Source organism: Arthrobacter sp. B6, assembly GCF_001663775.1.
In the GTDB taxonomy this organism is placed as follows: domain Bacteria; phylum Actinomycetota; class Actinomycetes; order Actinomycetales; family Micrococcaceae; genus Arthrobacter.
The window spans coordinates 1,249,053-1,357,109 of the sequence record NZ_KV467169.1 but is presented as its reverse complement, the minus strand read 5'-3'; the positions used below and the strand labels follow the sequence as shown (position 1 = coordinate 1,357,109).

General features: G+C 66.0%; 94 protein-coding genes and 1 pseudogene. 62 read left to right on the top strand and 33 right to left on the bottom strand.

The annotated features are described in order from the left end of the window. Positions 1-868 precede the first annotated feature (868 nt). Complete coding sequence (locus tag AU175_RS20955) at positions 869-2,884, bottom strand: beta-galactosidase (RefSeq protein WP_066294182.1); 2,016 nt, start codon at positions 2,882-2,884, stop codon at positions 869-871. 179 nt (positions 2,885-3,063) lie between these two features. On the opposite strand from AU175_RS20955, the gene AU175_RS20950 reads away from it, so the two are divergent. From AU175_RS20950 to AU175_RS20930, 5 genes are read left to right on the top strand one after another with little or no spacing between them, the layout of a single operon-like run. Beyond that, positions 3,064-4,353 (top strand): ABC transporter substrate-binding protein, encoded by a 1,290-nt coding sequence (locus AU175_RS20950; RefSeq protein WP_066294181.1) that lies wholly within the window; start codon positions 3,064-3,066, stop codon positions 4,351-4,353. 31 nt (positions 4,354-4,384) lie between these two features. Next, positions 4,385-5,338 (top strand): carbohydrate ABC transporter permease, encoded by a 954-nt coding sequence (locus tag AU175_RS20945; protein WP_066294178.1) that lies wholly within the window; start codon positions 4,385-4,387, stop codon positions 5,336-5,338. Further along, a complete protein-coding gene (locus AU175_RS20940; protein ID WP_066294176.1) occupies positions 5,335-6,252 on the top strand; it encodes a carbohydrate ABC transporter permease in 918 nt (305 codons plus the stop codon). The genes AU175_RS20945 and AU175_RS20940 overlap by 4 nt, the downstream gene beginning before the upstream one ends. Before the next feature lie 12 nt (positions 6,253-6,264). After that, entirely contained in the window at positions 6,265-6,924 is a 660-nt protein-coding gene (locus tag AU175_RS20935; RefSeq protein ID WP_066294174.1) for a Poxvirus protein I5, read from the top strand. A 60-nt stretch (positions 6,925-6,984) separates the two neighbouring features. Further along, positions 6,985-8,244 (top strand): MFS transporter, encoded by a 1,260-nt coding sequence (locus tag AU175_RS20930; protein WP_082979318.1) that lies wholly within the window; start codon positions 6,985-6,987, stop codon positions 8,242-8,244. A gap of 42 nt (positions 8,245-8,286) precedes the next feature. Here the strand turns inward: AU175_RS20930 and AU175_RS20925 are convergent, their stop codons facing one another. Next, the gene (locus AU175_RS20925) at positions 8,287-11,763 is read right to left on the bottom strand and encodes a family 78 glycoside hydrolase catalytic domain (RefSeq protein ID WP_066294165.1); all 3,477 of its coding nucleotides are present in this window, start codon (positions 11,761-11,763) and stop codon (positions 8,287-8,289) included. After that, a complete protein-coding gene (locus AU175_RS20920) occupies positions 11,763-12,920 on the bottom strand; it encodes a Gfo/Idh/MocA family protein (RefSeq protein WP_066294163.1) in 1,158 nt (385 codons plus the stop codon). The genes AU175_RS20925 and AU175_RS20920 overlap by 1 nt, the downstream gene beginning before the upstream one ends. A 527-nt stretch (positions 12,921-13,447) precedes the next feature. Between AU175_RS20920 and AU175_RS20915 the strand changes: the two genes are divergently transcribed. The 6 genes from AU175_RS20915 to AU175_RS20890 all read left to right on the top strand — a co-directional run bounded on the left by AU175_RS20915 (position 13,448) and on the right by AU175_RS20890 (position 19,353). Then, entirely contained in the window at positions 13,448-14,167 is a 720-nt protein-coding gene (locus AU175_RS20915; RefSeq protein WP_066294160.1) for a YesL family protein, read from the top strand. A 249-nt stretch (positions 14,168-14,416) separates the two neighbouring features. Beyond that, positions 14,417-15,946, top strand: coding sequence for an extracellular solute-binding protein (locus tag AU175_RS20910; protein WP_066294159.1), 1,530 nt, complete (start codon positions 14,417-14,419; stop codon positions 15,944-15,946). A gap of 82 nt (positions 15,947-16,028) precedes the next feature. Continuing rightward, positions 16,029-17,051 (top strand): ABC transporter permease, encoded by a 1,023-nt coding sequence (locus tag AU175_RS20905; protein ID WP_231938682.1) that lies wholly within the window; start codon positions 16,029-16,031, stop codon positions 17,049-17,051. Next, complete coding sequence (locus AU175_RS20900; protein ID WP_066294158.1) at positions 17,051-17,923, top strand: carbohydrate ABC transporter permease; 873 nt, start codon at positions 17,051-17,053, stop codon at positions 17,921-17,923. Before AU175_RS20905 ends, AU175_RS20900 begins: the two co-directional genes overlap by 1 nt. Positions 17,924-17,955: 32 nt before the next feature. Beyond that, the gene (locus AU175_RS20895; protein WP_066294157.1) at positions 17,956-18,681 is read left to right on the top strand and encodes a rhamnogalacturonan acetylesterase; all 726 of its coding nucleotides are present in this window, start codon (positions 17,956-17,958) and stop codon (positions 18,679-18,681) included. Further along, positions 18,682-19,353: a DUF1961 family protein gene (locus AU175_RS20890; protein ID WP_066294156.1), complete on the top strand. Its 672-nt coding sequence runs from the start codon at positions 18,682-18,684 to the stop codon at positions 19,351-19,353. Between the two features lie 64 nt (positions 19,354-19,417). Here the strand turns inward: AU175_RS20890 and AU175_RS20885 are convergent, their stop codons facing one another. The 3 genes from AU175_RS20885 to AU175_RS20875 all read right to left on the bottom strand — a co-directional run bounded on the left by AU175_RS20885 (position 19,418) and on the right by AU175_RS20875 (position 21,402). Further along, the gene (locus AU175_RS20885) at positions 19,418-19,648 is read right to left on the bottom strand and encodes a GNAT family N-acetyltransferase (protein WP_066294154.1); all 231 of its coding nucleotides are present in this window, start codon (positions 19,646-19,648) and stop codon (positions 19,418-19,420) included. 157 nt (positions 19,649-19,805) lie between these two features. Further along, entirely contained in the window at positions 19,806-20,270 is a 465-nt protein-coding gene (locus AU175_RS20880; protein WP_066294153.1) for an iron chaperone, read from the bottom strand. 106 nt (positions 20,271-20,376) lie between these two features. Then, entirely contained in the window at positions 20,377-21,402 is a 1,026-nt protein-coding gene (locus AU175_RS20875; RefSeq protein WP_066294152.1) for a LacI family DNA-binding transcriptional regulator, read from the bottom strand. 148 nt (positions 21,403-21,550) lie between these two features. On the opposite strand from AU175_RS20875, the gene AU175_RS20870 reads away from it, so the two are divergent. From AU175_RS20870 to AU175_RS21520, 10 genes are all read left to right on the top strand, one after another. Next, complete coding sequence (locus tag AU175_RS20870) at positions 21,551-21,898, top strand: L-rhamnose mutarotase (RefSeq protein WP_066294151.1); 348 nt, start codon at positions 21,551-21,553, stop codon at positions 21,896-21,898. A 78-nt stretch (positions 21,899-21,976) separates the two neighbouring features. Beyond that, a complete protein-coding gene (rhaI, locus tag AU175_RS20865) occupies positions 21,977-23,143 on the top strand; it encodes an L-rhamnose isomerase (RefSeq protein ID WP_066294149.1) in 1,167 nt (388 codons plus the stop codon). Continuing rightward, entirely contained in the window at positions 23,131-25,212 is a 2,082-nt protein-coding gene (locus AU175_RS20860) for a bifunctional rhamnulose-1-phosphate aldolase/short-chain dehydrogenase (protein WP_066294147.1), read from the top strand. The genes rhaI and AU175_RS20860 overlap by 13 nt, the downstream gene beginning before the upstream one ends. Further along, positions 25,209-26,720, top strand: a complete 1,512-nt coding sequence (locus tag AU175_RS20855; protein WP_082979317.1) for a rhamnulokinase — start codon at positions 25,209-25,211, stop codon at positions 26,718-26,720. The genes AU175_RS20860 and AU175_RS20855 overlap by 4 nt, the downstream gene beginning before the upstream one ends. A gap of 154 nt (positions 26,721-26,874) precedes the next feature. Then, positions 26,875-29,418: a glycoside hydrolase family 95 protein gene (locus AU175_RS20850; protein WP_066294144.1), complete on the top strand. Its 2,544-nt coding sequence runs from the start codon at positions 26,875-26,877 to the stop codon at positions 29,416-29,418. 63 nt (positions 29,419-29,481) lie between these two features. After that, positions 29,482-30,501: an acetylxylan esterase gene (locus tag AU175_RS20845; RefSeq protein WP_066294136.1), complete on the top strand. Its 1,020-nt coding sequence runs from the start codon at positions 29,482-29,484 to the stop codon at positions 30,499-30,501. Between the two features lie 55 nt (positions 30,502-30,556). Next, a complete protein-coding gene (locus tag AU175_RS20840; RefSeq protein WP_066294133.1) occupies positions 30,557-31,885 on the top strand; it encodes a glycoside-pentoside-hexuronide (GPH):cation symporter in 1,329 nt (442 codons plus the stop codon). Positions 31,886-32,101: 216 nt separating this feature from the next. Then, complete coding sequence (locus AU175_RS20835; RefSeq protein ID WP_066294131.1) at positions 32,102-33,223, top strand: 3-deoxy-7-phosphoheptulonate synthase; 1,122 nt, start codon at positions 32,102-32,104, stop codon at positions 33,221-33,223. 141 nt (positions 33,224-33,364) lie between these two features. Further along, positions 33,365-33,577, top strand: coding sequence for a helix-turn-helix domain-containing protein (locus AU175_RS20830; protein WP_058931377.1), 213 nt, complete (start codon positions 33,365-33,367; stop codon positions 33,575-33,577). Between the two features lie 152 nt (positions 33,578-33,729). Further along, positions 33,730-33,828, top strand: coding sequence for a 30S ribosomal protein bS22 (locus AU175_RS21520; protein WP_003792170.1), 99 nt, complete (start codon positions 33,730-33,732; stop codon positions 33,826-33,828). Positions 33,829-33,948: 120 nt separating this feature from the next. Here AU175_RS21520 and AU175_RS20825 read toward each other — a convergent pair whose 3' ends face one another. Beyond that, entirely contained in the window at positions 33,949-34,767 is an 819-nt protein-coding gene (locus tag AU175_RS20825; protein WP_066294126.1) for an HAD family hydrolase, read from the bottom strand. A 90-nt stretch (positions 34,768-34,857) separates the two neighbouring features. Between AU175_RS20825 and AU175_RS20820 the strand changes: the two genes are divergently transcribed. Further along, positions 34,858-35,112 (top strand): glutaredoxin family protein, encoded by a 255-nt coding sequence (locus tag AU175_RS20820; protein WP_066294124.1) that lies wholly within the window; start codon positions 34,858-34,860, stop codon positions 35,110-35,112. Positions 35,113-35,201: 89 nt separating this feature from the next. Then, on the top strand, positions 35,202-35,960 hold the full coding sequence (locus tag AU175_RS20815) for a redox-sensing transcriptional repressor Rex (RefSeq protein WP_066294123.1): 759 nt from the start codon (positions 35,202-35,204) through the stop codon (positions 35,958-35,960). Between the two features lie 84 nt (positions 35,961-36,044). Here the strand turns inward: AU175_RS20815 and AU175_RS20810 are convergent, their stop codons facing one another. The 3 genes from AU175_RS20810 to AU175_RS20800 all read right to left on the bottom strand — a co-directional run bounded on the left by AU175_RS20810 (position 36,045) and on the right by AU175_RS20800 (position 38,591). After that, positions 36,045-36,845, bottom strand: coding sequence for a hypothetical protein (locus AU175_RS20810; protein ID WP_066294120.1), 801 nt, complete (start codon positions 36,843-36,845; stop codon positions 36,045-36,047). A 237-nt stretch (positions 36,846-37,082) separates the two neighbouring features. Further along, positions 37,083-37,769, bottom strand: a complete 687-nt coding sequence (locus AU175_RS20805; protein ID WP_231938681.1) for a hypothetical protein — start codon at positions 37,767-37,769, stop codon at positions 37,083-37,085. 273 nt (positions 37,770-38,042) lie between these two features. Continuing rightward, entirely contained in the window at positions 38,043-38,591 is a 549-nt protein-coding gene (locus AU175_RS20800) for a YceI family protein (RefSeq protein ID WP_066294113.1), read from the bottom strand. A 201-nt stretch (positions 38,592-38,792) separates the two neighbouring features. Here AU175_RS20800 and AU175_RS20795 point away from each other — a divergent pair, with 201 nt between their 5' ends. The 10 genes from AU175_RS20795 to AU175_RS20750 all read left to right on the top strand — a co-directional run bounded on the left by AU175_RS20795 (position 38,793) and on the right by AU175_RS20750 (position 53,289). Beyond that, positions 38,793-39,473, top strand: coding sequence for a histidine phosphatase family protein (locus AU175_RS20795; protein ID WP_066294111.1), 681 nt, complete (start codon positions 38,793-38,795; stop codon positions 39,471-39,473). Positions 39,474-39,580: 107 nt separating this feature from the next. Further along, the gene (locus AU175_RS20790) at positions 39,581-40,159 is read left to right on the top strand and encodes a TlpA family protein disulfide reductase (RefSeq protein ID WP_066294627.1); all 579 of its coding nucleotides are present in this window, start codon (positions 39,581-39,583) and stop codon (positions 40,157-40,159) included. A gap of 15 nt (positions 40,160-40,174) precedes the next feature. Beyond that, positions 40,175-40,930 (top strand): cytochrome c biogenesis CcdA family protein, encoded by a 756-nt coding sequence (locus AU175_RS20785; RefSeq protein ID WP_066294105.1) that lies wholly within the window; start codon positions 40,175-40,177, stop codon positions 40,928-40,930. Further along, positions 40,930-42,681 carry a cytochrome c biogenesis protein ResB gene (gene resB, locus AU175_RS20780; protein WP_066294098.1) on the top strand — a complete coding sequence of 584 codons (1,752 nt, stop codon included), beginning with the start codon at positions 40,930-40,932 and terminating at the stop codon, positions 42,679-42,681. The genes AU175_RS20785 and resB overlap by 1 nt, the downstream gene beginning before the upstream one ends. Further along, the gene (gene ccsB / locus AU175_RS20775; RefSeq protein ID WP_066294095.1) at positions 42,681-43,796 is read left to right on the top strand and encodes a c-type cytochrome biogenesis protein CcsB; all 1,116 of its coding nucleotides are present in this window, start codon (positions 42,681-42,683) and stop codon (positions 43,794-43,796) included. The genes resB and ccsB overlap by 1 nt, the downstream gene beginning before the upstream one ends. Positions 43,797-43,953: 157 nt before the next feature. Further along, entirely contained in the window at positions 43,954-46,104 is a 2,151-nt protein-coding gene (locus tag AU175_RS20770) for an Hsp70 family protein (protein ID WP_066294094.1), read from the top strand. A 2-nt stretch (positions 46,105-46,106) separates the two neighbouring features. Beyond that, positions 46,107-48,251, top strand: a complete 2,145-nt coding sequence (locus tag AU175_RS20765; RefSeq protein WP_231938680.1) for a LuxR C-terminal-related transcriptional regulator — start codon at positions 46,107-46,109, stop codon at positions 48,249-48,251. 164 nt (positions 48,252-48,415) lie between these two features. After that, a complete protein-coding gene (locus AU175_RS20760) occupies positions 48,416-49,546 on the top strand; it encodes an IniB N-terminal domain-containing protein (RefSeq protein ID WP_066294093.1) in 1,131 nt (376 codons plus the stop codon). Between the two features lie 216 nt (positions 49,547-49,762). Then, positions 49,763-51,808: a dynamin family protein gene (locus tag AU175_RS20755; protein ID WP_231938698.1), complete on the top strand. Its 2,046-nt coding sequence runs from the start codon at positions 49,763-49,765 to the stop codon at positions 51,806-51,808. After that, complete coding sequence (locus AU175_RS20750) at positions 51,805-53,289, top strand: dynamin family protein (protein WP_066294092.1); 1,485 nt, start codon at positions 51,805-51,807, stop codon at positions 53,287-53,289. The genes AU175_RS20755 and AU175_RS20750 overlap by 4 nt, the downstream gene beginning before the upstream one ends. A gap of 14 nt (positions 53,290-53,303) precedes the next feature. Here AU175_RS20750 and AU175_RS20745 read toward each other — a convergent pair whose 3' ends face one another. Then, positions 53,304-53,996, bottom strand: coding sequence for a hypothetical protein (locus AU175_RS20745; RefSeq protein WP_231938679.1), 693 nt, complete (start codon positions 53,994-53,996; stop codon positions 53,304-53,306). A gap of 5 nt (positions 53,997-54,001) precedes the next feature. Next, positions 54,002-54,478, bottom strand: a complete 477-nt coding sequence (locus AU175_RS20740) for a PLD nuclease N-terminal domain-containing protein (RefSeq protein ID WP_066294090.1) — start codon at positions 54,476-54,478, stop codon at positions 54,002-54,004. Positions 54,479-54,535: 57 nt separating this feature from the next. On the opposite strand from AU175_RS20740, the gene AU175_RS20735 reads away from it, so the two are divergent. After that, positions 54,536-54,877, top strand: coding sequence for a DUF4229 domain-containing protein (locus tag AU175_RS20735; RefSeq protein WP_066294088.1), 342 nt, complete (start codon positions 54,536-54,538; stop codon positions 54,875-54,877). Here the strand turns inward: AU175_RS20735 and AU175_RS20730 are convergent. The 4 genes from AU175_RS20730 to AU175_RS20715 form a co-directional block, all read right to left on the bottom strand. Then, positions 54,874-55,755, bottom strand: coding sequence for a 1,4-dihydroxy-2-naphthoate polyprenyltransferase (locus tag AU175_RS20730; protein WP_066294084.1), 882 nt, complete (start codon positions 55,753-55,755; stop codon positions 54,874-54,876). The genes AU175_RS20735 and AU175_RS20730 overlap by 4 nt on opposite strands. Before the next feature lie 80 nt (positions 55,756-55,835). Continuing rightward, entirely contained in the window at positions 55,836-57,062 is a 1,227-nt protein-coding gene (locus AU175_RS20725) for an AMP-binding protein (protein ID WP_231938678.1), read from the bottom strand. Between the two features lie 12 nt (positions 57,063-57,074). Further along, positions 57,075-58,043 carry a 1,4-dihydroxy-2-naphthoyl-CoA synthase gene (locus tag AU175_RS20720; protein ID WP_066294079.1) on the bottom strand — a complete coding sequence of 323 codons (969 nt, stop codon included), beginning with the start codon at positions 58,041-58,043 and terminating at the stop codon, positions 57,075-57,077. Positions 58,044-58,064: 21 nt separating this feature from the next. Further along, positions 58,065-58,505 (bottom strand): VOC family protein, encoded by a 441-nt coding sequence (locus tag AU175_RS20715; RefSeq protein WP_066294078.1) that lies wholly within the window; start codon positions 58,503-58,505, stop codon positions 58,065-58,067. A 231-nt stretch (positions 58,506-58,736) separates the two neighbouring features. Here AU175_RS20715 and AU175_RS20710 point away from each other — a divergent pair, with 231 nt between their 5' ends. From AU175_RS20710 to AU175_RS20695, 4 genes are read left to right on the top strand one after another with little or no spacing between them, the layout of a single operon-like run. Then, positions 58,737-60,011 carry an ABC transporter substrate-binding protein gene (locus AU175_RS20710; RefSeq protein ID WP_066294069.1) on the top strand — a complete coding sequence of 425 codons (1,275 nt, stop codon included), beginning with the start codon at positions 58,737-58,739 and terminating at the stop codon, positions 60,009-60,011. Between the two features lie 3 nt (positions 60,012-60,014). Continuing rightward, entirely contained in the window at positions 60,015-60,959 is a 945-nt protein-coding gene (locus tag AU175_RS20705; RefSeq protein WP_082979316.1) for a carbohydrate ABC transporter permease, read from the top strand. Positions 60,960-60,962: 3 nt separating this feature from the next. Then, the gene (locus AU175_RS20700; RefSeq protein ID WP_197497189.1) at positions 60,963-61,880 is read left to right on the top strand and encodes a carbohydrate ABC transporter permease; all 918 of its coding nucleotides are present in this window, start codon (positions 60,963-60,965) and stop codon (positions 61,878-61,880) included. Between the two features lie 27 nt (positions 61,881-61,907). After that, positions 61,908-63,782, top strand: coding sequence for a hypothetical protein (locus AU175_RS20695; protein ID WP_231938677.1), 1,875 nt, complete (start codon positions 61,908-61,910; stop codon positions 63,780-63,782). 4 nt (positions 63,783-63,786) lie between these two features. On the opposite strand, the gene AU175_RS20690 is transcribed toward AU175_RS20695, so the two are convergent. Then, positions 63,787-64,545: a CPBP family intramembrane glutamic endopeptidase gene (locus AU175_RS20690; RefSeq protein WP_066294062.1), complete on the bottom strand. Its 759-nt coding sequence runs from the start codon at positions 64,543-64,545 to the stop codon at positions 63,787-63,789. 154 nt (positions 64,546-64,699) lie between these two features. On the opposite strand from AU175_RS20690, the gene AU175_RS20685 reads away from it, so the two are divergent. From AU175_RS20685 to AU175_RS20645, 9 genes are all read left to right on the top strand, one after another. After that, the gene (locus tag AU175_RS20685; RefSeq protein WP_066294057.1) at positions 64,700-65,713 is read left to right on the top strand and encodes a metal ABC transporter substrate-binding protein; all 1,014 of its coding nucleotides are present in this window, start codon (positions 64,700-64,702) and stop codon (positions 65,711-65,713) included. After that, the gene (locus tag AU175_RS20680) at positions 65,710-66,567 is read left to right on the top strand and encodes a metal ABC transporter ATP-binding protein (RefSeq protein ID WP_082979315.1); all 858 of its coding nucleotides are present in this window, start codon (positions 65,710-65,712) and stop codon (positions 66,565-66,567) included. Before AU175_RS20685 ends, AU175_RS20680 begins: the two co-directional genes overlap by 4 nt. Before the next feature lie 3 nt (positions 66,568-66,570). Further along, positions 66,571-67,446 (top strand): metal ABC transporter permease, encoded by an 876-nt coding sequence (locus AU175_RS20675; RefSeq protein WP_197497188.1) that lies wholly within the window; start codon positions 66,571-66,573, stop codon positions 67,444-67,446. 236 nt (positions 67,447-67,682) lie between these two features. Then, complete coding sequence (locus AU175_RS20670) at positions 67,683-69,401, top strand: ABC-F family ATP-binding cassette domain-containing protein (RefSeq protein ID WP_066294055.1); 1,719 nt, start codon at positions 67,683-67,685, stop codon at positions 69,399-69,401. Between the two features lie 296 nt (positions 69,402-69,697). Continuing rightward, positions 69,698-70,045, top strand: a complete 348-nt coding sequence (locus AU175_RS20665; RefSeq protein ID WP_066294051.1) for a molybdopterin oxidoreductase — start codon at positions 69,698-69,700, stop codon at positions 70,043-70,045. Further along, positions 70,045-72,561 carry a nitrite reductase large subunit NirB gene (gene nirB, locus AU175_RS20660; RefSeq protein ID WP_066294050.1) on the top strand — a complete coding sequence of 839 codons (2,517 nt, stop codon included), beginning with the start codon at positions 70,045-70,047 and terminating at the stop codon, positions 72,559-72,561. Before AU175_RS20665 ends, nirB begins: the two co-directional genes overlap by 1 nt. Before the next feature lie 26 nt (positions 72,562-72,587). Further along, positions 72,588-72,950 (top strand): Rieske (2Fe-2S) protein, encoded by a 363-nt coding sequence (locus AU175_RS20655; RefSeq protein WP_066294613.1) that lies wholly within the window; start codon positions 72,588-72,590, stop codon positions 72,948-72,950. A gap of 196 nt (positions 72,951-73,146) precedes the next feature. Continuing rightward, on the top strand, positions 73,147-74,607 hold the full coding sequence (locus tag AU175_RS20650; RefSeq protein WP_066294048.1) for an amino acid permease: 1,461 nt from the start codon (positions 73,147-73,149) through the stop codon (positions 74,605-74,607). A gap of 182 nt (positions 74,608-74,789) precedes the next feature. Next, entirely contained in the window at positions 74,790-75,860 is a 1,071-nt protein-coding gene (locus tag AU175_RS20645) for a DNA polymerase IV (protein WP_442855359.1), read from the top strand. A gap of 205 nt (positions 75,861-76,065) precedes the next feature. Here AU175_RS20645 and AU175_RS20640 read toward each other — a convergent pair whose 3' ends face one another. Then, positions 76,066-76,242, bottom strand: a complete 177-nt coding sequence (locus AU175_RS20640) for a CsbD family protein (protein WP_066294604.1) — start codon at positions 76,240-76,242, stop codon at positions 76,066-76,068. A 133-nt stretch (positions 76,243-76,375) separates the two neighbouring features. Between AU175_RS20640 and AU175_RS20635 the strand changes: the two genes are divergently transcribed. From AU175_RS20635 to AU175_RS20615, 5 genes are all read left to right on the top strand, one after another. Beyond that, a complete protein-coding gene (locus AU175_RS20635; protein WP_066294046.1) occupies positions 76,376-76,834 on the top strand; it encodes an SRPBCC family protein in 459 nt (152 codons plus the stop codon). Then, on the top strand, positions 76,834-77,496 hold the full coding sequence (locus AU175_RS20630; protein ID WP_066294043.1) for a pentapeptide repeat-containing protein: 663 nt from the start codon (positions 76,834-76,836) through the stop codon (positions 77,494-77,496). Before AU175_RS20635 ends, AU175_RS20630 begins: the two co-directional genes overlap by 1 nt. 198 nt (positions 77,497-77,694) lie before the next feature. Then, positions 77,695-78,924: a thiolase family protein gene (locus AU175_RS20625; RefSeq protein WP_066294034.1), complete on the top strand. Its 1,230-nt coding sequence runs from the start codon at positions 77,695-77,697 to the stop codon at positions 78,922-78,924. Then, positions 78,924-79,715: an enoyl-CoA hydratase/isomerase family protein gene (locus AU175_RS20620; RefSeq protein WP_066294030.1), complete on the top strand. Its 792-nt coding sequence runs from the start codon at positions 78,924-78,926 to the stop codon at positions 79,713-79,715. The genes AU175_RS20625 and AU175_RS20620 overlap by 1 nt, the downstream gene beginning before the upstream one ends. Continuing rightward, on the top strand, positions 79,712-80,572 hold the full coding sequence (locus AU175_RS20615) for a 3-hydroxyacyl-CoA dehydrogenase family protein (RefSeq protein WP_066294027.1): 861 nt from the start codon (positions 79,712-79,714) through the stop codon (positions 80,570-80,572). Before AU175_RS20620 ends, AU175_RS20615 begins: the two co-directional genes overlap by 4 nt. Positions 80,573-80,591: 19 nt before the next feature. On the opposite strand, the gene AU175_RS20610 is transcribed toward AU175_RS20615, so the two are convergent. Continuing rightward, complete coding sequence (locus AU175_RS20610; protein ID WP_066294022.1) at positions 80,592-80,825, bottom strand: DUF6480 family protein; 234 nt, start codon at positions 80,823-80,825, stop codon at positions 80,592-80,594. A 76-nt stretch (positions 80,826-80,901) separates the two neighbouring features. Here AU175_RS20610 and AU175_RS20605 point away from each other — a divergent pair, with 76 nt between their 5' ends. Continuing rightward, positions 80,902-81,510: a GNAT family N-acetyltransferase gene (locus AU175_RS20605; protein ID WP_066294020.1), complete on the top strand. Its 609-nt coding sequence runs from the start codon at positions 80,902-80,904 to the stop codon at positions 81,508-81,510. A gap of 50 nt (positions 81,511-81,560) precedes the next feature. Here the strand turns inward: AU175_RS20605 and AU175_RS20600 are convergent, their stop codons facing one another. After that, positions 81,561-82,472 (bottom strand): SGNH/GDSL hydrolase family protein, encoded by a 912-nt coding sequence (locus AU175_RS20600; RefSeq protein ID WP_066294018.1) that lies wholly within the window; start codon positions 82,470-82,472, stop codon positions 81,561-81,563. A 156-nt stretch (positions 82,473-82,628) separates the two neighbouring features. Here AU175_RS20600 and AU175_RS20595 point away from each other — a divergent pair, with 156 nt between their 5' ends. Both AU175_RS20595 and AU175_RS20590 read left to right on the top strand, forming a co-directional pair. Next, positions 82,629-83,348: a tyrosine-protein phosphatase gene (locus tag AU175_RS20595; protein ID WP_066294012.1), complete on the top strand. Its 720-nt coding sequence runs from the start codon at positions 82,629-82,631 to the stop codon at positions 83,346-83,348. Positions 83,349-83,374: 26 nt separating this feature from the next. Beyond that, positions 83,375-85,372 (top strand): S1 family peptidase, encoded by a 1,998-nt coding sequence (locus AU175_RS20590; RefSeq protein WP_066294010.1) that lies wholly within the window; start codon positions 83,375-83,377, stop codon positions 85,370-85,372. Between the two features lie 65 nt (positions 85,373-85,437). Here AU175_RS20590 and AU175_RS20585 read toward each other — a convergent pair whose 3' ends face one another. After that, complete coding sequence (locus AU175_RS20585) at positions 85,438-85,884, bottom strand: PaaI family thioesterase (RefSeq protein WP_066294004.1); 447 nt, start codon at positions 85,882-85,884, stop codon at positions 85,438-85,440. Between the two features lie 136 nt (positions 85,885-86,020). Between AU175_RS20585 and paaZ the strand changes: the two genes are divergently transcribed. Then, positions 86,021-88,129 (top strand): phenylacetic acid degradation bifunctional protein PaaZ, encoded by a 2,109-nt coding sequence (paaZ, locus tag AU175_RS20580; protein ID WP_066293998.1) that lies wholly within the window; start codon positions 86,021-86,023, stop codon positions 88,127-88,129. A gap of 77 nt (positions 88,130-88,206) precedes the next feature. On the opposite strand, the gene AU175_RS20575 is transcribed toward paaZ, so the two are convergent. Continuing rightward, positions 88,207-89,523 carry a glycosyltransferase family 87 protein gene (locus AU175_RS20575; RefSeq protein ID WP_066293997.1) on the bottom strand — a complete coding sequence of 439 codons (1,317 nt, stop codon included), beginning with the start codon at positions 89,521-89,523 and terminating at the stop codon, positions 88,207-88,209. Positions 89,524-89,740: 217 nt separating this feature from the next. Between AU175_RS20575 and AU175_RS20570 the strand changes: the two genes are divergently transcribed. After that, positions 89,741-90,151, top strand: a complete 411-nt coding sequence (locus AU175_RS20570) for a VOC family protein (RefSeq protein WP_066294602.1) — start codon at positions 89,741-89,743, stop codon at positions 90,149-90,151. A 117-nt stretch (positions 90,152-90,268) separates the two neighbouring features. On the opposite strand, the gene AU175_RS20565 is transcribed toward AU175_RS20570, so the two are convergent. The 4 genes from AU175_RS20565 to AU175_RS20550 all read right to left on the bottom strand — a co-directional run bounded on the left by AU175_RS20565 (position 90,269) and on the right by AU175_RS20550 (position 93,967). Further along, on the bottom strand, positions 90,269-91,372 hold the full coding sequence (locus tag AU175_RS20565) for a S1C family serine protease (RefSeq protein ID WP_066293994.1): 1,104 nt from the start codon (positions 91,370-91,372) through the stop codon (positions 90,269-90,271). An 84-nt stretch (positions 91,373-91,456) separates the two neighbouring features. Continuing rightward, positions 91,457-92,080: a TetR/AcrR family transcriptional regulator gene (locus tag AU175_RS20560; protein ID WP_066293989.1), complete on the bottom strand. Its 624-nt coding sequence runs from the start codon at positions 92,078-92,080 to the stop codon at positions 91,457-91,459. Positions 92,081-92,133: 53 nt separating this feature from the next. After that, the gene (gene paaK, locus AU175_RS20555) at positions 92,134-93,498 is read right to left on the bottom strand and encodes a phenylacetate--CoA ligase PaaK (protein ID WP_066293988.1); all 1,365 of its coding nucleotides are present in this window, start codon (positions 93,496-93,498) and stop codon (positions 92,134-92,136) included. A gap of 7 nt (positions 93,499-93,505) precedes the next feature. Next, positions 93,506-93,967 carry a hotdog fold thioesterase gene (locus tag AU175_RS20550; RefSeq protein ID WP_066293986.1) on the bottom strand — a complete coding sequence of 154 codons (462 nt, stop codon included), beginning with the start codon at positions 93,965-93,967 and terminating at the stop codon, positions 93,506-93,508. 265 nt (positions 93,968-94,232) lie between these two features. On the opposite strand from AU175_RS20550, the gene pta reads away from it, so the two are divergent. Beyond that, the gene (gene pta, locus AU175_RS20545; protein ID WP_066293978.1) at positions 94,233-96,338 is read left to right on the top strand and encodes a phosphate acetyltransferase; all 2,106 of its coding nucleotides are present in this window, start codon (positions 94,233-94,235) and stop codon (positions 96,336-96,338) included. A 72-nt stretch (positions 96,339-96,410) separates the two neighbouring features. Here the strand turns inward: pta and AU175_RS20540 are convergent, their stop codons facing one another. The 3 genes from AU175_RS20540 to AU175_RS20530 form a co-directional block, all read right to left on the bottom strand. After that, positions 96,411-96,674 (bottom strand): hypothetical protein, encoded by a 264-nt coding sequence (locus AU175_RS20540; RefSeq protein ID WP_066293974.1) that lies wholly within the window; start codon positions 96,672-96,674, stop codon positions 96,411-96,413. 96 nt (positions 96,675-96,770) lie between these two features. Beyond that, entirely contained in the window at positions 96,771-96,893 is a 123-nt protein-coding gene (ykgO, locus tag AU175_RS20535) for a type B 50S ribosomal protein L36 (protein WP_011693081.1), read from the bottom strand. Further along, on the bottom strand, positions 96,890-98,023 hold the full coding sequence (locus AU175_RS20530; protein ID WP_066293972.1) for a GTP-binding protein: 1,134 nt from the start codon (positions 98,021-98,023) through the stop codon (positions 96,890-96,892). Before AU175_RS20530 ends, ykgO begins: the two co-directional genes overlap by 4 nt. Before the next feature lie 155 nt (positions 98,024-98,178). Between AU175_RS20530 and AU175_RS20525 the strand changes: the two genes are divergently transcribed. Next, positions 98,179-99,345: an acetate kinase gene (locus tag AU175_RS20525; RefSeq protein ID WP_066293970.1), complete on the top strand. Its 1,167-nt coding sequence runs from the start codon at positions 98,179-98,181 to the stop codon at positions 99,343-99,345. A gap of 114 nt (positions 99,346-99,459) precedes the next feature. Here AU175_RS20525 and AU175_RS20520 read toward each other — a convergent pair whose 3' ends face one another. After that, positions 99,460-100,704 carry an NAD(P)/FAD-dependent oxidoreductase gene (locus AU175_RS20520; RefSeq protein WP_066293963.1) on the bottom strand — a complete coding sequence of 415 codons (1,245 nt, stop codon included), beginning with the start codon at positions 100,702-100,704 and terminating at the stop codon, positions 99,460-99,462. 159 nt (positions 100,705-100,863) lie between these two features. Between AU175_RS20520 and AU175_RS20515 the strand changes: the two genes are divergently transcribed. Next, entirely contained in the window at positions 100,864-101,331 is a 468-nt protein-coding gene (locus tag AU175_RS20515) for an SRPBCC family protein (RefSeq protein ID WP_066293961.1), read from the top strand. A gap of 34 nt (positions 101,332-101,365) precedes the next feature. Here the strand turns inward: AU175_RS20515 and AU175_RS20510 are convergent, their stop codons facing one another. The 3 genes from AU175_RS20510 to AU175_RS20500 form a co-directional block, all read right to left on the bottom strand. Beyond that, positions 101,366-103,786 (bottom strand): hypothetical protein, encoded by a 2,421-nt coding sequence (locus AU175_RS20510; RefSeq protein WP_066293959.1) that lies wholly within the window; start codon positions 103,784-103,786, stop codon positions 101,366-101,368. 6 nt (positions 103,787-103,792) lie between these two features. Continuing rightward, complete coding sequence (locus AU175_RS20505; RefSeq protein ID WP_066293957.1) at positions 103,793-104,482, bottom strand: peptidoglycan-binding protein; 690 nt, start codon at positions 104,480-104,482, stop codon at positions 103,793-103,795. Positions 104,483-104,745: 263 nt separating this feature from the next. Further along, entirely contained in the window at positions 104,746-106,974 is a 2,229-nt protein-coding gene (locus tag AU175_RS20500) for a S9 family peptidase (RefSeq protein WP_066293954.1), read from the bottom strand. 415 nt (positions 106,975-107,389) lie between these two features. On the opposite strand from AU175_RS20500, the gene AU175_RS22085 reads away from it, so the two are divergent. Together AU175_RS22085 and AU175_RS22080 are read left to right on the top strand one after the other, a co-directional pair. Next, positions 107,390-107,629, top strand: a complete 240-nt coding sequence (locus tag AU175_RS22085; RefSeq protein ID WP_197497187.1) for a hypothetical protein — start codon at positions 107,390-107,392, stop codon at positions 107,627-107,629. A 44-nt stretch (positions 107,630-107,673) separates the two neighbouring features. Beyond that, a pseudogene (locus AU175_RS22080) lies at positions 107,674-108,057 on the top strand (hypothetical protein); the annotation flags it as partial.

The following is a 108,057-nucleotide window of genomic DNA, read 5'->3' as shown; positions in this document are numbered from 1 at the left end:
AGGCACCGGGGCACCGGATGGTGCCCAGATCCGGGAAACGGTAGCAGCGCGGGCACCGGCAGGCATCAGGGCGGCGGCTGAACCGCCGTGTCCCGCACCCTGAGGCCTAAGAGCTTCCATAGGAACACTCTCTCAAAGGGGTACGACAATTAAGGCCCACACCGATGCCGCACCCAGGAAAGAGCCGGCGGGCCGCACAAAACCGAGGCCGGACAAGCCGACCCGGCCCGGTCGCGGGCAGGTGCAGGGCAGCGCAGAAGGCAACGGCGGCACCAGCTCCCCCGGGACGCGCCCCACGGCGGGCCGACCGCCACACCGAACCGCCGCCGTCGAACGCCCAGATGCTGGAAGCGCCCCCAAAAGGCAAACCAGCGCCCGGTAGCAGGCCGGCAGTATCGCCATGCCCCGCACCCTGAGCCCTAAGAGCTTCCATGGGAACACTCTTTCAAGGGGGTACGACAATTAAGGCCCACGCCGATGCCGCACCCAGGAAAGAGCCGGCGGGCCGCACAAAACCGAGGCCGGACAAGCCGACCCGGCCCGCTGGCGGGCAGGTGCAGGGCAGCGCAGACCGCAACGGCGGCACCGGCTGCCCCTGGACGCGCCCCACGGCGGGCCGGCCGACAGACCCGCGCGTCGCCGTCGAACGCCCAGATGCTGGAAGCGCCCCCAAAAGGCAAACCAGCGCCCGGTAGCAGGCCGGCTGTATCGCCGTGTCCCGAACCCTGAACCCCGAACCCTGAATCCCGAACCCTTAACCCCGCCCGCTGAATCCAAAGTGCTTCCATAGGAACACTCTTCCAAAGGGACAATCAGGGAAGAACGCCCGGGGCCGGAAAAATTGGGCTCCAGGGCACCCGGCAGAGAGTCAGTCCTCCGCGATCACCGCCACGGCCCCGGCCTCAACAGTTCCGGCAAAGCGGCCACCGCTCAGCAGGTCCGTCCCGGAAACCTGGACAGTGGCCGAGGAGCGCGAGTGATTGATGGCGAAGAGGAAGCTGCTGCCGTCGGCGGCGCGGCGGCGGGTCAGTTCCACTCCTGTATCGGCCTGGGCAACGGGTGATACACCGGATTCCGCCAGCAGACGGTCCACAATTGATTCAATTCCGTCGCGGTCCGGGAACGTGGCCAGGTACCACGCCGCGCCGGTGCCAACGGCATGGCGTGTTAGCGAGGGCACACCCTCCAGCGGGTAGTCGGTGAAGGTCTGCACCGCTTCGGCCCCGGCCAGGTGGACGTGCTCGCTCCAGATGGTGGAGATGCCGCCGTCGCTCAACTTCAGCTGTGAGCCGGCAAGCAGCGGGTGGAATTCCTCCACCCGGATGCCCAGCAGTTCACGGAACGCGCCCGGGTATCCGCCCAGCCGGATGTGGTCCTTCTCGTCGGTGATGCCGCTGAAGTAGCTGACCAGCACCGTAGCTCCGGCGTGGGCCGCCGCTGCAATGTTGGCGGCCGCCTGGTTCGTCACCGAGTACAGGGTGCACACCAGCACCAGGTCATAGCCCTCCAGGGAGGCGGACGGATGGACAACGTCCACGGAGATGCCGCGCAGGAACAGCGACCGGTGGAACGCGCGCAGCACGTCGAGGTATTTCACGTCCTGGCTCGGCTTGGAATCGATCTCGCTGGCCCACCACGCCTCGTAATCAAACACGATTGCGGCCTTCGACTCCACGCGGGAACCCCGGACAGGTGCGAGCCGTTGCAGTGCAGACCCAAGCTCCACCACTTCGCGCCATACCCTGGTGTCCCTGCCCCCGTGCGGAACCATGGCCGAATGGAACTTCTCCGATCCGGCAAAGCTCTGCCGCCACTGGAAAAACATGACCGCGTCGGCCCCGCGGGCCACATGCGCCAGGGAGTTGCGCAGCATTTCCCCGGGCATCTTGGGCTGGTTTCGCTGCTGCCAGTTGACGGCCGACGTCGAATGCTCCATCAGGATCCACGGGTCACCGCTGGCAATTCCCCGGGTGAGGTCCGCGCTGAACGCGAGTTCGATCTGCCGCTCCGGGTCGGCGGCCACGAGGTAGTGGTCGTTGGCGATCACGTCCAGGTCCTTGGCCCAGTCGAAATAGTCCATGGACTTGGTGGCGCTGGAGGCCATCAGGTTGGTGGTAGCCGGGATGTTGGGCGTGACCTCCCGCAGGACTGCCACCAGCTCCCGGTAGTAGTCCATCAGCGCCCACGAGTTGAACCGGTGGAAGTCCAGCTGTTGGCCCGGGTTGAGGGTGGACGGTGCGACGGCGGGCGGCAGGATCTCCTCGAAGGAACCGTAGTTCTGCGACCAGAATGCCGTTCCCCAGGCTGCGTTGAGGGCACCGATGCTGCCGTAGCGGCGTTCCAGCCAACTGCGGAAGGCGGCTGCGTCCTCCGGCCCGTAAAACTCGGAGATGTGGCAGCCGAGCTCATTGTCCACGTGCCACAGCGCCAAAGCGGGATGGTCCTTGTACCGTTCGGCGATGACCCGGGTAATGCCCTTCGCGTACCGCCGGAAAACGGCCGACGACGGCGTGTAGTGCCGCCGTGAGCCCGGTCCCAGCACGGTTCCGTCAGCCGTGACCGGCAGGATCTCAGGGTGCTTGCGGACCAGCCACGCCGGGGGAGCGGCGGTGGCCGTTGCCAGTGCCACCTTGATTCCGTTGGCGGCGAGGTTGTCCAGGACTTCGTCCAGCCAACCGAAGTCGTATTCGCCTTCGGCTGGTTCCAGCAGTGCCCAGGAGAAGATGCCCACGCTGAGGAAGGTGACGCCTGCTTCCTTCATCAGCTCGAGGTCCTCCAACCGGACACTGGCTGGCCACTGCTCAGGGTTGTAGTCTCCGCCATAGGCGATCCCCTGGACCCCGTCCCAAACGCTCGCCGGGCCGGATTGTTCCTGGAAAGTCATGGGACTCCTTTGTCTGATGGGTGGATTCAAACGTACATGAAAGCTGATGTTTGGAAAACGCTTGCCCGCGAGGGGGTAATGACGATATTGTATCGTTTCAGAAGACGTGTAAGCCAGCTCACTGCTCGCGTTGTAGATAAATGAGTACGGGTTTACACCAAACGAGCAAGGAGGCTCTCATGATCAACAGAAGGCATTTCCTCACCACCGTGGCCATCGGCACCGCATCTGCCGCTGCCCTGGCGGCCTGCGGAACCGGTTCCACCACTGCCGGAGAAACGGGCTCGGCAGAGAATCCCGTCACCATCACCTATACCTGGTGGGGCAACGACGACCGCGCCGAGCGCACCCGCAAGGCCATTGCCCTGTTCGAGGAAAAGAACAAGGACATCAAGGTCAACGGCAACTTCACCGACTTCCCCGGTTACTGGCAGAAGCGCGCCACCGAGGCTGCCGGCGGTGGACTGCCTGACGTCATGCAGTGGGACCTGTCCTACTTGCGGGACTACGGCCAGCGCAACCAGCTCCTGGACCTGGGCACCGTCAACATCAACACGGACGCTTTCGACAAGTCCCTCCTGCCCTCCGGCCAGATCAGGGGCAAGACCTACGGCATCCCGACCAGCACCAACGCGTTCGCCGTCTACTACGACCCGGCCAAGCTCGCTTCCCTGGGGATCGCGGAGCCGGACGGCACCTGGACCTACGACGAATACAACTCCTTCCTGACGGAGGTCGGCAGCAAGGGCAACGGCACAATCTTCGGCGGCACGGACTACACCTCCGTCTGGTGGATGTTCAACATCTGGCTGCGCCAGAACAACATCGAAGCGTTCACTGAGGACGGCAAGCTCGGCTTCACCAAGGACGACCTGAAGAAGTGGTGGAACACAGTCTCGGACCTCCGCGGCACTCCCGCCATCGTTTCGGAAGAGCGCGTCACCCAGCTCGCTCCCAAGTCTCCCTTTGGCTCCAACGTCACCGCTACCGAGGTCACCTGGGACAACTTCATGGCCGGCTACCTCGCGGACAGCGGCGCCAAGGAACTCAAGCTCGTTCCGGTCCCGTCGGACGACCCGGACAACCTGGGCCTGTTCCTGAAGCCGTCCATGCTGATGGTCGCCAGTGCCAAGACCAAGTACAAGGACGCAGCTGCGCGGTTCATCGACTTCATGGTCAACGATCCCGAGGTTGGCGAGATCTTCAAGACCTCACGCGGTGTCCCCGCCTCCAAGACCCAGCGTGACGGCACCACCTTCGAAGGCACCGACAAGCTTGTTGTGGACTACGAGAAGTCCATCGAGAAGTACCTCAAGGACGCTCCCGAGCCGCCCATCGTCGGTTTTGGCACGCTGGAGGCATCCTTCAAGCGCATCAGCGCCGACCTGAACTACGGCAAGGTGGATGTGAATGGCGCAGCTGACGCGTGGTTCAAGGAAGCCGAAGACCTCATCAAGCAGAATGCCTGATCCAGGCTTTCCCAACTGACGGAATGAACTCGTGACTCAAAGCCCAACCCTGAGCAAGCGTTCGTCGTCATCCGCTCCCTCGCAGCCGCGCAAGTCGCGGCAGCGGGGGGCGGATGCCCGCGCCGGCTACACTTTCCTGCTGCCCTGGCTGCTGGGATTCATCGCCCTGACCGTGGGCCCGATGATCTCCTCGCTGTACCTCTCGTTCACCAACTACAACCTCTTCGAAGCGCCCGAGTGGATCGGGCTGGACAACTACATCACGTTGTTCCAGGACGAACGGTTCCTGCAGTCGGTGGGCGTGACTGTCAGCTACGTGGTCTTCGGTACGCCGCTGAAGCTGGCGGCCGCCCTGGCCATCGCCATGCTGCTCAACAGCAAGCGCAAGGGCCAGGGGTTCTACCGATCGGCCTTCTACGCCCCCTCGCTGATCGGCGCCTCGGTTTCCATCGCGATCGTCTGGAAGGCGATTTTCGGCGATGCCGGCCCGGTGGACCAGGGCCTGTCCTTCTTCGGCATCAACCTGGGCGGCTGGGTGGGCAACCCCTCCATGACCATGCCGATGTTCGTCCTGCTGACCGTCTGGCAGTTCGGCGCCCCGATGGTGATCTTCCTCGCCGGCCTCAAGCAGATCCCCGCCGACCTCTACGAGGCGGCGTCCATGGACGGTGCCGGCCCGGTGCGGAAGTTCTTCAACATCACCTGGCCCATGCTCTCCCCGGTGATCTTCTTCAACCTGCTGATGGAAACCATCCACGCATTCCAGATCTTCGCTTCGGCCTACATCATCTCCAACGGTGAAGGCGGCCCGGCGGGCTCCACCCTCTTCTACACCCTCTACCTGTACCTGCGCGGCTTCAGCGACTTCCGCATGGGCTACGCCTCGGCCATGGCCTGGCTCTTGGTGATCGTTGTAGGCATCATCACCTTGATCTTCTTCAAGACCTCCAAGTCCTGGGTCCACTACAGCGGTGATTCAAAATGACAACTATGGCAACCCCCACCCAGTCGGCGCCCAACGCGCCGGCCGAGCATTACAACCCGAAGTCCGAGTCGGTCACGGCCAAACGGGTCAAGAGCGGAATCTTCCACGCTGTGGCGCTCACCCTGACCGCCATAGTGCTCTACCCGGCGCTGTGGATGGTCGCCTCGTCCTTCAAGCCGAACGACGAGATCGGCGGCGGCAACACCGCGCTCTGGTCGAACAACTTCAGCTTCGACAACTTCGTCACGGCCATGGACGGGATCGGCGGGGTGTCCACCCTGACCTTCTTCACCAACTCCCTGATCCTGGCCGTCGGCGCTGTGGTAGGCACCATCCTGTCGGCCAGCGTCTCGGCCTACGCCTTCGCCCGGATCAAGTTCCCCGGCCGCAGCGTCTTCTTCGGCATGATGATCGCCACCCTTCTCCTGCCGTTCCACGTGGTGATCATCCCGCAGTACATCGTCTTCCAGCAGCTTGGCCTGGTGGACACGTACATCCCGCTGCTGATCGGCAAGTTCCTCGCCGCTGACGCGTTCTTCGTGTTCCTCATGGTGCAGTTCATGCGCAACCTTCCCGCCGAACTGGACGAGGCAGCACGCATCGACGGCGCCGGGCACGTGCGGATCTTCGGCTCCATTATGCTGCCGCTGATGAAGCCGGCGCTGATCTCCACGTCGATCTTCTCCTTCATCTGGAGCTGGAACGACTTCCTGGCTCCGCTGCTCTACCTGAACACCCCGGAAAAGTACCCGCTCCCGCTGGCGCTGCGTCTCTTCCAGGACCAGACCCAGAGCTCGGACTACGGCGCCATGATCGCGATGTCTGTACTGGCCCTGCTGCCGGTTCTGATCTTCTTCCTGGTCTTCCAGCGCTACATTGTTGAAGGCGTCTCCACCCAGGGCCTCAAGGGCTGACGGATACAGAATATGAGCATCATGGACAGCACCACACCCGCATCTGGCCACAATGAACCGATCCCGGTAAACCGCTTCGCGCTGTTTTCCGAAACCCTGCTGGCCGGCCTGCTGGTGCTGGTGCTGTCCATTCCGCTTGTCACCATCCCGGCCGCCTACGCGGCCGGCATCGCCCACCTGGAGCGCCATCTCTCCGGGCGGGACGATTCGCTCCGTGCGCTCTGGGGCACGTTCAAGGCTGCCCTGCCGGGCAGCTGGAAGCTGGGAATCACGACGGCGGTTGCCGCCGTCGTGATCATCCTGAACCTCCTGCTCGCAACAGTGGGGCAACTCCCCGGCAGCGCCGTTGTCCTTCCGGCCACCCTCGTCCTGGCAGCAGCGGGAGCGGTCCTGCTCTTGCGGGCCACGGCCGCCTGGTCAGACTTTGCCCGCCCTGCCGACAGTCCGGGTGCCGATGCCGGCCACGCACACCAGCCCTCCGCGGCCTGGTCCTCCGCCCTGGAAACCGCGAAGGCCCTGTCGCTCCGTGACTGGACAGGCTCCATCCTCCTGGTTGCCGCACTGTTCGCCGCCGTCGTTTTCGTCTGGATGCTTGTGGCGCTGTTTGTGGTGGTTCCCGGCACGCTGATCCTGGCCGCCGCGTCGGTCAAAATGCGCTCCACCCGCGCCTAGAAATCCTCTGCGCTTCACCTTCGCTGCTGCATTCCCTCTTACTACCGAGTTGAGCCAGACGTGTCTTCCGACCGCCCCCAGTCCGCAGAGTCCCTCCACGCCCCCAATGGCCCGGTCCGCTGGTACTACCCGCTGACGCAGCACAATTACCGGCTGTACATGGGAATGACCTTGGCCGGCAGCATGGGCGTGTGGATGCAGCGCCTTGCACAGGACTGGCTGGTGCTCCAGCTGACCGGAAGTCCGGCAGCGGTAGGCGTCGCCGTCGCCTTGCAGTTCCTCCCCATGCTGATCGTGGGCCCCCTCAGCGGCCTGCTGGTGGACATTTTCCCTAAGCGCCGCGTCATGATGGTCTGCCAGACTGTCATCGTCCTCCTTGCCGCCGGACTCGCGGCTTCGGCCGCCACAGGCAACATCACCGTGTGGATCGTCTATGGAAGCTGCATCGCGCTGGGCATCACCTCCGCTATCGATGGCCCTGCCCGGCAGGTGTTCGTTAATGAAGTGGTGGGCGACGCCGGCCTCCGGCCGGCCATTGGCCTCAACAACGCCATCGGCCAGCTGGGGGCCATGGCCGGGCCCGCCCTGGGCGGAGTTGTCATCGCCTACGCCGGATCCGCCGCCGCCTTCGCGGCCAACGCCTTCCTGGGCGTGCTGGTCCTCGGCATGATTGCCGGCATCCGGCCCGCGCTGCTGCATGCGAACGCCCCGGCTGCCCGCGGACGGGGCCAGCTCCTGGCCGGGTTCCGCTACGTCCGCGACAGGCCCTCGCTGCTCCTGGTCATTGCCCTCGCCGGCCTGCTGGGGGCGTTTGGCATGAACGGCCCTGTGGTGCTGGCGGCCTTCGCCGAAAGGGTCTGGCATAACGGTGTAGCAGGCTTTGGCATGTTCAACACCGTAAGCGCCGTCGGCGCCCTGGCCGGCGCGCTGTTGGCCGCACGCCTGCGGACGGTCGGCCGGAAGGGTATCGTGGCCGCGGCAGGCCTGTTTGGCCTCGCCCAGCTCGTGGCGGCGCTGATGCCGAACCTGCTGTCGTTCACCCTGATGCTGGTGGTGGTGGGCCTCATGACGCTCGTTTTCCTGACCAGCGCGGCCACCGCCGTCCAGCTTGAGGCCGGGCCGGAAGTCCGTGGCCGGGTGATGGCCCTGTACCTGCCGCTGCTGCTGGGCGGGCACGCGCTCGGCGGCCTGTTGGCAGGCTGGCTGACCGAACAGTTCGGCGTCCGGACGGGCCTGGTGGTCACCGGCGCCCTGGGCATGCTGTCCGCACTGGTCATCGGCTTCCTCTTGTGGAGGAACGCAAAGCGCAACGCCGGCTGACGGGTTCAAGGAGCGCTGGCCACATAAGGCCTCGGGGCCGCGTCAGGCTTCGTCGGACGGTGTAAAGGTCCAGGTGCCGGAATGGATACGGAAGTCCCGCACTGGCGGGCTGGCCGGGCTGCCGCTGCCGCCCGGGTTCGCACCCCGGCCACCATGAGCCGCACCGCCCGGGCCGGAACGCACGACGGCGGGTCCCGCCGTCGGCCCTTGGATTCCGTATGTGCCGGCGGGCAGCCGAACCGTGGCAGTGACGCCAGCGGGAACCGTGCATTCCAGCCGCATGCCGGCGGACGTTCGCCGCCAGCTCACAGCCACGCTGCCGAGGGGCAACGGGACACTTCCCCCGGCATGTTCCAGCCGGCAGACCGGCGGTTCGATGAGCAGCTCACTGCCTCCGGGGACGCTTACCCGGACGCCGAGCAGGAACTCCAGGATTTCCTTCAGCACGGAGGCGGACCAGGCGTGGGACTGGCTGTAGTCGGTGCCCTCCACCAGCTCCCAAGCCTCCCACGTGAACGTGGCGCCAGCCTCGAGAAGGCGTGCCCAGCCCGGCTGCTCCGACGACGTGAGCAGGTCCAGCACGGCGTCCGTGAGTCCAGCGGACAGCAGGGCCCGGACCAGGCGGTGAACGGTCATGGGCCCCTGCCGCATGCCCTGGCCCGCGATCCTCTCCGCATCACCCGCTGCGAACGCCGCATCGGTGATCCCGAGGGAGAGCGGGAAGGACGTGGCGTGCTGGGACGCGTGCCGGCTGGGTGTCCCGTCAGCGCGCAGGCCATCCACCATCACGCCATCCACCCGGAGCCGGGTGCGGATGGTTTCCGCGAGGGCGCCGGCCTGGCCTGCGTACCGCACGGCCGTGTCCTCCTGGCCAGCGAGGCTGCAGAGCCGGGCCGTGGACATCAGGGCCGAGTAGGCCTGTGCATTGACGGTGGTCTTGGCGGCGCACTCCATGTCGTAGCCGAAACGCCCGGGCGCGGGCCAGTCCACGATGCCGTGCCGGTACGGGCCGGAGCCGCCGCCCAGCTCGGTGACGAGACCCGCCGTCGGGCCTTCCGTGGCAAGGTACCGCAGCGCATAGTCGGCAGTCGCGCGGAGGTGCGGGAGCAGTTCCCTCACCAGGGCAAGGTCTCCGGTCCGCAGGTGGTATTCCTCGGCCCATTCCGGCATCATGAGCGAAAAGTCGGGGATGTCCCGTTTCCCGTCCCCGTTGGGGTAGACGGCGTTGTAGCGTCCCCGGTCTTTGCCGGATTTCCAGTACCGTCCGGCCGACCAGCTGAACTCCCGCAGCGCCTGCGCCGTGTAGGCGTGCTCGCCGAACAGCGCCATCGTGGCGTAGGAGATGTTGACGGCGTCGGCCAGGAACTGGCCCTTCTCCCTCGTGGGCGTATCAACGAACTGCTCCTGGACCCCGTACAGCGCGGAATCGCGCAGCAACCCGAACACGGCATTCAGGGTGGGGTCGGAGCTGCTGAAGCTCCCCTCGCCCGGGTGCCGGCCATGGACGACGACGGCGCCCACCCGGGACAGGTCCGACGCCTCCACCCCCGGGAGTTCCAGGTACCGGAAGCCTAGGTGCACGGTGGCACGGAACTGCTGCGGGCCCTCTGCCTGGGTATAGGGGAAGGACATGTCGGTGCTCTGGCTGGCTGTTTTGCCCCTGTCCACCCGGCCGTCCGCGTCCAGGACGTAGCCGGCACGGATCATCAGGGTCCGTCCGGCCTCGCCGCTGCGGAAATCCACTTCCGGGCGTGCAGGGATCACCCGGCCGAAGTCCGCCACAAGCGTCCCGTCGGCCGCGGTCAGGAAGGACTTCGGCGCAACGAAGGTTTCGGACAGGGAGGTGCGGCGGGGGTGCAGGGCAGGGAACTCGGGGACGGGGTGGGTGCCGTAGCTCAGCGCCGGAGGCATGTCCTGGCCGGCGTCCAGGGCGGCCACGGCCTGTCCGTCGAGATGCTCCACGGGATCACCCTCGTCGTTCCGGTAGCCCGCCTGCCGGTACGGCGCTTCGGCAGCAGTCCAGTCCGGCCCGGAGCCAAAGATTTCACGGCGGCCGTCCGCGTAGTCCACGCTGAGGCGGACCAGCAGGCCGGGAACTCCGGCGGCCCTGCCCTGGCCGGGGCCATACCAGTGCATTAGCGCGGTCAGGGGAACCCGGACCGGCCGGTCCTGTTGGCCGGGCTGGTCCGGTTGGTCCTGTTGGTCCGGTTGGTCCTGTTGGTCCGGTTGGTCCTGTGAGTGCGCCGCGAGCAGGGCGGTGACATCGGCGGCGTCGTAGTAGCCTTCGCCGGGATACCCAAAGGACATGGTGCCAAGGCAGGCAGTGCCGTCCAGGGCCAGCTGCGCGTGGTGGTTTGCCGCGACAAAAAGGCGTGCCCGTGTAACAGCTCCCCTGAGCAGGACCGTGCTGCGGAAGAGCGTCCATTCATCGGGCTGCCGGTGTGCCGTGGTGCGCGCCCAGTGGCCCAGGAACGCGCGGGCCTCTTCGGGACCCTCGCTGAACCGGTGGTCCAGGAGTACCGCGCCGCTGCCAGGAAGGGCGGCGTCGGAAGCAGGGCCGCCAGCAGTGGCAGTAATGACGGCGCGGGCGCCACCGGTGACGCGCAGCGAGGCGTACTCGGCCTGGCTGCGGGGACCCTGGTGCAAGGCGAGGTGACCCTCGAACCCCACGGGGAGCGGCTCGTTGACGCTCAGCAGCTCAACGCCGTCGAGGCTGACGGTGATGGTGGTGCCGTCGTCGGCCACGGTCAGATCCTGCCATGTGCCGGATACCGGGTCTTTGCCGGGCAGCCGCTCCTCGCTGGCCGCTGCGCTGCGTTCCAGCCGGGCGCTGGCCAGGACGTCGGTGGCCGGGGCAGCAGTGGCAGGGATTTCCCATTCCGGGGCGCGGCGAAGCACCACGTCGCCCGCCGTGTTCAGTTCCAGCAGCAGCCCAGTGCCAGGTCCGCTGCTGCGGAGGATCAGCCCTGCCCACCCCGTCACCGGCCGGAGGCTCGCTTCCAAGGTGAAATGGCGGACGGGAGGGGAAGGGACGGGCAGGAACGGAGAGCCTGCAACCCGGAGGGCGCCCTCAAGGACTTCCAGCGGTGCCCGGCCGCCCGGTGCCCGATGAATCCAGCCGGCATCCCATCCGCTGTCCGAGAGCCCGGTGCTGAAAACCTCCACTTCGGACCACGGGCCGGGGTTGCCTCCGGCGTCACCCACGCGGACCCGCCAGCTGTAGTCCGCATCCTCGGCAAGTTCCGGACCGCCATAGGGGATTCCGGATTGGCGCGAGGACGGAACCGGGCCGGAGTACCAGACCTCGGCTCCGGCCGAATCCTCGACGGCGATTTCATAGCCGGTCTGCCGGGCGGCGGCGGGATCGGCGTCCTCCGACTGGCTCAGCCTCCACCCGAACACCGGGCGCAGCGCGGCGGTGAGGCAGGGGGCAAAGCCGTCAGTCAGCAGGCCGGTAGCCTGCAGTTCGCCGTGGCGGGTCAGGGTGGGGGTTGTTTCCTGGGCGGGGGACACGCCCATCACGAAGCAGTTTCGTGCGCGGGGCGGGCCCAGGGCAGTCCGAGTTCGCTGAAAGTCGAGTGCTCCGTTGTGGCACGCTCCAGGGCTTCCTCAATCCCGACGACGACGGCGTGCGCAGCATCGCCGTCACCTTCCCAGTGGACGTAGCCGCCGTCGATCAGGGCCGGGAGCGGGGCGGTCCGGATGGCTTCCAGCACCAGCATGAATGCACCGCTGTCCAGGAGTGGGCTAATGAGCTCCTTGCCTTCGCGGCGGTGGGCCAGCAGATTCTCCGTGAGGTCGTCGCGGCCGAAGACCTGCTCCGTTTCCGACGAAGCGGTGCTCACGGTGAGCCGGTCTTCGGTGTAGTGGAACACGGCCTTGCCCTTGGAGCCCTGCAGCGTCACGTAGGGCTCCACCGATTCCGTGGCGCAGATGGTGAGGGCGCACGTGACACGAAGTCCCGCGGCGGTGCGGATCCGGATTACTGACGTGTCGTCGGATTCGATGTCGTTGGCGCGGTAGAGGTCCGTTTCGACGGAAGCTACGTCCGCGGTGGTGCGGGCGCCGGCGATGCGCAGTGCGGTGGCCACGGCGTGGGCCAGGGGATTGGTGGCGACGCCGTCCACCACGTCGACGCCGTCGATGCTTCGCTTTCCCGCCCAGCGGGAGCGCTTGTAGTAGGCCCTGTCCCGCACCCAGCGGCCTGTGGCGGAGATACCCTGCAGCGTGCCGATGGCGCCGCTGGCCAGCAGTTCCTCGATGGCCTGCAGGGCGTGGGACCCCAGGCTTTGGAAGCCGATCTGGACGCTCCGGCCGGACGCCTCCGCAGCGTCACACAGGGTGGTGAAGTCGGCGAGGGTCGCCACCGGTGGCTTCTCCAGGTACAAATCAGCGTCCGTGGACAGGGCAGCGAGCCCCAGCGGGGCGTGGGTCTGGATGGGGGTGGCCACAATGATCAGTTCCAGGTCCGGGGTTGCCGCCAGCAGGTCGGTGAGCCCCGGGAAAATGGCGGCAGAGTCAGGCACGGATCCCCGTGCCGGCGGTTGGGGGTCGGCCACCGCAACAAGTTCGACGACGCCGGCGGACTGAAGGCGCTCAAGGTTCCGAAGGTGGTGCGTGCCAAAGCCGTGGACGCCTACCAGCGCCACTCGGGCCGGGCGGACTTGCCCCGGCACGGGTGCCCGGGCCGGCTCTCGGGACTCCGTGGGGTTGTCGGACTGAACAGGACCTTGGGATACATCAGGACCTTGGGATACGCCAGGACCTTGGGTCCTCGCAGGATCTTGGACCACCTGCGGGTCTCCGGCCTGGGCAGCATCTGCATTCCGGGACTGTGACTCCGCGGCCGTGCCGGCTGGCGTTCCCAATGGATCTCCGTTTCTGCCCGCAGGCACAAAGCTTGGCCCCGGCGGCGACCTCGTCAACGTGCCTCGGAGCGGATGGTGTGGCGTTCCGCCCGGCCTTGGCTGGCGGATACGGGGCTGACTGACCCTGGGCGCTCGCCGCACTATTGCCAGCAAGCGCTTTCCAAGATCCAGTGTGGACCACGGCAGGGTGGTGAGTCCAGTAATGTAACGATTCAAAATCATGCTTGACCAGCCACTGTAAAGGGGTCTAGATTTCGAGAAACCGATTACTTACGTGACGCCGGCCACTCGTGCAAGCGTTTCTGCAACGATGGAGAACCGAAGGGAGCTTGACCATGCTGGCTGGAAGTTTCAGTGCACGCGCCTATTCATTCTTTGACACCCTGCTGTGGATCGCCTGCCTCAACCTGCTGTGGATCCTCTTTACCGTCCTAGGCGTGGGTGTCCTGGGTGCGGGTCCGGCAACGGCTGCGGCGCAGATCCTGGTCCGGCGCAGGTCGCGGGGAGAAGCGGCGCCGCTGTTCAAGGCCTTCGCCCGGGAATACTTCGCGAACTTCGTCCGTGCCAACGCGCTGGCGCTGCCAGTAATGGCGGTCGCCGTAGCCTTGGCGATGAACTGGAACTACTCCTCGGGCGACGGCGCCCTGTTGTCCCAGTTGATCGCGGCCGGCACGTTCGTGGCCGCCATCTTCCTTGCCGGGGCGGTGTGTTACCTCTTCCCCATGTATGCCCGCTACGAACTGCCGCTGGGCCAGTACCTGATGACCTGCTCCCGCTTCGCTGTCCGGCACTTGGCAGGCACGGTGATCCTGCTGTTCATCACGGCGGCTGTCGTCTACGCGAGCCGTGCGCTGCCCGGACTCATCCCGTTCTTCAGCGTCGGTGCATGGCTGTACATGACCGGATGGCTGTGCGACCGGTTTTTTACGGCCAACGACGAATCCCTGGCCGCCCTGGCTGCGCTCGAGGATAGTGCCCCGGAGTCCGCGGCCCGAGTGGATGGCGGCAGCGCCGCCGTCGCGCACTCCTCCCGCCACGGAGTGCCCGTTGGGTGAGCGGTTCGACGGGGTCCCGTTGGCTCGACCTCCTGGGTTCCTGTTCGTTCGACCTCCTGTTTGACCCAAACTTCCATCACGAGCGCCCCGTGACGGTGCCCGCGAATCCAGGCCTGGGCTGCGTGCAGTGAAACGTATCAATATCGCCCCGCGTCCGCCCGCTCCTGAGCTGCGCCAAGTTCAACCTGAACCGATCACCAACTCAACCGAATTACCTACTCAACCCCGAAGAAGCGGAAAAGGAACACCATGATCACCAGAAAACTCAGCCTGGCCGCCGCCGTCGTGACCGCCACGGCCCTGACCCTGACCGCCTGCGGAGCCGGTGAAACACAGTCCGCGGACCTGTCCACCATCAACGTGATGGCGCCGTTCCTGGAAGCGCAGCCGCCTTCACCGGACGGAGCCGTGCAGCAGAAGCTGGAGGAACTCACCGGCAAGGACGTCAACATTACGTGGACGCCGAACGCCTCCTACGAAGACAAGATGAATATCACCCTGGCTTCGTCTGAGATTCCGCACGTACTGGTGGTGCAGGGCAAGTCGCCGGGGTTCGTCAAGAACGCCGAGGCGGGTGCCTTCTGGGACCTCACGGACAAGCTTGATCAATACCCCAACCTGAAGTCCACCTTCCGAGAGGTGGAGCAGAACGCCAGCATCAACGGCAAGGTCTACGGCGTTTTCCGCGCCCGCAACCCCATCCGGTCCGCCGTGATGTTCCGTCAGGACTGGTTGGACAAACTCGGGTTGGAAGCCCCGAAAACCACCGAGGACCTGTACAACGTGGCCAAGGCCTTCACGGAAAAGGACCCGGATGGCAACGGCCAGGCCGATACCTGGGGCATCACCATCCCCAAATGGGGCGCACTGGGCTCCAACAGCCCCTACGACATGATCGAAACCTGGTACGGGGCGGGCAACCGGTGGACGGAGAAGGACGGAGAGCTGATCCCGAGTTTCGAAACCGAGGAATTCCTGGAAGCCAACCGGTTCGTCAAGAAAATGGTGGACGAAAAGCTCATTAACCCGGACTTTGCAACATTCGACGGCACCAAATGGAACGAGCCGTTCTTCAACGGCAAGGGCGGCATCATCATTGACGTCGACTCCCGCGTCAGTGTCCTCATCAACCTGTTCAAGCAGGCCAACCCGGACGACTTCCAAAACAAGGTGGGCTTCGTTGGCGGGCTCGAAAGCCCGGACGGTGAACTGAACACGCATCCCACGGACGGCTACGCCGGCTTCCTGGCGATCCCCAAGACCAGCGTCCGCACCGAAGGAGAGCTGAAGACGGTCCTGGAGTTCCTGGACAAGATGAACTCCAAAGAGACAGCCGTGCTGCTCAACAACGGCATCGAAGGCGTGAACTTCACGGTGGAGGACGGCAAGGCTGCCACTATCAAACCCGAAACTCCGGAGGGCAAGGTGGTCAACACCGACATCAAGAGCTACGCCCAGTTGGGTACCAACGTCACCGGCAACAACTTCTACCCCGTAAAGCAGGCCTCGGACTACGAGCAGGAAGTCTTCGACAAGCGCATCGAAGTCATGGCGAAGGACCTCGAGAGTGCTGTCTACAACCCTGCCGCCCCCTACGTCTCGGAGACGTATGTGGCCAAGGGCGCGCAGCTGGACAACATCGTGGCTGACGCCCGGATCAAGTACCTCGCCGGCCAGATTGATGAGCAGGGCCTCAAGGACGCCATCAACCTGTGGAAGACCAGCGGCGGCGACAAGGTCCAGGAAGAGATCAACAAGCTCTGGCAGGACAACAAGTAGCAGACTCCCGGCGCTGCCGGCCGGCCTGCGCACCATGCGGGCCGGCCGGCAGCGGATTCCCACCACCAGAAAGGAGGCCTGAATGTCGCAGCTGACAGACGCACTGGCCTCGAACATCGGCGCCGGCGAGGGTGCTGGCACGGAAACCGGCAACGCCGGCAAGCGGCGCAAGAAGCCCGGTAAACCCGCCAAGACCCCGCGGGGCAAGTTCTCCGTCCACTTTGCGCACTACAAGTGGCTGTACCTGCTGCTCCTTCCTGGCGTAATTTACTTCGCGGTGTTCCGTTATGCCCCGATGTACGGGGTCAGTATCGCGTTCAAGGACTACGTCCCGTTCCTGGGCGTGAACGCCAGCCCGTGGGTGGGTTTCCAACATTTCCAGGATTTTTTCTCCAACCCTGACTTCCCGAGGCTGCTGGGCAACACCCTGATCCTGGCGTTCCTTAACCTGGGCATCGCGTTCCCCCTGACCATCGTGTTGGCACTCCTGCTGAACGAGGTCCGTCTGTCAATCCTCAAACGCACCGTGCAGACCTTGGTCTACATCCCGCACTTTTTGTCCTGGACCATTGTGGCGTCGCTGAGCTTCCTGCTGTTCGCCCTGGACTTCGGGCCGCTGTTCCTGTTCATCAACAACGTCCTCGGCACGAACATTGACTTCCTGTCCGACCCCGCCTGGTTCCGGCCACTGATCGTGCTGCAGGAGATCTGGAAGAACACCGGCTGGGGAACCATCATCTTCCTCGCCGCCCTCGCCACCGTGGACCAGGACCAGTACGAAGCCGCCATCATCGACGGCGCCGGCCGCTTCCGCCGGGTCTGGCACATCACCCTGCCTGGTATCCGGTCCACCATCATCGTGATGCTCATCCTCGCGATCGGGCAGATGCTCAACACGGGCTTTGAGCAGATCTACCTGATGACCAACGCCCTGAACCGGTCCGTGGCCGATGTCTTTGACACCTACGTCTACTTCGTGGGCATCACCCAGGGCGCCTACAGCTACTCCACCGCCGTAGGACTGTTCAAGTCCCTGGTGGGCATTGTGCTGATCTTCGGCACCAACTGGCTGGCCAAGCGATTCAACCAGAGCGGACTGTTCTAATGAAGATTCACAACACCACCGGCGGCCGGATCTTCGACGCCGCCAACTACGTCTTCCTTACCCTGATCGGCATCATCACGCTGCTGCCGTTCATCTACGTCTTCGCCGGCTCGTTCGCCAACGAAGCGGAAATCACCCGGCGGGCCTTCTTCGTCTGGCCCGAACAGTTCACCCTGGGCTCCTACGAATACATCTTTTCCACGCCGGCGTTCATCCGGGCGCTGGTCACCACTGTGCTGGTCACCGCCGTCGGCACACTGATCCAGCTTGCCTTCACCGTCACCATGGCCTACCCGCTGGCCAAGCGGAACCTCCGCGGACGCCAGCTGATCCTGTCCCTGGTGGTCTTCGCGATGGTGTTCTCCGGCGGCATGATCCCCACGTTCCTGCTGGTCAAGGACCTCGGCCTGCTCAACTCGTACTGGGCGCTGATCCTGCCGGCAGCGATCAACCCTTTCAGCCTGATCATCATCAAGAACTTCTTCCAGGAACTCCCCGCCGAGCTTGAAGAGTCCGCGAAGATGGACGGTGCCACCGAGATCGGGATTCTGTGGCGGATCCTGCTTCCGCTGTCCAAGCCGGTGCTGGCCACGTTCGCCCTGTTCTACGCCGTCGGGATCTGGAATGACTTCATGTCACCCCTGCTCTACCTTTCGGACAACTCAAAGTGGACACTGCAGATGTACCTGCGCCAGGTCACCGCCTCCTCCGACCTGCTCGGCACCGGCAACGTTGACCCGAACTACATCCCGCCCGAGCAGGGCATCAAGTTCGCTGTCATCGTGGTGGCCACCCTGCCCATCCTGATCTTCTACCCGTTCCTGCAGAAGCACTTCGCCAAGGGCATGCTGATCGGCTCGGTTAAGGGCTAACGGCAACCATCCGCACCAACAGAAAGCACAGCATGAAAATCCTGCTCGCCGGAGATTCCACGGTGGCCAACTGTCCCACCCACGAGTACCCCATGAGCGGCTGGGGAGCGCAGTTGGCTCCGCACGTCTACACGTGGGCTGCCGTGTACAACTTCGCCAAGGGTGGGGCCAGTACGGAGTCCTTCCGCGAGGAGGGCCTCTGGAATCAGCTCCTGGACACCGCCGGCGCCGGCGACCTCGTCCTGGTGCAGTTCGGTCACAATGACCAGAAGAAGGTCCACCTAGCTGCCAGGACCGGTTACGCCGCCAACCTGCGCACCATGGTGGCCGAGGTCCGTGCCCTGGGTGCCGTGCCGGTGCTGTGCACTTCGGTGGAGCGCCGGCACTTCCTCGACGGCCCGGGCGGGCTCCCCGACCCGCGCGGCGTCCTGGAGCAAAGCCTGGAGGACTACCCCGAAGTGGTTCGGGAGATCGCGCTCGAACTGCAGCTGCCCGTCGTCGACCTTAACACCTGGACCCGTGCGCTGTACCTGGAACTCGGGGTTGAGGAATCGGAGTCCCTGTTTTGCCATTTCGGACCGGGCGAGCACGCCTTCTGGCCGGCCGGACTGGCGGACAACACGCACTTTTCGCAGCACGGCGCGGCCCTTGTGGCCACGGAGGTTGCCTCCCAGCTGACACGCCTCGGCTTCGGACCGGGACGCCCGGGCTCCCGGGAACGCTCGACGGCGGGACTTACGACGGCGGAGCGCGGCTAGGTGGGAGCGTCACAGGTCAGCACCGGGCTGCTGTACAGCAACCCGCTTACCGGCCCGGCGGACGTGTCCGGCTGGGTGGCGGAAGGGCCGCTCAGCCTGGGAAGCCGCAACGGCGCGCTTGAGCTGTCTGGCTCGCTGGACGACGAAGAGTTCGGGGACCACGCGCACTGGACGTTCTGGTGCCCAACGGAGTTCCCTGACGGCATCCGGATCACCTGGGAGTTTCTGCCCCTCGCGGAACCGGGCCTGGCCATGCTCTTCTTCTCAGCCGCGGGCCACGGCGGACGCGACCTGTTCTCGGCCGACCTGGCGCCCCGGACTGGTTACTATCCGCAGTACCACTCCGGCGATATCAACGCCCTCCATGTGTCCTATTTCCGGCACAAGTACGAGTCGGAGCGGGCTTTCCGTACGTGCAACCTCAGGAAGAGCGCTGGCTTTGAGTTGGTGGCCCAGGGCGCCGATCCGCTGCCGCCCACCGAGGACGCAGTGGACTTTTACCGCCTGGAAGTAGTGAAGGACGGGCCGCGCGTGGCGTTCTCCATCAACGGGCTGCCGCTCTTTGAGTGGTCCGACGCGTCGGACAAGGTGCTGGGCGCGGGCCGTATCGGCTTCCGCCAGATGGCACCGCTGAAGGCCGCGTATCGGAACCTTACCGTGGAGAAGATCTAGCCACTGACGAGTCCGTCCGAAACCCGCATTCCTGCTCATCGGTCTGCAGCCACATGACGGCGGACTACAGCTTGCGCATGCTCAATTCCTCAGCTGGGTGGAAGCCCAGCCGACGATAGAAGCCCTGCGATTCGGCTGAGGGGGAGAGCACCATTCTTGCCGCACCGATGCCCTCGGAAAACGCAATGGCGGCCTCAACCAATCTGCCTCCGGTGCTGGCATTCCGATGCGCCGGCAGCACGAATACATTTCCCAGGTAGACCCAGCAGGAAGCCGGCTTCCCTGGCTTAGGCATCCGCTGGAAGCATTTTCAAAGTCCGGGTCATCATGCGTTGTTGGGTCCTGCTCGGCGGCCCATTTGGCCCTCAGCGATACGAGGCCCCGAAGATCGTCCGTGCTGCAATCACGTATTGTCACCATGCAATGCACGATACTGCTGCCGGCGCCCGCCGTTAGCTGACAGCCTTCTTCACGAGCCCGACGATCTTCGCCTCATCAGCCGGGGTGAGTTTTGTCAGTGCGTAGGAGGTGGGCCACATGTTCCCGTCGTCGAGGTTCGCGGGATCGTTGAATCCAAGTGTCGGGTACCGTGCCTTGAATTTGTCGGCAGGCTGGAAGAAGCAGACCACCTTGCCGTCCTTGGCGTAGGCAGGCATCCCGTACCAGGTTTTGGGTGAGAGTTCCGGCGCGTTTTCCTTGATGATGGCGTGCAGTCGCTCGGCGATGCCACGGTCCGGTTCCGACATCTCGGCGATCTTCCCCAGCACTTCGCTTTCGCCGTCCGGCTTGGCGGCGCGTGTTCCGCGGCGTGACTCAGCCTTGAGCTCCTGGGCGCGTTCCTTCATTGCCGCCCGTTCTTCCTCATCAAAGCCGTTGTATGATTTGGCGTCCGGGGCGGCTTTTTGAGTTTCCTTCATGGCTGGTTCCTTCCTTGGCGGTCTGTTAGGAACCACGCTAGTGTCCGGGCGTGAAGGCGGCTTCTCCAGAACTGCTCGATTGGATGATCCCGGGCGGCGAACCCCCCTAACCGGCGGAGCAACCCTCCGCCGGGGCCGTGCTCTGGCGCACCACCAGTTCCGGTGTGAACACTACGGCGCGGTGCTTTGCATTCTCGGACTCTACTTCCTCTGCCAGCAGTTCAATGGCGGTGCGGCCCAGGGCTTCGGTGGGCTGGCGGATGGAGGAAAGCGGCACTACGGCGGAGACGGCAAAGTCGATGTCGTCATAGCCAATCAGTGCAATGTCCTCGGGAATCCTCAGCGCGTGCGTCATGGTCAGCGACTGCATCACGCCAAGGGCCAGCAGGTCGTTGGCGCAGAAGATGCCGTCAGGCAGATCCCCGCGCTCCACCAGCATGTTGCCCACGCTCCGGCCGGCCAGCACGGTCTGTCCATCGGAATCAAGGACCTCCAGGGTTGCGTCGGGTTCCTCTTTCACCGCACGCTGTGCGCCCTGCAGGCGGTCCGCCACCTGGCGGATGGATGTGGGGCCTCCCACAAAGGCGAGCCGACGGCGGCCGGTGTCCAGCAGGTGCCGCGCGGCCAGGTAACCGCCGGCGTCGTCGTCCACCGACACGGAACTGTACTTGCTGTCATCGGCCAAGCGGTCCACCAGGACGGTGGGCACACCACGCTCACGGAGCAGGTCCAGCCGGTCAGTGACGTCGCCGACCGGGGAGATGAGGAGCCCTTGCACGCGCTGCTCCTGGAACAGGTCGATGTAGTTCGACTCCCGGCTGGCGTTGTGGCCGCTGTCGCCCAGCAGCACGGCGCTGCCCTGGAGCGCCGCGGCGTCTTCGGCGGCCCGCACCACAGACGTGAAGAACGGGTTGCCTACATCCAGCACAATCAGTCCGATGGTCCGGCTCTGGCCGGCGCGCAGCTGGCGGGCCGCATCGTTGCGGACGAAGCCCAGCTCATCGATGGCGCGCAGCACGCGTTCCTTGGTGCGTTGGGAGACCCTGTCCGGATAGTTCAGGACGTTTGAGACGGTACCCACGGCAACACTCGCGTGGTGTGCGACGTCCTTGATGCTTGTTGAGCGATTCATGATTCTCCGTGCTTATATGCCACGTGCAGCAGTTTTCCCCAGTCCCGGATTGAAGTCTGGAAACTGCTTGACACCTACTTGACTCAAGAGTACTTTGAATCGTAACAATGAAACGATTCAAACTTTGGAAAGTTCAGGAGAGTCGCAGATGAGGGTGTGTTTCCGCTCCTCGGTCCAGCCAGGGCTGATCGACGAATACCGGCGACGGCACGCTGCCGTGTGGCCAGAGATGCTCCGCGCCCTCAAGGACGCAGGCTGGCGGAACTACTCGCTGTTCCTGGGCGGGGACGGGCTCCTGGTGGGCTACCTCGAATGCGACGATTTCGACGCCGCCCGGGCCCGGATGGCGCTGACCGAGGTCAACACCCGCTGGCAGGCCGAGATGGCCACGCTGTTCGAGAACCCGGACCAGGCGCCCGATGAAGGGTTCCAGGTCCTCGAAGAAGTCTTCAACCTTGACGACCAGCTCGCGGCGGCAGAGTCCACCTCCCGCTGAACAACACCGGCTCGAGCACCCGAGCCACCGCAACACCACCGAGACCGCAGCAACACAAAACACCGGAAAGAACCCATCATGAATGACGTAGCAACGGCGCTGGGCAGGCTCGGGGAGCTTGCCATCGAGGTCCCTTCGTGGGCTTATGGAAATTCAGGCACGCGTTTCAGGGTGTTCGGCACACCGGGCACCCCGCGGACGGTGCAGGAGAAGATCGCGGACGCCGCCAAGGTTCACGAGCTGACCGGCCTCGCTCCCACCGTTGCGCTGCACATTCCCTGGGACAAAGTGGATGACTACGCGGCGCTGAAGGAGTACGCGGCCGGCCTGGGCGTGGGCCTGGGCACGATCAACTCCAACACCTTCCAGGACGACGAGTACAAGTTCGGCTCCCTGACGTCCTCCAATGAGACCGTGCGTCGCCGGGCAATCGCGCACCACCTGGACTGCATCGAGATCATGCACGCCACGGGTTCGAAGGACCTGAAGATCTGGCTGGCTGACGGCACCAACTACCCGGGCCAGGACGACCTCCGCGGACGCCAGGACCGTCTCGCCGAGTCGCTGCAGGAGATCTATGCCGCCCTGGGCGAGAAACAGCGCCTGGTCCTGGAGTACAAGTTCTTCGAGCCCGCTTTCTACCACACCGACGTACCGGACTGGGGCACGTCCTACGCGCAGACCCTTGCCCTGGGAGACAAGGCCATGGTCTGCCTGGACACCGGCCACCACGCGCCCGGCACCAACATCGAGTTCATCGTGATGCAGCTGCTGCGGCTTGGCAAGCTTGGCTCCTTCGACTTCAACTCCCGCTTCTACGCGGACGATGACCTGATTGTCGGTGCAGCCGATCCGTTCCAGCTGTTCCGCATCATGTATGAGGTCATCCGCGGCGGCGGCTTCGGCAAGGAGTCCGGCGTGGCCCTCATGCTGGACCAGTGCCACAACCTGGAAGAGAAGATCCCAGGCCAGATCCGCTCGGTCCTGAACGTGCAGGAAATGACGGCCCGGGCCCTGCTCGTAGACACCTCTGCCCTGGGCGAGGCGCAGCGCACCGGCGACGTCCTGGCCGCCAACGGCGTGTTCAACGACGCCTTCTACACCGACGTACGGCCCATCCTGGCCGAATGGCGTGAATCCCGCGGGCTGCCCGCGGACCCGATGGCGGCGTTCAAGGCCAGCGGTTACCAGAAACAGATCAACGAGGACCGCGTGGGCGGCCAGCAAGCCGGATGGGGCGCATAAGCATGACCATGCAGAACACAGACATGCAGAACACAGGCAACAAGACTGTAGAAGACCTGATTTCCCGTTCCAACCGCCTGGGCGCGGACAAGCGGAACACCAACTTCGCCGGCGGCAACACCTCGGCCAAGGGCACGGAGAAGGACCCGGTCACCGGTGAGGATGTCCAACTGCTGTGGGTCAAGGGCTCCGGCGGGGACCTGGGCACGCTCAAGGCGGAGAACCTCGCGGTGCTGCGCCTGGACCGTCTGAACGCGCTGAAGAACGTCTACCCCGGTGTTGACCGCGAAGACGAGATGGTGGCCGCGTTCGATTACTGCCTGCACGGCAAGGGCGGCGCCGCGCCGTCGATTGATACCGCCATGCACGGCCTGGTGGACGCCGCGCACGTGGACCACCTGCACCCGGACTCCGGGATCGCCATTGCCACCGCGGTGGACGGCGAGGCCCTGACCACCAAGATCTTCGGCAACAAGGTGGTGTGGGTGCCCTGGCGCCGCCCCGGTTTCCAGCTGGGCCTGGACATCGCGGCGATCAAGGAAGCCAACCCCCAGGCCATCGGCACCATCCTGGGCGGCCACGGAATCACCGCCTGGGGCGCCACCAGCGAAGAAGCCGAGCAGAACTCGCTGTGGATCATCGAACAGGCCGAGAAGTACATCAGGGACAACGGCAGGGCCGAACCCTTCGGTCCCAAGCTGCCCGGCTACGCCGCCCTGCCGGAGGCCGAGCGCCGCGCGAAGGCCGCCGCCCTGGCACCCGTGATCCGCGGCCTGGCCTCCACCGACAAGCCGCAGCTGGGGCACTTCAGTGATGACGCCGTCGTGCTTGACTTCCTGGAAGCCGCTGAGCACCCGCGCCTGGGAGCCTTGGGTACTTCCTGCCCGGACCACTTCCTGCGCACCAAGGTCAAGCCGCTGATCCTGGATCTGCCGGCTGATGCCTCGGTCGAGGACTCGATCTCGCGCCTGCACGAGCTGCACGCGGACTACCGCGAGGACTACCAGGCCTACTACGACCGCCACGCTACCCAGCAGAGCCCTGCCCTGCGCGGCGCGGACCCGGCCATCGTCCTGGTCCCGGGTGTGGGCATGTTCTCCTTCGGCGCCAACAAGCAGACCGCCCGGGTCGCCGGTGAGTTCTACCTCAACGCCATCAATGTGATGCGCGGTGCCGAGGCAATCTCCACGTATGCCCCGATCGAGGAATCCGAGAAGTTCCGGATCGAGTACTGGTCGCTGGAGGAAGCCAAGCTGGCACGGCTGCCCAAGCCCAAGTCGCACGCCACCCGCATCGCGCTGGTGACTGGTGCGGCGTCGGGCATCGGCAAAGCCATCGCCACTCGCCTCGCCGCTGAAGGCGCCTGCGTGGTCATCGCCGACCTGAACCTCGAGAACGCGCAGGCCGTCGCGGACGAGCTCGGCGGCGCGGACGTTGCCATCGGCGTCCAGGCAGACGTGACCGACGAAGCCCAGGTTTCCGCGGCCATCGACGCCGCCGTGCTGGCCTTCGGCGGGCTGGACCTGGTGGTCAACAACGCCGGCCTGTCCATCTCCAAGCCGCTGCTGGAGACCACGGAAAAGGACTGGGACCTCCAGCACAACGTCATGGCCAAGGGCTCCTTCCTGGTGGCCAAGGCCGCGGCCAAGGTCATGATTGCCCAGGAGATGGGCGGGGACGTCATCTACATCTCCTCCAAGAACTCCGTGTTCGCCGGCCCGAACAACATCGCCTACTCCGCCACCAAGGCAGACCAGGCCCACCAGGTCCGGCTCCTCGCGGCGGAACTGGGCGAATACGGCATCCGCGTCAACGGCATCAACCCCGACGGCGTGGTCCGCGGCTCAGGCATCTTCGCCGGCGGCTGGGGCGCCAAGCGCGCCGCGGTCTACGGCGTGGACGAGCAGGAACTGGGCAAGTACTACGCCCAGCGCACCCTGCTCAAGCGCGAGGTCCTGCCCGAGCACGTGGCCAACGCCGCCGCGGTCCTGACCAGCGCCGAGCTGTCCCACACCACCGGACTCCACATCCCCGTGGACGCCGGAGTGGCAGCAGCCTTCCTGCGATGACCAACCCAGCAGCACAGGACACCGCCCCGGCCACCGCCGGGGCGGTGTCCGCCGCTGGTCCCGCCGGGCGCGTCTTCGCCGCCGTCGATATCGGCGCCTCCTCCGGCCGGGTCATCCTGGGCCGGATCCAGGACGGTTCTTTGACTCCAGGGAGCGTCGAACTGGAAGTGGTGCACCGGTTCCCCAACGGTGTGGTGGAAATCGACGGCGGCCTCCGCTGGGATTTCGACGCCCTCTTCGCGGAGGTCCTGAAGGGCCTCATGGCTGCCGCCACGGTGGCCGCGGTACAGGACGAGACCATCACCAGCATCGGGATCGACACCTGGGCTGTGGACTACGGACTGGTCAACGCCGCCGGCGAGCTGACGGCCCAGCCCTACAGCTACCGCGATGACCGCAGCCGGGCCGCCGTCGAGCCCGTGCACCGGAAACTGGACCCGGCGCGCCTTTACGGAACCACGGGGCTGCAGTTCCTGCAGTTCAACACCCTGTACCAGCTGGCCACCGAACGGGACCTGGACGGCGTGCAGGCGTTGCTTATCCCGGACCTGATCGCGTTCCTCCTGACGGGGCAGCGCCGGACGGAGGCGACCAACGCCTCCACCACCGGCCTGTTCGACGCTGTCGCGGGGGAGTGGGCCACGGAGTTCCTGGCCGCCCTGGGCCTGCCCAGGAAGCTGTTTGCCCCGCTGGTGCAGCCCGGCGAAACCGTCGGCACGCTGCTGCCGGAAATCGCAACGAAAGTGGGCCTGCCGGCCGGCACCAAGGTGGTGGCTGTCGGCTCGCACGACACCGCCTCCGCCGTCGCCGCCGTTCCTGCGCAGGAGGAGAACTTCGCCTACATCTCCTCCGGCACCTGGTCGCTGGTGGGGCTGGAACTGAAGCATCCGGTCCTGACCGAAGCCAGCCGGGCGGCGAACTTCACCAACGAGCGCGGCGTGGACGGCACCATCCGGTACCTGCGCAACATGGGCGGGCTCTGGCTGCTCAGCGAATGCCAGCGGACCTGGGCTGAGGAAGGCTTCACCCGGGAACTCACCGCGCTGCTCACGGCGGCCGCAGCACTGCCGCCGGGCGGGCCGCAGATCAATCCGGACGATTCCTACTTCATTGCCCCGGACAACATGCCCGAACGCATCCGCGCAGCGGTCCGCCGCACCGGTGACATCCTGCCCGACGATCCCGCAGCCATCACCCGGTGCATCATGGACAGCCTGGCCACCGGCTACGCCCGCACTATCCGCGATGCCGAACGCCTCGCCGACCGCACCGTGGACGTGGTCCACGTGGTGGGTGGCGGCTCGCAGAACAGGCTGTTGTGCCAGCTCACGGCCGACGCCACCGGCAAACGCGTCATCGCGGGCCCCGTGGAAGCCACCGCCCTCGGCAACATCCTGGTCCAGGCCCGTGCCGCAGGCCAGATCGCCGGTGGGCTTCCGGAACTGCGCAGCCTCGTGGCCGGTTCGCACGAGCTGCAAATGTACGTCCCGGAGCTCTCGAGGCTGTAGCTTCCTCCAGTCCGGCCCATTTGGCGCGAACGTACAGTTGAGGCCCCTCAAGGCAGGGCCCCAAGTGTACGTTCGCGCTGGGGTTTGGGGGTTGTCACGCTGGGCGTTCATAAACCCTGTTTTCATCTGATTTACTCCCCTAGGATCTAATCCCGTGCGCACAGAAAATACTCTCGTCTACCATGCCCCGGCCACCGACTGGCTGGAGGCCCTCCCGCTGGGAAACGGGCGGCTGGGGGCTATGGTATTCGGCGGGAGAATGCTCCCGGGGACGCCGGCCGGCGGTGCACGGGAGCACCGCTTCCAGCTCAATGACGGGTCCGCCTGGTCCGGCTCGCCACACAGCCAGGACCTCGATCCCCATTTCAGCCGCGAACAGGCCAGCGGCATCCTCGCCGAAGGCCGGCGGCTGATCAGGGAGGGCGACTACGCGGCTGCCCACGAAACCCTCAAGGAACTGCAGCACCGCCATTCGCAGTCCTACCTGCCGTTTGCGGACCTGTTCCTCACCATTGCCCTCCCCGATCTCCAAGGCGGCGCAGACCGTGCGGCGCAGGCGGATCCTCCCGCCTACAGCCGCTCCCTTGACCTGGCCCGGGCAGTCAATTCCACCGCCTACGTGGTTGATGGCCACACCGTCAGCGTGGAGGCCTTCGCATCCCACGACCCGTCCGTCCTAGTGATTTCGGTGGGGACAGACGCTCCGCACGGCCTGGATCTTACCCTCCGCCTGGACTCACAGCTGCGTGTCCTCCGCCGGACCGGGCCACCGGCGTCGGGACCGGCGTCGGCCGGGCTTGAGTTGAAGCTCCCCAGCGACGTGCCACCTGCCCACGACGGCGGCGCAGTGGAGTACTCCGATGACGATTCGCTCAGCCTCCAGGGCGCCGTTACGGTCGCCTGGGAGCATAACGGCACTGAAGCACCAGCGGACGACGGCGGCCTGGCCGCCACAGGCGCCCGCCGCGCCGTCGTGTACGTCACCACGGAAACCACCTTTTGCGGCCTGGGCCGGCAACCGGAGGGGTCGGCGGCGGAGGCAGCGGAAACCGCCCGCGAAACCCTCGCCGCAGCTATGGCCGCCGGGCAGGCGGTGCTCCTTGCGCGCCACGAAGACAGCCACGCGGAGCTCTACGATGCCTGCAGCATCACTGTCACCGCCCCGGCATGGCAGGGCAGCAGTACTGCCCACCGGTTGGTCGCGGCCAATGAGCACCCGCACGGACCGCTCGCCGCGGACCCTGGGTTGGCGGCGTTGCTGTTCAATTACGGGCGGTACCTCCTGATCTCCAGTTCGCGGACAAGAGCCCCCGGTTCCCGGAAAGGCACAGCGTGGCGCGGCACGCCCGCCAACCTGCAGGGCATCTGGAACGATGAGCTGCGTGCCCCGTGGAGCTCCAACTACACCACCAACATCAACCTGCAAATGAATTACTGGGGGGCCGAACCCACAGGGCTGGCCGCGTGCGCCGGGCCACTGTTCGCGCTTATCGAAGCGATGCAGGAAACCGGCGCGGCCACTGCCCGGGAGTATTACGGCGCCCGCGGCTGGGCCGTGCACCACAACTCGGATATCTGGGGCTACAGCAAGCCCGTGGGCCACGGAGCGCACTCGCCGGAATGGTCCTTCTGGCCAATGGCAGGCCTGTGGCTCGTCCGCCACCTCTGGGAACACCTGCGGTTCGGCGCCGGCGACTCCCCTGGGAACGGCACAGGGACACCTGCCGGCTTCGCCAGGGACACTGCTTGGCCTGCCGTCCGGGGCGCCGCTGAGTTTGCGCTCGATCTGCTCGTGGAGTTCCCGGACGGAACGCTGGGCACCAGCCCTTCAACGTCGCCGGAAAACAGTTTCACGGCACCGCTCCGGGATGGAGGCACCGGCCGGGCTGCTGCCGCGGAATCGTCCACCATGGACGTGGCCCTGATCCGGGACGTGTTCCTCATGCTCGGCTCCCTCGCCGGAGAGCTGGGACGGGAAACGGATCCGGTGGTGACCGAGGCCCGGGCGGCACTTCCGCGGCTCCCGGAACCAACGCCCGGCCGCGGCGGCAGGCTCCGCGAGTGGCTGGCAGACCCGGAGGAATGGGAGCCGGGGCACCGCCACGTCAGCCATCTGTACCTGGCCTTCCCCGGGGATGCGCCCCTCACTCCGGCCCTCGAGACCGCCGTGGGCGCCAGCCTGGATGGCCGCGGCGACGAATCCACCGGCTGGTCGCTCACCTGGAAAATCCTGCTCCGGGCCCGCCTCCGCCAGCCGCACAAGGTCAGCGACCTGCTCCGGCTGTATTTCCGCGACATGGCCACGGACCGGGGCGGCCAAAGCGGCGGACTGTATCCCAACCTGTTCGGGGCCCACCCGCCGTTCCAAATCGACGGCAACCTCGGCTTTGTGGCCGGGTTTGCGGAGTGCCTCGTGCAGAGCCACCGCTCCGCCGGCGGTGTGCCGGAGATCGAACTGTTGCCGGCGCTGCCCCCTGAACTGCCCGACGGCGCCGCGCACCGCCTGCGCGCCCGCCCCGGCGTGGAGGTGGACTTGGTGTGGAAGGACGGTCAGCTAACAGGTGCGACGCTGACCTCGCCGACGGCCAGGACCGTGCTGATCCGACATGGCGGCACCGTCCAGGAGCTTCATATGGAGCCGCTTCAGGCAACAGTTCTGAACCTGGCGTCCTTCGGCCCTGTGGGGGCCTCCGCATGACATAGGATTCGACGAAAGTTCCAGCAGTCTTCCAGCCAACCCAGATCTGACAGGACCTTCAGCATGCCCCTTTTTGACCTCCCACTTGCCCAGCTCCGCGGTTACATCTCCGAGGTCACGCCGCCGGCCGACTTTCAGGGCTTCTGGGACGCCACCCTCGACGAGGCCAGGACTTTTCCGCTCAACGCCAAGTTCGAGCCGGTGGAGAACTACCTGACCGTCATCGACACCTTCGACGTGACGTTCGCAGGCTATGGGGGAGCCCCCATCAAGGGCTGGCTCCACCTCCCGGCGAACCGGTCGGCAGGCGGCCGGCTGCCCGTCGTCGTGCAGTACGTTGGCTATTCAGGCGGCCGCGGACTGGTCAACCAGGACACCAAGTGGGCTCAGGCGGGCTACGCGCACTTCATCATGGACACCCGCGGCCAGGGCTACGGCGGAACGCTGGGCGAGACGGCGGATCCGCATCCGTCCGCAGGCGGCGTGGCCCACGCCGGCCTGATGACCAGGGGAGCGGGCAGCCGTGAGGACTACTACTACCGCCGCGTCTACGTTGACGCCTTCCGCGCGGTCGAGGCGGCCCAGTCCCACCCGGAAGTGGACCCCTCGAGGGTGGTCCTTGCCGGCGTCAGCCAGGGCGGCGGCATTGTGGTGGCCGTCGCCGGGCTCGTGGCCGGACGGCTCGACGGCGTCATCGCCGCGCTGCCGGATGTCCCGTTCCTGCAGGACTTCCCCCGCGCCATCGACATCACTCCGCGCGGGCCTTACCCGGAAATCGCCGCCTTCCTGGGGAGGCACCGGGACCGGTACGACCACGTGCTGGCGGTCTTGAACTACTTCGACGGCGTCAACCTGGCCCGGGCGGCCACTGCCCCGGCGCTCTATTCGGCCGCGCAGATGGACGACATCTGCCCGCCGTCGACAGTGTTCGCCAGCTACAACGCCTACGGTTCAGGCACCGCTGATTCATCGGGTACCGGCGCGGCCAAGGAGATTGAGGTCTACCGCTTCAACAACCACGAAGGTGGCCAGGAACACCACTGGATCAGGCAATTGCTGTTTGTGCGCAAGATCTTGGGGTAAGTTCCTCCTGTGGGTTCGAGAAAACGGTTTCTGAACCCGGGCAGGAAAAGAAGCAATGAAGAAACTCAGCAGGCTCAGCGTCTTCGGCTACGGCGCCGGCGACGCAGCCAACAGCATGATCATCAGTACCGGGAACATGTTCCTGCTTGTCTACTACACGGACGTCGCGGGAATCGGTGCGGCGGCGGCAGGCACCCTGTTGCTTGTTGCGCGGATATTCAATGCGTTCGCGGACATCGCCGCCGGCCGGATTGTGGACCGGGTGCACAGCAAGCGCTGGGGCAAGTTCCGCCCGTTCCTGATGTTTGGCTTTATTCCCCTGCTGCTGAGCGTGGCGGTGTTCCACGTACCGGACGTCGACCCGTCGATGAAACTGCTGTACGCGTACTGCACCTACGGCTTGGTGTGCGTTGCCTACAGCATGGTCAACGTGCCCTACGGCTGCCTGGTGGGGGCCATGACCCAGGACGCCAAAGACCGCGCACGGCTCGCTGGTGCGCGGACCATCGGCGGGCTGTCCGTTGGCGCCAGCCTCGGCTTCTTCATCGCCCCGCTCCTCGGTGCCGGGAACGACATGCAGCAGATCTTCACCTGGCTGACCCTTGCGTTCGCCATCGTGGGCTCCCTGCTCTATTTCCTTACCGGCGCCGTCTGCGTTGAGCAGGTCCCCAGTAGCGTCCCGAAGATCACCCTCAGCCAAAGCATGGCGGCCCTGAAGGCAAATTCCCCGCTGGTGATCCTGTGCCTCAGCTCCATACTTTTTGTCACCGGAACAACGGCCACAGGCGCCTCCCAGTTCTTCTACCTCCGCGATGTCCTGTCCCGGGTGGACCTGTTCCCGGCGATGGCGGCCGCCCAGGTAGCGATCACGCTTACGCTGGCCGTCCTCATGCCGCGTCCCGTGGCGCGATGGGGCAAACGGGCCGTCTACAGCGTAGGCGGAGGGTTCGGAGCGCTGGGCGGCATACTGGTTTTCCTGGCGCCCGCGGATGCGCCACTGATCGGGCTGGCCGGCCTCGTCCTGGGGCTCCTTGCTTCGGCATCGGTCAGCATCGTGACCTGGGCGCTGATCGCCGACACCGTCGAATACGGTGAGTGGAAAACCGGAGTCCGGGTCCAGGGCATCAACTACGCGCTTCTGGCCGCCACCAGGAAGCTGGGGATGGGCTTTGGCGGCGCCCTGGTCGCCTTTTCACTCGCCTGGGGCGGATACGCTTCGGGCGTGGCGGAGCAGTCTGATGCAGCAGTCCTGGCCATACGGGCAGCGGCAGGGCTGCTGCCCGGCACGCTGGTGCTGGCCGCCGTCGGCATCATGTGCTGGTACCGGCTGACGGATAAAAGGCACGCGGAGCTGGTGGTGAGCCTGTCCCGGAAAACTTCGTAACGCGTTTTGCGACCGCGGCGCCTTACGGTTATGGTTCATGGCATGACTAACCGTTGGTATGCGTATTTTTCGTTGGCTCTGGAGGGGCCCGCGTCTAACTGACACGCATCCAACTTTCCTTCAGAGCCAACAGGGCAGAGATCCTTCTCTGCCCTTCGCCATTTCCCGGCGGGTTCTGATCTGGGCCCGCTTCCACTCCCGGAACAGGACCCGAACATGAGCACCGCAACAGCATCCAGCGCCGCACCGGCCGCGAAATCCACGTCCAACCTGCGCGTCAGCGAGTTCACTGCGCTGCCCACACCCCAGGACCTCATCGCCGAGCTGCCGCTGGATGCCCGCGTAACGGACGTCGTCGAACGGGGACGGGATGAAGTCCGGGCCATCATGGACGGGGTGGACGACCGCCTGCTGGTCATCGTGGGCCCCTGCTCCATCCACGATCCCAAGGCCGGCCTGGAATACGCCCGTCGGCTGGTGAGCCAGGCGGAAAAGCACAAGGAAGACCTGCTGATCGTCATGCGGGCCTACTTCGAGAAGCCGCGGACCACCGTGGGCTGGAAGGGCCTCATCAACGATCCGCGCCTGGACGGCAGCCACGACATGGCGACCGGGCTCCGGACCGCCCGCCAGTTCCTGCAGCAGGTCACCGCATTGGGCCTCCCCACAGCAACCGAATTCCTCGAACCCATCAGCCCCCAGTACATGGCGGACCTGATCTCCTGGGGCGCCATCGGGGCGCGCACCACGGAAAGCCAGATCCACCGCCAGCTGGCTTCCGGCCTGTCCATGCCGATCGGCTTCAAGAACGGAACCGACGGCGACCTCCAGGTCGCCATCGACGCGTGCGGTGCGGCCGCCGCCGCGCAGGCGTTCCTGGGCATCGACGGCGACGGCCGGGCAGCCCTGGTGGCCACCGCCGGTAACCCGGACACCCATGTCATCCTTCGCGGTGGACGCAAGGGGCCCAACTACTCCGCGGCCGACGTCGAAAGCGCCTCCGGCAAGCTCGCCGGCAAGGAGCTGAACCCGCGGCTGATCGTGGACGCCAGCCACGCCAACAGTGGCAAGAGCCACCACCGCCAGGCCGAAGTGGCATTGGAAATCGGGGCCCAGCTGGAGGACGGCGGGCGCTCCGCCGAAGCCATCGCCGGCGTTATGCTGGAGAGCTTCCTGGTGGGGGGTGCGCAGAACCTGGACGTCGCCGAACACGCGGCCGGACGCTCGGAACTTGTCTACGGCCAGAGCGTCACCGACGCCTGCATGGAATGGGACGTGTCCGTTTCCGTGCTGGACCAGCTGGCATCGTCGGCGCGCAAGCGCCGCACGGGGAAATGATTACCCGCCGTGACTTTCACAACAGCCCCATGAACCTCTAGAGTATCTAGCACATGGTTGGTGGATGGCTCAGCATCGGCACACCGCAATGGCATAAACCTGGGGTCATGTTGTCCATCCGTCAGCAAAGGAATAAGGGAAATGTCCGCAGAACAGAACTTCTCGAACGCGAAGTTCCTGACCGTGGCCGAAGTGGCCGAGGTCATGCGCGTCTCCAAAATGACCGTGTACCGGCTGGTCCACTCAGGTGAAATGCCCGCAGTGCGGTTCGGCCGTTCGTATCGGGTGCCGGAAAGCGCCGTTGAGCAGTACCTTAAGGGCGCTGTTGTGGACGGCCACTCCGAGACCGCCTGAACCGTCCTGTCCTTGGGGGCCCCGGATAAGCGGTACCCTGTTAAGGAACGTTTTACGTCATTGTAAGAATCTGTCAGTTGTTTCAGTCTGTAGCTCTGTCCACGGACCTTTTCCATCAGACAGGTACTGCATCTAGTTTGTGAGGAACTTTCGTGGGTTCAGTTATTAAGAAGCGTCGCAAGCGTATGGCCAAGAAGAAGCACCGCAAGCTGCTTCGCAAGACGCGCCACCAGCGCCGCAATAAGAAGTAGAGATACTTCGAACTGCGTGAAATGCCCGTTGCCTTCCCGGCAGCGGGCATTTTGTTTGCCCTGCCCAACTAGGTAGCAGCAGATGTCCGTAAGAGCCCTCATAGCGACATCTGCTGCTACCTAGATGCGGGGCCCGCGGATCCGGGAGAAGCCGCGCCAGAGGCCGTAGACGGCGCCTCCGGCCGTGGCAAACTTCAGCCCAAGCGTGGCGGCGCGCCGGCCGGAGCGGAAGTCATAGACCGGCCAGTTGTTGTCGCGGGCGTGCCGGCGGAGCCTCGCGTCCGGGTTGATGGCTACAGGATGTCCCACCAGGGTCAGCAGGGGGATGTCGTTGTAGGAGTCGCTGTAGGCCCAGCAGCGCTTGAGGTCCAGTCCTTCAATGTCGGCGATGCCCTGGACTGCCACAGCCTTCGCGGAGCCGTGGAGGATGTCGCCCACCAGGCGTCCGGTGTACATGCCGTCAGCCACCTCGCCCACGGTGCCAAGCGCGCCGGTGAGTCCCAGCCGTGTGGAGATGACGGTTGCCACTTCGATGGGGGTTGCCGTCACCAGCCAGACCCTCCGGCCCACGCGCAGGTGCTGCTCGGCCAGGGCCTTCGCTCCCGGCCAGATCCTGGAGGCGATCATCTCGTCATAGACCTCCTCGCCGAGGGCCTTGACGTCTTCGACGGTAATGCCGGCGGCCAGGTTCAGGGCCGAATCGCGGACCGCATGGACGTCGTCCATGTTCTCGCCGCGCGTCACAAATTTGAACTGCTTCCAAGCGAACCCGGCGGCCTGCGTCAACGTAAATGTGCCGCGCTGGTGCATTTTGCGCGCCACGTGGAAGAGGCTGGCACCTTTCATGAGGGTGTTGTCCACGTCGAAGAACGCCGCCTCACCGGTCTGCGGCACCGCAGCCGGCTGGGTGACGACAGCGACGTACTTCTCCTCGGGCATGTCCCCGAGTCTAGTCAATGCGTGGGGTCGCTACTGTCGCGCCGCCGTGCGCGCCGCAGTGTCCGGCCCCAAAGGGGATACGGTTAAAGCATGGCAAAACCGCAGGTTGTCCTCATCACCAAAGCCGACTGTCACCTGTGCGCGGACGCGCGCGACGCCGTCGGACGGGTCACTGCCTCGTTGGGCCTTGAGTGGGCGGAACAGCGCGTAGACGACGTGCCGGAGCTGCGTGACCGCTATGCCGAGGAGATCCCCGTGGTGCTGGTGGACGGCATCCAGCGCGATTTCTGGAAGATAGATGAAGCCCGGCTGGAGCGCGTCCTGCAGCGCGCCATGGCGCAGTAGGGCTGCGGTTTCGGGCATGGCACAGTCTTTGTTGGCATCAGGCGCGAGGCTCTAGAGTGGAACCACAACGCGGCGCAAGGGAGGGGATAATGACTTCACTGGATTCATCTCCTCAAGCAGTCGAGGGCGCCCCGGATGCGCCCGACGTGCGGGCTGACAAGCCTGCGGCGGAAGACAAACCCGCGCAGGACGACAGGACCGCGGCTGCCAAGCAGATTCCGCCGGCGGCGGTAGCCCGTCTCACGCTGTATCTTCGCGCGCTCAATACCTTGCTGGCCGAAGGCGTGGAACGCGTGTCCTCGGAGTCCTTGGCGGAAGCGTCCGGCGTCAGTTCGGCCACGCTGCGCAAGGACCTTTCGCACGTGGGGTCCTACGGCACCCGGGGCGTGGGCTACGAGGTCCAGTACCTTAGCCGTCACATAGCCGCAGCGCTGGGGCTGACCCACGACTGGAAAGTTGCGATCGTCGGTGCCGGTAACCTGGGGAAGGCGCTCGCGCGGTACGGCGGCTTCGAGTCCCGGGGTTTCGACGTCGTGGCTATTTTTGATGCCGACCAGATGGTGGTTGGCAACGAAGTGGGCTGGCTGCGCGTCAGCGACGTGGCAGACCTCGAACCCGTGCTGGAGCGCACCGGCGCCAACATGGTGGTTTTGGCGTTACCGGCCGCCGTGGCGCAGGACGTGTGCGACCGCGTGGTTGCCGCGGGGGTCCACAGCATCCTGAGCTTTGCACCCGTGATGCTCCAGGTGCCCGACGGCGTTAACCTCCGGAAGGTGGACATGGCCACCGAGCTGCAGATCCTCGCCTACCACGCGCAGCGGGCGCAGACCCCGGGCCAGACCGCCTAGCAATCCGGCGGCTCCGGGATCCACGCCCGCTGGGTGTGGTTGTTTGTTGATCAGGGCGGAAATGGCTTCCGGCTGACCGTGGGACTAGCGGCCGTACGGGTTTCCGGGCTGGCCATAAGGGTTGGCAAACGGCTGCTGCTTGCGGAAGTAGGGTGCCGCAGCCGGCAGGTAGAGCAGGACGATCGCTGCGATGCCCATCAGCGTTCCCAGCGTTCCGATGCTCGGTACCTGGAAGAGGCCGAAGATGGACAGTGCCGCGAACACGGTTCCGAGGATCCGGGCCCAGTTCTTGCCCTTGCGGACGAAGATGGCCACCAAGGCGTACAGGGCGGCTCCGATGATGGCGAAGACCACCAGGGTGCCGGCAATGAAGCCCTTGAGATCCTCGAAGGATACCTCGCCGGCTGCACCACCGCTCGCCATGGCATCTTCAAAGGTGCGCCGCATCAGCGGATCGTCCAGCTGGCCAATGCCCATCAGCATAGCGATGACATAAATAACGCCGGAGGCCACCAGCAGCCAGAACGAAATGTTGACCAGCTGGGGAATTCCGTTGGGGCCCGTTGGAGACGGCTGCTCGGACGGGTACTGCGCGTAAGGGGATTGCCCGTACTGCTGGCCATACGGCTGCTGGCCGTAGGCTGGGGCCTGCGGCGGGTTCTGACCGTACGCCGGCGGGTTCTGGCCGTACTGCGGTGCAGGGGAGCCCGGTTGGCCAAACTGTGGGGTGTTCTGGCCGTACTGCGGGGTGTTCTGGCCGTACTGCGGTGCGGGCGGAGTGGGCTGGCCGGACTGGGGCGCATTCTCGCCGTAGCGCGGAGCAGGAGGCTGGCCGCCGGACTCCGGCTCGTTGGCGTTGGGAGGCTGGACTGGGGGCGTACTCATGAGCGGTCCTTTGCAGGTCGAAAGTGCGGATCGGCTGCCGGGATCGGAACACTGGCCCTACCCCCAGCAAGGCTTACTTCCACCGTACCCCCGGGCAGTCCCATAGCGGGTCATTCCGGAGAGGTATTCCGGCTTCATTCAGCCGTCCGGCAGTCAAAACATGCGGCTTCCGGGAAGGCAGCGGCCAGGCTGAACGCCGGGCTGCAGCCATCCCGGACGAGACTGAAACCGGAATGCTCAGGCGCGGCCCTTGACGGCGGTGAACCATGCCTGCGAGTTGGGCAGCCACATCAGCACGGCTGCCGCGGCGCTGATGAGGAAACCGAACCAGTTGTTGCCGATCCCGTCGCCCACGCTGCCGCCGATCACGGAGAGGACCAGCGAAACGCCGGCCACGATGGTGAGGGCAAGCCGGGCCCACTCCTTCCCTTCCTTCATCTTCAGGGCGAGGACAATCTGGGCGACCGCTATGGCCAGCGCCACCAGGACCAGGAGGAGGACCAGCATGGCCGCTGCAGGCGCCACGGTGAACAATGCCAGCGCCGCAAACAGGCCGAGGAGCCCGCCCAGGACGCCCAGAATGCCGCCAATGATCCAGATCCAGTAAGAGACCTTGAGCTCGATGGGAAGCCCCGTCACGTTGAACATGCCCTTGAAACCGCCGGCGGGCAGCACATCGTTGAAGTTCCGGGGGCCGTCGGTTGGCATCTCGAAGTGGAAACCACCCTGCGGGCCTGGCTGGCCCTGCTGCGGGTAGGGCGGGCCTGGCTGGCCCTGCTGCGGGTAGGCCTGACTGGGGGCCTGGTATCCCGGTGGTGGTGGCTGCTGACCCTGCGGCGGCTGGGAGCCGACGGGAGGAACGTTGCTGGCAGGCGGTTTGGCGCCCGGCTGCTCAGGCTGCGGTACTTCACTAGGGTTGGTCATGGCTCTCACTGTAGACCGCGCAGTACCTGTTACCTAGGAGATCCGGGGCGGAATCGCGGGGAACGGCAGGGTTTTCCACAGGATGGACTGCTGGCGGGAACGCAGGGGGCAAGTGCCCTGATGAGCGCGCCCAACCAGGTAGCAGCTGATGTCGGTTTGAGGGCTCAAAAGGACACCTGCTGCTACTCAGTTGGGCGGGGGTGTGCCGGTTAAAGTGCTGCGCCCGGCACGGGATCCCCGAAGGATCCGCGGCCGGGCGCAGTCTGCTGAATACTAGGCTGCGGGTGCGATGAAGGCGAGCTCCAGGTTGATGGCAACCTTGTCGCTGACCAGCACGCCGCCGGCTTCCAGCACGGCGTTCCAGGTCAGGCCGAAGTCCTTGCGGCTGATGGTGGTCTCCGCGGAAACGCCGGCGCGGGTGTTGCCGAACGGGTCCACGGCCACGCCGTTGAACTCGGTTTCCAGGGAGACGGGACGGGTAACGCCCTTGATCGTCAGGTCGCCGGTCAGCTCGTAGGTGTTGCCCTTGGCCACCAGCCCGTTGGAGGCGAACGAGATTTCGGGGAACTTCTCCACGTCGAAGAAGTCCTCGCCGCGGACGTGGCCGTCGCGGTTCACATCGCCGGAGTCGAAGCTTGCGGTCTGGATGGTGGCGCTGATCCTGGAGTCTGCCACGTTGTCAGCCAGGTCCAAGGTTGCTGCTGCATCCTTGAACTGGCCACGGACCTTGCTGATGCCTGCGTGGCGGACCGTGAAGCCGATCTCGCTGTGCGAGTTGTCGAGGGTCCAGGTGCCGGTGGTGATGTCTGCGGGAAGTGACATGGTGTTTCTCCTTGGAAGTGCGTCGGGTAGTGCTGGAAAGGTTGACGCTTCATTTGTTGAAGTATCAACTAACTGCTGCATCCAGTATAAACATGCATTTGCATCTTTTGTTCCCGCTTTCGGAACATTTTTTGAAAATCTTCAGTTCTACTGGATGTAGAAGATTTCGGATCACACGCCATCTTTGAGAAACTGGTAAACATGCCCCAAGCCACTGTCCATCTGCTCCGCCACGGCGAGGTCCACAACCCCGACGGCGTTCTGTACGGCAGGCTGCCCGAATTCCACCTCTCCGAACTGGGCCGGGAGATGGCGCAGACCCTCGCCGCGCACTTCAGGGAGCGCGCCGCACGGGGTGCCCGGATCACCTACCTTGCGGCATCGCCGCTGGTCCGGGCCCAAGAGACGGCGGCTCCCACGGCCGAGGCGCTGCACCTTGACATCCACACAGACGAACGCATCATCGAGGCCAAGAATTACTTCGAGGGCATGAAGGTCACTAAGGCGGAGCTCCGCAAACCAAAGCACTGGCCGCACCTGGTTAATCCGCTCAAGCCGTCGTGGGGCGAGCCATACAAGGCCCAGGCGGCCCGCGTTCAGGCCGCGGTCCAGGACGCCAGGCTCCGCGCCATTGAACTGGCCGGCGGTGACTACGGAACCGACGGACCCGAGGCCATCATGGTCAGCCACCAGCTTCCCATCTGGGCCACCCGCCTCAGCGCCGAGGGCCGCCCTCTTTGGCATGATCCGCGCAAACGCGAGTGCACGCTGACGTCCATCACCTCCCTGGTGTTCGACGACGGCGGCTCCCTCCTGCGCGTTGTATACAGTGAGCCTGCTGCCGCCCTTCTTCCCGGTGCCGCCAGCACCCCGGGGGCCTGACCATGGCACTCTTCCGTTCCCGGGACACCCGGGCCACCCCGGACATAGCAGCCCGGGGCCCGGCAGCCCCAGCCCCGGCAGCTTCCGTCCCAGCGTCCCGCCGTGCCGTGCTGGCCGCCGGCGGCGCCGCACTGACCGCTTTGACCCTTGGCCTGTCTGCGTGCGCGCAGGAAGATGCCCTCGCCAAACAGGCCAAAGCCGGCGATAACAAGAACTATGTTGCCGGGGACGGGTCGGTAACGGAGTTTGCCGCGGCCGACCGTAAGTCCGCCATCGCCGTCAATGGCACACTGTTCAACGGCACAGCGGTGGCCCCGGCCGACTTCCAGGGCAAGGTGACGGTCCTGAACTTCTGGTTTGCCGCCTGCGCCCCCTGCAGGGTGGAGGCGCCCATCCTCGAGGAGCTGCACCAGGAGTTCAAGGACCGGGGCGTGCAGTTCTTCGGCGTCAATCTCCGCGACGAAAAAGCCACCGCCGAGGCCTTCGACAAGACGTTCGACCTGACCTACCCCAGCTTCGACGACAAGAACGGCGGCGTCCTCCTGGCCGTCTCCGGACTGGTCCCGCCTGGCGCCGTCCCCACCACGCTGGTGCTGGACAAGCAGGGCAGAGTCGCGTCCCGGGTGCTGGGCGAAATCCAAAAGGGCACCCTCAAGGCCCTCATTGCCGCCGCAGTGGCAGAGTAGCGGCGGCTCCGGACCGTGAACAGCCCCTTCGCCGAAGCCATCCTGAACGGCTCGCTCCTTCTTGCCATCCCGGTGGCCCTGCTGGCCGGACTGGTCTCGTTCCTTTCGCCATGCGTGCTGCCCCTGGTGCCCGGGTACCTGGGCTATGTCACCGGTCTCAGCGGCGTGGATTTACAACGGCAGAAGCGCGGCCGGATGCTTGTGGGCATCGGACTCTTCGTGCTTGGGTTCTCGCTGATATTTGTGCTGTTGGGTGGTGCCTTCGGCCAGCTCGGAACCATGATCACTGGCTCGCAGAACGCGTGGATCACCCAGGTCCTGGGTGTCCTGGTGATCATCATGGGCGTGGTGTTCATGGGTGGCTTCGGCTGGCTGCAGCGTGATGCGAAAATCCACGCCAGGCCACCGGCCGGCCTGTGGGGTGCGCCCCTGCTTGGAATCACGTTCGGCCTGGGCTGGGCTCCGTGCATCGGGCCCACCTATTCAGCCGTCCAACTCCTGAGCCTGTCCGGGGGTTCCTCGGCCGCCAAAGGTGCCTTCCTTGCCTTTGTGTACAGTCTGGGCCTGGGCCTCCCGTTCCTGCTCATCGCCCTTGCGGTGCGCCGCGGCATGGGCGTGATGTCCTTCTTCCGCAAGCACCGCCTGGCCATCCAGCGCATCGGGGGCGGCATCCTGATCGTGCTCGGCCTGCTGATGGCGAGTGGCGTCTGGGGCGCCTGGGTGACCGGGCTGCAGTACTGGTTCCAAACAGATGTGAAGTTGCCGATCTGATGAGCGAGCGCGTGAAAGCAAACGAAAAGTCCCCGGCCCCCGTTGCCGCCGCCAAGTCAGAGGCAGCGCTGCCCGCACTGGGCCCGGTGGGGATGCTGCGCTGGGCCTGGACGCAGCTGACCAGCATGCGCACGGCGCTGTTCCTGCTCCTGTTGCTGGCCGTGGCTGCAGTGCCCGGTTCGCTGTTCCCGCAGCGTCCGGCCAACCCGGCAGCGGTAACGCAGTACATCAAGGACAACCCGGACTACGGGAAGCTGCTGGACACCCTGCAGCTCTACGACGTCTACTCCTCGGCCTGGTTCTCGGCCATCTACATCCTGCTGTTCATCTCGCTGATCGGCTGCGTGGTTCCGCGCGCCATCGCGCACTACAAAGCCATGCGCTCCCAGCCGCCGCGGACGCCCAAACGGCTTTCCCGACTTCCTGAGTACGGCACGCTGGTGGTTCCCGCCGACGCCGGCCTCCCGGCGTCGGACGCCATCCGCAGTGCCGCCGGGCTGCTCAGGAAGCGCGGCTACCGCGTTGAGGTGAGGGACGACGACGGCGCGCGGCCGTCTTTGGGAGCCGAGCGCGGCTTCCTGAAGGAGGTGGGGAACCTGGTGTTCCACACCTCGCTGATCGGGGTCCTGGTGTCCGTGGCCGTCGGTGGACTGTTCGGGTACAGCGGCCAGCGCATCCTGGTGGAAGGCGACACCTTCGTGAACACGCTGGTGGGCTATGACCAGTTCACTCCCGGCACCAACTTCCAGTCCAGCCAGCTGCAGCCGTACTCCATCCAGCTGGACAAGTTTGCCGTCACGTTCGACCGCGAATCCCAGGGGAAGTTCGGCCAGCCGATCGACTTCACGGCTGACGTGACCACCAGGGAAACACCGGACTCTCCGGCCAAGCAGGAGATCCTGAAGGTCAACGAACCCGTGACCCTGGGTGGCACCAGCATCTACCTCACCGGAAACGGCTACGCCCCCGTGGTGACCATCCGCGACGGCGCCGGCAACGTGGCCATGCAGGGCCCGGTGGTGGCCAAGCTGCAGGGCGAGAACTACTACTCGTCCGTGGTGATCAAGGTCCCGGATGCGCAGCCCGACCAGCTCGGCTTTGCCGGCTTCTTCCTGCCCACCGCGTTCATCACCGAGGAAGGCGTCTCCTTCAGCGGTGACCCGGAGCTGATCAACCCGCAGCTGACCCTCAACTCTTTCTACGGGGATCTTGGCCTGGACGACGGCGCGCCGCAGAACGTGTTCGAGCTGGACGTCAAGGACCTGACCCCGCTGAATGCCCGCAACCTGGACGCCGGCGGCATCACCCTGGCGCCGGGCATGAGCCACACGCTGCCGGACGGCAAGGGCAGCATCAGTTTCGACGGCGTGAAGCGTTACGTGGGCGTGGATATCCACCACAACCCCGGGCAGCTCTACGCCCTCATCTTCGCCCTGCTGGCTGTGGCAGGCCTCATCATCTCCCTCTACGTCAACCGACGCCGCGTCTGGGTCCGCACGGGAACGCACGAGGACGGCCGGACCATGGTGGAATATGGCCTCCTCGCCCGTGGCGAGGACCACCGACTGGCCGCCGAAGCTGCTGCCATCCGCAAGCTCCTCTCCGAGGAATGGCAGCTTCCGGGGTCCGGCGCCGATGAATCCTCGGATTCGTCCGCCGGCACCCAGCAAACTCCCAGCCGCCATGACGATAATGGCGCAGACTCGCTCACCTCCACAGTTGGCCCCGCCGGGCCGAAAAAGGACCAGTAATGCCCTTTGCCATCAACGAAACCATGGGTCAGTACAGCGAGCTGTTTATGCTGCTCGCCGCCGGCACGTACACCGTGGCCTTCATCGCCTTCGCCTGGGACCTGGCGAAGAGCAGCAAGGCGCTGCGTGCCGTTGACCTCAAAGCGGCCCAGGCGGAGCAGGCGTCCAAAGTTCCCGTGGGTGCAGGGGTGGGTACTGCAGACGCGGCCTCTTCTGGGCTCACTGACAGGACCGAGTCGCATCTGGCCGGGCCGGCGGGCCGGGCCGAACGGCCGACGTCGTCCTCCGCCGGGCAGGCCGGAGCTGCCTCCGGCGCGGGGCGGACCGCCGACGCCGATATGCGCTACGCCGCGGAACGCCGCGCCCCGGCGCGCGTCGCCGTCGCCCTGACCATTCTCGGAGTGTTGATCCACGGTGCCGGCGTCATCACCCGGGCCCTGGGCGCGGGCCGCGTGCCGTGGGGCAACATGTACGAGTTCCTCACCACCGGCGCGTTTGTGGCAGTCGCTGTGTTCCTGGTTGTGCTGATCCGCCGCGACCTGAGGTTCCTGGGCACGTTCGTGGTGGGCATGGCCATCATCATGCTGGTGGCCGCCTCTGTTGCTTACTGGACACCGGTGGGCCACCTGGTTCCGGCGCTGCAGAGCTACTGGCTGATCATCCACGTGTCCATCGCCGTGCTGTCCTCCGCCCTCTTCACCCTCACGTTTGCCATGTCCGCGCTGCAGCTGGTCCAGGCACACCGGCAGAAGACCGTTGCCGCCGGCGGCGCGGACAAGCTTGGCTTCATGCGCCTGGTGCCGTCGGCGCTGAGCCTGGAAAACCTGTCCTACCGGATCAACGCCATAGCCTTCATTGGCTGGACGTTCACGCTGATGTTCGGGGCCATCTGGGCGGAGAAGGCCTGGGGCCGGTTCTGGGGCTGGGACACCAAGGAAGTGTGGACCTTTGTGATCTGGGTAGTGTACGCGGGCTACCTGCACGCCCGGGCCACTCGGGGCTGGACCGGAACGCGCGCAGCCTGGCTCTCGATCGTTGGATACCTCTGCGTCATCTTCAACTTCACCATTGTGAACCAATTCTTTAATGGCCTGCACTCCTACTCGGGCCTCTGAGCAGGAGTTTCTTCCGTTCCCCTCGACGCGAAGCGGCCGATAGTAAATTCGGTGTAGCAAACAGGGTGTCGCCGCCGAAGTGGTGATGCTACCTTGGTGGAAGCTCGTCTGTGATGAAGCTCGCGGACGGCATGCTGCTGCTTTCTCCGAGGTACCTATGAGCTACGTTCTCGCCATCGATGTCGGGACCAGTTTTACCGCCGCCGCCATTGCCCGTACTGACCGGATTGCTCCGCCTGTTCCGGAGAGCCTCGCACTGGGGCTCCGCGGAACGTCGGTGCCCTCCGTGGTCTACTATCCGGAGGAAGGCCCCATCCTGGTGGGGGAAGCTGCGGAACGCCGCGGCCTCGACTCCCCGGAGCGGGTGGTCAGGGAATTCAAACGCCGGATCGGAGACAACGTCCCGATCGCCGTGGGCACTCTGTCCCTGCCGGCGGAGGAAGTCTTCGCCACCATGGCCGGCTGGGTGGTTGACCGGGCCGCGGAACGCGAAGGCGAGCCGCCGTCGCAGATCATCCTCTCGCACCCGGCAGCCTGGGGCGGTCACCGTACCGCCGTTATCCAGGAAGCCCTCGCCGCCAGGGGGCTTCACGATGTCATCCTGATCACCGAGCCGGAAGCGGCAGCCCTCTACTACGCCTCCCAAGTGAGGGTGGAGGACGGCAGCACCATCGCCGTCTACGACCTGGGCGGGGGCACCTTTGACACGGCCATCCTGAGGAAGGCCGACGCCGGCCGCTTTGAGTTCCTGGGCCGGCCGGAAGGGATCGAAGGCCTGGGCGGCGCTGACTTCGACGCAGCGGTCCTCCGCCACGTCGCGGCGCACACCGGAGAAGCGTTCGCATCCCTTGACCCTGATGATCCCGCCGCCCTGGCGGCGCTGGCACGGCTCCGGCGTGAGTGCGTGGAAGCCAAGGAAGCGCTCTCCGCCGACAGCGAGGCCAGCATTTCGGTGTTCCTTCCCGGCATCCACCAGCAGGTGCGGCTGGTCCGCTCCGAGCTTGAGGCGCTGATCGAGGAACCCGTCCGTGAAACGGTGGACGCCCTGGAACGTTCCCTCGACGAACTCGGCCTTGAGCCGGACCGCCTCACCGCGGTGCTCCTGATCGGCGGATCCTCGCGTATTCCGCTGGTGGCGCAGCTAATTTCTGAACAGCTGGACCGCCCCATAGCCGTGGACGCTGACCCGAAATCCTCCATATGCCTGGGCGCAGCCGTGGCAGCAGTGCGTGCCCGGCCGGCTGTGGAAGCGGCTGCAGCGGTCCCTGTACTTCCTGAGGCGACCAACACCGCCGTCGGGGTCAGCGAAGGAGTGGCCGCCGCGGTTGCTGCCATGGATCCTGCTCCGAATTCAGCCCCAACAAGCCTTGAGCCACACGGTGACAGCCGCCGTGCCAGCTGGTCCCGGAAATCCGGCGCAGCGTTTGGCTCGCTGACTGGCACCGGCGCCGCTGGCGTCGGTGCCAGGGGCCATGCGGCCGCGCACGCGCGGGCACATGAACCGGGCGCCAAGGTTGGGCGGCATAGTCCAAGCCCCACGGTGCGGCTTACGGCTGTGGCTGCCGCGGCGGCCCTGTTTACGGTCCTCACGGCCAGCGCTGCACAAAGTCCCGAAGGGCTGGGCAGCCTGACCGCAATGTTCGCGCCGCAGGAGGCCGCCAAGGACTCCGGCGGGGCAGCCAAGGACCCCGGCACTTCAGCGCAGGGCAGTGCTCCCCAGGGCGGCGGTTCCCAAGCCGGAGCCGCCGGCGGAAGCCAGGAACCGGTTAAGGGCATAGAGGCCAGCGCCAAGAAGAAGACGGACCCAGCCGCAAGCACCAAGGGCCTCGAGGCAGTGGCGTCGCCCACCAGCAAGCCTTCGGCCAGCGCATCGGCGTCGCCGCCAGCCGACGGCGGATCAGGTGTCGCCGCGGCCGGAACCACCGCGGGCGGAACGGGCGGAGCAACGTCCGACCCCACGCAGGCGAGCGGGGGCACGGGGACGCCCACGGGAACGCCCACCGGAACGCCGACAACCGCTCCGGGTACGACGACTCCGGATCCCACGATTCCGCCGACTGACCCGCCTGCGCCGGAACCGAATCCGACAACCCCTGCGCCGGACCCCACGACCCCAGCGCCGGATCCGACAACGCCGGCCCCGGACCCCACAATCCCGGCCCCGGACCCCACGACGCCTGCGCCGGACCCCACGACCCCAGCGCCGGACCCGACACCGCCGGCCCCGGAACCTGAGCCAACGACGCCTGCCCCTGACCCAACTGCCGCGGAAACTGCTGGCCCGATCACCACCGAGCCGGCGGTCTGAGCATGGCACATTACCATCAGCCGTCATCACACGAGTTCCTCTACGGCCAAGGACGCGAAACGCAGCATTTCTCCGGCCACGACCTGACAGAACCGGCACAACGGCGCACGCCACCCTCCCGGCCGGAACCGGAACTGCTGGCCCCCGGCAGCCCTCAGTACATGGCGCAGCAGCTTCGCGGTGAAAACGCCGCAGTTCGGGAACTCCTGCTGGCACTATCTGTCGGCTTTACGCTGCCCGGCCCCCTGCCCGCCGAACTGGAGCGGAGGATGACCGGCGGCGACGTTGAGAGCCTCGAGTCGATCGTGGCGAAGGCGGAAGCTTCCGGGCTCCTGCTTGCGGACGGGACCGTCGTAGGGACCGCGCAGCACGCCCTCCTCACCTTGACGCCCACAGCCAGGATTCACGCGCTGCAACGCGAGTTGGTGGGATGCTTCGTTGCCGAAGGCCGCCCGTTGGGCGATTTTGCCCGTGAACTGGCCCGGGGCGGCCTCGCCGACCACCGGGTGGCGGCTGAGCTGGAAAGGGCCGGGAACAAGGCACTCGAGCACCATCCGGGCCTGGCCGCCCAGCTGTATGACGAGGCACTGCTGGCTGGCGCCGACGAGCTGTCCACGGCGGCGCGCCGTGCCCATGCCGCGTCGGCAACGGGGGACCTGGATACCGCAGACCGCATCATCGACGGCCTGCTGGTGAGTCCTGATCCGCCAGACCTCCGGCTTGCAGTGGACGTTTCCGCGGCTGTGTGGGCACAGCGGGGGATGCTTGCCCGCAGTGCGGACGTCTACAGCTGGCTGGGCGCATCAAAGGTGGGACCGTCCGCGCCGGCCGCTGCCGTAGCCATGCTCGGCTGCGGCAACCGCGCCGGAGCCGAGTCCATGTTCCCCAGCGGCTCGTCTCCGGCGTCACCCACACTCTTGGCCGTGGCGCAGGCCCAGACGGCCAAGGGTGTCCTGGAATCGCTGGCCGGGGACCCACACCAGGGACTCCCCATCCTGATTCACGCTTCCGACATGCTGAACGCATCCGGGGCATCCATCCCGCTGCCTGACACACCCGGCGCACTCGCTGCGCTGGCTGCCCTGCACAGCGGGGAACCGCACGTTGCTGAGACCATCGTGCGGGCCGCCATCGCGGCCGGCCAGGGCGGCGATGCGGCCAAGCCGAGACTCTTCCTGCTCCAGGCCTGGTCTGCCATGCAACAGGACAACCCGGAGGACGCCCGGCTGGCCATCAACGAAGCTTCAAAAGCCAACCACTGGCCACTGGTCCCGCGGGACGAATTCCTGTGCTCGGCACTGGAAGTTGGCCTCGCACGCAGGAGCGGCGAAGTCCACGACCTGGTCCTGGCATGGGAGCGTGCACGGGAGGCCATGCTGCACACGTCCGTGGACCTGTACAGCCTGCTGCCGTGGGGCGAGCTGATGATCACGGCCGCACGGCTGCGGGAGACCCGGCGGGTCTCGCACTACCTGGACGAAGCGTGGACGTTGCTGCACGAACTTGGCGACCCGCCGCTGTGGGCGGTGCCGCTGCACTGGGCCGGAGTCCAGGCGGCGCTGCTGAACGAGAGCCCGGCGGACCTGGCACCCCACGCCACCGCCCTGGCACGGGCTGCAGACCACAGCCACCTCGCCTGGGTCCTGGCTGCTGCCGGCAAAGCCTGGGTCACGGTCCTCGCCGGAAAGTTCCGCGCACCAGACGTGGAAGCGGCCGCACGGGGCCTGAACGCCGTCGGGATGCCTTGGGAAGGTGCGCGGCTCGCCGGGCATGCCGCAGCCCGGGCCGACGAACGCAAGGACATGTTGCGGCTCTTGTCCTGCGCCCGCGACCTTCATCCGCAGGGAGGTTCAGCCGGAACGGGAGCATCCGGGCCATCGGAACAGCGCAATGATCCCGGCGCGGAGCAAGCCAACGGGGTGCCCCCTGACAGCGGATCTGGACTGAGCGAGCGTGAAAAAGAAGTGGCAAGGCTGGTGCTTGAAGGCAAGACCTACCGCGAAATCGGGGAGGCAATTTACATCTCCCCGAGGACTGCGGAGCACCACATAGCCCGGATGCGACGCCGGCTCGGCGCCGAGAACCGCTCCGACCTGCTGGTCCGGCTGCGACTTGCCCTGGGGTCCGAAAACCCTAAACGGGAGTAACCCCTAGTGCCCCTAACGGGATAGCCGGCGATCCCCTAGCAGGGGGCCGGACGGTAGGGGGAAGTGTCCCGATGCCCGGTCTTTGGGTGGGACCGTACGTTTGATTCAAGCCCGGTAACGAAGCCAGGCCACTCCACAACTCAGAGAAGATTTGAGGACATCCAATGCCCACACTCGCAAACGACCTCGTCCAGTTCCTGATGCACCTCTTCGGCAACCGGCAAGCTGCCCAGGACTTCCTGGACGACCCGGAGAAGGTACTCGACGATCACGGCCTGGGTAAGGTCTGCTCCGCCGACGTCGACGCCGCCATGCCTGTTGTTTTGGACTATGCACCGATCACCCTCAACCACTCCTCCTTCGACCGGGACTACAACACCGGCGGTAACGGCGCATCAACCGGCCACAACGGCGGCGGCGGTGGCGGCACCGGCGGCACCACGCCTCCTCCCGCCGGTGGCGGACATGGCGGCGGCGGACACCACGACCATGATGACCACGCACACGCCGTCCAGCAGCTGCACCACGTAGTCAACAACTACTCCTACACCTCAACGGTGGATGACCGGGACACGATCGTCGACCAGTCCGTCAACCAGAACATCTGGGCCGACGGCGACGTTGAGCAGTGGTTCGACAACGACTCCGTCGTTGCTTCCGGCGACCGTGCGATTGCTGCCGGCGACGACGCCGACGTTGAGGATTCCAACAACATCGAGGACTCCTACAACACGGACAACTCCACGGACAATTCGACCGACAACTCCATCCGCGCCGGCGGCGACGTCAACATCGGCAACGAGGAGACGGACATCGACGACTCCTTCAACACCGACTTGGACGTCGAGGTTGAGGATTCCTTCAACGACAACTCGGACAACTCGGTCAACACCGAACTGGACGTCGAGGTTGAGGATTCCTTCAACGACAACTCGGACAACCGCGTTGATAACTCTGTTGAGATCGAGGACTCCTTCCAGGACAACTCCACTGACGTTGACGTTGAGGTTGAGGATTCCTTCAACACCGACAACTCCACCGAAGTCGAGGTTGAGGACTCATTCAACGAGACCGAAACGGACGTTGAGATTGACGACTCGTTCAACGAGACCTCAACTGAGGTAGACGTCGAGCTCGAGGACTCCTTCAACGACAACTCGCAGACGACGGTGGTCGAGGACAACATCGTTGTTGCCGACAACCAGCTCGAGTTCACCGAGGACAACTCAATCAACACCGAGGTAGAAGTCGACGCCGATATCAGCGCTGAGGATGATTCGGCAGTCATCCTGTAGCAGTTAGTTCCGGGGTACCGGGAGTGCCCGGCAGGTGGCCCAGTGCACCTGCCGGGCACTTCTCACGGCAACCCACAACGTCCCATTTTCGAGACTTGAAGCAAAGGACTGGCTGTGGCTGAAACGCAACGCACCGGGGGTCTGGCAAAGACGGCAGACCCGGCAGGACAGGCAAGGCCCTCAGCGCCCCCCACGACTGCACAACTGACAAAGCTCGTGGAGCAGGGCATCGAGTTGGTCGGCGCCGGAGACCGTGCCGACCTGCGGAAACGCCTCGACCAGACGCTGCGCAGACTGCAGGATCCAAGCATCCGCGTGATTGTGGTGGGGGAATTCAAGCAGGGGAAGAGCAAGCTCATCAACGCCCTGGTGAACGCCCCGGTGTGCCCTGTCGACGACGACATCGCCACCTCCGTGCCCACGGTGGTCCGGCATGGGGATCCGGCATCGGCGTCCGTGCTCCTGCCGCGGGCCGACGCGGAACCCGGCGATGAGGCGGCACTCGAACGCCAGCCCGTCAGCATCGCCGACCTCGCCACCTACGTTTCTGAACGCGGAAACCCCGGCAACGCCAAGAAGCTGGTGGCCGCAGAGGTCTTCCTGCCCCGCAAGGTTTTGGCCGGCGGCCTGACTGTCGTCGATTCACCGGGCGTCGGCGGGCTGGGGTCAACGCACACGCTGACCACCCTCACCGCGCTGCCTTCGGCAGACGCCATGCTTCTCGTTTCGGACGCGTCCCAGGAATATACCGAACCCGAGATCAGGTTCCTGAAGCAGGCCATGCGGATCACCCCGAGCGTGGTGGGCGTGCTGTCCAAAACTGACCTGTACCCGGAATGGCGCAGGGTTGCCGAACTGGACCGCGGCCACCTTTCCCAGGTGTCGCCGGACATCCCCTTGTTTCCGGTTTCCTCCGATCTCCGCCTCGAAGCAACGCGGCTGCAGGACGTCGAACTGAACAACGAGTCAGGTTTTCCAGGCCTGGTGGGCCACCTCCGGAACGAAATCGTGGGCAAGGCGGAACGGATCCAGCGCCGCTCCGTGAGCCAGGACCTTCTGTCCGTGACGGACAACCTTCGCCTGTCCCTGCAGTCGGAGCTCGCGGCACTGGAGGACCCCGAAGGAACACCCCTCATGATCGCCGGCCTGGAGGCAGCCAAACTCGAGGCCGATGACCTGCGCAAGCGTTCCGCCCGGTGGCAGATCACCCTGAACGACGGCATCAGCGACCTCATTTCCGACATGGAGTACGACCTGCGGGACCGCTTGCGGCGGATCCAGCGCGAGGCTGAGACCGCCATCGACCTGGGCGACCCCGGTCCCACCTGGCCGCAGTTCTCGATTTGGCTGGAGGAATGCGCAGCAGGCGCGATCTCGGACACGTTTGTCTGGACCAGCGAACGGGCTCAGTGGCTGGCAACACAGGTGGCCGAGCACTTTTCCGAGGACGAAGTGTCGCTTCCCGTGCTGCGCGTTTCTGACACGGGGGACGCCCTGGACCCCGTGGATGAAATGCCGGGGCTGGATGACGGGAAGATCAAGCCGATGCAGAAGGTCCTGATCGGCATGCGTGGCTCCTACGGCGGCGTGCTGATGTTTGGCCTGCTGACCGGCATCTTTGGAATGGCCCTGATCAATCCGCTTTCTGTCGGAGCAGGACTCCTGCTGGGAAGCAAAGCCTACCGGGAGGACAAGGAAGCCAGGCTCAAGCGCCGGCAAACAGAAGCGAAGGCCTTGGTCCGCCGCCAGCTGGACGACGTTGTGTTCCAGGTGGGAAAGCAGCTCAAGGACCGGCTCCGCCTCGTCCAGCGGTCCACCCGCGACCATTTCACCGAAATCGCGGAGGAGCACCACCGTTCGCTGTCCGACTCCGTGGCGGCTGCGCAAAAGGCCGCCACCACGTACCGGCTGGAAAAGGACATGCGCATCCGGGACATTAAGTCGGAGCTCAAGCGTGTGGATGCCCTGCACCGCGCTGCGGAGGTCGTGGCAGCCGAGCCGGCGGGAGCCAGGCCCGCAGGAGCCGGGCCCGCTGGGGCCAATGCAGCCGGAGCCAGGCCCCCTGGGGGAGCGCCCGCGACCGCCCAGCCGGCAAGGCCCCAGCCCGCCGACCACCATTTCGGCAGCCCACAGACAGGCAGTCCGCAGCCGGGCATTGCCCAGGCAACCACTGACCAGCCAGGCGGCCCGCAACACGGCCGTCACTCGGCCGGGCTTCCCGCGGGAAGCGCGCAGGCCCAGGCAGTGGCGGCGGCCGGATGAGGGAAGCAACCAGTGCCGGAGTGGCAGACCTGATCCAGGAAGCCCGCGCTGTCTACCGCGATGACCCGGTGGCGGCAGAAGCCCTGGAAGGTTACGCCAGGCGGCTTGCCGAGCCCCTTCGGGTCGCTGTGGCCGGCATGGTGAAGGCCGGCAAATCGACCCTGCTCAACGCCATCATCGGCGAGGAAATTGCGCCCACCGATACGGGGGAATGTACGCGCATCGTCACGTGGTACCGGTACGGGCATTCACCGCGCATCACGCTCTACCCGCTGGAGGGGGAGCCGCGCACGCTGCCGCTCAAGAGGGTGGACGGGCGGCTGGTGTTCGTCCTCGGCCAGGAACACGCGGAAGACGTCGAACGGCTGGTCGTTGAGTGGCCATCGGAGAGCTTGCGGGAGGTCACCCTGATCGACACCCCGGGCATCGCCTCCCTGTCCGAGGATGTTTCGGCCAGGTCTGTCAGGTTCCTCACTCCGGAGGACTCACCCTCGCAGGCCGACGCCGTTATATACCTTATGCGGCATATGCACGCCTCGGATCTTCGGTTCCTGGAGTCTTTCAGGGACACCGAGGCTGGCCGGTCCGGCACCGTCAACGCCGTTGCCGTGCTGTCCAGGGCAGACGAGATTGGCGCGGGGCGGATCGATTCCCTACTTTCTGCCGGGGATATCGCGGAGCGATATCGCCGGGACCACAGCCTGCGGAAGCTGGCATTGGGGGTGGTCCCGGTGGCTGGGCTCCTGGCGCAGAGTGCCCGAAGCATGCGGCAGGCAGACTACGAATCCCTGGCCCTGCTCGCCGGCATGGAGCGGGCGGACCGGGAAAAGCTGTTGCTCTCCGCTGACAGGTTCCTGCGTTCCGCCGTGCCGGAGCGCCTCGGCGCCGACGCCAGGGCATCCTTGCTGGAGCGGTTCGGGCTGTTCGGGATCCGGCTTGGCGTGGTGCTGATCCGGGCGGGCTTTACGGACCCCACTCCCTTGGCCCACGAACTTGCGAGGCGCAGCGGCCTGGACCCGTTGCTTGCCATGGTGGCCCGCCAGTTCCATGCCCGCGCCGACGCCCTGAAGGCACGCACCGCACTGGTGGGTGTGGAAACCCTGCTCCGGACGTCGCCGCGTGAAGGCTCGGGACACCTGGCGGCGGCATTGGAGCGGCTTCAGGTCAACGCCCACGAGTTCCGTGAACTGCGCCTGCTCGCCACCCTGCGAACCGCGGGATCCACTCTCAGCCACGACCTGGCGGTCGAAGCCGAGAGGCTGTTGGGCGGCGCAGGCACCGCGGCGTATCTCCGCCTTGCCCTGGAACCCGAGGCGCCACCTGAGGAAATCATCGCGAAGGCCCGGGAATGCCTTCGCCGCTGGCGGCTGGTTTCGGAGAACCCCATGACGGACCGTTCAGGGCAGGACGTGTGCCGCGTGGTGATGCGCAGCTGTGAGGGCGTCCTCGCCGACTGCGCCGCCCTGCAGCTGAACCACTAGCCCCACGTCGGAAGTTAAGCCTGCGTCCGGGACCGGAGCCAGGCGCTGCTGGACGGCATGAACAGCAGTACCAGACCCACGAAGGCCAGGAGCAGCTGCGCACCCCACAGCAGCCACACATAGCTGCCGGCGTCGCCTTCGGGAACGAGGAATGCCTCCGCCACCAGCACAGCGCCCACATGCACAAGCAGCAGCGGGACCATCAGCCAGCGGACCCAGGCCCGTCGGCCGTTGAGGATCGCCAGCGCGGCCACCTCGAGGACGATCACCAGCAGCAGCGCTCCCAGGCTGCCCCAGAAGACGATGGCGGAAGCAGCCGTCACGGCGTCCGCGTCTCCGCCGGGCGCCATCTCGTCAACGACTGCACGCAGCCGCTCGAGGTGGGAGTCACGGGTAAGGAAGGAGCCCACCAGGACGGCGACGCCGGCGATGAAGCTGAGAAGCCAAAAGGTCCTTGCCGCCTTCAAGGGGCCCGGACTCTCCGGTACCACCACGATGGGCGCCGGGGAGGAGTAGGACAGCCCGGGCCGCGGTGGCGGCGCGGGCGGACCGGCAGGCCGGGAGGAAGCAATGCCGGGAGCAGGCGGGCCAAGGTCGGGCCGGCCAGGTTCAGGCTGGGTGGGAGGGTACGGGGCAGGTGGCTCGCCTGACGGGGGTTCGGGCTGCGTGGTCTGCAGTTGCTGTTCTCCGTCGGGTTCGTGAGCCATAGATCCTACTTCCGGTCGTCGGTATCGTGCGTGTCAGCATCCCCACTGCTGGCATCGCCGGCCGCTCCGCCGTCGACGCCGCCGTCTCCTCCGGACGTACCCGGCCCACGGCGGCCGGTGTCCGGACCGGCGCCGGAGGAACCGCCGTCGGCCTTTCCCTTCGCCTCCAGCTCATCCTTGAGCTTTTTCAGGCGTGCGGCCTCCGCCTGGTTGCGGCGGCGGACTTCGAGGTTGCGGAGGAAGTCGGGATCGTCGTCCGGCGCGGTGGGGTGGCTGTAGGCCTGCCGGACGGGGGGATTGCCGCGCGGACGGCCGATCAGGAGCCACAGAACGGCCCCCAGCACCGGCAGGACAACCATCACGACGATCCAGGCGGGCTTGGAGATGCCCCGGGTGAGGCGTCCGTCAGTGCGGATCACGTCCACCAGGCCATACACAAAGATGGCGAGTACTGCGACGGCGAGAACCACACGGAAGAGCATGCCATTAAGTCTATCGTCCGGACGGGGCGGGAGTTCCTGCTGGGCGGCTAAACTTGGATGGTGGCTTTCCTGAAATACTCCCTGATCCGTCTGGCGCTGTTCGCGCCGCTCTTTGTGCTGTTCCTCTTCCTTGGCCTGGGCGCGGTGATGTCAGTCATCTGCGCCGCCGGCATCGCCTTCGCGGTCAGCTACCTCTTCTTCCAGGAGCAGCGTGATGAGGCCACCGCCGCCATGCGCCGCAGGTTTTCGGGCAAAGCCAAGCCGCTGCGCACCGCCGGCGAAGTGGACGATGCCCAGGCCGAGGACACCCTGGTGGACGCCAACCCGGATGTCACTATCCGCACCGACGCCAAGCCTCCAGCAGCCGATCCTTCAAAAACCACGGGCCAGAACGGCTAGAACCCGTGGCTGAGCACCAGTCCCAGTGAGAACAGCAGGCTGTAGCCGAGGTTGATCATGCCGGTCTGCTTCAGCACCGGGATGAGGCTCTTGCGCTTGCGCCCGTTGATCATCAGCCAGGCCGGCATCAGGCAGGCGGGGATGAGGAGCAGGACGATCAGCATCCAGGGCCGGCCCGGCGCCAGAATGATCACCAGCAGGATAGCCACGGCGAGCATCAGCACGTAGCTCTCCCGGGCATGCTTGTCGCCGAGGCGGACTGCCAGCGTCTTCTTTCCGGCCTGGATGTCCGTGGGGATGTCCCGGACGTTGTTGGCCATCAGCAGGGCTGTGGCGATAAGACCCGTCCCAATGGCACCAATGATGGACGCCAGGCTGATCTGTCCGGCCTGCGTGTACGTCGTGCCCAGCGTGGCCACCAGGCCAAAGAAAACGAACACAAAAACATCGCCCAGGCCCATGTAGCCGTAGGGGTTCTTGCCGCCGGTGTAGCCCCAGGCGGCCATCAGGCAGCCCAGGCCCACCAGGATCAGCCACCAGCTCTGGGTGATGACCACCAGCACCAGGCCAACCACCATGGCAGCGGCGAATGCGCCGAAGGCGGCGTACTTGACGTGTTCGGGTTGTGCGGCGCCGGATCCCACTAGCCGCAGCGGGCCCACACGGTCCTCATCCGTGCCGCGGATGCCGTCCGAGTAGTCGTTGGCGTAGTTGACGCCGATCTGCAGGAGCAGCGCCACGAGCCCGGCGAGGACCGCGTTGAAGAGGATGAACGAATCCATTTCGAAGGCAGCAGCGGTGCCGATCAGCACTGGCGCGATCGCCGCCGGCAGTGTGCGGAGTCGGGCGCCTTGGATCCATTGTGCGGCTGTGGCCACGGTAAGTACCTCGTGTTGGGTCGGGGTTCGGCGAATCGGTGACGCACCGGCTGCAAAACGGCGGCCGGTGCAGGACTACTTTACTTTCCCCGGTGCAGGGAATTGAGCCGTCCCGTCATGGCCAGGCGGTCAGGCTTGCCGTTGGGCAGCATCAGCAGCTCCGGCGCGGTGAGCACGGTTTTCGGCGCGAGCAGTCCCAGCGTCCGGTGCCATTCCTGTTCAAGGACGACGGCGGGATCCCCGCCGGACACGGCGTCCGCACCTGCTGCATCGTCCCGGGCGCCAGCGGCAGGCGCAGCGGGGGCAAGGTCGGGTGAGACGGCCACAAAGGCGGCCACCGCCTGGCCCCACTCGGCGGACGGGACGCCGGCCACAAAAGCCGCCGTGACGCCGTCGTACTTTTCCAGCTCTTCCTGGACGTGCGCGGCGGAGACCTTGACGCCGCCGGTGATGATCACGTCATCGGCGCGGCCCAGAACCGTCAACCGGCCGTCGGCGTCGAGGCTGCCGAGGTCGCTGGTGCGGTACCAGCGGACGCCGTCCTCCTCAAAGAAGACATCAGCGGTCTGCTCAGGGGCGTCAAGGTATCCGGCGGCAATGGTGTCGCCGCCGAGGAGGATGTGGCCGTCCTCGGCGATCCGGACGGCCGAGCCTTCCAGCGGGTAGCCGTCGTAGATGCAGCCGCCGCAGGTTTCGGCCGAACCGTAGGTGGTGTACACCCTGACGCCGGCCTCGCGTGCCGCGTCGAGCAGTGCGGCTGATGCCGGGGCGCCGCCGAGCAGGATGCCGTTGAAGCGCCGCAGCACCGCCAGGGTTTCCGGCGACGGGTCTTCCAGGAGCCGCTGCAGCTGGGTGGGGACCAAGGAGGTGTACCGGAGTTTGTCCGTGAGCTCCAGGGCGGCCGCGGTGAAGGCCTCCGGGGTGAAGCCCTGCGACATGTCCATGACCCACGGGCGGGTGCCGGCGAAAAGCGAACGCACCAGCACCTGAACTCCGGCGACATACTGCACGGGCAGGGCCAGCAGCCACTGGCCCTCGCCCTTGAGCGCGAAGGCGGTGGCCATGGAAGAGGCCGCCAGGGCCTCCACAGTCAGGATGGTGGCTTTGGGGGTTCCGGTGGAGCCGGACGTGCGCACCACGGCCACGGCGTCGTCGCAGCCGGGGGTCTCCACATGGCCCACCACCAGGCCGCCGTCATCGCTGACGGAAAGCTCGACGGCGGGGCCCTCACCGTGGAGGGCGGCGGCCAGCGCCTTGAGTGCGGGGTCGATGTCTATGGGGCCGATATTCATGGGTCCGATGTTCATGGATGTCCTGCCTTAGAAGTAGTGCGGGAAACGGGACCAGTCGGGGTCGCGTTTTTCCAGGAACGCCTCTTTGCCCTCCACGGCTTCGTCCGTCATATATGCCAGCCGGGTGGCTTCGCCCGCAAAGACCTGCTGGCCCGCCAGCCCGTCGTCGGCGAGGTTGAAGGCGAACTTGAGCATGCGGATGGCCTGCGGGGACTGCCGGGCAATGTCGGCTGCGTACTCCAGGGCAACTTCCTCGAGCCGTTCGTGGTCCACGGCCTCGTTGACCGCGCCCATGCGGACCATGTCGTCGGCGGAATATTCGCGGGCCAGGAAGAAGATTTCGCGGGCTGCCTTCTGGCCGATCTGGCGGGCCAGCAGTGCGGAGCCGTAGCCGGCGTCGAAACTGCCGACCGTGGCATCGGTCTGCTTGAATTTGCCGAACTGCCGGGAGGCGATGGTCAGGTCCGAGACGACGTGCAGGGAGTGGCCGCCCCCGGCCGCCCAGCCGTTGACGACGGCGATGACCACCTTGGGCATGGTGCGGATGAGCCGCTGCACCTCCAGGATGTGCAGCCGGCCGGCGCGGGCGGGATCGATGGTTTCCTGCGTCTCGCCGTCCGCATAGCGGTAACCGTCCCGGCCACGGATCCGCTGGTCCCCGCCGGAGCAGAAGGAATGGCCTCCGTCCTTGGGGGAGGGGCCGTTGCCGGTGAGCAGGACGGTGGCCACATCCGGGGTCATCCGGGCGTGGTCCAGGGCGCGGTAGAGCTCGTCCACGGTGCCGGGGCGGAATGCGTTGCGGACTTCCGGGCGGTTGAAGGCGATCCGGACGGTGGGCAGGTCCTTGGCTTCCTGGCCGGCGGCGGTGGCGGCCGTCGAGACCCGTTCCACCTGGCGGTGGTAGGTCATGTCCTGGAAGTCGTCGAAGCCGGACACGGTGCGCCAGCGTGAAGGATCAAAAACGTCGGACACCTTGGCGGGGAATTGGTTGCTCACCGGACAAGTCTAGTAATCGGCTCAGCTGATGCAGAACTCGTTCCCCTCGGGGTCCGCCATGGTGTGCCAGGAATGTGGGCCCTGGCTGGCGCTCCAGAGGAACGTGGCACCGCGCGCCTCGAGTGCCTTCCTTACCTCGTCCTTGTCCCGTCCGTCCAGGTCCACGTCCCAGTGCACGCGGTTCTTGACGGTCTTTTCTTCCGGCGCCGTCTGGAACAGGAGCCGGCGTTCGGGCTTGGCCGCGTCGAGCTCCTCGGGCGGGCGGATGGCACAGCCCTCGCGCCACACGAGTTTGCCGTTGTGGACAATGGTCTGGTCTTCCGTAGCGAAGCCCTGGTCGATCATGGACCGGATGAAGCCTTCGTCCTGGGGCTCCACCGCCCAGTCCAGGGTCTCGGCCCACCAATCCGCGAGGGCGTGTGGGTTCCGGCAATCCGTGACAATCTGAATGTTCAGTCCCATGGGTCCAACCTACGACGGCGGCGGGCTGGCCGGTAGGGCAGGTCCTCCCTTCCGCCGCGGCCTGAAAATGTGCGTACGTAATCTTGACAGATTGTCATGACATGAATCACAGTTGGGTAGGAAAGGCTTTTCCGAACGTTGGCAGTGCGGCCTGAGGGCCGTCGGCCAACATCTTCACCTTCCGGCCATGCCCGCAGGCACGGCACGCATCGTCAGAGACAGGACAGAGCATTGTCAGAGCAGACAAGAATCTCAAGCATCAGCCGCAGGCAGTTCGGACTGACGGCCTTCGGCCTCTCAGCCCTTGCCGTCGGCCTTTCCGCTTGTGGGGGCGGCGGCGGTTCAACTGAAGGCGGAGCCAAAACCCTTCAGCTGGTCCTTTCCGGTGACACCAACCAGGGCGGGGCGTTTGCCGCGGCCGCGGCGAAGTACAAGGAAGCCACCGGCATCACCATCGAGGTGGTGGACGTTCCCACGGCGGACATCACCACCAAGCTCAAGAATGCCGCGACTGCCAATGACCTGCCGGCCCTGGCACGCGTCACCGGCCTCGATCCGCTGTGGGTCAACCAGCTCCAGGACCTTACGGACATCGCCAAGTCCCGGAACATCGACGAAAAGTTCCTGCAGGAGGCCCCGGACGGGACCATTCCGGCCATCCCGTCCGACCTCACCGCCGTCGGACTGTTCGTGAACAAGAGCCTCTTTGAGAAGGCCGGTGTGGCTTTCCCCACGGCCATCGAGGACGCCTGGACCTGGGATGAGTTCGTCGCAGCCGTCAACGAGGTCCGCGAGAAGGCCGGTGCCAAGTACGGCGTGGTCATGGACCGCTCCGGCCACCGCCTCCGCGCCATGATGTACGAGTTCGGCAGCACAGCGTTCGCCAAGGAAGGCGACTCGTATGCCTGGGACGACGAAGCAGTGGAGACGCTCGAGTACTTCCAGAAGATCAACGACGACAAGACCATGCCGAAGTCCGTCTGGCTCAGCGGCGAGGACGGCAACGCCATGTTCAAGAGCGGCCAGGTTGCCGCGTACTACTCCGGCAGCTGGCAGGTTGCCGATTTCAACAAGAACATCAAGGACTTCGAATGGATGTCCGTGCCGCTGCCCAAGAAGGAAGTCAACGCCACCAACCTTGGCGGCGGCTTCATGATCGCCTTCAAGGACACGGGTGCGGATGAGGAAGCCAAGAAGTTCATCGACTGGTTCTACGACGACGCCAACTACACGGAGTTCGCCAAGCTTGGCGGCTACCTGCCCGTCAAGGAAAACCTGAAGGTTGACTACCCGTTCCAGCAGTCCTCCTTCGAGCTGTACCAGAAGCAGATTGCCGGCAACGAGGCCAAGGGTGACAACGCCATCAAGCGAGTCGTGGCCGAGGCCTACGCCGAAACGCCGTTCTCCGGCGACCCGTTGCGGGAGGAAACCGTTAAGATGCTCGGCGGCAGCCAGGACGCCAGGACCACGGTGGAGAACATCGTGAAGCTCTACAACGGTGCCTGATCAGTGGCTAATCCAACGTTGAGCTCCACGGTGACGCCGGGGGCGCCCCCCACGGGTGCCGTGCGGAGCAAGTCCCAGCAGAAGCGCCACAACCGCTATGTGATCGCGCCGCTGGTGCTGATCGGCGTCAACGTGGTGCTCTTCCTGGTGTTCTTCGTCTGGCCCGGTGCCCTTGGCTTGATCTATTCGTTCACGGACTACCGTGGCGTTGGCAGGCTGAACTTCATCGGCCTGGAGAACTTCCAGAAGCTTTTCGCGGACAGCACGTTTTACGCCGCCCTGAGCCGGACCTTTATTTACACGGTGTTCTCGGTGCCGCTGGTCTACGTCTCGTCGCTGGGAATTGCGGCGCTGCTGGTGAGCAAGGCCACCCGGGGACGGACCGCCGCGAAGGTGATCATTTTCCTTCCCTGGCTGATCTCGCCGATTGTGGTGGGTGTTATCTGGAAGTGGATGTTCGGCCAGGACTTCGGCTTCGTCAACTTCGTGATCTCGACGCTCGGCGGAGGCGCAGTGCCGTGGTCCAGCAACGGCAACCTGGCCCTCACCGTGGTCATCTTCGCCTCGGCCTGGGGCGGCACGGCCTTCAACATGCTGCTGTTCATCGCCGCGCTGAAGAACATTCCGGAAGCGCTGCTGGAAGCGGCGGAGCTGGACGGGGCCAACGCGTGGCAGCGCTTCCGGCACGTGACCCTCCCGGGCATCGCGCCGACGTCGTTCATGGTCATCCTGCTGTCCACCATCCATGCCATGAAGGAATTCGCGATGATCCAGGCGCTGACCAACGGCGGCCCGGGCACGGAGAACACGCTGATCGTCCAGTACATCTACAAGACCGGCTTTGAACAGTCCAAGGTGGGCTACGCCAGTGCCGCCTCCATGGTGCTGATGGTGGTGCTGCTGGCCATTGCGCTCATCCAGCTGCGCTTCAACAAGAAGAAGGGCTGACCCATGGCTACTGCTGCCAACCTGCCTCCCGCCGTCGCGGAAGAGTCCGCCCTCGGCTCCGAGAAGGCCGCCGCCGGCACAGTCAAACGGAACGGGCGGGAAGGCCGGACCAAGCTGTCCGCGCCGCTGACCGGAGTGTTGTGGCTGATCGTGGCCATCTACGCGCTGCCGCTGCTCTGGTTCATTTTGAGTTCGTTCAAACCCGGCAGTGAACTGTTCAGCTATCCGTTGTCCATGATCCCGCGGGAATGGACGTTCCAGGGCTTCGTTGACGCCTGGGAGCGGGTGGACTTCGCCCAGTACTTCCTGAACACCGCCACGGTGGCGCTGGTCACCACCGTGCTGACCGTGTTCTTCAGTGCCTGCACGGGTTACGCCCTGGCAAAGTACAACAACCCCGGCACCCGGCTGTTCTTCGTCTGCATCCTGGCCACCACCATGCTGCCCACCGAGGTGATCCTGAACCCGACCTTCTCGGTGATCCGCGACCTCGGCCTGTACAACTCGCTGGCGGGCATCATTGTGCCCTCCGTGCTGACGGCGACAGGTGTGTTTATGTTCCGCCAGTTCTTCCTGACGGTTCCGGATGATTTGCTCCATTCCGCCCGGATCGACGGCGCCAGCGAGCTGGCCATTTTCTTCCGGATCATGCTGCCGCTGTCCAGGCCCATCCTGTTCACCCTGGCCATCTTCTCCTTCCAGTGGCGCTGGAACGACTACATCTGGCCGCTGATCGTGCTCAACGATCCGAAGTGGTACACCCTCCAGGTGGCGCTGCGGAGCATTGTGGGCGCGGAAAACATCGACTGGCCAGTGCTGCTGGGCGCCTCGGTGATCTCCATCCTGCCGCTGGTGCTGGTGTTCGCCGTGTTCCAGAAGTATGTGCTCAACGCTGATGTCAGCGCCGGCCTGAAGGACTAGATGGTGACGCTTGTGAAGGATGGGATGGTGAACCGACCGCCGGCAGCCACCGACGCCGTGTTCCTCGGCGGGCTGGTGGAGGCCGCGGACCGGTACGTCGACACGCTGCTGCAGGCGCACGACGGCGGCGTGGCGGCTCTTCCGCACCGCGCCGCCATGAGCCGGCTGCTGGCTCTGGCAACGGTGTATAGGGAAGCGGGATCCGTCCATAGTGGATCCCCGGAGCTTCCGGCGGCCATGGCCGCCTGCGTTTCGCGGCTGGAGCACCTGCAGGGGCCAACCGGTCTGTTCGACGGCACCAACCTGAGCTCACCGCCGGACTCGGCCTTCACCATCAATGACGCCTGCATCGCGCTGGAGATCCTGGGCGCGGCGGGGGGTGGCGCTGCCGGGGGTGGCGCTGCCGGGAACGGCGGGTTTGACGGCGGCCTGGCCGGGGACGGCACCCTTGCCGGCGTCGGGAGCCGGCTGCGCGCCGTCGTCGGACGCATCACCGACGCGCTGGTTACCGGGGGAGTGCACACCCCCAACCACCGGTGGGAGCTGTGCGCCGCGCTGGCCCGCATCCACTCCCTGCAGGAGCGCGAAGGCAGCCCCCGCCCGGAGATCCTGGAGCGCATCGGGGAGTGGCTTGCCGAGGGAATCGACCAGCTGCCGGACGGCATGTACTCCGAGCGGAGCCCGCTGTACGCCACCGCGGTGACCAACCCGTCGCTGCTGGCCATCGCCGACTATGCCGGCCAGCCACAGCTGCTGGAGCATGTCCGCGGCAACCTCGCCGCCTTCCTGCCCTGGTTCAACGCTGACGGAAGCGCGGAGTCGCTGTTCTCGCGCCGCCAGGACCAGTGGTTTACGTTCGACGGCGAGGCCTTCGCGCTGCTGTACCGCCGGCTGGCCAACCAGGACGGCCGTGCGGACTTCGCGGCCGCGGCAACCTGGCTGCAGCAGTTCCCCCTGCGGGAACCGGCCAAGGCGCTGGCCCGGACCCGTTTGGATCGCTGGCTGGGGATGGAACTGCCCGGTGCCGTTTCGGGAACCGCCGCTGCCGGGGCTTCCGTCTCCGCCGCCGTCGGTAGCGGATTCCCGCCCGTTATGGCGCCGGGCCATGCCGCGCTCGCCAGCTGCGGGATCCACCGTTTCCGCGGAGCAGGAAACGTGGTGACCGTCTACGGCGGCTGCGACGAACTGGTGCCCGGCGTGGTGTCCGGACTGTCCAGCAACCCCACCTTCCTGCGTCTCGCGCACGGTGCCGCGGTGCTTACGGATGTGCGGCTCTCGCGCAGCTTCTTTGACCTCGGCCCCTTCCGCAGCCAAACCATTACTGCTTCCGACGCCGGTACGGTCCGCCTGGGTGAGGAGCTGCGGGCGAATTTCTACCTGCCACTGCCGGCGGAAAAACACCGTGAGGGCGGCATCTACCCCTTGGTCCACGAGGGCCGCTTCAGCGCCAGCATGGACTTCGGCCACCGGCCCACGGTGGAGCATCGGCTGGCCACAGCCATCACCATTCACGCCGGCGGAGGCGCTGGGGGCGATGTGGTGGAGCTGGACCTGGAGTTCGACGGCGCCGACACGTCGTTTGCCCTCGAACTGACGTTCCGTGCGGGCGGTGAGCTGACCGGGGTGGAGCCCATGGTTGGTGCGCCCGCCGGCGTGAGCGCGGAGCAGGGGACGTTCCAGCTGACCACCGGCACGGGCAGCTATCGGCTAGGCGGCGACGTCATCGAGTTTGGTCCGGGCATCGCAGCCGACCCTGACAATCCGCCGGTGTACAACCCGGGGGAGGCGTACCGGTACCTTGCGGGGAGCAACGCCACGGACGGCCTCAAGGTCTACATCACAGGCCGGACCCGGGGCACCCACCGCTTCACCCTGCGCGGCAGGAGCCTCTCCCAGGGCTGATGCCCTAGGGCTGGACCTGCCGGAGCTGCTCCAACAGCTCGGGCGGCAGGGCATAGATAAACACCACAGCGAGCAGGTTCTTGGCTGCGTGCACAAAGTAGGCGAACATCAGGTTCTTCCCGGTCCACACGTACACAAAGACCAGCGTGGCGCCCATCGCCAGGTAGGGGAGCAAGGCTGGGAGCGTGATCCCCTGCCGCACCACGTGCAGGGCGGCAAAGAGCACAGTGGACAGTGCGCAGCAGAGCCAGAGGTTGACCCGGCGGCTCAGCTTGCCGATCAGCAGGTGGCGGAAGAGGTACTCCTCCACGAAAGGGCCAACGAGCACCAGCAGCGGAGCCGTGAGCCAGGCAGGCACGCGCTGCATGATCGCCTGGAGCGAGGCCTGGTTTTGGGAGGTCTCCACACCTCCGCCGGCCGCCACGACAACCGCTGTGAAGATCATCATGACTATGACCGCGGCCGGGACCATCACCAGCGTGAACCACGGACGCGTGGCCAGGACGCGGAGGTCCCGGGCCACCACCCGGCGGGCGGCGAGGAGTGCCAGGATGCCCACGCTGCCGTAGAAGACCAGGTTCACGCTGTAGGACGCGGCGGCGGGGTTGGGGGCCAGTTGGCGCAGGAGCGGCAGCAGCAGCTGCCCGGCCACGGCAATGAAGGCAAGCAAGCCAAAATAGAGGCCCACGGTGCCGAAATCGAGGCCGGAGAACCGGTACAGCTCCGGCTGCGGGGCGGGCGGATTCCGACGTTGCGTGGCCATGACTTCAGCCTAGCTCCACCCCAACTAGGTAGCAGCAGATGTCGTTATGAGCCCCCAAACCGACATCTGCTGCTACCTAGTTGGGCCGGGAGGACGCAGAAGGGGAGGGGCGGCACATTGCGGGCCACGTTCGTCGTCCCGTAGAATATTCGGCATGCCTAACTTTCTGTTTCGGCGCGCCAAAGTAGCCGCCCGAACCTTCACCCGCAGCTCCGCGGTCTTCCGCGCTGCCGGCGCCTCCGCCGTCGTCCTTTTGTCCCTGACCCTGGCTGCCTGCGGCGGTGCGGCGGGCGGCGGTTCCACCGGTGACGGCGACGGCGACAAGCCCGTAGTCCTCACCACCTTCACCGTCCTGGCCGACATTGCCCGGAACGTCGCGGGGGACGAACTCACCGTGGAGTCCATCACCAAGGCCGGCGCCGAGATCCACGGCTACGAACCCACCCCGGGCGATATCCGGAAGGCAGCCAAGGCGGACCTCATCCTGGACAACGGCCTGAACCTCGAGGCCTGGTTCTCGCAGTTCGTCGAGGGCCTGGACGTGCCGCACGCGGTAGTGAGCGACGGCGTGGAAGTGATGTCCATCAGCGAGGACTCCTACCAGGGCAAGCCGAACCCGCACGCCTGGATGTCGCCCGTGAACGTGCAGACCTACGTGGACAACATGGTGAAGGCCTTCAGCGAACTCGACCCGGACAACGCCGGGGTCTTCAAGGCCAACGGTGACGCCTACAAGGCCGAGCTGCAGGCTGTGCAGGACGAGATGAAAGCCAGCCTCGCCGGTCTGCCGGAAAACCAGCGCGCCCTGGTGACCTGCGAAGGCGCCTTCTCCTACCTGGCCCGTGACGCCGGGCTCAAGGAGGTCTACATCTGGGCGGTCAACGCCGAGCAGCAAGCCACACCGCAGCAGATCACCCGGGCCATCGAGTACGTCAAAGCCAACCAGGTCCCCGCAGTGTTCTGTGAATCCACTGTGTCCGACGCCCCGATGCAGCAGGTAGTGGGTGCCACGGGAGCCAAGTTCGGCGGCGTCCTGTATGTTGACTCGCTGTCCGAGGCGGACGGCCCCGTGCCGACCTACCTGGACCTGATCAGGCACGACGCCGACGTCATCACCAAAGCACTCGCCGGCGCCTCAGCCGAGGCCTCGGCAGGGGCAAAGCCGTGACCACCCCCGCCATCCTGGTTGAAGACGTCACCGTGCACTACGGTGAAGTCCTGGCGCTCGATTCCGCGTCGCTCAGCCTCGATGCCGCAAGAATCTGCGGCCTGATTGGCATGAACGGATCCGGGAAATCCACCCTGTTCAAAGTGATCATGGGAATGGTCAGGCCCGACGCCGGCCGCGTACTCATCGGCGGACAGTCGCCGTCCAAGGCGCGCAAGGAAGGCGGGGTCGGCTACGTGCCGCAGAGCGAGGACGTTGACTGGCAGTTCCCGCTGTCCGTCCGCGACCTGGTGATGATGGGCCGCTACGGGCACCAGGGGTTCACCCGTCGCCCGTCCAAGGCGGACCGCGCTGCCGTCGACGAAGCCCTGGACCGGGTGGAACTGGGGGAGTACGCCAGCCGGCAGATCGGCCAGCTGTCCGGAGGGCAGAAGAAGCGGGCTTTTGTGGCCCGCGGCATCGCCCAGGGTGCCACGATGATGCTCCTGGATGAGCCCTTTGCGGGGGTGGACAAGCGGTCCGAGGCCACCATCAGCCGCCTTCTGCGGGAGCTTGCCTCCGACGGCTGCACCATCCTGATATCCACCCACGACCTCCACGCCATGCCGGCCCTCTGCGACGAAGCCGTGCTCCTGATGCGGCGCGTCCTGATGCATGGCGCCCCGGAGCAGGTGCTGCAGCCGGAGAACCTGGCCATGGCATTCGGCCTGGACGTTTTGAACCGCCCACTCCCGGGGGAGGGCAGTCCCGGAAGCGGCCACGCGGGCGGCCACAAGCATCACGCCGCCCGCGCCGAGACTGCCCCCGCCGACGCCGCCCGCGCCGAGACTGCCCGGGCCCGGAACGGGGGCTGACCCATGGACCTCCTGGACCTCCTGCTGGAACCGCTCAGCTACGACTTTATGGTCCGCGCCATCGTCACCACCGCGCTCGCCGCCGTCGTCTGTGCGGTGCTGAGCTGCTGGCTGGTGCTGATCGGCTGGTCCCTGATGGGCGACGCCGTCTCGCATGCCGTGCTGCCCGGCGTCGTGCTGGCCTACATCGTTGGCGCCCCGTTTGCGCTCGGTGCGCTGGTGTTCGCGCTGATCGCGGTGACCCTGATCGGCGTGGTCCGGAACACCAGCCGGGTGAAGGAGGACGCCGCAATCGGCATTGTGTTCACCTCGCTGTTCGCCCTGGGCCTGGTGCTCATCTCCGTCACGCCCAGCCAGACGGACCTGAACCACATCATCTTCGGCAACCTCCTGGGCGTCAGCGTTCCGGACCTGATCCAGGTGCTGGTGCTGGGCGTGGTGGCCTTCGCCATCCTCATCCTGAAGCGCCGCGACCTGACCCTCTACGCCTTTGACCCGACGCATGCCCACGCCATCGGGCTCTCCCCGAAAAGGCTGGGGGCACTGCTCCTGGGGCTGCTGGCCCTGACCTCGGTGGTGGCGCTGCAGACAGTTGGCGTGGTGCTGGTGGTAGCCATGCTCATCATCCCCGGAGCCACGGCCTACCTGCTGACGGACCGTTTCAGCCGGATGCTGGTCATCGCCCCGGTAATCTCGGGCGTGTGCTCCATCGCCGGGATCTACGTCAGCTACTACCTGGACACCGCTTCGGGAGCCATGGTGGTGCTCACCCAGGGCGTTGTGTTCGCCGCTGTCTACCTCTTCAGCCCCCGGCAGGGACTGATCGGCACCCGGCTGGCGAAGGCGCGGCGCAGGAAGGCCGCGGCGCTCGCCGTGTAGCCAGCAACCGTCGCGTGGGCGTCCGACGGCGGCACCCGGCTTGGGTGCCGCCGTCGTCTGTGGAGGGCCTGCTTGACGCCGCGGCGTCGGGCGGGGCAGGCTGGAGCGATGAAGTCCTAACCTGCAGCCCGGCCGTGCCGGGCTGTTCCCCGAAAACAAGGGCCGCCGTCGAGCGCTGGATGAAACGTCCGGTTCAGCCCCGGCGGCCACACTGCGGAACTTTGCGAGGACTTCTCTTGACTGAACACCTGAACCTTTCCGGCGTTTCCCATGGCTACGGCGACCGCCAGCTCCTGGACAGCATCAGCCTGGTCATCACAGCCGGCGAGCACGTGGCCATCGTGGGCGAAAACGGCGCCGGCAAATCCACGCTGCTCCGGATCCTGGCCGGGCTGGAAGCTCCCGATGAGGGCACAACGGTCATCCAGGGCCGGGTGGGCTATCTCGCCCAGACCCACGGCCTGCCGGAATCCTTCACCGTCGGCGCCGCCATCGACGCTTCGCTGGCATCGCTGCGCGCCCTCGAAGCGGAGCTCGACCGGCTGGAGGCGGGCCTGGCCGACGCCGATGACGACGAACTGGAAACCTACGGCAGGCTGCAGACCGAATACCAGCTGCGCGAAGGCTATGCCGCGGAATCCCGGGTGGAGGCTGCGCTGGACCGGCTGGGCCTGGGCGGCCTGGACCGGACCCGGGTCCTCGGGTCGCTGTCCGGCGGGGAGCAGGAACGCGTGGCATTGGCCTGTGTCCTGGCTGACCCGGCCGACATCCTGCTCCTGGACGAACCCACCAACCACCTGGACGCCCGCGGAACTGCCTGGCTGGAAGACCGGCTGGCCGCCCACCGCGGCACCGTAGTAGTGGTGTCCCACGACCGAGTCCTGCTCCGCAAGGTAGCCGCCACTGTTATCGAAGTGGATGCCGAGCGCCGCGCCGTGACCCGCTACGGCAACGGCTACGACGGTTACCTCCGGGAGAAGGCAGCCGAACGCCAGCGTTGGGTCCAGCAGTACCACTCCTGGATTGATGCGATGGAGGCCGAAAAGCGGCAGGCCGATACCGTGGCCGGGACCATGGGCTACGGACGCAAGCGCGACGGCGACAAGATGGGCTTCGACTTCAAGGCAGGCACCTGGCAGAAAGCGGCCAGCAGCCAGGTCCGGAATGCCCAGGAACGGCTTCGCCGGCTCGAAGCCAGCCCGGTGGACCGCCCGCCCGTGCCCCTCCGGCTCAACGCCGAACTGGCGGTGGACCCCTCTGCTCGGTCCTCTGCGTCGCAGGATGGCGCACCCGTGCTGGCGGCCCGTGGAGTCAGCGTTCCCGGCCGGCTGGGAGCCACAGATTTCCAGGCCGGCGCAGGCGAGAAAATCCTCATCACCGGCCCCAACGGCGCCGGCAAGTCCACGCTGCTGTCCGTCCTGGCGGGAACGCTGGAACCGGCCAGCGGCTCCGTCAAGCGGCCGGAACGGATCGGCTACCTGCAGCAGGAGCTGGAACTGCCGCAGCGCCCCGCGCTCCGCCTGTTGCCCGCATTCGCGGCTGGCCTGGGCGGCAACATCGACGAGCATGCCGAGGCCCTCCTGCGCCTGGGACTGTTCCGCACCAGCGAGTTCCACGTCCCCGTGGGCAGCCTGTCAGCCGGCCAGCAGCGACGCCTCGCCCTGGCCCGGCTGCTTTTGGGCGGTTACGGCACCCTGATTGTGGACGAACCGACCAACCACCTGGCGCCCGTATTGGTGGAACAGCTTGAAGCGGCGCTCGCGGACTTCGCCGGGACAGTGGTGATGGTCAGCCACGACCGCGCCCTCAGGGAATGGTTTGCCGGCTGCGCGCGGAAAAGCCGCGAGGCTGCCCGCGGACACGTTGCCGGAAACCTGGCCGGGAACGCCGCCGGAAACGAAACCGGACGCTGGATCCGGTACTCAATGGACAACGGCGTGCTCGCCCAGGCCTGATTTCAGCCCTGCCTTGATGGCTGACTAAGCCTGATTCTGGCCAAGCCTGCTGGCCGGCCGGACCAGAATGCGTCACTTTCGGCCCTGCCGCTAACCGACTCCCCTGGATTTCCGGGCTTCCCCTCCGGCGCGGTGGGCATAAGTCGCGCAATTACGTCGGGGGCAGCCCCGCCGGCCCGACGCCGGGAACGGTGAGTTTTGCGTAAGCGAAAAGTTACGCGCGGACCGGAAGACGGAAACATCGGCGGCGGAAGATAGGCCCATGCCAGTTTTTCGCCGGCCGAAAGGATCTGTCCATGATCACCAAGAACCTTTTCTTGCAGGGCATCTTCCCGTTCGAGGGCACCGGGCTGGACAAGCCGGTCCCCATCCACAGCGAACTGTCGCACTACGTTCCGGACGGAGTGATCAACCAGACCCTGTATTTCCGCGGTGGAAATTCCAGCACCGAATTGATCACGGTGGTCCTGATGCGCAACGGCGTGCCCATGCGCTACTTTCCCATCGGTGCCAAGAGCGATGTCCACGTGCCGCTTCGCGTGGTGGAGGACATTGAAGGCGGCTCGGTGGTGGAGCTTTACCTTGCCGCCCCGGATGGCGTTGGGGGATCCGTGGTGGTGGACCTGGGCATGGTGGAACACTGATGACCAGCGTGCTGGACAGGCCGCAGGGCAGGCACCCGGTAGCCGGACCACGCCGCCGCCTGGTGGTGGTGGGCAACGGGATGGCTGGTGCCCGGGCGGTGGAGGAGATCCTGGCCAGGGGCGGTGCCGACCAATTCACCATCACCATGTTCGGCGATGAACCGTATGGCAACTACAACCGGATCATGCTCAGCCACGTGCTCTCAGGTGAGGACAGCGATGCCGACATCTTCCTGAACTCCTTGTCCTGGTACCGGGAGAACAGCATCACCCTGCACGCCAATGTCCGCGTTGACCGGATCGACAAGTTCACCAAGCACGTCTTTTCCAACGACGGCCGGGTCACCCCGTACGACACGCTGATCATCGCCACCGGCAGTCGCTCCCACATGCCGCCGATGGACGGGCTATACACTCCGGGCGGGTCCGTGAAGCATGGCGTGTTCGGTTTCCGTACCATCGATGACACGCGCAAAATGATCCAGCACGCGCAGCAGGACCACCATCGCCGCGCCGTGGTGATCGGCGGCGGACTGCTCGGGCTCGAGGCGGCCTACGGCCTGAAAAGCCACGGGATCGAGGTGGAGGTGGTGCACTCCGGCGGGCACCTCATGAACGCGCAGATGGGGCCCGACGGCGGTGCCATCCTCCGTCGCAGCGTGGAGGCCCTGGGCATCCGGGTGCACACGTCGAGCCGCACCACGGCTGTCCTCGGCAAGGACAGGGTCAGCGGCGTCAGCCTCCGGGACCGGGAGGACATCGCCTGCGACATGGTGGTGGTCGCAGCCGGGATCCGGCCCAACGTGGACCTGGCAGTCCTGAGCGGCCTGCCGGTGGAACGCGCCATTGTGGTGGATGACAGGCTGCGGGTCCAGGACGAAGACGATATCTACGCGGTGGGGGAGTGCATCCAGCACCGCGGCGAGGTCTACGGCCTGGTGGCACCGTTGTGGGAACAGGCCGTGGTGCTCGCCAACCACGTTACCGGCGCCGACCCGTCGTCGGCCTACCTCGGCTCGCGGACCGCCACCAAACTCAAGGTGGCCGGCGTGGAAGTCGCGTCCATGGGGCTGCACGGCCCGGAACTCGACACGGACGAGCACATCGTCTTCTCGGAGCCCAGCCGCGGCGTCTTCAAGTCCATAGTCGTCCGCGACAACAAAATAGTGGGTGCCACGCTGCTGGGCGACAGCCGGAAAGTGGCCTACCTGACGCAGGCCTATGACCGCGGGCTGCCGCTGCCGGAGGAACGGATTTCCCTGATGTTCGACGTCGGCGGGCCGGGTGGGGACGTGGGCGTGGCCGAGCTCGACGACGGCGCCCAGGTCTGCAACTGCAACGGTGTCAGCAAGAAGGCCCTGGTGGACACCGTGAAGGGCGGCTGCACCACGGTGTCCGGCGCCATGGACGCCACCAGGGCCGGCAAGGGCTGCGGTTCCTGCAAGCTCCTGGTCAGACAGGTGGTGGAGTGGGCCGCGGACGGTGCCGTGGAGGAGGACCCGGCGGCCAGCTATTACGTGCCGGGGATCCCGCTGGACAAACCGTCCCTGATGGACGCCATCCGGAAGCAGGACCTGCGCTCCGTATCCGAGGTCTTCACGGCTTTGGCGCCGGGCAGTGCCGAGGACGCAAAGTCCAAGATGGGCCTGGCCTCCCTGCTGAAAATGATGCTCGCGGACCATTACATCGACGAACGCGATGCCCGCTTCATCAATGACCGCGTGCACGCCAACATCCAGCGCGACGGCACCTTCTCCGTGGTGCCGCAGATGAAGGGCGGCGTGACATCAGTGCAGCAGCTGCGGCGCATTGCCGACGTCGCGGAAAAGCACAACGTTCCGCTGATCAAGCTGACCGGCGGGCAACGGATTGACCTGCTGGGCATCCCCAAGGAGGACCTCCCGCAGGTCTGGGCCGACCTGGACATGCCCTCGGGCTACGCCTATGGCAAGAGCTTCCGTACCGTGAAGACCTGCGTGGGCAAGGATTTCTGCCGGTACGGGACGGGTGATTCCACCAAACTGGGCATCGAGATCGAGTCCCGGTTCCAGGGAATCGAGTCGCCCGCCAAGCTGAAGCTGGCCGTGTCCGGCTGCCCGCGGAACTGCGCCGAATCGCTGGTCAAGGATGTGGGCGTGGTGGCCGTGGAAGGCGGCCGCTGGGAGCTTTACGTGGGCGGCGCGGCGGGGGCGCACATCCGCAAGGGTGACCTGCTGGCCACCGTGGATGACCCCGAGGAGGTGAAAGTCCTGGCCGGCCGCTTTATGCAGTACTACCGCGAGCAGGCCAACTGGCTGGAACGGACCTACTCCTTTGTGCCGCGGGTGGGCATCGAGCACCTCCGCGCGGTGATCGTGGACGATGCAGAGGGCATCGCGGCCGCCCTGGACGCCGCCATGCAGGAGTCCGTGGACAGCTACGTGGACCCGTGGGGCGAACGCGATGATCCACTCACGCCGGGCCAGTTCCGGACGTCGCTGCCGCTCACCGTCCTGCCCCAGGTGCCGGTCCGATGAGCGCCGCCCCCAAGAGCCCGGGCCCCATGAACCCAAGTCCCGTGAACCCATGTCCAACAAACACGCGCCTCCACACCCTGGGCCCTGTGGACCAGATTCCCCTCGGCGAAGGGCGCGCCTTCGGGGTCGACGGCGAGCAGGTGGCGGTCTTCCGGTTGAGGGACGGAACCCTGCGCGCACTGTCTGCCGTTTGTCCCCACCGGGGCGGTCCAATCGCGGACGGAACCATCGACCGGCAGGTGGTGATTTGTCCCCTCCACCAGCACGCCTTTGACCTCGAAACGGGATGTTCCAGGACCGGCGCCGAACCGTTGCGCGCATACAGCGTCCGGGAGGATGCAGAACAGAACATTGTTCTGCATAACGAAATGAACGACGTCGAAAATTAGGCAAAGCCCTATCCGGGGTGTAGTCCGCGTCACGCACTGCCAGCGTGTTCTTGTAGGATGGAGGAGCCGCGCGAAGCTTCGGCGACACGAGAGATTCCGATCACAATCGGCTGCCCCAGGGGTGAAAGGCCGAATTTTGTGACCGGAATCCTTCATGTTACGGATGCGGCCAACCCCCAACCCACAAGGAACTGTTGTGCCCCAAAGTACCTCCACAGAACTCGAGAGCCGCACGGCGCAATCCGCCGTCGTCGACTCCACCCTCAGCGCCGAGGGCTATAAGAAGTCCCTGAGCGGCCGCCAGGTCACCATGATCGCGATGGGCGGCGCCATCGGCGTCGGCCTCTTCATGGGTGCCGGCGGGCGCCTGGCCTCCACGGGCCCCGCGCTCATCTTCTCGTATGCCATTGCCGGCGTCATCGCCTACCTGCTGATGCGCGCACTGGGCGAGCTGATCATGTACCGCCAGACATCTGGTTCGTTCGTCAGCTATGCCGGCGAAATGTTCGGCAAGAAGGGCGCCTACCTGTCCGGCTGGATGTATTTCATCAACTGGGCCATGACCGGCATCGCAGAACTCATCGCGATCGGGCTGTACTTCCAGTTCTTCTTCCCCAACGTGCCTGTTGAACTGTCCGCCATCGCGGCGCTGCTGCTGCTTGTGGGCGTGAACCTCCTGAGCGTCAAGGCGTTCGGCGAATTCGAGTTCTGGGCATCCTGCCTCAAGGTGGGCGCCATCGTGATCTTCCTGGCTGTGGGCACCTTCATGGTGGTCACCAACGCCCAGGTGGGCGACGGCAACGCGTCGGTGAACAACCTCTTCGCGGCCGAAGGCGGAATGTTCCCCAAGGGTGCACTCGTGATGATCCTGGTCCTGAACGCAGTGATATTCGCCTACAACGGCATCGAACTCGTGGGCATTACGGCCGGTGAAATGCAGGACCCCGCCAAGGAAGTACCCAAGGCGATCCGCGCCGTCGTCTTCCGCATCGTGGTGTTCTATGTCGGTTCCGTGACGCTCCTGGCCATGCTGCTGCCCTCGGACCAGTACGTGGCCGGCACCTCGCCGTTCGTCACAGTCTTCGGCCAGATGGGCCTCGCCTGGATGGGCGACGTCATGAACATGATCGTCATCACCGCCGCGCTCTCCTCCTGCAACTCGGGCCTCTACTCGATCGGCAGGATCTTCCGGACCATGGCCAACAACGGGCACGCTCCGGAGTGGCTGACCCGGATGTCCAGGAACCACGTGCCGTACGCCGCGATCCTGGCCATCGGCGTTGTCTACCTCGTCGGCATCCTGCTCAACATTTGGCTGGGCGGCTCGCACGCCTTCGACCTGGCGCTCAACTCCGCCTCGATCGGCGTGATCTTCACCTGGGGCGCGATCTTCGCCAGCCAGATCGCGCTGCGCAAGAAGAAGGGCAAGGTCTCCTCCCTGCCCGCGCCGGGCGGAACCTGGAGCAGCTGGGCCGGCCTGGTTGCCCTGCTGGCCATCACGGTGCTGATCGGCTTCGACACCATGACCAGCAAGACCGGCGAGGTCTTCCACCTTGGCCTCTGGACCCTGGCCACCATCCCGTTCTTCGCGCTGATGTTGTGGCTGGGCTGGCAGAAAGTCCGGAGCAACGAGCCCAAGAGCGAGCTCTTCAGCTAAGGCTTTCCACCTAAGAAGTACGACGGCGGCGCGTTGCCCCTGATCGGGGCGGCGCGCCGTCGTCGTTAATTCCCATCCATTGTTCCGTAACGGCCGTTTTGAGGCCCCAAAAGGGCTCTTGCGGAGCAATCGATGGCGCCGGGCGGTGGTGCGGAGCGCCCGGCGGGGGCAAACTGGGGCTTGTGGGCGAACCGTGGGTGCTGCATGTCGATCTTGACCAGTTCATCGCAGCCGTCGAAGTGCTCCGCCGGCCCGAGCTCGCGGGCAAGGCGGTGATCGTTGGCGGCCGCGGTGATCCGACCGAGCGGGCCGTAGTGTCAACGGCGTCCTACGAAGCCAGGGCTTACGGCGTCGGCTCGGGAATGCCGCTGCGCATCGCCGCACGGAAAGTGCCCGACGCCGTCATCCTTCCCGTCGACCAGGATGCGTACCTCGCCGCGTCGGAAAAAGTCATGTCGGTGCTGCGCTCGCAGCCGGGCGCCACGGTTCAGGTGCTCGGCTGGGATGAAGCTTTTGTTGGCGTGCAGACGGAAGATCCGGAGGCTTACGCCCGGCAGCTGCAGCACGCCGTACATGAGGAGACCCGGCTGCACTGCAGCGTCGGCATCGGTGACACCCTGGTCCGCGCCAAGGTGGCGACGACGTTCGGCAAGCCGGCCGGCGTGTTCCGGCTTACGGAAGACAACTGGCTCGACGTTATGGGGAGCCGGCCGACGATCGACCTATGGGGCGTGGGAACGAAGGTGTCGCGCCGCCTTGCCACGCTCGGCATCGAGACGGTTGCCGAGCTGGCAGCGTCCAATCCTGATGACCTGGTCCCCGAGTTCGGCCCGAAGATGGGTCCCTGGTATGCGCAGCTCGCACGGGGTGACGGCGCGCGGACAGTCGACGACACACCGTGGGTGGCACGCGGGCACAGCCGGGAAACCACGTTCCAGCGCGACCTGACTGAAACCGGGCAGATTGACGACGCCGTCAGGGAGTTGACGGCGCACGTCCTGGAAGATGTCGCTGCCGAGGGGCGGCCGGTGATCGGGCTGACGCTCAAGGTCCGCTACGCCCCGTTCCTCACCAAGACGTACGCCCGCAAGATCCCCGAGACATCGGACCCGGCGGAAGTGCTGGCCCGCGCCCTCGACCTTGTAGGGAAAATCGAGCCGGGCCGCCCCATCCGGTTGCTCGGGTTGCGGGCCGAGATGACGATGCCGGAAGACTCCCGCCAAGGACATACCCCGACCCGCAGCGGATGGTGACGGGCGCGCCTCAGGTGGCAAGGGAACCGTTCCCGCCATCGATTCGGGTGGGGAGCACGCGGTGCTTTTGGCACAAAAAAGGGGCGGCGGCGGATCCCCCATGGGAATTCGCCGTCGCCCGTCTGTGGGCTGCCTGAAGCGAGCTGATCAGTGATCCGGCTCAGTGATCCGACTCACTGATCCGGCCAGCGCCGCAGCGCAGGAACTAGTCCCGCTTGAACTCGTCTTTGATGTTTTCGCCAACCTTCTTCGCGTCGGCCTTGACCTGGTCCTTCTGGCCCTCAGCCTTGAGGCGGTCGTTGTCCGTGGCGTTTCCGACTGCTTCCTTGGCCTTGCCGCCCATGTCTTCCGCTGCGTTACTGATCTTGTCTCCGAGGCCCATGATGGTGCCGCCTTTCGTTTCCGACTGATCAAACAATGCCTTTTCACAATAACACGAAGCATGCTTACTATTTCAAGCCTTTGCGGATGACCCATGCCTGTTGATTGTCACTGCGCCGGGCTAGGCTCGAATCATGGATCACAGCACCAGCCTCACTCAGCACATCCACGCCTCGCCGGAAAAGGTCTGGTCCGTCATCTCGGACATTCCTGGTTCGGCGGCCACCCTGTCCGGAATCGATTCCGTCCAGATGCTCAGCGAGGGTCCGTACGGCGAGGGCACCCGCTGGAAGGAAACGCGCACCATGATGGGCAAGTCTGAAACGGTCGAAATGTGGGTCGCCCAGGCGGACCCGCCGCGCAGCACCACGGTCAAGGCCCTTCAGGGCGGCGCCGACTACACCTCCCGGTTCAGCCTGTCGGAGCGCGACGGCGGCACGGACCTGACGCTGACGTTCGGCGCTGACGTGGTCAAGCCCACCGCGCTGAGCAAGATCACGATGGCCCTGTTCGGGAAGATCGGCATGAGCATGACGCGCAAAGCACTGGCCAAGGACCTGGCGGAGATTGCGGCCAAAGCGGAATCGCTCTAGTGGCTGGAAAGGCGCCCGGGGTTGCCGGCCCCCGGCTCTCGCCGGTCCTGCTGGACGTACTCACCGATGACCCTGTGCCGGACTTCCGGCGGGGAGAACGGTACGACGGCGTCCGGTACAGCCGTGTGGCTGCTGACGGTATCGAACTGACCGGCGCGGACTTCGCCGAGTGCGAGTTCCAGGGTGTCTCCTTCAATGACACTCAGTTGCGCGGCGCCACGTTCCGCGACTGCATCCTGGCCGAGCTGTACGCGCCTGTGTTTCCTGCTGCCCGCACCACCTGGCGGGACGTGCACATCGCAAACCCCCGGCTTGGTTCCGCTGAGCTGTACGAAAGCGGGTGGCAGTCCGTCCGGATCGATGGCGGAAAGCTGGACTTCCTCAACCTTCGCGGGTCCAAACTGACGGATGTCCTCATCAGCGACTGCATCATCAACGAGCTGGACCTCGGCTCCGCCACGGCCACCAGGGTGACACTGAAAAACTGCACCGTCGGCACCCTGGATGTCACCGGCGCCAGGTTGAAGGACTTCGACCTCCGCGGGACGGATCTCCGGAGCGTTAACGGCCTAGGCAACCTCGCGGGGGTGGTCATTGATGACTACCAGCTCGGCCTCCTGGCTCCGCTCCTGGCTGCCCATCTCGGCGTCGTCGTTCTCTGACATCGCGAGTTTTTGTCCACTTATAGAGACTTCGCCGCCCCGGAAGTCGCCGTAAGTGGACAAAGACTCCTGAAGTGGTGGGCCTTGGTGCCCCTTGCTGTCGCAGTGTAGTCTTTACAGAACGAACGGTCGGTAAGTGAGTGAATCCCTTGGCTGCCCGACGATGACAGTGCCGTTTATCGCGTGAAGGATGTTTCCATGGCGTCAGCTACCGCAGGACCACAGGCTTTTCTCGTTGGCGGTGTCCGCACCCCCGTGGGACGATACGGCGGGGCGCTGTCCCCGGTCCGTCCGGATGACCTCGCCGCACTGGTGATCCGGGAAGCCGTAACCCGGGCCGGGCTGGATCCGGACACCATTGATGAAGTCATCCTGGGCAACGCCAACGGTGCAGGCGAGGAAAACCGCAACGTGGCGCGGATGGCAACCCTGCTGGCAGGACTTCCCCTTCATATCCCCGGCATCACCGTCAACAGGCTGTGCTCCTCCGGCCTGAGTGCCATCATCCAGGCAAGCCAGATGATCAAGTCCGGTGCAGCGGACATCGTGATCGCCGGCGGCGTGGAGTCCATGAGCCGTGCACCGTGGGTCCAGGAGAAGCCTGCAACCGCCTTTGCGAAGCCGGGCCAGATCTTCGATACCTCCATCGGTTGGCGCTTCGTCAACCCGCTGTTCCAGAAGGGCGCGCTGGCGCGCGACGGCAAGATGACGTACTCCATGCCCGAAACGGCCGAGGAAGTGGCACGGGTGGATGACATCACGCGGGCGGACGCCGACGCCTTCGCCGTCAGGTCCCACGAACGGTCCCTCGCCGCCATCGCCGGCGGGCGGTTCAAGGACGAGATCGTTCCCGTGACGGTCAAGTCCCGGAAAGCCGAAACCGTCGTGGACACAGATGAAGGCCCCCGCGCCGGCACCACCATGGACGTCCTCGCCGGCCTGCGCCCCGTGGTCCCGGGCGGCTCGGTGGTCACCGCCGGCAACTCCTCCACACTCAACGACGGCGCCTCCGCCATCATCGTAGCGTCTGAGGCCGCCATCGAGCGGCTGGGCCTGACACCCCGTGCGCGCATTATCGACGGCGCCTCCGCCGGCTGCGAGCCCGAAATCATGGGCATCGGGCCCGTCCCCGCCACCCAGAAGGTCCTCAAGCGGAGCGGCCTCAGCGTCGGTGACCTTGGCGCCGTCGAACTTAATGAAGCGTTCGCCACACAGTCGCTGGCCAGCATGCGGCGGCTTGGCCTGGACCCGGACATCGTGAACAACGACGGCGGCGCCATCAGTCTGGGGCACCCGCTGGGTTCCAGCGGGTCACGGCTCGCCATCACCCTGTTGGGCAGGATGGAGCGCGAGGACGCCAGGATTGGCCTCGCCACCATGTGCATCGGCGTGGGCCAGGGCACGGCCATGCTGCTGGAGCGCGTTTAGTGGCTGCCCGGGACTTCGCGAACGAACACTTCAGCACCCTTTTGGTTGAGGAAAGGGAGGACCGCGTGGTGGTCCTCCTCAACCGCCCGGAGGTGAGGAACGCCATCGACCAGCGGATGGTGGACGAACTGCACATGGTCTGCGCCGCGCTGGAGCAGAACCCGAAAGTCCTGATTATCGCCGGCGTGGACGGAGTGTTTGCCTCCGGGGCGGACATCGCCCAGCTGCGAGAGAGGCGGCGGGACGATGCGCTGCAGGGCATCAACTCCACGATTTTCGTCCGGATTGCCAGGCTGCCCATGCCCGTCATTGCCGCGCTGGATGGCTATTGCCTGGGTGGCGGTGCCGAGCTCGCCTACGCCGCGGATTTCCGGATCGGAACGCCCAGCGTCCGGATCGGCAATCCCGAGACAGGGCTTGGCATCCTTGCGGCAGCAGGTGCCAGCTGGCGGCTGAAGGAACTCGTGGGCGAACCGCTTGCCAAGCAGATCCTGCTCGCGGGCCTGGTGCTCAAGGCCGAGGACGCCTTGGCCGCGGGCCTCATCACGGAAATCCACGAGGCCCCGGAGCTGATGGACGCCGCCCACAACCTGGCGGACAGGATCGGGCGCCAGGACCCCCTGGCCGTGCGGATCACCAAGTCCGTGTTCCATGCCCCGGCCGAGGCCCACCCCCTGATCGACCAGCTGGCTCAGGGGATCCTCTTTGAGTCCCAGGCCAAATTTGACCGCATGCAGGCATTCCTCGACAAAAAGTCGGGCGACAAGAAGACAGAGAAGAAGCAGAGATGACCAATTCAAACCTTCCTTCCACCGTCGGTGTGCTTGGCGGCGGCCGCATGGGCGCGGGAATCGCCCACGCCTTCCTCATCAACGGGGCCAACGTCCTGGTGGTGGAGCGCGATGAAGAGTCCGCGGAAGCGGCCCGGGAACGGGTGGAATCCGCTGCGGCCAAGAGCATCGAACGCGGCGCCACGGACGGCAACCTCGACGAGATGGTGTCCCGGCTCGCAGTCACGGTGGATTACGACGACTTCGCCGACCGCCGGCTGGTGGTCGAGGCCGTGCCCGAGGACTGGGACCTGAAGGTCACGTCGCTCCGGGGTATCGAGGAGCGCCTGGCCGATGACGCGTTCCTGGCGTCCAACACCTCTTCCCTGTCCGTCAACGGCCTGGCCCGCGAACTGAAGCGGCCGCAGAACTTCCTGGGCCTGCACTTCTTCAACCCGGTCCCCGCCTCCACCCTCATTGAAGTGGTGCTCGGCGAGCAGACGTCCGCGGACCTGGCGGCCGCAGCGAAAGGGTGGGTCGAGGCACTCGGCAAGACCGCCGTCGTCGTTAATGATGCTCCTGGCTTTGCCTCCTCACGGCTGGGTGTGGCCATCGCGCTGGAAGCGATGCGCATGGTGGAGGAGGGCGTGGCGTCCGCGGAGGACATCGACGCCGCCATGGTGTTGGGCTACAAGCATCCGACGGGCCCGCTGAAGACCACGGATATCGTGGGCCTCGACGTGCGGCTGGGCATCGCCGAGTACCTGCACTCGACGCTGGGGGACCGGTTCGCGCCGCCCCAGATCCTCAGGGACAAGGTGGCACGGGGCGAGCTGGGCCGCAAGGCCGGGAAGGGCTTCTTCGACTGGCCCAGCTAGGAGCGGCCAGCTGCTGCTGTTAGTCCAGTAGCCCCACGATGTAGCCGACGAAGAAGAGCAGGAACAGCAGAACGCCGGCTCCGATGGCAGTCAACCAGATGACCTGGATGCCTTTCCCGGAACCCCGCTGCCTGGGTTCCTGCGTGCCTGCCACGGACCCCTCGCCGGGCGGAGTCTCGCCGGGCGGCACACCGCCGCCGGGCTCCAGGCCGGTGACCTTGTCGTCCTGCGGATCGGGATTGGGTCCTGACACGTCAACTCCTCGATGGCATCCGGCGGTGGACGTTCCCAGCCTACGGTGTGGTGCCGGGTGGGCCTAGGCTGGTGCAGTGACTTTCCTTGAACCCATCACCCTTGCCGGACGGCACGTCATCCTCGAGCCTTTGCGCCCGGCCCACCATGACGGCCTGGTGGAGGCTGCCCGTGACGGCGAGCTGTGGAAGCTTTGGTACACGTCCGTGCCCACGCCGGAGGAGATGGCGGCTGAGATCCGCCGCCGGATCAGCCTGCAGGAGCAGGGGTCCATGCTGCCTTTCACCACCCGGCTGATCGATCCCGCAACGGGCGGTCCGGGCCGGATCATCGGCATGACCACGTACATGAATATCGACGCCGGCACGCCGCGGGTGGAGATCGGCTCCACCTGGAACGCGGCGTCCGTCCAGGGCACCGGCACGAACCCGGACTCCAAGCTGCTGCTTCTCGGCCACGCCTTCGAGACTCTTGGCTGCCCGGCCGTTGAATTCCGGACGCACTGGCTCAACCACCAGTCACGCGAGGCCATCGCCCGACTTGGCGCCAAGCAGGACGGCGTGCTGCGCAACCACTCGCGCACCAAGGACGGCGTGCTCCGGGACACGGTGGTGTTCTCGATCCTGGAGCACGAGTGGCCCATGGTCCGCGCCGGGCTGGAGCACAGGCTCGCCAAGCGCCGGTAGGGGGCGCTGGCGAGCCTGCGCTAACGAGCTCTTCTATCCTTGGGCCGGGGTTACCGCCGGGCGAGCGCCGGAAGGTTTACTGCAGCCACAAGGGCATCGGCATACGCCCGATGACCGGCGGGATTGGGGTGAAAGTTCCGGGGATCCGGCGTGGGGTTAGCTGGGTCTGGGTTGGGATACAGCCCGATCCATGGGTCTGCGGAGTTTACTTCGTGGCCCCTGAACCGGGCGGTGACATCGATGTACTGCGCATTCGCTCGATAGAAGACTTTGGCCGTAGCAACGGCCGTCGCAATAGTAGCGTTCAGGAGCGCCGTGCCCTGATTCACCAGAACTTGGTTGGCGGGCGGAATGATGGGCGCACCGCCTGTGGGATCAAACAAGCGGGGGTAGCCCAGTACCGCGATCTTGGCATTCGGGGCAGCACGATGGATAGCCGCCAGAGCCCGGGCGAGGTTTGCACCCACAGAAGGCATCAACTTGACTGCGCTTGCTACGGCTTGTTTGCAGGCCGTTTCCGTAGACGTGGAGCAGACGGGAATAACGGCATTCACTCCGGCGTCGTTTGCACCGGCCGTGAGGCTGACAAGCTCAGTATCGCGCGAGAGCAGGCCGGCCGCGCTCAGGGAGGCGATCTGCTGCATGACACTCGGAATTTGGAAGTTGGGGTCGTTCCAGTTGATGAAGGTTCCGTGGCAGGCGGCGTTGGCAACCAAATTGACTGGACTCGTAGCGCCCACGATGTCCACGTACCCGCCAGCGGTCTGGATACACCCGGGATGGGGCACGAATGGCCCGGCGCCTGTCCCCGCCGTATACGAATCACCAACGGCGACGTAGTCCACGTCCTTCGGAGGCGCAGTTGCTTCCGCCGGAATGGCCGTAAAACCGAGTGCCATGGCCATGACTGCGAGGCCGGCCGCAAAAGCCGAGCGCCGCCGTCGTCCTGCTGAATTTGTCATTTGGTGTCCCCTAGATTGATCAGAGCGCGGGTGAGGATAAGTGCCACGGTACGCTTGCCCGGGGCGGCGGTCACCGTCCCGGAGTACCCTATTTTCAGGCCCGGGCTACCTACTCATGTACGTGCAGCCTTCACCCTCATGTGGTTAGCTGTCCGGATGGACAAACCTGGGGGCCCGGTGGACTGGGACGGGGCTGTGAACGCCTGGCACGTGGCCGGCGGCGTCTACCGGATGGGCCGCCGCGAATGGCTCACGGAGGCCGGCTGGCGGCAGGCGTACGACGACGGCGTCCGCACCGTGGTGGACCTCCGTAACTCCCGTGAAGCGCGGCGCCGGGACACCGATCCGGCCGTCACCGAACAGGCCTGGTCCGGCCTGCGGATCGTGTCCGCGCCCACCGAAGAACCGGACCACCCGCGGTTCACGGAACTGTGCGGACCGTACCTGAACGACCCCGCCCACTACGTCCACAACGTCCGGCTGTTTCCGGAAAGCATCGTCGCCGTCTTCCGTGCTGTCGCCCAGGGCGCGCCGGCGGGCGGGGTGGTGGTCCACTGTGCTGCCGGCAGGGACCGCAGCGGCATGGTGGGGGCCATGCTGCAGGATCTCGCAGGTGATTCTGATGACCGGATCGCCAACGGCTATGCCCGGGCTGCCCGTGCCATCAACGAGCGCTACCGCACCCACGGGCCGCCGCATGCGCGCGAACGGTACGTCGAGGAAGCCGAACTGGCGCCCCTGCTGGAAGAGCGCGGCCGCACCGTGGTTGCGTTCGTCCGGGAACTCGACACGGGAACCTTCCTGCTGCGGCATGGCCTGACCGACGCCGAACTCCACGCAGTCCGGTCCTTGCTCGGCACCACGGTGGTTCAATAGGATCTTGACCAGTTTGGGGGGCTGGGATGAAGCGAATTTTTGCGGTTGGTGCGGCGGCGTGTATATTGCTGGGTTCGGTGATGGCGGCTGTCCCGGCGTCCGCGGAATCCACGGAACCTCCCCCTGCCCAAGCTTCGGTGGGTGATGGACTCCGTTCCGACCCACGTCCAGGTACGGGCGTCAGCGACGCGGGCTTGGCGGACGCCGTATCCCGCGACCTGGACCTCACGCCCGGGGAGTTCAACGCGGCAGCTGAGCTTGGCAGGCAGGCCGCAGGGATCGCCGAGGCGCTGCGGAGCGTCCCCGGCTACACCGGAACGCGCGTGCAGGACGGCCGCCTGCAGGACGGCCGCATCCTGGTCAGCGGCTCCGGGCCGGAGCTGGCGGAACGGATCGCGGAGCTCGCCGCCACCAGCCCCGCGTTGACACTCGAGCCACCTGCCCCGGTGGCCGCTGAGGGCGCGCACGGGGCGGAACTGGCGGTCAGCACGCAGCAGCTTTTCGAGGCTTATGTCCGGGAGGTGGGCCCCCGGGGTCTCCAGGCCGTGGCGAAGTCTGACGGCAAGTTTGTCATCCGCACGGGCGGAAGGAACGCCTCGGAATCGACCACCCGGAGCACCACGCCTGCAGCCCCGGACGTCCCGGCGGCGGGTGTAGGGAAGGTGTCCGCCGAGGACTTCGTGGCCCGGTTCGCCAATGTGGAGCTCGACGCCGGCACGGACCTGGCGCCGGAAGCGGACCTGATGGGCGGCCAGGGCTACATCGCCGACACCTGGGAAGTCTGTTCCACCGGGTTTTCGGCGTTCGACCCCGCCGGCCTGCCCTCGGTCCTCACCGCGGGGCACTGTTCGAATGACGGTGAAGCGCAGCAGGCCAGCCTGGAATTTCCGATCTGGACGCCCGCGGAGCCGCTGGGGACATTTGGGTTCAGCCAGTTCGGTGGCCCAGGCAACAGCAGCATCCTGGGGGACGAGGACAACCCCGGCAACGTGGGGACCGACGTCGCCGTGATCGGTTCGATAGCTGCCGGCCTTGAACCGCAGCCCGCCGCCAGTACCTGGAGCGATCCGTCGGAAGCCGGTCCCGACGTCAAAATCATCGGCACCGCGGCTCCTGTGGAGGGGCAGCCGGTGTGCCGGTCCGGCCGGACCTCCGCATGGTCCTGCGGAACGATCGACGAGGTGGGCATCTACGTGGTCCAGGGCCGCTCCGGGAATCCCCTGGACCTGAGGGCGTTCAGCGGGTTCCTCTCGTTCGCGGTCCAGTCCAGCGGCGGCGACTCCGGTGGGCCCTGGCTCAGCGGCAACTATGCGGTGGGTATCCACGCTGCCGGCGAGGGCGCCGGTGCGCCGGTGAACTTCGCGGTCGCTGCCACCCTGGACGATGCCATGGCAGTCCTGCCCGACTACCAGCTTGAAGTCTTCCTCAACAGGCCGGCAGTGACATCGCCAGCACCCGGAGGGATGTATGAGCCCGGACAAACTATCGCCGGGAACGTGCCGGCAGCCCCTGCCTCTGCCCTGGCTGCCGGGTCCACCGTCCGGATCACCGTTACCGGGCAGGCACCGTTCTACGTGCCCGTCGACAGTGCGGGGAACTGGCAGTTCACGGCTCCGGAAGCTGCCACCGAAGCCGTTTCCGGGGCGCTCAGCTTCACCGCCGAAACGGTGAACGGGTTCAGCGCGTCCGGGGCAAGCGACTTCGAATTTGCCCTGGCGGGCACCGGACCTGTGGAGCCGCAGCCTCCGGTAACCGAACCGGAACCGGAGCCGGTGCCGGTGCTGCCAGCGGCGCAGGCCCCGCTCACGCCCAGTACCGTGGCCCCGGCAGGGTCCGCGACCGTCGTCGAGCCCCCTGCCCCGAGCCGCACGGACCGAAACCTCCCCGCCGGAAACCTGGCGAGCACGAAGCTGGCCACCACCGGGGCTGATGGCGTGCTGACCGCAGCCTGCGCAGCCGTGGCGGCCATCGCCGTCGGCGTCCTGGTGCTGCTGGTCCGCCGCCGGAACAGGCATCCCAACTAGGTAGCAGCAGATGTCGGTATGAGGGCTCAAAGCGACATCTGCTGCTACCCAGTTGGGCGAAGGGGCTACTTCTTCCGGTTCATCAGCAGGTTGGTGATGCGCATGGTGCACAGCCGCTGGCCGGCGCCGTTGGTGATCAGCACTTCATGCGTGGTCAGCGTGCCGCCCAGGTGGATGGGGGTGGCCGTGATGACAATCTGGCCGTCGCGGGCGGAGCGGTGGTGCGTGGCGGAGACATCCACACCCACAGCCGTCTTGCCCAGCGTGCTGGCGTGGATGACCGCTGCCCAGGATCCCACGGCCTCGCCCACCGCCAGGGACGCGCCGCCGTGAAGCAGGCCGAATGACTGCCTGTTGCCCTCCACCGGCATGGTGGCCACCACACGCTGCACGGATTCCTCCACGATCTTGACGCCCATCTTCTCGTCGAGCTCGCCCAGGGTGATCTTCCAGAGTGCGGCGTCAGTCACTTCCGGGGCTGAGGCGGTGCTGTCCTGGGATGGGGCGGTCATGGGTTCTCCTAATAAGTCGCTGAAGTTCTAGTGTGCGGCATGGGACATTCATGTACTGTAGATATATTACCGAACGGACGGTCAGTAATGCTCTGGCCGCTTTTGTTTGTCCCCGTGTTGGAAGGACCCGTCAACGATGACCACCACCGCAACAGCTGAAGCCACTGTCGACACCGTAGAGACCGTCCCCAGTTTTGTGCAGGACTCCTGGTGGACTCCCGACGCCGGTTCGACCGCGTCCGCCGTCCCCGTGCGGGACGCGAGCACCGGCGAAGTCCTGGCCAAGGTGAGCACCGACGGCCTGGACCTTGCCGCCGTCGTGGATTACGGCCGCACTGTCGGCCAGGCGGAACTGGGCAAGCTGACGTTCCATCAGCGCGCGCTCAAGCTCAAGGAGCTGGCGCAGTACCTGAACGCCCGCCGCGAGCACTTCTACACTTTTTCCGCCCAGACCGGCGCCACCAAGATCGATTCGATGATCGACATCGACGGCGGCATCGGCGTCCTGTTCACTTTCGGTTCCAAGGGCCGGCGCGAGCTGCCCAATTCCCAGGTAGTGGTGGACGGTCCCATGGAGGCGCTGTCCAAGGACGGGTCGTTTGTGGGCGAGCACATCTACACGCGCATTCCCGGTGTGGCCGTCCAGATCAACGCGTTCAACTTCCCCGTGTGGGGGATGCTGGAGAAGCTCGCGCCCGCCTTCATCGCGGGGGTTCCCACGATCGTCAAGCCCGCTACTCCCACCGGATACGTGGCCGCGGCGGTGGTGAAGGCGATCATCGAATCCAACATCCTGCCCAAGGGCTCGCTGCAGCTCATCTCCGGCTCGGTCCGGGGCCTTCTGGACGTACTGGACTACCGCGACCTGGTGGCTTTCACCGGCTCAGCCTCCACGGCGTTGTCGCTGAAGTCCCACCCCAACGTTGTCCAGGGCGGAGTGCGCTTCACCTCCGAGACCGACTCCCTCAACGCCGCCATCCTCGGCCCTGACGCAGTGGAAGGCACGCCCGAGTTCGACGCCTTCATCAAGTCTGTGGTCACCGAAATGACCGTCAAGGCCGGCCAGAAGTGCACATCGATCCGCCGGACCATCGTCCCGCGGGCGCTGGTGCCCGCCGTCAGTGCCGCCGTCGGCAAGCGGATCCAGGAGCGTGTGGTCCTGGGCGACCCGCGCGCCGAGGGCGTCACCATGGGCGCGCTGGCGTCCGTCGAGCAGCTCGCCGATGTGCGGGCCGCCGTGCAGTCCATGCTCGACGCCGGCGGTGAGCTTGCGTACGGAACGCTCGATTCGCCGTCGGTCACGTCCGCGGACGGTTCCACCGGCGTGGTGGAGGGCGGCGCGTTTATGTCGCCGGTGCTGCTGAGCTGGGACGACCCGGAAACGGAGGCGATCCACTCGCTGGAGGCCTTCGGTCCCGTGACCTCGGTGATCGCGTATGAGGACCTCGCCGACGCCGTCCGCCTCGCCGCCCGGGGCGGCGGCTCCCTGGTGGCCACCGTCTGCACCAACGATCCGGCCGTGGCGCAGGAGCTCGTGATGGGCATCGCCGCGCACCACGGGCGGGTCCTCATGCTCAACCGCGAGGACGCCCGCAGCTCCACCGGCCACGGTTCCCCGGTCCCGCACCTGGTCCACGGCGGCCCCGGCCGGGCCGGCGGCGGCGAGGAGCTGGGCGGCATCCGTTCGGTGATGCACCATATGCAGCGCACCGCCATCCAGGGCTCGCCCAACATGCTCACTGCCGTCACAGGTGTCTGGCACGCAGGCTCAGACCGCAACTTCACCGTGGACACCGAGGGGACCCACCCGTTCCGGAAGTCACTGGAGACGCTGAACATCGGCGACGCCGTCCGCTCCGACCTGCGCCAGGTCACCCTCGAGGACATCACGGCGTTCGCCAACTCCACAGGGGACACCTTCTATGCCCACACCAACCAGGAAGCCGCGGAGGCCAACCCGTTCTTCCCGGGCATCGTGGCGCACGGCTACCTGCTGCTGGCCTGGGGTGCCGGACTGTTCGTGGAGCCTGCTCCCGGCCCGGTCCTGGCCAACTACGGGCTGGAGAACCTGCGCTTCATCACCCCTGTTGCCGCCGGCGATTCCATCCGCGTGACCCTCACTGCCAAGAAGATCACCCCGCGGGAGACCGACGAGTACGGCGAGGTGGCCTGGGACGCGGTCCTGACCAACCAGGACGACGAGGTCGTAGCCACCTACGACGTCCTCACCCTCGTGGAAAAGTAACTTCCTCCGCCGGACGCTCTCGGTCTCCCAGCCCAAGTAGGTCGCACTTAATGTCGTTATGAGCCCTCAAAACGACATTAACTGCTACCTACTTGGGCTGGGGCCTTGGGCACTTCCGCGGGAACGCCCTTCCCCAAGGCATAAAGCCGCCGCGCCGACCAGTACAGGAGCACCATCAGCAGGAGGTTGCGGATGGTCAGCACCAGCACTGCAAGGGGATGGTTGTTGCTGAGCGGGTTGAACAGCACCGGAAAGACAACAAAGGTGGCGACGGCGATGATCATCACCAAGGCCGCCGGAACACGCCACTCCTTCCAGTTGTACGCCAGTCCCGCCGCTACTGCCGGACCCAGCCACAGGACGAACTGCGGCGAGCCCACCTTGTTGAACACGATGAATGCGGTGGCCAGGCTCAGCGATCCCATGAGCAGCAGTTCGGTCCGGTCCGCGCCGCCCATTTGCTTGCCGTTGTGAAGGGCCCAGAAAATCAAGCCGGCAACCGTAAAGGCGGCCAGGAGAAGCAGCGGTTGCATCAGGATGGACATGAGTTCCGTTCCCGGTCCGTCCACCTGCATGGATCCGATCCCCACGTTGAGGTAGGTCCGCGAACCTTCGACGCCCAGCACCGAAAGCCACACCCAGGGAGTGCTGAAGGTGGCTTCGAGCTGCATGCCGCGGTCGCCCTGCAGGGTCAGGAAATTGAGCAGTTTAGGGAGCCAGCCCATCACGACGGCGAGGCCCGCTGCTAGTGCCGTCACCGCGATCCCGGCGGCCATCAGGCGCGCACGGTTCCTGCCCACCGCGAACAGCGCCAGCAGGACCGCTGCCGGCCAGACCTTGATCCAGGTGCCAATGCTGAGAAGCACAGCGGCGGTGAACGGCGCGGACACGCCAAATGCCAGGGCAATGAGAACGATCGGGGCCGTAACACCGTCCACGCGTGAGAACCCCACGAAGCCGAGTACCGACAGGAACACCAGCCACCACCAAGCTGCCCTGATCGCTTCCTGCCGGCGGCCCCACTGGGTCAGCGTGCCGATGGCCAGGCCGTTGAGGACGGTGACCATCAGGACCCACCCGGAGAAGTACAGCCCGGGTCCGGCCGCGCCGGCCAATGCCATGGGCACCACTGCCAGGATGGGATAAACCGATGCGCTGGGGCCGCCGGTTGGATTGTCGCTGAAGCCGGAAAGCATCCAGTCGCGGTAGATGGCGGTGTCGCCGAGGGCCGCTCCCCGCAGCGAAAAGGCGAGCGAAAAGAGGAGGAAGGCCAAGTGGATGAGCAGATAGCCCCAGAGCAGGCCTGCGGGCGAGTTCAACACCCGTCCCCATCGGACCGGGAGGACCTGAGGCCACAACCGGCGCAGTTTGCTGAAGATCAGGTCAGTGGAGATGGGATTTACCTCGAAACTGGCGTGCTGGCTGTGCTGGGCATAGTGGCCAGTTTCTCATGGACGGTCAGGCACCCGCCCTGCAGGCAGCGAGGGAGGGTTGGCGAAAAGGCTGCAGGATGTGGGAGAGCGCTGAGGAAAAGGCTGCAGGATGTGGGAGAAGGTTGAGGATCTTTCCGCGCCGCTGAGGCGTAAAATTTCCTCCGTAGGAGGTGGCGAAATGAACCTAGCCCTGAACACAGCCACAACCATCCTGCCAGTCGATGATGCAGCGCGCGCCCGTAGTTTCTACACCGAAAAACTGGGACTCCCGCACCGCGGAATGACAGACGATGGAAGCGAATTACTGGGTACCGACGGCGGCCCGATGCTGCAGTTGTTGCCGGTCTCGGACGGAAAGCACTCCGAGCACACCGCCCTCAGCTTCGAGGTGCGCGACATTGAGCGGATCGTGCAGGACATGGAGGCCAGGGGCATCCGGTTCCAGGATTACGACCTGCCTAACCTTAGGACCGAAAACCACATCTGCACCACCGACTCGGAGAAGTGCGCCTGGTTCATGGACACGGAGCACAACATCCTGTGCGTCCACGAGACCTTGGGGAGCATGCAGGCCGAGTACCAGGTCTGACCTGCACCACACGTACCCAAAAGCCGCAGGAGGGGCGTCCCAGCGAACGGGGGCTCCCCTCCTGCCTCGTAAATCCTGGCCTTCGCGTCCTCGGCGGGCGCAGCCCTCGGATTCGGCTTACGGGCCTGCTGGCCTTTCGATGAGGTCTACCTTGATGTCCAGGCTCTCGTTTCCGCGCTTGACCTTGAAGCCCACGGTGTCACCCGGGTTGCGGATCCTGAGTTCCGCCAGCAGCTTCTCCGGGGCGGCGAGTTCCACGCCTTCCATTGACTCCAGGACGTCTCCCGGGCGGATACCGGCAGTGCCGGCCGGCCCGTCGCCGTCAACGGACAGAACCACGACGCCGGTGCTCGCGTCGGTGCCCAGCTGCTCAGCGATCTGCCGGGTCAGTCCGCCCGGGGTGAGCCCCAGATAGGCGTGCTTTGCCGAGCCGTCTGCCAGCAGTTCCTCGGCAACCTCGACGGCTGTGGCCGCCGGAATAGCAAAGCCCAGTGCCACAGCACCGGACGACGGCGGAATATAGGCCTCGCTGATGCCCACCACCTCGCCGCGCATGTTGATCAGGGCGCCGCCCGAGTTGCCGGGGCTGATGGGCGCATCGGTCTGGATCAGGTCGATCAGTGACAGGCTGTTCCGGGCCGAGCCGGGGATGGAGCGGTGAAGGCCGGAGATGATCCCGGCCGTGGCCGTGTTTTCAAAGCCCAGGGGCGAGCCCAGCACAACGGCCCCTTCACCCACCTTGGGCAGCGAGGTCTGGTACGTGGGCTTCGGCAGGCCTGTCCGGTCCGCCTGGACGAGGGCGAGGTCGGTCACGGGGTCGGTGGCCCTGACGGTGCCGGCGACGCGCTGGCCATCCGCGAAGGCCACCTCAACCTCGGTTTCGCCGCGGATGACGTGCTCATTGGTGAGGATCAGGCCGTCCTCGGAGTAGACGACGCCGCTGCCCAGCCCCTGTTCGGTGAAGATGGTGACCACAGACGGGGAGAGGTTCTCCACGATCTGCGAAATGCTCATGGCTGTCCCGGTGCCCTCAGGGGAAGCGGGACCGGGGGAGGTGTTGGGGGTGGGGCTGCCGGAACCAAGGGAAACGCTGGGCGAAGGGGCAGGATCCGGGCTGCCTGTGCAGGCGGTGAGGGCCGCTGCGGAACCAAGTACCACCGCGAAAAAACCGGCGAGGAGACGGCGCGTTTGCGGACCCTGCGGAGCGGCTCGCAGCTTCATGGGGCAACCTCCTGGCGGACGCTGGTTCTTCCATCCACCGTAGCCCGGGATCACCGGGAATACCAAGCACGCTTAGTATTCCGACTAGGAGTGGGCGTGGAGCCCCTCAAATGCGATGGTGATGACGTCGTCGGCCAGCTTTTCGGGGGAGAGCGAGCCTCCCGGTTTGTACCACTCCACGATCGAGTTGATGGTTCCGAACAGCAGACGCGTCACGGTGCGGGGATCGATGTCCTGCCGCAGCGAGCCTTCGTCCCGGGCCGCGGAAATCAGGCCGGCAACCTTGTGGTCGAAGGCGCGCCGCCGCTCCAGGGCGTCCCGTTCGATCTCGGTGTTGCCCCGCAGGCGCAGCAGCAGAGTGACAAACGGGAGCCGTTCCACCAGCACGGCCACCGTCTGCCGCAGCACAAATTCCAGCCGGGCGTCGGCGGCACCCGACGTCGCTTCGGGCCGTTCCAGGATGGCCTCCAGACCGCCCAGGGCATGGTCCAGGGCCAGCTTGAGGAGGTCGCCCTTGGACGGCACGTGGTGGTAGATCGCGGACTTGGAGATGCCCAGGTTCTCGGCGAGGATGCCCATGGATGTGGCGTCATAGCCGTGCCGGTTGAAGACGTCCACGGCGATGAGCAGGACCGACTGCTGGTCGTAGCCTGGCCGGCCGCGCTTGGCGGGGGCTTCGGGGCTGGATATTTCGCTGGTGCTGGGCATAGTGGCTAGTTTCTCACGAACGGTCGGTCAGTCTGCGCAGGCGGGCGGGCCGTCTAGCCCTTCGGCCGCAGGTCGTAGATCCGGCGCAGCTTGCCATTGGACCGCTCCAGCGATCCCGGGTCCACCACGTCCACGGCGCACGAAGAACCCACGTGGATCTTGATCTGCTCCTTCAAGGCGCGTGCCGCCGTCGCACTCTGCTCGGGGGTGACCGCGTCCCGGCGCTCGATCCGGACCGTCAGCTGGTCCATCCGCTGGCCTTCCGGGCGGGTGAGCTCAAGCTGGAAGTGCGGGCTCAGCTCGGGGATGCGCAGAGCGATTTCCTCGATTTGGGAAGGGAAAAGGTTCACGCCGCGCAGGATGATCATGTCGTCGCTCCGGCCGGTGATGCGGCCCATCCGGCGGTGCGCGGGGCGGGCGGTGCCGGGCAGCAGCCGGGTGAGGTCCTTGGTGCGGTATCGGATGATCGGCAGCGCCTCTTTGGTCAGCGAAGTGAAGACGAGTTCGCCGTGTTCGCCGTCGCGCAGCACGTTCTCCTTGCCCGGGGCGGGGTTGAAGGCGTCGATGATTTCGGGGCGGAAGTGGTCTTCCCAGATGTGGCTGCCGTCCTGCGTTTCCACCGCTTCGCCGGCGACCCCCGGGCCCATCACTTCGGACAGCCCGTAGATGTCGCACGCCTTGATGTTCATGGTGACTTCGAGCTCGTGCCGCATTTCCTGCGTCCACGGCTCCGCGCCCAGCACCGCGTACCTGAGGGACGTGGACGTCGGGTCAATGCCCATGTGCGCCATGGCGTCGGCGATGGTGAGCAGGTAGGTGGGTGTGGCCAGGATGGCGTCCGGCTGGAAGTCCTGGATGAGCTGGATCTGGCGTTCGGTCTGCCCGCCGGACATGGGAATCACGGTGCAGCCCAGCGCTTCGGCCCCGGCATGCGCGCCGAGGCCGCCGGTGAACAGCCCGTAGCCATAGGCGTTGTGGACCTTCATGCCGGGGCGGACGCCGGCGGCGCGGAAGCAGCGGGCCACCAACTTCGCCCAGTCAGCCAGGTCCTGCTTGGTATAGCCGACGACGGTGGGCCGGCCCGTGGTGCCCGAGCTGGCGTGGATGCGGGCTACTTCGTTCTGCGGGACGGCGAACATGCCAAAGGGGTATTCGGCGCGCAGGTCTTCCTTGGTGGTGAACGGGAAGTTGCCCAGGTCGCTGAGTTCACGGAGGTCGGTGGGGTGGATGCCGGCGTCGTCGTACTTGCGCTTGTAGAGCGGGACCCGGTCGTAGGCGTAGGCCACCGTGTTCTGCAGCCGGCTGAGCTGGAGGGCCTCGAGCTCGTCGCGGGAGATGGTCTCCTCGCGGTCAAGGACGGCGTCGGTGGCTGCGCTGGTTGCCTGCGGCACCGGGGTTTCGGGGGCGTGGAGGGTCATGTTTTTCCTACTTCTTGGGGATGGTGCGGCTGCGTCCGCGGAACTCGGCGATGAGTTCACCCGGGTTTTGGGGATCGGGCTGCGCGTCGGCGTCGGCGGCGAAAATCTGGATGTCGTAGAGTCCGCTACGGCCCGCGCTGGAGCGGCGGTCTGCGACGGCGGTGATCACCTGGCCGCGGTAGGCCGGCTTGAGGAAATTGATATCGACGCCGGCCGCAACGGTGATGCTGTCCGTCTCGCCCGGCGCGGGGTTCACCGGGTTGCAGGCGAGGGCGAAGGCGGTATCGGCGAAGGCGAAGATCATTCCGCCGTGCGCCATGCCGAACCCGTTGAGCATTTCCTGCCGGAGCGTCATGCGGATGGTGGCGTGGCCGTCGCTGAGGGCGAGGACCTTGATGCCCATCCATTCGGAGGCGTAGTCGTTTTCCAGGATGGGGTGGATTGCCCCGGAGAGTGTTGCTTCAGCCATGCGTCATTGCCTCCAGCTTTATTTACCGAATGTTCATTAGGTAATCCCATGGAGGGGGTCGGTGTCAAGGGTGGCCAGCCGCGGAGGGCGTGCGTGGGCGGCCCAACTAAGTAGCAGCAGATGTCGGTCTGGGTCCTCAAAACGACATCTGCTGCTACCTGGTTGGGTTGGGACGGACAAATCGATGGAGGATGCGGTGCGCTGGGCCCGGGCGGGGAAGTGACAGGATGGAGGGACCTGCACCAGCCACAGCAAAGGGCGGACCATGGCCAAAGGCATTTACGTCAGCGCAACCACTCCCGGGTCGGGCAAGTCGCTCGTGGCCCTGGGCCTGGCGGACACGCTGCACCGGCACGCGGACAGGATCGGCTTCTTCAAGCCCGTGGTCCACGGACCGGACGCTGCGGACGACCCCATGGTGGCGCTGATGAAGGCCCGCTTTGAACTCGACGACGACCGGTGCCGCGGCGGCCTGACCAGCGCCGAAGCCCGTGCGCTGCTCGCCGAAGGGAAGCGCGCCGACATCGACGCCCGCTGTGTGGAGATCTTCGCCGAAATGTCGCGGCACTGCGACGTGGTGATCGTGGAGGGGACCGACCTCACCGGCCAGGACGCCGCCGTCGAATTCGACCTCAATGCCCGCCTGGCCAACAACCTGGCCGCCCCGGTGGTGGCCGTGGTGGGCGCGAAGGGGCTGAGCGTCGCCGAGGCGGGGGCCGCCGTCGAGGTTGCCCGCAAGGAGCTGTCCGCGGAAAAATGTGCGCTGTTGGCCATCATGGTGAACCGCGCTGACCCGGAGCAGGTGGAGGAAATTGCGGCGGCCGTGAAGCCGGGGGCATCCGGCCGGCCGGTGTACGTCCTGCCGGAGCTGGAGGAGATCGCCCGCCCCACCACCGGCGAAGTGGCAACAGCCCTGGGAGTCCGCCAGATCGCCGGCCGCGCCGACATGGAACGTGACGTGCGGGACATCAAGGTGGCGGCCATGAACGTGGGCAATTTCCTGAACGTGCTGGATGAGGGTGCACTGGTGATCGTGCCGGGGGACCGGGCGGACGTGATGGTGGCGTGCCTGGCGTCGTCGTTCTCGCCTGAATTCCCGGTGCCGTCGGGCCTGATCCTCACCGGCGGACTGGCTCCCGACGCCAACATCTACCCGCTCCTGGCGCAGGCGCCGTTCCCGGTGTTCGCCGCCGGCGAGGACACCTACACCACAGCCCGCGGGGTCTCCGAGGTGCGCAGCGAGATCTGGTCCGGGCACCGGCGCAAGGTTGCCTCGGCGCTGGGCCTGTGGTCCCGCCGCGTGGATGAGGCGGAGCTGGTGGAGCGCCTGCACCTGCCGCGCGCCGAGCGGATGACGCCGCTGCGGTTCCTGCATGACCTGATCGAACGGGCCAGGGCCCAGCGCCGGCATGTGGTGCTGCCGGAGGGGACGGACGTGCGGATCCTGCGCGCCGCCGAGATCCTGCACCGCCGCGATGTCTGCGATCTGACCGTTTTGGGCCGGGAAACCGACGTCCGTGAGCTGGCCGCGGCCCGGGGCATTGACCTGTCCGGGATCAACATCGTGGACCCGGCAACCTCGGAGCTCCGGCAGGGCTTCGCGGAAAAATACGCCGAGCTGCGGGCGCACAAGGGCGTGGACCTGGCCAAGGCGCTGGAAATCATGCAGGACGGCAGCTACTTCGGCACCATGATGGTCCAGCTGGGCGTGGTGGACGGCATGGTGTCCGGTGCAGCACACACCACAGCCCACACCATCCGGCCGGCGCTGGAGTTCGTGAAGACCCGCGACGGCGTGAAGATCGTGTCATCGGTGTTCCTGATGCTGATGCCGGACCGTGTGCTGGTGTACGGCGACTGCGCCGTGAACCCCGATCCCAACGTGGAGCAACTGGCGGACATCGCCCTTGCCTCCGCCGAAACCGCCGAGCAGTTCGGTGTGGAGCCGCGGGTGGCCATGCTGTCCTACTCCACCGGCGGTTCGGGGTCCGGCGAAGCCGTGGACGAAGTGCGGCAGGCCACCGAACTGGTGCGTGAGCGCCGCCCGGACCTCGCCGTCGAAGGCCCTATCCAGTACGACGCCGCCGTGGATGCTTCCATTGCGGAGTCAAAAATGCCTGGATCCTCCGTTGCCGGGCAGGCCACCGTGTTCATCTTCCCGGACCTCAACACCGGCAACAACACCTACAAGGCGGTGCAGCAGAGCTCCGGGGCGGTAGCGGTCGGGCCGGTGCTGCAGGGGCTGCGGAAGCCGGTCAACGACCTCTCCCGCGGCTGCACCGTGGAGGACATCGTGAACACCGTGGCCATCACGGCCATCCAGGCGCAGGCGCAAACCCCGGTTCAACCTCCGCTCCCGGCAGCGGTTTAGCCGCCCGCCGGGTTAACGTCCGACGGCGGCACCCGCGAGAGTGCCGCCGTCGACCGTTAACCGCTGGGCCGGTCAGCTGTTTTCCGGTTTGGCCATGCTGTCCGGGTCCTCCTGCTTGGCTGGCTCGTCGGAGAGGCCAGTGGGTGTGAGGTCCAGTTCTTCCAGATTCTCCGGCGGTTCCGGTGCCTCACCGGCTTCCTCCGCCTTGGGGGTCCCGGTGTCGTCCAGGGCCGGGTTGGCACCTTCGACGCCGGTGGGATCCTTTGTGCCTGCCCCGGTGTTGGGGTCGGTGGCGTCAGGCTCGGCGCTGTCAGGCTGAGTGGTGCCGTTCGTCATGAAAGTCCCTCTCTGCGTGGTGCTGCTTGTCCGCCGACTCTAAGCGCCTGCCGCCGCCAACGCAACGGCAGGCGCCGGGTGAGTCGGTCCGCGGACTCAGCCCTGGCGGGCCTTCATGCGCGGGTTCTTTTTGTTGATCACAAATGTGCGGCCCCGCCGTCGGACGATCTGCGCGCCGGGGATCTTCTTCAGCGCGCGGAGTGAGTTTCGGACTTTCATGGTTGTGCTCCTTCTTGTTGGGGTGTGTGGTCCAGCTCGAACGGGTCCGGCAGGCCGGCGAATCCGGCCTCCATTTCCGCGTCCGTCAGTTCGCAGGCGGAGAGCAGCCCGGCGATTTCAGCGGGATCGATCCCGTCGCCCGTGGCCGCGATCACGCTGCAGCGGTCACCGTGTTCCGGATGCCAGTCCAGGTGGGCGTCCACGAAATCCAGGGGATCCGATGCGGCGCCGGCGTCCCGGTCTGCCAGCCACGGCCCGGTGTTTTCCAGCCAGACCCGGGGACCGATGCCCTGGATCGCGATCCGGCAGCGGGGTGCGGCGGCGATCCACAGCCGCCCGCGCAGCCAGCAGCAGCCTTCCGCGAGGGACACCAGAGCCTCCCGGAACCTTTCCGGGTGCAGGGGCCGTTCCGCCCGGTGCGTGACGGTAGTGAACGGCGACGCCGACGCGGCAACGGGGATCCGGACCGAACCTGGAACCGTGCGGCCCAGTGCGTCCTGGTAGTCGTGACGGCCGGGGCGGATCTCGCGGGGGTCCGCCACCACGTCCGCGTGCGGTGCGAGCTCCCTGACCAGTTGGATGCCCCGGCTCCGCAGGGCTGGGTCCACAGGGACGAGCGCGGGCTCGGCCAGCAGGACGGTGTCGTTGAAGGACAGTTCGCCCATCAGGAACTCGCCCGGCGTCCGGTTGTCCTCGGGGACGGGCGTGAATCCGGACTCGAACAGCGTGTGGTGGTCCCAGATGTGGTCTTCCAGCGTGTCAGGCGCGCAGGCGAGCACGGCGGATTCGACCGTGACGCTCCGGGGGAGCCCACGCCGCAGCGCTCCGATGGCCGCCTCGGAGGACACTGCCGGCGGGAGCCCGATGATCACCGCCTGCTCTCCACGCTCCAGCAGCCGCTCGACCGTGGGAACCACGTCGAGCCGGACCGTGCAGCTCAGGCAGCCGTGCTCCAGCCGGGTCTCCGCGCGTTCCAGGAGAATGCTTTGGCTAAATACGCGCCGGATGACCAGGCCGTTCTCCAGCAGGTCGTGGAGGACCACCACGGCCCGGGGATTCGCGGCGGCCGCGGCCTCGCAGGCCTGCTGGCGGCACAAAGCGTCCAGGGAACTGATCACAGTGAGATGCATGTCAGTCAGTCTAATGAGAATGGTTCTCAAATACAAACGCCGGAGTCCCCCGGCAAATATAGTGGGACCTACGGAGCGCTGCGCCAGGCTCCGGCATGACGCCAGACCGCTGCCCCGGCAGCTGTATCCGCAACAGCAAGGCTCAGGAGGCCCCTATGCTCGTGCTCGTCATCAACTCCGGCTCGTCCTCGCTCAAATACCAGGTCCGCGATGTCGCGGCCGGCAGTGTGCTGACCGAAGGGCTGATCGAAAAGATCGGCATGGGCAACGGCGGCGACGGGGACGGCGAAATCGAGGGCCCGCGGGACCATGCTGCGGCGCTGGAACAGGTGGACGCCGCCATCCACCAGGAACTCGGCGAGCTCGAACTGGCGGCAGTGGGCCACCGAGTGGTGCACGGCGGGGAGCGTTTCGCCGAGCCCGTGCTGATCGACAATGAGATCACCCGCGCCATCGAGCGGCTCAACCCGCTGGCGCCGCTGCACAATCCGGCCAACGTCCTGGGCATCCGTGCCATCACCAAAAAATGGCCGGACCTCCCGCAGGTTGCCGTGTTCGATACCGCCTTCCACCGCACCCTGCCCGAGCACGCCTGGCGGTATGCCGTGCCGGACGAGCTGTACACGAACCATGGCATCCGCCGCTACGGCTTCCACGGAACCTCGCACGAATACGTGACGCACCGGGCCGCCGCGCTGCTGGACCTGCCCGTGGAGGAGTTCGACGGCGTCATCGCCCACCTGGGGAACGGCGCCTCCGTCACGGCCATCCGGGGCGGCAAGTCCGTGGACACCTCCATGGGCTTTACTCCGTTGGAGGGCCTGGTGATGGGGACCCGTTCGGGTGACCTGGACCCCTCCATCCTCGTCTTCCTGGGCCGTCAGGGCTGGACCCCGGAGGACATCGACACCATGCTCAACCGCGAATCAGGCCTGAAAGGGCTCGCCGGCAACAATGACATGCGCTCGGTGGTGGAGGCAGCCGAGGGCGGCGACGCCAAAGCTGCGACGGCGCTCGCGGTCACGTCCTACCGGCTGGCCAAGTACATCGGGGGATACCACGTGGCTGTCGGGGGCGCCAAGGCGCTGGTGTTCACGGCCGGCATCGGCGAAAACTCGCACGAGTTCCGCGCCCTGGTGGCCGGGCACCTGGGTGCGCTGGGTGTGGAGCTCGACGCCGGCCTGAACAGCCAGCGGTCCAAGGAACCGCGCGTGGTTTCCACGGCGGAGTCCGCCCTCCCGGTTTTGGTGGTTCCCACCGACGAGGAGCGCGCCATCGCGGAGGCGACTGCCGCCGTCGTCCATTCATCGGCTGCTCCGTAAAGGCCTTTTCGCCGGCCAAAACGGCCCAGGGCCCACGCCGGCAGGGTTCCCTGGCCGAGCTTGCGAGGCGAGGGTGCCGGTGGGGATCAGTCGATGGGGAATGGCGCGCCCGGACTAAGCCCGGCCTTTGAGGATCAGGTTCCAGTAGACCTGCGGGAAAACGTCGCGGTCCACCACCCACGAGGCGCGGCTTTCCTTCCACGTCGGAACCTTGGGGATGGAAGGCATTGGCCGGTAGCCGGCGTCGAACTCGGCGAAAACCACCGTGGAACGGGACACCGTGAACGGGCACACCGCATAGCCGTCGTACTTCTCACTCAGCGGCGCCCCACGGCGGGTCGCCACCAGGTTCTTCGCCAGCACCTTGGCCTGCTTCCGCAGCGCGCCGCCGCACTTGGAATTGGTGGTGCCCGCCGCATCGCCCAGGGACCAGACGTTCGGGTAGCGCACGTGACGGAGGGTTTCCGGGTCCACCTGCACAAAGCCGCCGTCATCCCGCGCGGCCGGCAGATCGGTTGCCTTGAGCCAGTCCGGCGCCGACTGCGGGGGAACGGCATTCAGCACGTCGTAGCGGAGTTCCTCGGTGGTGCCGGCCACGTTGTCCCGGATCAGCGCCATCTGTCCCGCGGGATCCACGGAGGCCAGTTCGCTGTTGAGGCGCAGTTCGATGCCGTACTCGGCGACTTTCCGGTTCAGCTCCTCATCAACACCCGGAACGCCGAAGACGGTGGGGTAGGGCTGGACCATGATGACGCGGATGTCATCGAGGACTCCGTGTTCCTTCCAGTAATCGCAGGCCAGGTACATGGGCTTCTGGGCTGCGCCCGCGCATTTGGCCGGTCCGGACGGCATGGTGAACACCGCTGTGCCCGACTGGAGGCTGCTGAGCAGCGTCCAGGCTTTGGGGGCCAGGGCGAACTCGTAATGCGAGGCGCCGTGCGGGGAGTGTACGGCAGCCGCCAGCCCCGGAACCTTGTCCCAGTCCAGCTGCAGGCCGGGGCAGACCACCAGGTGGCCGTAGGTGACCTGGCCGCCGGAACCAAGCGTCACCGTGCTGGCGCCGGCGTTGATGTCCGTGGCTCCGTCCCGGATCCATTCGACACCGGGCGGTGTGACCGAGGACTGCGCCCGGATTGCCTCGCTCGCCTTCGCCCGCCCGCCGGCGATGTGGGAGAACAGGGGCTGGTACAGGTGATGGTCTTTTGGTTCGACGACGGCGATGTCAGTGACGCCGTAGCGGTGCAGGCGTGCCGCCAGGGAGATGCCGGCGTTGCCTCCGCCGATGATGAGGACGTCGTGGTGCCTGGTGTTCACGGGGCGCTTCCTTTCGTAGGCGGGCGCGGGCCACCACGTGGCCATGTGCCCGTCTCCGCTGGCTAGGCTTCGACCCTACCGGGAGGACCGGGAGGTGGGAACCCTGGGCCCCTTGACGGCCCTTTCTGCCGGGGCCACACTGACGCTGTGCCTAGCTGCCGGCCAAGCCGGGCCGGCAACAGGTGTGTCCAAGGAGTGCTCGTCATGCCAGTCGTAGAAGACAGCGTCTACATTTCCCGGCCTCCCCAGGAGGTCTTCAATTTTGTGTCCAAGAATGAAAACATCCCGGTCTGGGACTCGTCGGTCCTGCATGCGGAAACGGTCGGCGGCGTACCCGAAGCCGTGGGCACCCGGGCCCAGGGCACCAGCAAGGTGGTCGGCAGGAAGTTCGACTGGACTGCTGAGATCACGGAATTCCAGCCTCCCACCCGGATCGTATCCCGTTCGGTGGACGGGCAGTTCGATTTCACCATCACCACAATCCTCGAACCCGAAGGCGACGGGACCAGATTCAATTACCGGATCGACGCGGCCTCAGGTCTCGGCGGAGTGTTCGGAAAACTCGCCGACCGTTTCGTGGAAGCGGCACAGACCAGGACGGTCCGCGCCAACCTCGAGACGCTGTCGGAACTGCTGGCAGAGCATCCCGAGTACGGGCAGGAAGGCAACTGAACTGGCTCCCTTTGCACAGTGCCATGGCTGCCCCTTAGCTGGGTGCGGTGGAAGGCTGGGGTTCAGGAGCCGTTCCGTCAGCCGTCGTTGAGGGCGCCGGGGCGGTGCCGGTTGGATCGGACGACGGCGGCGGGTCACCCAACGCGGGCTGCGTCGGCTGCCCGGTGGCCGGCGAAGTGGCCCCACCGGTGCCTGCCGGGGCGGGCGCGGGTGCCGTGGGCCCTGGAGCCGTGGATCCGGGGGAAGCTGGCAGGCTCGGCGCCGGTGCCGGGCCGGTAGTGGCCGGCCCTGTGGGGGCCGTGCTCCCGGACTTTGAGGTTCCGGAGTCTGCCTGGATCACCGCGGTGATCTGTTCCTTGTAGTCGGCGAGCCGTGCCTGGATTTCTGAGAGCGGCACATTCCGGAGGTTCCTGCCATAGGCGGCGATCTCGGCCCACAGTGCGTTCAGCCTGGACATGGCATCCTCGCTGAGCGGGCCGTCCAAGGTGAGGACAAGCTGGCTCGCCAGAGCGTAGGTGAGGCAGTCCAGGCAGTTGTAGTTGGCAGCGGCGGACAGGTTTTCGGGCACGATGACGTCCGCCTGGCCCACAATGAGCACCACTTGGAAACCCACCGCCACCGCTGCGCATCCTGTGCAGCTGGCGAAGGCATAAGCCTCGTTCTTTGTGTCAACGGGGGCACCGTCCTCAGCCCAGACCAGGGCGAATGCCACGCTGTATGTCACTGATCCGTCAGTGGTGTTCACCGCCAGGGCCTGGTTGTCGCCGGCCTGCGGAGCGTCCGGTTGGCTGAACGGAAAGACCCACGACGGGGCGGTGCCGGCGGCCGTGCCCGGGGCGGTGGACTCAGCGGTGGATGGCCCAGGCTCGGGGACCAGCACCATGCTCAACTGGGGGTTTTCACGGGTCGGCATGTCCGCCCCGGCAGGCCACAACGCCACGGTCCTGCCCGCCTGGCCTTCCCGGAGCACGGTTTCCGCCTGTGGAAACACGGATGTGGTGGCGTCCGCCAGCGTCCCGCGTTCGTAGGGCTGGACCGGGCGGTACGTGCCGCCGTCGGGCCACCATGCCCATGCCAGCCCGGCGAACACTGCCGCGACGGCGGCCATGGCGGCGACGCGCTGCACGGCGCGGCCACGCGTTTTTTGCCACAAACCCACGGCCAGCTGGCGGAGGAGGCGGAGCAGGAGGTAGAGCACCCCCGCTACAGGAAGGGCGACGGCGATGATCGCCAGGGCCCGGACGGCGGCGCCGGCGGGGTCCCCGGCGGCCAGGCTGTCGGACAGCATGGCCTGTTGGCCGAGCACGCTGGACCATGCGGTGCCGAGCAGACGGGGCAGTGCGATCACCATCAGGGCCAGGCTGAGCAGCAGCAACGGCACGGTCACCAGGACCCAGAGCGTCACCACGGCGCGCGCCCAGGGCTTGAGTACCTTGGTTTCCGGCTTTCCCCAGTGCCAGGGAAGCAGGCCTAGCAGGGTGGGCCTGATGCGCTGGAAGAGGTCGGGAACGCCGGTGGTATCGGCCAGGATGTGGTACCCGTCGAACCGCACCAGCGGGAGAAGCTGCCGAACCATCTGCAGGATCTGGGTCACCACCACCAGCAGGAGCGCATCAAAGCCGGTGGCCCACCAGGCCGCCATGATGGCCACCGCAACAATGGCATTGAAGTACAGTCCGCCCAGGTCTGTGCGGAGCCGGCCTCCCCGGCCCAGCCTGTACGAATCGGTGACGTCGGTGAAGAACGCCGGCCAGATGAGGTAGAGCCCGGCGCCCATCGCGCCAGGCGTTGCGCCGCCCTTGCGGGCCGCCGCGGCGTGCCCGAATTCGTGGAATCCCGCGGAGAGGACCGTGACTGCGAAGACCAGCAGGAGCAGCGCGGGGTTCCCAAAGGCCTCATGCGTGGCAGAGCCCAGCCCTTTGACCATCAGCACCCACCAGCAGGCCGCCAGGAACGCGGCCACTACCGCCACCACAATCAGCGGCTGGAACAGTGCTGCGAACGGCGCCGTGAGCTTCCGGGTGCGTTCCGGATCCGTCACCGTGTAGCGCAAACGCATGCCCAACAGCGGGTCTGCCTTCCGGACCTCCGGTTGGGATCCGTCAGCCAGGCGGAGCAGCCCCATCGGCAGCAGCTGGGAGGTGATCAGCGTACGGACGTTGTCGCCGCTGACCAGCCTTCCTGAACCGGTGCTGGCGTGCTGCGCAATCTCCTCCACGCTCCGCGTCCCGTCAGCGGCCTCCAGCACGAGGTAGAGCAGGCGCGTCAGCTGCAGCGTCTGGCCGTCCGCGCGGCGGACCAGGGACGGGGCCTCACGGTAGCCGGACCCTTCAGGCTGGCCCAGGAGTTGGATGCCGTCGGCCCGGGCGGGAATCTCCAGCCTGCCTTCGGTAACGGTGGCAGAGGACGACGGCGGGCCCGCCTCGGGGCGCGGCCCGCCGTTCGCGTCGGTCATCTGTGCTTACTGTGCGAGGTTGGACTGCTGGTCGGCAGTCGCGTTGGCTTCGCCCTCGATGTGCTGGGAAATGATGGCGTCCTGCTCGGCCACGGCGTAGGCCTGGCTGTCGATGGAACCGATGTTGGCGGCGACGGCGGCGTCAATCGGGGCAGCAACGTTGGCGTTGGCTGCCACGGCACCGTTGATCGGGGCGGCGATGTCGGCGTCGGCGGCAAGGTCCACGTTGACGTTGAGGAGGTCCCCGCCAACGGCTGCTGCGGGATCAACCGGCAGCGCACCGACGTCGGGCGTTGTTCCATCCGGAATGGTTCCGTCCGGCAGGAGCCCGCCATCCGTGGTGCCCGCGGCGGATTCGTCTGGCTCCACCGTGCCGCTGCCCTGGCTGATGGTGCTGTCCTGGGTGGACGCGGCGTTGGCGTCTGCCACGATTCCCTGGTCGATGATGACGCCCTGGTCCGCCAAAGCCTGCGCCTCCGAACCGTAGGAAAGGATGTTGGCCGACGCCGCTGCGTCGATCGGCGCAGCCACGTTGGCATTGGCCGCCACGGCCAGGTCGATGGGGGCCGCCGCGTTGATGCCCAGGTCCAGATCCGCATTCAGGTCCAAAATGGATGCAACTTCCTTGTCCGGCAAGGCTGTGGCCTGCTCAGATGTCAGTTCGTCGTCAGACAGGGGACGCATTTCATGTTCCATGCTCACGCAACCTCCAGTTTCCGCGCGGGTTGACCTGCCCCCAGCGGGCAGCCCAGCGCCAGACAATAGTAAGCATGATTAGCTTTATTGTGTACTGGTGCGCCCGCCCCCGGACCTGAAGGGCCTTGTCGAGCCCTGGGGAAACCCCATCGATTGCTCCAACAGCGCCCTTTTGAAGGCCCAAAACGGCCTGGGCCCACGCCGGCAGGGTTCCCTGGCCGAGCTTGCGAGGCGAGGGTGCCGGTGGGGAGCAATCGATGGGGTTATTTCAGGCCGGCGCCCGGAAGCAGTTCCGTGGCGCCCAGCGAATCGGCGATGAACGCATAGTCCCACGCGCGTTCCCGCCACTGGACGTACCGGCCGGAGGCCCCGCCATGGCCGCCGTCCATTTCGATTTTCATGAGGATGGGCTCGCTGCCGGTGGTCTTGTTGCGCAGCTCCTGGACCCATTTTGCGGGCTCCACATACAGCACCCGGGTGTCGTTGAAGGACGTTACGGCGGCGATTTTCGGGTACGCAACTGAATGGACATTCTCGTAGGGGGAGTAGGACTTCATGTAGGCGTAGACCTCAGGGTCCGTGATGGGATTGCCCCACTCCTCCCACTCCAAAGCCGAGAGCGGAAGCTCCGGGTCCAGGATGGTGGTGAGGGCATCCACGAACGGTACCTGCGCCACCACCGCGGCGTACTTTTCCGGTGCCAGGTTGGCCACGGCGCCCACCAGCAGGCCGCCCGCGGAGCCGCCCAGCGCCGCAATCCGGGACGGGTCCACCCAGCCGGAGGTGGCCAGCCAGTCGGTGGCGTCCACGAAATCGGTGAAGGTGTTCTTTTTGGTGAGCTTCTTGCCGTCCTCGTACCAGTGCCTGCCCAGTTCGCCGCCGCCGCGGATGTGGGCAATCACAAACACCACACCCCGGTCCAGCAGTGACAGCCGCGCAATCCCGAAGCCCGGGTCCATGCTCAGCTCATACGAGCCGTACCCGTACACCAGACCGGCCGCCGTCGAATCCTGCTTGACGGCTTTGTGCCGCAGCACGGACAGCGGGATCCTGGTTCCGTCGGCGGCGGTGGCCCATTCGCGGGTGGCCACGTAGTCGTTGCGGTCGTAGCCGCCCAGTACCGGGCTTTCCTTGCGCAGCAGCAGCTCGCCCGCGGGCTGGGCAGGGGTGGGCAGGACAAAGTCATAGACGCGCGACGGCGTGAAGTAAGACGTATAGCCCAGCCGGATCACCGGGGCCTCGTAGTCGGAACCGCCGACGCCGGCTGTATACAGCTCCTCGTCGAACGCGGGCTCCACGGGGGACTCCTGCGCGGGTGTTCCCAGGCCGGCCAGCCCCATCACCTGGACCCGTTCGATGGTGTCCTTGCGGATGGACACGATGAGGTGCGTGGAGGTGACGCCCGCACCGTTGACGCGGACGTCGTCGGAATGCCCGACGACGGTGTCCCAGCGCTGCTCGGAGAGCGGCTTGGCGAGCTCGGCCGGGTCAGCCAGGGAGACCATGGAGTTCACGGCGTTCCGGTTGTGGGTGATGACGATGCGTTCGTGGGTTGTGCCGTCAGGGCCGGTGAGCAGGAACGGTTCGGCCTCATAGAGCACACGCTCGTCGCGGGAGATCACGGTGGTGAGCGCCGCCGTCGGGTCATCAAAACGCAGCAGGCGGGTCTCGCTGTATTCGGAGCAGCCGATGCCCAGCACCAGGTGGCGCCTGTCAGAGGAGAGCTCAAAGCCCAGCCACATGGCGACGTCGTCCTCCTGGTAGATCACCTCATCGTCGGTGACGGGCGTGCCCAGGACGTGGGACTTGACCTGGTACGGGCGCCACGCGTCGTCCACCACGGTGTAGAAGATGCGGGTGCCGTCGGGGGAGAAGCTGACGCCGTAGAAGATGTTCTCGATGACGTCCGGCAGGAGCTCGCCCGTGCGGAGGTCCTTGATGTGCAGGGTGAAGCGTTCGTCGCCGGAATTATCCACGGCGTAGGCGTACAGGTTCCCGTCCACAGTGACGGCCGAGCCGCCCACGGAGAAGAACGGCTTTCCTTCGGCTTCGATGTTGCAGTCCAGCAGCACTTCCTCGCCGGGGATTTCGACGCCGGCCTCCACTGCCGGGGGAGTCCAGTCGGCCACGGGGTTGCCGGTGTCCTGGGCGCGGACGCGGCACTGGATGCCGTATTCCTTGCCTTCAACCGAGCGGCTGAAGTACCACCAGCCGTCCTTGCGGTTAGGGACGGACAGGTCTGTCTCCTGGGTACGGCCCTTGATCTCCTGGAAGATGGCCTCCCGCAGCGGTTCCTGATGCGCGGTGACGGCCTCCTGGTAGGCGTTCTCTGCCTTCAGGTGCTCAACGACCTCGGGGGATTCCTTCTCCCGCAGCCATTCGTAGTTGTCCACGAAGGTGTCGCCGTGGTGCGTCCGCTCGTGCGGCACCTTCCTGGCGACGGGCGGCGTGGTGGAAGTGGTGGCGGAATCCTGCAGCGGAGTCTGGGTCATTCCTTCAATATATAGATCCCTGCGGGCAATGGGGCGGGCCGTTCGCTACCGGGGGAGAGTGGTGCCCGCCCGGCAACCCTCTCTCACGTCCTGCGCCGAATCGCAGGACGCTCTATCACTTCCTGCGCCGAATCGCAGGACGCTCTCTCACTTCCTGCGCCGACCCTCTACGTCAGGCTGGTTGTGAGTCAGTCAGTGATTGAAGGGAACAGGAGCAGCCATGACTGTTGGTCCGCGAGGTATTAGCCGCGATGAGATTCGGGAATTGGTACATGAGTATTACGTGCAGCCGTATGGGACGAGGAAGGAATGGCTTGCCTCTTAGCCAGTGACTGAATGGACGTTCCGGCGGTGGCGGAAGATGGTGCAAGAGGGTGATCTCGACCGGAATCTGATTCCACGAGAGCATGGGGGTATGGCCCGCACGAATGGCGAGTGGTCCGCGTTTGAGAAAGCGCGCGCCAAGGAGATCGCTGAACACCAGTCCGAAGTCGAACAGCTCAAGGGCCGTATCCGTGAACTTGAAGGCACGAATACTGCTCTGGGAAAAGCTATCGGGCTCTTGCACGAGTTGAACGTGCCAGAGCCCGATACGGCCCGGACGAAAGATCCGAAAGGTTCATCGAAGCCGAGAACCTCCTCGTCCGGGAGCTGACAAAGCTCACCGGCTCGCAGCGGCAAGCCCTCGAGTGCGCCGGCGTGTCGCGCTCGACCTGGCACTACCGGCAGAACCCCCGCGAACGCGTGCAGGACCCGCTCGCCCAGTCTGAGCGGGCCTATGAATCGCGGATCAGCACCGGGGATCGCGACCGGATCTGCGAATACATTCTGGACGGCTGGGCCAACCAGGTCTCGGTTGACCATTCCTACGCGGCCGCGTGGGACAAGGGGGTGGTCCTCGCTTCCCGCCGGACCTGGTGGCGGGTCGCGGCCCAGATCGAGGACCAGATGCTGCGCCCCACGATCCCTACCAGGAGCCGGAACAACCGGCCCCCACGGGAGAAACCGGTTGTGATGGCGACCGGACCGGGCCAGGTCTGGTCCTGGGACATCACCGATCTGTATTCACCCTGGCGGGGAAAG

Excerpts from the sequence above, each read along its gene's own strand:
- AU175_RS20955 (WP_066294182.1), bottom strand. The coding sequence starts at position 2,884 with ATGACTTTCCAGGAACAATCCGGCCCGGCGAGCGTTTGGGACGGGGTC.
- AU175_RS20950 (WP_066294181.1), top strand. The coding sequence starts at position 3,064 with ATGATCAACAGAAGGCATTTCCTCACCACCGTGGCCATCGGCACCGCA.
- AU175_RS20940 (WP_066294176.1), top strand. The coding sequence starts at position 5,335 with ATGACAACTATGGCAACCCCCACCCAGTCGGCGCCCAACGCGCCGGCC.
- AU175_RS20935 (WP_066294174.1), top strand. The coding sequence starts at position 6,265 with ATGAGCATCATGGACAGCACCACACCCGCATCTGGCCACAATGAACCG.
- AU175_RS20925 (WP_066294165.1), bottom strand. The coding sequence starts at position 11,763 with ATGGGCGTGTCCCCCGCCCAGGAAACAACCCCCACCCTGACCCGCCAC.
- AU175_RS20915 (WP_066294160.1), top strand. The coding sequence starts at position 13,448 with ATGCTGGCTGGAAGTTTCAGTGCACGCGCCTATTCATTCTTTGACACC.
- AU175_RS20910 (WP_066294159.1), top strand. The coding sequence starts at position 14,417 with ATGATCACCAGAAAACTCAGCCTGGCCGCCGCCGTCGTGACCGCCACG.
- AU175_RS20905 (WP_231938682.1), top strand. The coding sequence starts at position 16,029 with ATGTCGCAGCTGACAGACGCACTGGCCTCGAACATCGGCGCCGGCGAG.
- AU175_RS20900 (WP_066294158.1), top strand. The coding sequence starts at position 17,051 with ATGAAGATTCACAACACCACCGGCGGCCGGATCTTCGACGCCGCCAAC.
- AU175_RS20895 (WP_066294157.1), top strand. The coding sequence starts at position 17,956 with ATGAAAATCCTGCTCGCCGGAGATTCCACGGTGGCCAACTGTCCCACC.
- AU175_RS20885 (WP_066294154.1), bottom strand. The coding sequence starts at position 19,648 with ATGCCTAAGCCAGGGAAGCCGGCTTCCTGCTGGGTCTACCTGGGAAAT.
- AU175_RS20880 (WP_066294153.1), bottom strand. The coding sequence starts at position 20,270 with ATGAAGGAAACTCAAAAAGCCGCCCCGGACGCCAAATCATACAACGGC.
- AU175_RS20875 (WP_066294152.1), bottom strand. The coding sequence starts at position 21,402 with ATGAATCGCTCAACAAGCATCAAGGACGTCGCACACCACGCGAGTGTT.
- AU175_RS20870 (WP_066294151.1), top strand. The coding sequence starts at position 21,551 with ATGAGGGTGTGTTTCCGCTCCTCGGTCCAGCCAGGGCTGATCGACGAA.
- rhaI (WP_066294149.1), top strand. The coding sequence starts at position 21,977 with ATGAATGACGTAGCAACGGCGCTGGGCAGGCTCGGGGAGCTTGCCATC.
- AU175_RS20860 (WP_066294147.1), top strand. The coding sequence starts at position 23,131 with ATGGGGCGCATAAGCATGACCATGCAGAACACAGACATGCAGAACACA.
- AU175_RS20855 (WP_082979317.1), top strand. The coding sequence starts at position 25,209 with ATGACCAACCCAGCAGCACAGGACACCGCCCCGGCCACCGCCGGGGCG.
- AU175_RS20845 (WP_066294136.1), top strand. The coding sequence starts at position 29,482 with ATGCCCCTTTTTGACCTCCCACTTGCCCAGCTCCGCGGTTACATCTCC.
- AU175_RS20840 (WP_066294133.1), top strand. The coding sequence starts at position 30,557 with ATGAAGAAACTCAGCAGGCTCAGCGTCTTCGGCTACGGCGCCGGCGAC.
- AU175_RS20835 (WP_066294131.1), top strand. The coding sequence starts at position 32,102 with ATGAGCACCGCAACAGCATCCAGCGCCGCACCGGCCGCGAAATCCACG.
- AU175_RS20830 (WP_058931377.1), top strand. The coding sequence starts at position 33,365 with ATGTCCGCAGAACAGAACTTCTCGAACGCGAAGTTCCTGACCGTGGCC.
- AU175_RS20825 (WP_066294126.1), bottom strand. The coding sequence starts at position 34,767 with ATGCCCGAGGAGAAGTACGTCGCTGTCGTCACCCAGCCGGCTGCGGTG.
- AU175_RS20820 (WP_066294124.1), top strand. The coding sequence starts at position 34,858 with ATGGCAAAACCGCAGGTTGTCCTCATCACCAAAGCCGACTGTCACCTG.
- AU175_RS20815 (WP_066294123.1), top strand. The coding sequence starts at position 35,202 with ATGACTTCACTGGATTCATCTCCTCAAGCAGTCGAGGGCGCCCCGGAT.
- AU175_RS20810 (WP_066294120.1), bottom strand. The coding sequence starts at position 36,845 with ATGAGTACGCCCCCAGTCCAGCCTCCCAACGCCAACGAGCCGGAGTCC.
- AU175_RS20805 (WP_231938681.1), bottom strand. The coding sequence starts at position 37,769 with ATGACCAACCCTAGTGAAGTACCGCAGCCTGAGCAGCCGGGCGCCAAA.
- AU175_RS20800 (WP_066294113.1), bottom strand. The coding sequence starts at position 38,591 with ATGTCACTTCCCGCAGACATCACCACCGGCACCTGGACCCTCGACAAC.
- AU175_RS20795 (WP_066294111.1), top strand. The coding sequence starts at position 38,793 with ATGCCCCAAGCCACTGTCCATCTGCTCCGCCACGGCGAGGTCCACAAC.
- resB (WP_066294098.1), top strand. The coding sequence starts at position 40,930 with ATGAGCGAGCGCGTGAAAGCAAACGAAAAGTCCCCGGCCCCCGTTGCC.
- ccsB (WP_066294095.1), top strand. The coding sequence starts at position 42,681 with ATGCCCTTTGCCATCAACGAAACCATGGGTCAGTACAGCGAGCTGTTT.
- AU175_RS20770 (WP_066294094.1), top strand. The coding sequence starts at position 43,954 with ATGAGCTACGTTCTCGCCATCGATGTCGGGACCAGTTTTACCGCCGCC.
- AU175_RS20765 (WP_231938680.1), top strand. The coding sequence starts at position 46,107 with ATGGCACATTACCATCAGCCGTCATCACACGAGTTCCTCTACGGCCAA.
- AU175_RS20760 (WP_066294093.1), top strand. The coding sequence starts at position 48,416 with ATGCCCACACTCGCAAACGACCTCGTCCAGTTCCTGATGCACCTCTTC.
- AU175_RS20750 (WP_066294092.1), top strand. The coding sequence starts at position 51,805 with ATGAGGGAAGCAACCAGTGCCGGAGTGGCAGACCTGATCCAGGAAGCC.
- AU175_RS20745 (WP_231938679.1), bottom strand. The coding sequence starts at position 53,996 with ATGGCTCACGAACCCGACGGAGAACAGCAACTGCAGACCACGCAGCCC.
- AU175_RS20740 (WP_066294090.1), bottom strand. The coding sequence starts at position 54,478 with ATGCTCTTCCGTGTGGTTCTCGCCGTCGCAGTACTCGCCATCTTTGTG.
- AU175_RS20735 (WP_066294088.1), top strand. The coding sequence starts at position 54,536 with ATGGTGGCTTTCCTGAAATACTCCCTGATCCGTCTGGCGCTGTTCGCG.
- AU175_RS20725 (WP_231938678.1), bottom strand. The coding sequence starts at position 57,062 with ATGAACATCGGACCCATGAATATCGGCCCCATAGACATCGACCCCGCA.
- AU175_RS20715 (WP_066294078.1), bottom strand. The coding sequence starts at position 58,505 with ATGGGACTGAACATTCAGATTGTCACGGATTGCCGGAACCCACACGCC.
- AU175_RS20700 (WP_197497189.1), top strand. The coding sequence starts at position 60,963 with ATGGCTACTGCTGCCAACCTGCCTCCCGCCGTCGCGGAAGAGTCCGCC.
- AU175_RS20690 (WP_066294062.1), bottom strand. The coding sequence starts at position 64,545 with ATGGCCACGCAACGTCGGAATCCGCCCGCCCCGCAGCCGGAGCTGTAC.
- AU175_RS20685 (WP_066294057.1), top strand. The coding sequence starts at position 64,700 with ATGCCTAACTTTCTGTTTCGGCGCGCCAAAGTAGCCGCCCGAACCTTC.
- AU175_RS20675 (WP_197497188.1), top strand. The coding sequence starts at position 66,571 with ATGGACCTCCTGGACCTCCTGCTGGAACCGCTCAGCTACGACTTTATG.
- AU175_RS20665 (WP_066294051.1), top strand. The coding sequence starts at position 69,698 with ATGATCACCAAGAACCTTTTCTTGCAGGGCATCTTCCCGTTCGAGGGC.
- nirB (WP_066294050.1), top strand. The coding sequence starts at position 70,045 with ATGACCAGCGTGCTGGACAGGCCGCAGGGCAGGCACCCGGTAGCCGGA.
- AU175_RS20655 (WP_066294613.1), top strand. The coding sequence starts at position 72,588 with ATGAACCCAAGTCCCGTGAACCCATGTCCAACAAACACGCGCCTCCAC.
- AU175_RS20640 (WP_066294604.1), bottom strand. The coding sequence starts at position 76,242 with ATGGGCCTCGGAGACAAGATCAGTAACGCAGCGGAAGACATGGGCGGC.
- AU175_RS20635 (WP_066294046.1), top strand. The coding sequence starts at position 76,376 with ATGGATCACAGCACCAGCCTCACTCAGCACATCCACGCCTCGCCGGAA.
- AU175_RS20625 (WP_066294034.1), top strand. The coding sequence starts at position 77,695 with ATGGCGTCAGCTACCGCAGGACCACAGGCTTTTCTCGTTGGCGGTGTC.
- AU175_RS20615 (WP_066294027.1), top strand. The coding sequence starts at position 79,712 with ATGACCAATTCAAACCTTCCTTCCACCGTCGGTGTGCTTGGCGGCGGC.
- AU175_RS20600 (WP_066294018.1), bottom strand. The coding sequence starts at position 82,472 with ATGACAAATTCAGCAGGACGACGGCGGCGCTCGGCTTTTGCGGCCGGC.
- AU175_RS20595 (WP_066294012.1), top strand. The coding sequence starts at position 82,629 with ATGGACAAACCTGGGGGCCCGGTGGACTGGGACGGGGCTGTGAACGCC.
- AU175_RS20590 (WP_066294010.1), top strand. The coding sequence starts at position 83,375 with ATGAAGCGAATTTTTGCGGTTGGTGCGGCGGCGTGTATATTGCTGGGT.
- AU175_RS20585 (WP_066294004.1), bottom strand. The coding sequence starts at position 85,884 with ATGACCGCCCCATCCCAGGACAGCACCGCCTCAGCCCCGGAAGTGACT.
- paaZ (WP_066293998.1), top strand. The coding sequence starts at position 86,021 with ATGACCACCACCGCAACAGCTGAAGCCACTGTCGACACCGTAGAGACC.
- AU175_RS20570 (WP_066294602.1), top strand. The coding sequence starts at position 89,741 with ATGAACCTAGCCCTGAACACAGCCACAACCATCCTGCCAGTCGATGAT.
- AU175_RS20565 (WP_066293994.1), bottom strand. The coding sequence starts at position 91,372 with ATGAAGCTGCGAGCCGCTCCGCAGGGTCCGCAAACGCGCCGTCTCCTC.
- AU175_RS20560 (WP_066293989.1), bottom strand. The coding sequence starts at position 92,080 with ATGCCCAGCACCAGCGAAATATCCAGCCCCGAAGCCCCCGCCAAGCGC.
- paaK (WP_066293988.1), bottom strand. The coding sequence starts at position 93,498 with ATGACCCTCCACGCCCCCGAAACCCCGGTGCCGCAGGCAACCAGCGCA.
- AU175_RS20550 (WP_066293986.1), bottom strand. The coding sequence starts at position 93,967 with ATGGCTGAAGCAACACTCTCCGGGGCAATCCACCCCATCCTGGAAAAC.
- pta (WP_066293978.1), top strand. The coding sequence starts at position 94,233 with ATGGCCAAAGGCATTTACGTCAGCGCAACCACTCCCGGGTCGGGCAAG.
- AU175_RS20540 (WP_066293974.1), bottom strand. The coding sequence starts at position 96,674 with ATGACGAACGGCACCACTCAGCCTGACAGCGCCGAGCCTGACGCCACC.
- ykgO (WP_011693081.1), bottom strand. The coding sequence starts at position 96,893 with ATGAAAGTCCGAAACTCACTCCGCGCGCTGAAGAAGATCCCCGGCGCG.
- AU175_RS20530 (WP_066293972.1), bottom strand. The coding sequence starts at position 98,023 with ATGCATCTCACTGTGATCAGTTCCCTGGACGCTTTGTGCCGCCAGCAG.
- AU175_RS20525 (WP_066293970.1), top strand. The coding sequence starts at position 98,179 with ATGCTCGTGCTCGTCATCAACTCCGGCTCGTCCTCGCTCAAATACCAG.
- AU175_RS20520 (WP_066293963.1), bottom strand. The coding sequence starts at position 100,704 with ATGGCCACGTGGTGGCCCGCGCCCGCCTACGAAAGGAAGCGCCCCGTG.
- AU175_RS20515 (WP_066293961.1), top strand. The coding sequence starts at position 100,864 with ATGCCAGTCGTAGAAGACAGCGTCTACATTTCCCGGCCTCCCCAGGAG.
- AU175_RS20510 (WP_066293959.1), bottom strand. The coding sequence starts at position 103,786 with ATGACCGACGCGAACGGCGGGCCGCGCCCCGAGGCGGGCCCGCCGTCG.
- AU175_RS20505 (WP_066293957.1), bottom strand. The coding sequence starts at position 104,482 with ATGGAACATGAAATGCGTCCCCTGTCTGACGACGAACTGACATCTGAG.
- AU175_RS20500 (WP_066293954.1), bottom strand. The coding sequence starts at position 106,974 with ATGACCCAGACTCCGCTGCAGGATTCCGCCACCACTTCCACCACGCCG.
- AU175_RS22085 (WP_197497187.1), top strand. The coding sequence starts at position 107,390 with ATGGCCCGCACGAATGGCGAGTGGTCCGCGTTTGAGAAAGCGCGCGCC.